This is a genomic window from Nitrosospira sp. Nsp2 (genome assembly GCF_003050965.1).
Classification (GTDB): Bacteria; Pseudomonadota; Gammaproteobacteria; order Burkholderiales; family Nitrosomonadaceae; genus Nitrosospira.
This window is the reverse complement of sequence record NZ_QAOU01000002.1, coordinates 576715-692057: the sequence shown is the minus strand read 5'-3', so window position 1 is coordinate 692057 and position 115343 is coordinate 576715. Positions and strand designations below refer to the sequence as shown.

General features: G+C 53.7%; 104 protein-coding genes and 1 pseudogene (2 of these 105 only partly in view). 61 read left to right on the top strand and 44 right to left on the bottom strand.

The genetic code is table 11. The annotated features are described in order from the left end of the window. The 3 genes from C8R31_RS07380 to C8R31_RS07370 all read left to right on the top strand — a co-directional run. Positions 1-211 carry the final stretch of a Re/Si-specific NAD(P)(+) transhydrogenase subunit alpha gene (locus C8R31_RS07380; RefSeq protein WP_107693371.1) on the top strand. 917 nt of this gene lie to the left of the window's left edge, so the window shows 211 of its 1128 coding nt (coding positions 918-1128); its start codon lies off the left edge, out of view; it ends in the stop codon at positions 209-211. A 97-nt stretch (positions 212-308) separates the two neighbouring features. Beyond that, positions 309-614 (top strand): NAD(P) transhydrogenase subunit alpha, encoded by a 306-nt coding sequence (locus C8R31_RS07375; protein ID WP_107693370.1) that lies wholly within the window; start codon positions 309-311, stop codon positions 612-614. A gap of 3 nt (positions 615-617) precedes the next feature. Further along, positions 618-1997, top strand: coding sequence for an NAD(P)(+) transhydrogenase (Re/Si-specific) subunit beta (locus C8R31_RS07370; RefSeq protein ID WP_107693369.1), 1380 nt, complete (start codon positions 618-620; stop codon positions 1995-1997). 110 nt (positions 1998-2107) lie between these two features. On the opposite strand, the gene C8R31_RS07365 is transcribed toward C8R31_RS07370, so the two are convergent. Then, on the bottom strand, positions 2108-3643 hold the full coding sequence (locus C8R31_RS07365) for a calcium-binding protein (RefSeq protein ID WP_107693368.1): 1536 nt from the start codon (positions 3641-3643) through the stop codon (positions 2108-2110). Between the two features lie 715 nt (positions 3644-4358). Between C8R31_RS07365 and ald the strand changes: the two genes are divergently transcribed. From ald to C8R31_RS07330, 6 genes are all read left to right on the top strand, one after another. Beyond that, positions 4359-5474 carry an alanine dehydrogenase gene (gene ald / locus C8R31_RS07360; protein WP_107693367.1) on the top strand — a complete coding sequence of 372 codons (1116 nt, stop codon included), beginning with the start codon at positions 4359-4361 and terminating at the stop codon, positions 5472-5474. A 424-nt stretch (positions 5475-5898) separates the two neighbouring features. Next, positions 5899-7617, top strand: a complete 1719-nt coding sequence (ybaL, locus tag C8R31_RS07355) for a YbaL family putative K(+) efflux transporter (RefSeq protein WP_107693366.1) — start codon at positions 5899-5901, stop codon at positions 7615-7617. Between the two features lie 96 nt (positions 7618-7713). Further along, a complete protein-coding gene (arsC, locus tag C8R31_RS07350) occupies positions 7714-8067 on the top strand; it encodes an arsenate reductase (glutaredoxin) (protein WP_107693365.1) in 354 nt (117 codons plus the stop codon). Positions 8068-8833: 766 nt separating this feature from the next. Next, complete coding sequence (locus C8R31_RS07340) at positions 8834-10342, top strand: HAMP domain-containing sensor histidine kinase (protein ID WP_107693364.1); 1509 nt, start codon at positions 8834-8836, stop codon at positions 10340-10342. After that, complete coding sequence (locus tag C8R31_RS07335) at positions 10335-10901, top strand: dihydrolipoamide acyltransferase (RefSeq protein ID WP_181320488.1); 567 nt, start codon at positions 10335-10337, stop codon at positions 10899-10901. The genes C8R31_RS07340 and C8R31_RS07335 overlap by 8 nt, the downstream gene beginning before the upstream one ends. Positions 10902-10916: 15 nt before the next feature. Further along, positions 10917-12278: a sigma 54-interacting transcriptional regulator gene (locus C8R31_RS07330; protein ID WP_107693363.1), complete on the top strand. Its 1362-nt coding sequence runs from the start codon at positions 10917-10919 to the stop codon at positions 12276-12278. Positions 12279-12565: 287 nt separating this feature from the next. Here the strand turns inward: C8R31_RS07330 and C8R31_RS16250 are convergent, their stop codons facing one another. After that, positions 12566-13009 carry a LodA/GoxA family CTQ-dependent oxidase gene (locus C8R31_RS16250; RefSeq protein WP_219907470.1) on the bottom strand — a complete coding sequence of 148 codons (444 nt, stop codon included), beginning with the start codon at positions 13007-13009 and terminating at the stop codon, positions 12566-12568. A 1-nt stretch (position 13010) separates the two neighbouring features. Next, positions 13011-13820 (bottom strand): annotated as a pseudogene (locus C8R31_RS16535) (LodA/GoxA family CTQ-dependent oxidase). Between the two features lie 354 nt (positions 13821-14174). On the opposite strand from C8R31_RS16535, the gene C8R31_RS07320 reads away from it, so the two are divergent. The 20 genes from C8R31_RS07320 to C8R31_RS07225 all read left to right on the top strand — a co-directional run bounded on the left by C8R31_RS07320 (position 14175) and on the right by C8R31_RS07225 (position 31461). After that, a complete protein-coding gene (locus tag C8R31_RS07320; protein ID WP_107693362.1) occupies positions 14175-14855 on the top strand; it encodes a dienelactone hydrolase family protein in 681 nt (226 codons plus the stop codon). Between the two features lie 25 nt (positions 14856-14880). Next, positions 14881-16254, top strand: coding sequence for an erythromycin esterase family protein (locus C8R31_RS07315; RefSeq protein ID WP_107693361.1), 1374 nt, complete (start codon positions 14881-14883; stop codon positions 16252-16254). Positions 16255-16553: 299 nt separating this feature from the next. Next, a complete protein-coding gene (locus C8R31_RS07310) occupies positions 16554-17330 on the top strand; it encodes a Kazal-type serine protease inhibitor family protein (protein WP_107693360.1) in 777 nt (258 codons plus the stop codon). Between the two features lie 337 nt (positions 17331-17667). Beyond that, positions 17668-17796, top strand: a complete 129-nt coding sequence (locus C8R31_RS16530; protein WP_258192612.1) for a hypothetical protein — start codon at positions 17668-17670, stop codon at positions 17794-17796. A 90-nt stretch (positions 17797-17886) separates the two neighbouring features. Then, positions 17887-18333: an Hsp20/alpha crystallin family protein gene (locus C8R31_RS07305; protein WP_107693359.1), complete on the top strand. Its 447-nt coding sequence runs from the start codon at positions 17887-17889 to the stop codon at positions 18331-18333. 342 nt (positions 18334-18675) lie between these two features. Beyond that, positions 18676-19125: a CBS domain-containing protein gene (locus C8R31_RS07295; RefSeq protein ID WP_107693357.1), complete on the top strand. Its 450-nt coding sequence runs from the start codon at positions 18676-18678 to the stop codon at positions 19123-19125. A gap of 155 nt (positions 19126-19280) precedes the next feature. Next, entirely contained in the window at positions 19281-19790 is a 510-nt protein-coding gene (locus C8R31_RS07290; RefSeq protein ID WP_107693356.1) for an Hsp20/alpha crystallin family protein, read from the top strand. Between the two features lie 15 nt (positions 19791-19805). Then, positions 19806-20426 carry a YbhB/YbcL family Raf kinase inhibitor-like protein gene (locus C8R31_RS07285; RefSeq protein WP_308811261.1) on the top strand — a complete coding sequence of 207 codons (621 nt, stop codon included), beginning with the start codon at positions 19806-19808 and terminating at the stop codon, positions 20424-20426. Positions 20427-20459: 33 nt separating this feature from the next. Next, positions 20460-21497, top strand: a complete 1038-nt coding sequence (locus C8R31_RS07280; protein ID WP_107693355.1) for a ligase-associated DNA damage response exonuclease — start codon at positions 20460-20462, stop codon at positions 21495-21497. Further along, entirely contained in the window at positions 21490-23121 is a 1632-nt protein-coding gene (locus C8R31_RS07275) for an ATP-dependent DNA ligase (protein WP_107693354.1), read from the top strand. Before C8R31_RS07280 ends, C8R31_RS07275 begins: the two co-directional genes overlap by 8 nt. A gap of 294 nt (positions 23122-23415) precedes the next feature. Continuing rightward, positions 23416-24819: a F0F1 ATP synthase subunit beta gene (gene atpD, locus C8R31_RS07270; RefSeq protein WP_107693353.1), complete on the top strand. Its 1404-nt coding sequence runs from the start codon at positions 23416-23418 to the stop codon at positions 24817-24819. A gap of 38 nt (positions 24820-24857) precedes the next feature. Further along, positions 24858-25247: a F0F1 ATP synthase subunit epsilon gene (locus C8R31_RS07265; RefSeq protein WP_107693352.1), complete on the top strand. Its 390-nt coding sequence runs from the start codon at positions 24858-24860 to the stop codon at positions 25245-25247. Beyond that, positions 25240-25599, top strand: coding sequence for an AtpZ/AtpI family protein (locus C8R31_RS07260; RefSeq protein WP_107693351.1), 360 nt, complete (start codon positions 25240-25242; stop codon positions 25597-25599). Before C8R31_RS07265 ends, C8R31_RS07260 begins: the two co-directional genes overlap by 8 nt. Continuing rightward, positions 25592-25942: an ATP synthase subunit I gene (locus C8R31_RS07255; RefSeq protein WP_107693350.1), complete on the top strand. Its 351-nt coding sequence runs from the start codon at positions 25592-25594 to the stop codon at positions 25940-25942. The genes C8R31_RS07260 and C8R31_RS07255 overlap by 8 nt, the downstream gene beginning before the upstream one ends. Continuing rightward, positions 25932-26600, top strand: a complete 669-nt coding sequence (locus C8R31_RS07250) for a F0F1 ATP synthase subunit A (protein WP_107693349.1) — start codon at positions 25932-25934, stop codon at positions 26598-26600. Before C8R31_RS07255 ends, C8R31_RS07250 begins: the two co-directional genes overlap by 11 nt. A 138-nt stretch (positions 26601-26738) precedes the next feature. Beyond that, complete coding sequence (locus C8R31_RS07245; protein WP_107693348.1) at positions 26739-27020, top strand: F0F1 ATP synthase subunit C; 282 nt, start codon at positions 26739-26741, stop codon at positions 27018-27020. A 3-nt stretch (positions 27021-27023) separates the two neighbouring features. Next, positions 27024-27878 carry a F0F1 ATP synthase subunit delta gene (locus C8R31_RS07240; RefSeq protein ID WP_107693347.1) on the top strand — a complete coding sequence of 285 codons (855 nt, stop codon included), beginning with the start codon at positions 27024-27026 and terminating at the stop codon, positions 27876-27878. Beyond that, positions 27862-29466, top strand: coding sequence for an alternate F1F0 ATPase, F1 subunit alpha (locus C8R31_RS07235; RefSeq protein ID WP_107693346.1), 1605 nt, complete (start codon positions 27862-27864; stop codon positions 29464-29466). The genes C8R31_RS07240 and C8R31_RS07235 overlap by 17 nt, the downstream gene beginning before the upstream one ends. 203 nt (positions 29467-29669) lie before the next feature. Next, positions 29670-30482, top strand: a complete 813-nt coding sequence (locus tag C8R31_RS07230) for a rhamnan synthesis F family protein (RefSeq protein ID WP_258192622.1) — start codon at positions 29670-29672, stop codon at positions 30480-30482. A gap of 211 nt (positions 30483-30693) precedes the next feature. After that, positions 30694-31461, top strand: a complete 768-nt coding sequence (locus tag C8R31_RS07225) for an FkbM family methyltransferase (protein ID WP_107693344.1) — start codon at positions 30694-30696, stop codon at positions 31459-31461. 319 nt (positions 31462-31780) lie between these two features. Here the strand turns inward: C8R31_RS07225 and C8R31_RS07220 are convergent, their stop codons facing one another. Together C8R31_RS07220 and gshA are read right to left on the bottom strand one after the other, a co-directional pair. Next, positions 31781-32482 (bottom strand): glutathione S-transferase family protein, encoded by a 702-nt coding sequence (locus C8R31_RS07220; RefSeq protein ID WP_107693343.1) that lies wholly within the window; start codon positions 32480-32482, stop codon positions 31781-31783. A gap of 296 nt (positions 32483-32778) precedes the next feature. Then, positions 32779-34380 (bottom strand): glutamate--cysteine ligase, encoded by a 1602-nt coding sequence (gene gshA / locus C8R31_RS07215; protein ID WP_258192621.1) that lies wholly within the window; start codon positions 34378-34380, stop codon positions 32779-32781. A gap of 519 nt (positions 34381-34899) precedes the next feature. On the opposite strand from gshA, the gene C8R31_RS07210 reads away from it, so the two are divergent. Then, a complete protein-coding gene (locus C8R31_RS07210; protein WP_107693341.1) occupies positions 34900-35349 on the top strand; it encodes a helix-turn-helix domain-containing protein in 450 nt (149 codons plus the stop codon). A gap of 16 nt (positions 35350-35365) precedes the next feature. Here the strand turns inward: C8R31_RS07210 and C8R31_RS07205 are convergent, their stop codons facing one another. After that, on the bottom strand, positions 35366-37120 hold the full coding sequence (locus C8R31_RS07205; protein WP_107693340.1) for an ABC transporter ATP-binding protein: 1755 nt from the start codon (positions 37118-37120) through the stop codon (positions 35366-35368). A 470-nt stretch (positions 37121-37590) separates the two neighbouring features. Next, positions 37591-37818: a hypothetical protein gene (locus tag C8R31_RS07195; protein WP_107693338.1), complete on the bottom strand. Its 228-nt coding sequence runs from the start codon at positions 37816-37818 to the stop codon at positions 37591-37593. A gap of 252 nt (positions 37819-38070) precedes the next feature. Between C8R31_RS07195 and C8R31_RS07190 the strand changes: the two genes are divergently transcribed. Further along, positions 38071-38988: a Ku protein gene (locus tag C8R31_RS07190; protein ID WP_107693337.1), complete on the top strand. Its 918-nt coding sequence runs from the start codon at positions 38071-38073 to the stop codon at positions 38986-38988. A 193-nt stretch (positions 38989-39181) separates the two neighbouring features. Further along, positions 39182-41722, top strand: coding sequence for a DNA ligase D (gene ligD, locus C8R31_RS07185; protein WP_107693336.1), 2541 nt, complete (start codon positions 39182-39184; stop codon positions 41720-41722). 91 nt (positions 41723-41813) lie between these two features. Here ligD and smbP read toward each other — a convergent pair whose 3' ends face one another. The 8 genes from smbP to C8R31_RS07145 all read right to left on the bottom strand — a co-directional run bounded on the left by smbP (position 41814) and on the right by C8R31_RS07145 (position 49135). Next, positions 41814-42209 carry a small metal-binding protein SmbP gene (gene smbP, locus C8R31_RS07180; protein ID WP_107693335.1) on the bottom strand — a complete coding sequence of 132 codons (396 nt, stop codon included), beginning with the start codon at positions 42207-42209 and terminating at the stop codon, positions 41814-41816. Between the two features lie 73 nt (positions 42210-42282). Then, positions 42283-43317, bottom strand: a complete 1035-nt coding sequence (locus C8R31_RS07175; RefSeq protein WP_107693334.1) for a methyltransferase — start codon at positions 43315-43317, stop codon at positions 42283-42285. Positions 43318-43411: 94 nt separating this feature from the next. Then, positions 43412-43885, bottom strand: coding sequence for a PAS domain-containing protein (locus C8R31_RS07170; protein WP_107693333.1), 474 nt, complete (start codon positions 43883-43885; stop codon positions 43412-43414). A 17-nt stretch (positions 43886-43902) separates the two neighbouring features. Continuing rightward, on the bottom strand, positions 43903-44403 hold the full coding sequence (locus C8R31_RS07165) for an SRPBCC family protein (RefSeq protein ID WP_107693332.1): 501 nt from the start codon (positions 44401-44403) through the stop codon (positions 43903-43905). A gap of 355 nt (positions 44404-44758) precedes the next feature. Then, complete coding sequence (locus C8R31_RS07160) at positions 44759-45616, bottom strand: SDR family oxidoreductase (protein WP_181320483.1); 858 nt, start codon at positions 45614-45616, stop codon at positions 44759-44761. A gap of 103 nt (positions 45617-45719) precedes the next feature. Continuing rightward, a complete protein-coding gene (locus C8R31_RS07155; protein ID WP_107693331.1) occupies positions 45720-45905 on the bottom strand; it encodes a hypothetical protein in 186 nt (61 codons plus the stop codon). A 131-nt stretch (positions 45906-46036) separates the two neighbouring features. After that, the gene (locus C8R31_RS07150) at positions 46037-48052 is read right to left on the bottom strand and encodes an AsmA family protein (protein ID WP_258192611.1); all 2016 of its coding nucleotides are present in this window, start codon (positions 48050-48052) and stop codon (positions 46037-46039) included. Positions 48053-48406: 354 nt separating this feature from the next. Beyond that, a complete protein-coding gene (locus C8R31_RS07145) occupies positions 48407-49135 on the bottom strand; it encodes a Crp/Fnr family transcriptional regulator (RefSeq protein WP_107693330.1) in 729 nt (242 codons plus the stop codon). A 674-nt stretch (positions 49136-49809) separates the two neighbouring features. Here C8R31_RS07145 and C8R31_RS07140 point away from each other — a divergent pair. Further along, positions 49810-58497 (top strand): GH36-type glycosyl hydrolase domain-containing protein, encoded by an 8688-nt coding sequence (locus C8R31_RS07140; RefSeq protein WP_107693329.1) that lies wholly within the window; start codon positions 49810-49812, stop codon positions 58495-58497. Positions 58498-58783: 286 nt separating this feature from the next. Here C8R31_RS07140 and C8R31_RS07135 read toward each other — a convergent pair whose 3' ends face one another. Beyond that, positions 58784-59272: a Crp/Fnr family transcriptional regulator gene (locus C8R31_RS07135; protein WP_107693328.1), complete on the bottom strand. Its 489-nt coding sequence runs from the start codon at positions 59270-59272 to the stop codon at positions 58784-58786. A gap of 463 nt (positions 59273-59735) precedes the next feature. On the opposite strand from C8R31_RS07135, the gene C8R31_RS07130 reads away from it, so the two are divergent. The 3 genes from C8R31_RS07130 (at position 59736) to C8R31_RS07120 (ending at position 61541) form a co-directional block, all read left to right on the top strand. Further along, positions 59736-60050 (top strand): YqjD family protein, encoded by a 315-nt coding sequence (locus C8R31_RS07130; protein ID WP_107693327.1) that lies wholly within the window; start codon positions 59736-59738, stop codon positions 60048-60050. 160 nt (positions 60051-60210) lie between these two features. Continuing rightward, positions 60211-61218, top strand: coding sequence for an SGNH/GDSL hydrolase family protein (locus C8R31_RS16525; RefSeq protein ID WP_107693326.1), 1008 nt, complete (start codon positions 60211-60213; stop codon positions 61216-61218). Then, a complete protein-coding gene (locus tag C8R31_RS07120; RefSeq protein ID WP_107693325.1) occupies positions 61218-61541 on the top strand; it encodes a DUF1840 domain-containing protein in 324 nt (107 codons plus the stop codon). The genes C8R31_RS16525 and C8R31_RS07120 overlap by 1 nt, the downstream gene beginning before the upstream one ends. Before the next feature lie 174 nt (positions 61542-61715). On the opposite strand, the gene C8R31_RS07115 is transcribed toward C8R31_RS07120, so the two are convergent. The 3 genes from C8R31_RS07115 to C8R31_RS07110 form a co-directional block, all read right to left on the bottom strand. Then, on the bottom strand, positions 61716-62315 hold the full coding sequence (locus tag C8R31_RS07115) for a PEP-CTERM sorting domain-containing protein (RefSeq protein ID WP_258192610.1): 600 nt from the start codon (positions 62313-62315) through the stop codon (positions 61716-61718). Between the two features lie 8 nt (positions 62316-62323). Beyond that, the gene (locus C8R31_RS16520; RefSeq protein ID WP_258192609.1) at positions 62324-62620 is read right to left on the bottom strand and encodes a hypothetical protein; all 297 of its coding nucleotides are present in this window, start codon (positions 62618-62620) and stop codon (positions 62324-62326) included. A gap of 457 nt (positions 62621-63077) precedes the next feature. After that, the gene (locus C8R31_RS07110) at positions 63078-65153 is read right to left on the bottom strand and encodes an ATP-binding protein (protein WP_107693324.1); all 2076 of its coding nucleotides are present in this window, start codon (positions 65151-65153) and stop codon (positions 63078-63080) included. 201 nt (positions 65154-65354) lie between these two features. Between C8R31_RS07110 and C8R31_RS07105 the strand changes: the two genes are divergently transcribed. The 5 genes from C8R31_RS07105 to C8R31_RS07085 all read left to right on the top strand — a co-directional run bounded on the left by C8R31_RS07105 (position 65355) and on the right by C8R31_RS07085 (position 68369). After that, positions 65355-66365 carry a sulfate ABC transporter substrate-binding protein gene (locus tag C8R31_RS07105; RefSeq protein ID WP_107693323.1) on the top strand — a complete coding sequence of 337 codons (1011 nt, stop codon included), beginning with the start codon at positions 65355-65357 and terminating at the stop codon, positions 66363-66365. Positions 66366-66656: 291 nt separating this feature from the next. Beyond that, on the top strand, positions 66657-67256 hold the full coding sequence (locus C8R31_RS07100) for a BON domain-containing protein (RefSeq protein WP_107693322.1): 600 nt from the start codon (positions 66657-66659) through the stop codon (positions 67254-67256). A gap of 43 nt (positions 67257-67299) precedes the next feature. Further along, entirely contained in the window at positions 67300-67521 is a 222-nt protein-coding gene (locus C8R31_RS07095; protein WP_107693321.1) for a CsbD family protein, read from the top strand. Between the two features lie 221 nt (positions 67522-67742). Beyond that, entirely contained in the window at positions 67743-67892 is a 150-nt protein-coding gene (locus C8R31_RS07090; RefSeq protein WP_107693320.1) for a lmo0937 family membrane protein, read from the top strand. Positions 67893-67949: 57 nt separating this feature from the next. After that, entirely contained in the window at positions 67950-68369 is a 420-nt protein-coding gene (locus tag C8R31_RS07085) for a CBS domain-containing protein (RefSeq protein WP_107693319.1), read from the top strand. A 58-nt stretch (positions 68370-68427) separates the two neighbouring features. Here C8R31_RS07085 and guaA read toward each other — a convergent pair whose 3' ends face one another. From guaA to C8R31_RS07065, 4 genes are all read right to left on the bottom strand, one after another. After that, complete coding sequence (guaA, locus tag C8R31_RS07080; RefSeq protein ID WP_107693318.1) at positions 68428-69990, bottom strand: glutamine-hydrolyzing GMP synthase; 1563 nt, start codon at positions 69988-69990, stop codon at positions 68428-68430. A gap of 163 nt (positions 69991-70153) precedes the next feature. Continuing rightward, complete coding sequence (gene guaB / locus C8R31_RS07075; RefSeq protein ID WP_107693317.1) at positions 70154-71614, bottom strand: IMP dehydrogenase; 1461 nt, start codon at positions 71612-71614, stop codon at positions 70154-70156. Between the two features lie 145 nt (positions 71615-71759). Beyond that, entirely contained in the window at positions 71760-72083 is a 324-nt protein-coding gene (locus C8R31_RS07070) for an RnfH family protein (protein WP_107693316.1), read from the bottom strand. Continuing rightward, positions 72070-72507, bottom strand: a complete 438-nt coding sequence (locus C8R31_RS07065) for a type II toxin-antitoxin system RatA family toxin (protein WP_107693315.1) — start codon at positions 72505-72507, stop codon at positions 72070-72072. The genes C8R31_RS07070 and C8R31_RS07065 overlap by 14 nt, the downstream gene beginning before the upstream one ends. A 277-nt stretch (positions 72508-72784) precedes the next feature. On the opposite strand from C8R31_RS07065, the gene smpB reads away from it, so the two are divergent. Beyond that, positions 72785-73228 (top strand): SsrA-binding protein SmpB, encoded by a 444-nt coding sequence (gene smpB / locus C8R31_RS07060; protein WP_107693314.1) that lies wholly within the window; start codon positions 72785-72787, stop codon positions 73226-73228. A 77-nt stretch (positions 73229-73305) separates the two neighbouring features. Next, on the top strand, positions 73306-74331 hold the full coding sequence (locus C8R31_RS07055; protein WP_107693313.1) for a COX15/CtaA family protein: 1026 nt from the start codon (positions 73306-73308) through the stop codon (positions 74329-74331). 260 nt (positions 74332-74591) lie between these two features. On the opposite strand, the gene ccmI is transcribed toward C8R31_RS07055, so the two are convergent. From ccmI to C8R31_RS07000, 11 genes are all read right to left on the bottom strand, one after another. Next, positions 74592-75923 carry a c-type cytochrome biogenesis protein CcmI gene (ccmI, locus tag C8R31_RS07050; protein ID WP_107693312.1) on the bottom strand — a complete coding sequence of 444 codons (1332 nt, stop codon included), beginning with the start codon at positions 75921-75923 and terminating at the stop codon, positions 74592-74594. After that, a complete protein-coding gene (locus C8R31_RS07045) occupies positions 75920-76411 on the bottom strand; it encodes a cytochrome c-type biogenesis protein (RefSeq protein WP_091137207.1) in 492 nt (163 codons plus the stop codon). Before C8R31_RS07045 ends, ccmI begins: the two co-directional genes overlap by 4 nt. Positions 76412-76467: 56 nt before the next feature. After that, entirely contained in the window at positions 76468-76998 is a 531-nt protein-coding gene (locus C8R31_RS07040) for a DsbE family thiol:disulfide interchange protein (protein ID WP_107693311.1), read from the bottom strand. Continuing rightward, entirely contained in the window at positions 76995-79034 is a 2040-nt protein-coding gene (locus tag C8R31_RS07035; RefSeq protein ID WP_107693310.1) for a heme lyase CcmF/NrfE family subunit, read from the bottom strand. Before C8R31_RS07035 ends, C8R31_RS07040 begins: the two co-directional genes overlap by 4 nt. A 113-nt stretch (positions 79035-79147) precedes the next feature. After that, positions 79148-79597 carry a cytochrome c maturation protein CcmE gene (gene ccmE / locus C8R31_RS07030; RefSeq protein WP_107693309.1) on the bottom strand — a complete coding sequence of 150 codons (450 nt, stop codon included), beginning with the start codon at positions 79595-79597 and terminating at the stop codon, positions 79148-79150. Continuing rightward, positions 79581-79745, bottom strand: coding sequence for a heme exporter protein CcmD (gene ccmD, locus C8R31_RS07025; protein ID WP_258192619.1), 165 nt, complete (start codon positions 79743-79745; stop codon positions 79581-79583). The genes ccmE and ccmD overlap by 17 nt, the downstream gene beginning before the upstream one ends. Before the next feature lie 29 nt (positions 79746-79774). Further along, the gene (locus C8R31_RS07020) at positions 79775-80515 is read right to left on the bottom strand and encodes a heme ABC transporter permease (protein WP_107693509.1); all 741 of its coding nucleotides are present in this window, start codon (positions 80513-80515) and stop codon (positions 79775-79777) included. A gap of 178 nt (positions 80516-80693) precedes the next feature. Next, the gene (gene ccmB, locus C8R31_RS07015; RefSeq protein WP_107693307.1) at positions 80694-81353 is read right to left on the bottom strand and encodes a heme exporter protein CcmB; all 660 of its coding nucleotides are present in this window, start codon (positions 81351-81353) and stop codon (positions 80694-80696) included. A 1-nt stretch (position 81354) separates the two neighbouring features. After that, complete coding sequence (ccmA, locus tag C8R31_RS07010) at positions 81355-81975, bottom strand: cytochrome c biogenesis heme-transporting ATPase CcmA (protein WP_107693306.1); 621 nt, start codon at positions 81973-81975, stop codon at positions 81355-81357. A gap of 278 nt (positions 81976-82253) precedes the next feature. Then, complete coding sequence (locus C8R31_RS07005; protein ID WP_107693305.1) at positions 82254-82745, bottom strand: VOC family protein; 492 nt, start codon at positions 82743-82745, stop codon at positions 82254-82256. Between the two features lie 103 nt (positions 82746-82848). Next, positions 82849-83784, bottom strand: coding sequence for a DUF5996 family protein (locus tag C8R31_RS07000; protein ID WP_258192607.1), 936 nt, complete (start codon positions 83782-83784; stop codon positions 82849-82851). 461 nt (positions 83785-84245) lie between these two features. Here C8R31_RS07000 and tadA point away from each other — a divergent pair, with 461 nt between their 5' ends. The 5 genes from tadA to ftsB all read left to right on the top strand — a co-directional run bounded on the left by tadA (position 84246) and on the right by ftsB (position 89025). Continuing rightward, positions 84246-84716, top strand: a complete 471-nt coding sequence (gene tadA, locus C8R31_RS06990; RefSeq protein ID WP_107693303.1) for a tRNA adenosine(34) deaminase TadA — start codon at positions 84246-84248, stop codon at positions 84714-84716. After that, positions 84716-85192, top strand: coding sequence for a L,D-transpeptidase (locus C8R31_RS06985; RefSeq protein ID WP_107693302.1), 477 nt, complete (start codon positions 84716-84718; stop codon positions 85190-85192). Before tadA ends, C8R31_RS06985 begins: the two co-directional genes overlap by 1 nt. Before the next feature lie 314 nt (positions 85193-85506). Beyond that, positions 85507-87186, top strand: a complete 1680-nt coding sequence (locus C8R31_RS06980; protein ID WP_107693301.1) for a CTP synthase — start codon at positions 85507-85509, stop codon at positions 87184-87186. 228 nt (positions 87187-87414) lie between these two features. Further along, positions 87415-88698, top strand: a complete 1284-nt coding sequence (gene eno, locus C8R31_RS06975) for a phosphopyruvate hydratase (RefSeq protein ID WP_107693300.1) — start codon at positions 87415-87417, stop codon at positions 88696-88698. A 45-nt stretch (positions 88699-88743) separates the two neighbouring features. Beyond that, complete coding sequence (ftsB, locus tag C8R31_RS06970) at positions 88744-89025, top strand: cell division protein FtsB (protein ID WP_107693299.1); 282 nt, start codon at positions 88744-88746, stop codon at positions 89023-89025. A gap of 90 nt (positions 89026-89115) precedes the next feature. Here the strand turns inward: ftsB and C8R31_RS16230 are convergent, their stop codons facing one another. Further along, positions 89116-89952, bottom strand: coding sequence for a PEP-CTERM sorting domain-containing protein (locus tag C8R31_RS16230; protein WP_219907466.1), 837 nt, complete (start codon positions 89950-89952; stop codon positions 89116-89118). A 12-nt stretch (positions 89953-89964) separates the two neighbouring features. On the opposite strand from C8R31_RS16230, the gene C8R31_RS06960 reads away from it, so the two are divergent. Continuing rightward, entirely contained in the window at positions 89965-90189 is a 225-nt protein-coding gene (locus C8R31_RS06960) for a hypothetical protein (RefSeq protein WP_107693298.1), read from the top strand. A gap of 321 nt (positions 90190-90510) precedes the next feature. On the opposite strand, the gene C8R31_RS06955 is transcribed toward C8R31_RS06960, so the two are convergent. From C8R31_RS06955 to C8R31_RS06945, 3 genes are read right to left on the bottom strand one after another with little or no spacing between them, the layout of a single operon-like run. After that, a complete protein-coding gene (locus tag C8R31_RS06955; protein ID WP_107693297.1) occupies positions 90511-91419 on the bottom strand; it encodes a metal ABC transporter permease in 909 nt (302 codons plus the stop codon). Continuing rightward, positions 91416-92246, bottom strand: coding sequence for a metal ABC transporter ATP-binding protein (locus C8R31_RS06950; RefSeq protein WP_107693296.1), 831 nt, complete (start codon positions 92244-92246; stop codon positions 91416-91418). Before C8R31_RS06950 ends, C8R31_RS06955 begins: the two co-directional genes overlap by 4 nt. Further along, positions 92212-93156 (bottom strand): metal ABC transporter substrate-binding protein, encoded by a 945-nt coding sequence (locus C8R31_RS06945; protein ID WP_258192606.1) that lies wholly within the window; start codon positions 93154-93156, stop codon positions 92212-92214. The genes C8R31_RS06950 and C8R31_RS06945 overlap by 35 nt, the downstream gene beginning before the upstream one ends. 425 nt (positions 93157-93581) lie before the next feature. On the opposite strand from C8R31_RS06945, the gene C8R31_RS06940 reads away from it, so the two are divergent. Together C8R31_RS06940 and nikR are read left to right on the top strand one after the other, a co-directional pair. Then, complete coding sequence (locus C8R31_RS06940; RefSeq protein WP_107693294.1) at positions 93582-95687, top strand: TonB-dependent receptor; 2106 nt, start codon at positions 93582-93584, stop codon at positions 95685-95687. Between the two features lie 114 nt (positions 95688-95801). Then, positions 95802-96263: a nickel-responsive transcriptional regulator NikR gene (nikR, locus tag C8R31_RS06935; protein WP_107693293.1), complete on the top strand. Its 462-nt coding sequence runs from the start codon at positions 95802-95804 to the stop codon at positions 96261-96263. 175 nt (positions 96264-96438) lie between these two features. Here the strand turns inward: nikR and C8R31_RS06930 are convergent, their stop codons facing one another. Further along, on the bottom strand, positions 96439-97074 hold the full coding sequence (locus C8R31_RS06930) for a response regulator transcription factor (RefSeq protein WP_107693292.1): 636 nt from the start codon (positions 97072-97074) through the stop codon (positions 96439-96441). A 301-nt stretch (positions 97075-97375) separates the two neighbouring features. Next, positions 97376-99400 (bottom strand): ATP-binding protein, encoded by a 2025-nt coding sequence (locus C8R31_RS06925; protein ID WP_107693291.1) that lies wholly within the window; start codon positions 99398-99400, stop codon positions 97376-97378. A 257-nt stretch (positions 99401-99657) separates the two neighbouring features. Here C8R31_RS06925 and C8R31_RS06920 point away from each other — a divergent pair, with 257 nt between their 5' ends. The 9 genes from C8R31_RS06920 (at position 99658) to yut (ending at position 107556) form a co-directional block, all read left to right on the top strand. Continuing rightward, positions 99658-101001: a hypothetical protein gene (locus tag C8R31_RS06920; protein WP_258192605.1), complete on the top strand. Its 1344-nt coding sequence runs from the start codon at positions 99658-99660 to the stop codon at positions 100999-101001. Positions 101002-101146: 145 nt separating this feature from the next. Beyond that, on the top strand, positions 101147-101992 hold the full coding sequence (locus C8R31_RS06915) for an urease accessory protein UreD (RefSeq protein WP_258192604.1): 846 nt from the start codon (positions 101147-101149) through the stop codon (positions 101990-101992). Positions 101993-102102: 110 nt separating this feature from the next. Then, positions 102103-102405, top strand: coding sequence for an urease subunit gamma (locus C8R31_RS06910; protein WP_107693289.1), 303 nt, complete (start codon positions 102103-102105; stop codon positions 102403-102405). 31 nt (positions 102406-102436) lie between these two features. Continuing rightward, positions 102437-102745, top strand: coding sequence for an urease subunit beta (locus tag C8R31_RS06905; protein ID WP_107693288.1), 309 nt, complete (start codon positions 102437-102439; stop codon positions 102743-102745). Between the two features lie 36 nt (positions 102746-102781). Then, the gene (ureC, locus tag C8R31_RS06900; protein ID WP_107693287.1) at positions 102782-104488 is read left to right on the top strand and encodes an urease subunit alpha; all 1707 of its coding nucleotides are present in this window, start codon (positions 102782-102784) and stop codon (positions 104486-104488) included. A 106-nt stretch (positions 104489-104594) separates the two neighbouring features. Continuing rightward, entirely contained in the window at positions 104595-105119 is a 525-nt protein-coding gene (gene ureE / locus C8R31_RS06895; protein WP_107693286.1) for an urease accessory protein UreE, read from the top strand. 9 nt (positions 105120-105128) lie between these two features. Further along, positions 105129-105806 carry an urease accessory protein UreF gene (locus tag C8R31_RS06890; protein WP_107693285.1) on the top strand — a complete coding sequence of 226 codons (678 nt, stop codon included), beginning with the start codon at positions 105129-105131 and terminating at the stop codon, positions 105804-105806. 17 nt (positions 105807-105823) lie between these two features. Next, entirely contained in the window at positions 105824-106459 is a 636-nt protein-coding gene (ureG, locus tag C8R31_RS06885; protein WP_107693284.1) for an urease accessory protein UreG, read from the top strand. A gap of 137 nt (positions 106460-106596) precedes the next feature. Beyond that, the gene (yut, locus tag C8R31_RS06880; RefSeq protein WP_107693283.1) at positions 106597-107556 is read left to right on the top strand and encodes an urea transporter; all 960 of its coding nucleotides are present in this window, start codon (positions 106597-106599) and stop codon (positions 107554-107556) included. A 93-nt stretch (positions 107557-107649) separates the two neighbouring features. Here yut and C8R31_RS06875 read toward each other — a convergent pair whose 3' ends face one another. Both C8R31_RS06875 and C8R31_RS06870 read right to left on the bottom strand, forming a co-directional pair. Beyond that, the gene (locus C8R31_RS06875; protein WP_107693282.1) at positions 107650-108405 is read right to left on the bottom strand and encodes a carbonic anhydrase; all 756 of its coding nucleotides are present in this window, start codon (positions 108403-108405) and stop codon (positions 107650-107652) included. 125 nt (positions 108406-108530) lie between these two features. Continuing rightward, positions 108531-111626: an AAA family ATPase gene (locus C8R31_RS06870; RefSeq protein ID WP_107693281.1), complete on the bottom strand. Its 3096-nt coding sequence runs from the start codon at positions 111624-111626 to the stop codon at positions 108531-108533. A gap of 981 nt (positions 111627-112607) precedes the next feature. Here C8R31_RS06870 and C8R31_RS06860 point away from each other — a divergent pair. Beyond that, complete coding sequence (locus C8R31_RS06860; RefSeq protein ID WP_107693279.1) at positions 112608-113036, top strand: hypothetical protein; 429 nt, start codon at positions 112608-112610, stop codon at positions 113034-113036. A 69-nt stretch (positions 113037-113105) separates the two neighbouring features. Here C8R31_RS06860 and C8R31_RS06855 read toward each other — a convergent pair whose 3' ends face one another. Beyond that, positions 113106-114764 carry an alpha-glucosidase gene (locus tag C8R31_RS06855; protein ID WP_107693278.1) on the bottom strand — a complete coding sequence of 553 codons (1659 nt, stop codon included), beginning with the start codon at positions 114762-114764 and terminating at the stop codon, positions 113106-113108. 317 nt (positions 114765-115081) lie between these two features. Continuing rightward, on the bottom strand, positions 115082-115343 hold the end of the coding sequence (locus tag C8R31_RS06850) for an amino acid permease (protein ID WP_258192603.1). 1262 nt of this gene lie beyond the right edge of the window; 262 of the gene's 1524 nt are visible here — the last part of the coding sequence; its start codon lies off the right edge, out of view; its stop codon occupies positions 115082-115084.

Below are 115343 nucleotides of genomic sequence, written 5' to 3'. Positions count from 1 at the left end.
CGTGGTGAAGCACGGCGTGCATCTAATCGGCATATCCAATCTGCCAGGACTGGTGGCGGCGGACGCCAGCGCTTTATATGCGCGTAATTTGATGAACTTTCTTAATCTGATGCTGGATCCAAAAAATGGCGATTTCGTCATGAACCGCGAAGACGAAGTCATCGCTGGAACACTGGTCTGCACAGGTGGGGAAGTTATCCGGAAAACTTGAAGTGTGACGCAAGAGTCGCAGCGGCAAAGGCGAGCCGCGGCTTTGAGTGAAGATTAACAGGAATTTACGGTACAGTTAATGCATAGAAGGAGTAACCATGATTGGTGAAGTTGACCCAACCATTATTAATTTAACCGTGTTCGTGCTGGCGATATTCGTCGGTTATCACGTGGTATGGAACGTAACGCCGGCGTTGCACACACCGCTCATGTCGGTAACCAACGCCATTTCGGGCATTATCCTGGTAGGCGCCATGCTGGCGGCCGGCCCGGCAGAAACCGATTGGGGCGTATGGCTGGGTGCGGTAGCGGTAACCCTGGCTGCCATCAACGTATTCGGGGGATTTCTTGTTACCCAGCGGATGCTGGAAATGTTCAGAAAAAAAGATAAAAGAGGAAGCTAGTCAATGTCGGCAAATACGGTCGCACTTGCGTATCTCATCGCGTCGGTTTTCTTTATTCTGGCGCTCAAGGGCCTGAGTTCCCCCCTGACCGCGCGTCGTGGCAATTTGTTCGGCATGGTGGGGATGGCCATTGCAGTCGTCACCACCCTTACCATTACAAAGAACTGGGCATTGATTCTCGTCTGTATCGGAGTGGGCGGCGCTATCGGCGCGGTTGTTGCACGACGCGTGGAAATGACGGCGATGCCGGAACTGGTTGCATTCATGCATTCCCTGGTGGGGCTGGCGGCGGTATTTATCGCTATCGCTGCAGTCAATAATCCGGCTTCGTTCGGTCTGCCCGCGACATTACCTATGGGAAGCAAACTAGAGTTATTCCTCGGTACATTCATCGGCGCGATGACCTGGTCGGGCTCGGTGATCGCATTCCTGAAATTGTCGGGTCGCATGAGTGGTGCGCCCATTACCTTTGGCGGCCAGCATATGGTCAACCTGATCCTGGCAATTGTCATGCTGGGATTCGGCCTATGGTTCTTCTTCAGCGAAACTACGAACTGGACAGCTTTCGCGGCCATGACTGCAATTGCTTTCGTGCTTGGTTTCCTTATCATCATTCCGATCGGCGGCGCAGACATGCCGGTGGTCATTTCAATGCTTAATTCATATTCCGGCTGGGCGGCGGCGGGTATCGGCTTTTCCCTCGGTAATCCCATGCTGATCATTGCAGGTTCACTGGTCGGCAGTTCCGGCGCGATCCTGTCCTATATCATGTGCAAGGCCATGAATCGGCCCTTCCTTTCGGTGATACTCGGAGGATTCGGCAGCGAAGGCGGCACCGCGGCTGCAAGCGATCAGACGCAGAAAAACTATCGCAGCGGTAGCGCCGACGACGCGGCATTTTTGATGGGTAATGCCGACAGCGTCATTATAGTGCCTGGTTACGGCCTAGCCGTGGCACGGGCGCAGCATTCGGTCAAGGAACTGGCGGAAAAACTGCATGCCAAGGGTGTGAACGCCCGCTTTGCGATCCATCCTGTAGCTGGACGCATGCCCGGTCACATGAACGTTCTACTGGCAGAAGCAGAGATACCGTACGAGCAAGTACTGGAAATGGATGAGATCAACAGTGACTTTTCCAATACGGACGTGGTGCTGGTTCTGGGTGCGAACGATGTGGTGAACCCTGCCGCCAACGTTCAGGGGAGTCCGATATACGGCATGCCCATCCTGGACGCCTACAAGGCGCGGACCGTAATGGTGGTCAAACGCAGCATGGCAGCCGGCTACGCCGGTCTCGACAATGACCTGTTCTACATGGACAAGACTATGATGGTGTTCGGCGACGCCAAGAAAGTGGTGGAAGATATGGTCAAGGCCTTGTAGGGGGCATTTTCTGCAGCCAAAGAACAGGCCTGGGTCCGACTTGAGTGATTATTGAACGGCATCCCTTCAGGAATGGAGGGATGCCGTATTTGCTAATAGTTGCCTAAGGGTTAAAGGATGATGTCCGAGTCGGGTAAGGCACTGACGTTAAGGTTGGGATGGCCTACGAGCTGAATTTCGAAATCAGCGTTTCCGCCGCCGTCGACATCGCCCTTAATAAGCCGATTCGCGCCTTCGTCTACATACCAGAGTTCCCCCGCGGCGCCTGTCGGGCCTGCGCTTCCTTTCCAGGTAAAGTCATTATTGCCAAACGTAGTCCTGTTCGCATCTATTCCCTTGAGATCGATTTGATCGCCGGAAGGGCCGCTTCCATCAAAGCCCGTGATGACGTCCCGGATATCAAATCCCGAACGACTGTCATTAACGGAGTTGAAGGTAAAAGTATCATGGCCTTCTCCGCCGGTCAGGGTGTCGGTCCCCCGTCCGCCGGTGAGAATATCGGCACCGTCACCGCCGGACAGCTTGTCGTTTCCGTTTCCACCCGACAGCAGATCATTGCCGTCGCCGCCCACCAGCTCATCATTGCCATCCTCGCCTGACAGCCGATCGTCGCCATCCCCACCCGACAGCCGGTCATTGCCACTTCCGCCCGACACCCAGTCATTTCCGTTGTCTCCCGACAGTCGATCATCTCCTCTGTCGCCCCATAGCTTGTCGTTCCCGTCGCCTCCCGACAAACTGTCGTTACCGCTACCGCCCGATAGCGTGTCATTTCCATCGTTGCCGTTTATGCTGTCGTTATCGTCATTGCCGTTAAGCTTGTCGTCGCCCAGACCCCCGAACAGAGTGTCGCGACCGTCGCCGCCGTTCAGGATGTCGTTTCCTGCATCGCCCCACAGCCAGTCATCGCCCTCGCCGCCGCTAATAACGTCGCGGCCATCGCCGCCCGAGAACGAATCGTTGCCATTCCCCCCTGACAGCATGTCGTTTCCTGCATTGCCCCACAGGCGGTCATCGCCGTCGCCGCCCGATAGCATGTCATTTCCATCGTGGCCGTTTATGCTGTCGTTATCGTCATTGCCGTTAAGCTTGTCGTCGCCCAGACCTCCGAAGAGAGTGTCACGACCATCGCCGCCGTTCAGGGTGTCGTTTCCTGCATCGCCCCACAGCCAGTCCTCGCCGTCGCCGCCGCTAATAGCGTCGCGGCCATCGCCGCCTGAGAACGAATCATTGCCATTCCCCCCTGACAGCGTGTCATTTCCTGCATTGCCCCACAGGCGGTCATCGCCGTCGCCACCGCTAACAGCGTCGCGACCATCGCCGCCTGACAGAGAATCATTGCCTTCATTTCCCAATAGCCAGTCATCGCCGGTGCCTCCGTTTAACCTGTCATTCCCACGGCCACCCGACAAGTCGTCGTTTCCAGCACCGCCGTTAACTTCATCGTTGCCATCACCTCCACGCAGAACGTCGGAGCCGTCATCGCCGTTAATGATGTCATTGCCGCCGCTCCCGTCTATTCTATCGCGACCGCCTCGTCCGGAAATTAGGTCCGCCCCGGAAGTGGAAGGCCCTCCGGTAACGCCTGTAGAAACAAATTGCGAGTTGATGGTATCTGATCTATCTGTGCCTGTAATGTTAGCCATAATGGTTGCTCCTGTATGAGTAAAAGCTCATTCGAGTTTTTTTCCTCTCTTGTCACCAGGTTTCGCGTTTTCGTCGGCGCCTACTCAACCATTGCCGGAAAATCTTTTTATGTTAGAACTGTTTTACCAACTTAATCTAACGAGCAATTCCTGTGCCATCCCGAAGTAAGCGTCTCATACAGTTGGTCAATTCCATTTCCTCGTTCTTTAATCGTTTTTCGCCGGGATTTTGTCGCGTTTTTGCGACGCTCCAGTTTCTATACGTAGCCGGAAGCGAGGAGTAGCAGGTAGAATCTGTTTTCTGCCGTGAGAATGCGACGTGTCTCCGTTTGACGACATCTTTAGCGGGGAAACTAATTTATTTCTCTGTTTTTAAATATTAAATATTGTCTCTAACAGGCGACATAGTAAAAGTATGATTTTTCGGGGGCATAAGGAATCATGTCCGGCACGAACAGCGCGCCGGAGGCGGAAAATGGTTTTCATTCGTGATTTTTCCGCCCGTGGATCCGTCCTGCAATTACGGTTAGCGCTATTATTTTCCAGCGATTCTGGATCGAGTTGTATACTTGCAGGCAGAACAATTATCGGCGCATTCAGACGGGACCGCGGCTTATCTTAATCGAATTCGTCGCTGATCCCTTTGTTTCGGAATTCATAATAACCTGTTGAATGAAAGGTTCTGCTCTGCTTATCAAGCGTCAGAAATAAACTCATGCTGATCGGATTACCCAAGGAGACAAAAGATCACGAAAATCGGGTGGGGATGACGCCGAGTACCGTCAGAGCTCTAACACGGCACGGACACCAGGTGCTGGTGCAGAGCGGGGCGGGGGAAGGCAGTTTTTTAGCGGATGGGGAGTATCAATCAGCGGGTGCCAGCATCGTTCCTCACGCCGAAGATGTCTGGGCAGCCGAAATGGTCGTCAAGGTCAAGGAGCCTGTCGCTGCCGAATATCGGTACCTGCATCGCGACCTGATTCTTTTCACTTATCTTCATCTGGCGTCGGACAAACTTCTCACCGACGCTCTTTTGAAGAGCGATGTTACAGCCATAGCTTACGAAACGGTTCAGACGGAAGGAGGAAAACTACCTCTGTTGACCCCGATGAGCGAAGTGGCCGGGCGGATGGCGACCCAGATCGGCGCCAACTATCTGCAAAAAACATACGGTGGCCGCGGTGTTTTGATGGGAGGAGTACCTGGTGTCGCCGCGGCCAACGTGGCCATTCTCGGCGGGGGCATTGTGGGAACGAACGCTGCCCGGGTAGCGGTAGGCTGCGGTGCGCAGGTGACGGTGCTGGATATAAACCATGATCGGCTGAAATATCTGGATGACATTTATCGGGGCCAATTACAAACGCGTATCAGCGATGACTATCACATTGAAGAGGTGGTTTACAATGCCGATCTGGTAATTGGCGCGGTTTTAATTCCTGGCGGACGAGCACCGTGGCTGATCACGGCTGCGATGCTGCCAAATATGCGCAGAGGCTCCGTAATTGTCGATGTAGCAGTTGACCAGGGCGGCTGCGTAGAAACCACGCGGCCTACCACCCATAGCAATCCTACCTACGATGTAGACGGCGTTGTTCATTATTGCGTCGCGAATATGCCTAGCGCGGTTCCACGCACAAGCACCTTTGCCCTTAACACGCAAACCGCTAGTTATACGCTATTCCTTGCCGATGAAGGACTGGATGCGGTAAGAAAATCTCCCGCCTTGCAGTATGGATTGAATACACATCGCGGTCATATTACTTATGCGGCTGTTGCGCAGGAATTCGGTATGAAATATATTGAACCGCTGGAGGCATTACGGAATGTCTAAGTGCGTCCAGCGGAGCCGTTCAGAATCGGGAATAAGCCGAGACGTCCGAGGTATATATGGCGCGGACGCGTGGATAAACGCAGAGGTGAGCGCCGTAAGAGTGCTGTTTATCATCCGCTAGAAACTCCCTTAGAACCCTAACGCCAGGCCCGGACAACTTTGCCGGCCTCCTTTTGGCTGGTAGATCGAGGAGCCAGGAGTCGGAACGAATCGTCTCGGCCCGAACACGCATGAGACGACGCCCCGCGAGCATTCGGCTTGAGGCAATCTGAGACGTGGCGGTTCCCGAACGGCATGGCTGAGATTACCACGTGTAACCAAGTGAGGAGGATACGGTCACCTTCATACCCTTTACACCTTTCGTCTCCGGTATGCGTCACGCCCACGACGTTTATCATAGAGTTCCCAACGTTTTATAAGATACATGCCTCACAGCGTTACTCTGATCACTACCATTGCTGTTAGCCTCGGCCTGGCGCTGCTGATGGGGCTCATCGCTCATCGCCTGAAACTCCCTGTGCTGCTGGGCTATCTCACGGCAGGCGTCATTCTCGGTTCCCATACACCCGGCTTCGTGGCTGACATGGAGCTATCGGGCCAACTGGCGGAAATTGGCGTAATTCTGCTCATGTTCGGCGTAGGTTTACACTTTTCGCTGGATGATCTTCTGGCGGTCCGACGAATTGCTCTGCCAGGTGCGCTGGTCCAGATTGCGGTTGCTACCGCCTTCGGCGCGATCGTTGCTGTTTCGTGGGGCTGGAATCTTGCCGTGGGAATTGTATATGGAGTCGCGCTTTCCACTGCCAGCACGGTCGTATTGCTACGGGCGCTTGAACAACGCGGTCTGCTAAAGTCCGTCAATGGATCAATTGCGGTTGGTTGGCTGATCGTCGAGGACTTGGCGATGGTCCTGGTTTTGGTGCTACTGCCTCCACTCGCCGGATGGATGGGTGTGGATCCGGGCCATCCAACACCTGATCAATCCGATTCCAACCTCTTTACTACGCTTTTGATCACCTTTGGCAAAGTATCCGTATTCGTTGCGCTGATGCTTATTGTCGGGAAACGTGTTTTCCCCAAGCTGCTCTGGCATGTCGCCAGCACGAATTCCCAGGAACTCTTCATTCTGAGCGTTATCGCGGTAGCGATAGGCATCGCTTATGGTTCGGCAATGCTTTTCGGCGTCTCCTTCGCGCTCGGTGCTTTTTTCGCCGGAATGGTCATGCGCGAGTCTGACTTGAGCCACCGGGCTGCTCAGGAATCGCTGCCGTTACGGGACGCTTTTTCGGTACTATTTTTTGTTTCGGTGGGAATGCTGTTTGACCCAAATGTTCTCATAGAACAGCCGCTTCGGGTCCTGGCAACGCTTGGGATTATCATCGTTGGAAAATCCTTGGCGGCCTTTTTTCTCGTGCTCCTTTTCCGTTATCCGCTTAATACGGCCCTCACCGTATCAGCGAGTCTCGCCCAGATCGGAGAATTCTCCTTTATCCTCGCGGCCCTTGGCGTTTCTCTCGGGCTTTTGCCGGTTGAGGCGCAAAGTCTTATCCTGGCCGGCGCTTTCATCTCGATCACGCTTAATCCGCTGGTATTCAGGATTATTGAGCCAGCGCAAGCCTGGATACGCGCTCGTTCCAAGCTTGCTTTGCTTCTGGAACGATCAGACGATCCTCTGGCCGAACTGCCTACGACAGTTGCGTCAAGTTACGTGACCAGCCACGTGGTGCTTGTCGGCTATGGTCGTGTCGGCCGTTATATTGGCGAAGCATTGGCCAAAAAAGGGATGCCGCTTGTTGTGGCGGAACAGAATAGGGAAGTAGTCGAGGGGTTGCGCAAGCGCGGAATCCACGCCGTGGCGGGCGATGCCGCGGAGCCCGCGGTGCTTATACAAGCGCATATAGCGCGGGCGGCCATGCTGGTGATAGCGGTGCCCGATACATTACGTGCGAGGCGTATGATCGAAATCGCACGTATACTTAACCCGCCAATTGAGATTATCGTGCGAACGCATAACGAAGAAGAGGCGGCCTTGCTGCGTAAGGAGAGCGGCGGTGAGGTGTTTCTTGGCGAGCACGAGCTTGCTTTGAGCATGACCCGTTATGTCCTGGAAAAGATCGTCCCCGATAACGAAAAGCGCAAGTAAGCGACCGCATCTGGCATTGCGCCTATGAGCGCTTCGGTTTGTTTTAAGATGGAATTCTGCTGTGTCAAAGTATGATTTTGATTATAGGAGGAATGCATGAATGACACGATGGTCGTCTACCAGAAGCCTACATGCAGTAAATGCCGTGAAACGCTCGCGCTTCTGCGAGAAAGTGGTGCGGAGTTCGAAGCCGTCAATTATTATGAGATACCTTTAACCGCGCAGCGATTGCGCGAGCTGATCGATAAGCTTGGCATGACCGCACGCGAAATATTACGCCGAGACGAACCGCTGGCGCGTCATCTTGACCTCGGCGAGGGAGGGTTGTCAGATGATGAGTTGATAAAAGTCATGGTGGAGAACCCGGATTTGATTCAGCGACCTATTGTCTTGCGAGGCGATAAGGCAGTGCTGTGCCGCCCGCCTGAGAATGTAAAAAAGTTGCTTTAACGAGTTAGCCGAGCAAGATTCATAACGCTCGCTGGAGCCTTTGTGCCGAGGAACGCGTGAAGCGATGCGTGGCCGCGTCCGCTCGCGTATCTCGCTGCGGCCCACATCTTCCGTAAAGGAGCAAGCATAATAAAACTCTGAAGGGTGTCCATATTGCTAAAATGCGAACACTGGAAGATTAGCGAGGAGTATGAATGAACACGATGTGTAGCAGAGCGCTGTTGCTATTCGGCCAGCTTACTCTAGCGATCCTGCTCTCGACGTTGACGGGGGTAGCGAAAGCGGAGTGCAACGGCTGCCTGTGCCCTGGGAATCCATGCAAATTGTGTCCGTTGCCACCGACGAAAGATGCACCGCCGGTCCCGGGCGAGCCGGACACATGCGTCAAAATCAAAGAAAAAGTACCGGCGGTATCGGCTAGGACGGAGCCGGATGCGCATTATGCAAGCCTTGATAAATCGATAATGGAGTGTGTCCGAAATGGCGGGGATGTGGTTATGAATTCCCGCCGAAGCAAGGAGTTTCCGTCCAAGCACTATTGCAAACCCTACGTTGCGCCTGCTGGCAGCAAAAATTAAGATAACCGGAACGGATATGCGATCGAACAGCGGATTGAAAGAAGTGGGCAAAAGTTTCCGGCCTTCAGCGCGATTTCGACCAATTTTGCAACTCATCCGTTTTCTAACCGCTAAAGCATGAATTTCATAAGCGTGAACCCCCGGCTAGTAGACTTCGTCTCATGCTGGAGGGGCATCAAAGGAGCTAAATGACCGCTCGCGCAGAGGCCGCAAGGCAGGAGTCCGCGTCTGGCGCAGGGTCGATGTTGCGCATGCGGCGTCATCCGCAATCTTTCCTTAAATTGATCCTGCTAGGCTTTGCGCTTGTAGGTCTGCCGCTCATCATCGCTCTCGTCAACAACGCGCTTTCCATTGACCGGCTTGCCGACCACAGCCGCAAAGCGGTTTACCAAGCCGCACAAATTGCACACAGCAGCCGGGCGCTGGCGGACGAAATCGCCACAATGGAACGGGCTGTGCGGCAAACGCACATCCTGCACGATACATCCCTGCTGGAAGGCTATTTTCGCGCGCATAACAAGTTCGAAACCACCGCAGCGAGTCTATTGGAGCTCTCCTTGCATGCTGAGCAGGAGCAATTGTTGACACAACTGCAATCATCTGAAGCTTCTATTTTCCAGAAAGTCTCCGCTTTAAAACAGTCGCCTGAACAATTGCGCGATCTTATCGATAGCTTTGTGCTTCTGCGAGATTCCGCGCGAACCTTTGCTACGGTTGGTTATGCATTGATTGAACGGGAGGTCGACGAAATGCAGGACATGGCGGGGTACGCCCGATTCACCGTTGGGTGGCAGCTTCTGGCGCTTATTCCATTTGCAATTTTGCTGGCATTTGCTTTCTCGGTGCGGATAGCGCGGCCTATCCGGCAGATTGATGAGGCGATACGCAATATGGGCCAGGGTGAACTCTCAAAAGTCATCCGCGTGGATGGACCGCAGGATCTGGTGTATTTCGGCGAGCGTTTGGACTGGATGCGGCGGCGACTGCTAAAGCTCGAAGAGCAGAAGACCCGATTTCTGCAACATGTTTCCCACGAACTCAAGACGCCGCTTACCGCCATGCGTGAAGGCGCCGATCTGCTTGCGGAAGGGGTGGTCGGGGATTTGACCGAAGAACAGCAGCGCATCGCGCGTATACTCCATAGCAATAGTGTTCAACTTCAGCGTCGTATCGAAGACTTGCTGAACTACAGCGCCCTCCAGGCCGAGAAGGCCGCGCTGGTGAAACAGAAAGCGAATCTGACTAAAATTCTGGATGCGGTGCTACAAGACCAGAACCTTATCATCATGAGCAAGGGCTTGAGAATGGAGCTGTCTGTCCCGGAGGTCGTGATCGACTGCGACGAACAGAAAATAAAAATTATCTTGGACAATCTGTTATCGAACGCGGTGAAATTTTCGCCGCCGGGTGGCTGCATTCGTATTTGGACAAGTAAAACAGCCGAGCTGGCTCAGTTGGACATTGTGGATGCGGGCGCGGGCGTGGATGAAGCCGACCGCGAGAAAATATTCGAGCCTTTTTATCAGGGGCGGCGCGTGCTTGACAGCCACGTGAGGGGCACTGGGCTGGGGCTATCCATCGCGCGTGAGTATGCCCTTGCGCATGGGGGCAATATCGAGCTTGTGGCGCGAGTCGCTGTCGGCGCACACTTTCGTTTTACCTTGCCGATTCGTGATCCGGATGAAATTCATGAGTAGGCTTAACGGGAAATTCATCCTACTTTGCACGGCGATCTATATGACAGGGTCGCTGTTGACCGCCTGTTCGGCAACGCGGGAAAATTCGGCAACGCCGGAAAATCAAGCCACGGTGGCCCCGGCGCAGGCATCGGCTGAGACTGCTGTGACCGGGCAGATGGATGATATGATGCAGTATTACGAATCCCTGCGTAAGCAGTCTCCCGCGGATCTCGGCCGTGTATACGAAAAAGTGAAGCAGAATTTTGCGCAAAATAAAAGCGATGTGAACCGCGCCAGACTGGTATTGCTTCTTATCTTGCCGAACAGCTCCTTTCGCGACTTACATTCGGCTATCAATCTTCTCAATGAGTGGCCGCGGGATACGAAGACCACTACGAGTTTGCAAAGCTTCCGAAACCTGTTGGCGAGCCTGCTGGGGGAACAACAGCGTGTAAACCACGGAATGGAAGAGTTGTCGCAAAAACTTAAAGACGAGCAGAAACGCGTAGAAACCCTGCAAAGTCAAATCGATGCCATAAAAAGCATGGAAAAAAACCTTATTCTTAGAGAACCTTGAAAAAGCGCTTGCAAGATGCCTGATACGAAGCCAAAAATCCTTATTGTTGATGACGATACAGATCTGCTTGAATTACTCGTGATTCGGCTAAACGCTGCCGGATATAAAACAGAGGCTGTGCAAAGCGCGGAGGCAGCGCTCAACTATCTGGACGTAGCGCGGCCACAACTGGTCATCAGCGATATGCAGATGAGCGGCATGGATGGCATGCAGTTATTTGACCACATCCATCGTACGTTACCCACGTTGCCGGTGATCATATTAACAGCGCACGGGACGATTCCAGATGCCGTGGCAGCGGTGCAGCGGGGGGTGTTTGGGTATCTGGCTAAACCTTTTGACAGCAAGACGCTGTTAGCCAACATTAGCCAAGCCCTGCGGCTTGTCCCGGGAGGCAACCAGCAAAAAGAAGCTCCGCAGGCATCGTGGAGGAAAAATATCATCACCCAAAGCGCGGTGATGGAGGATCTGCTGACCAAAGCGGGGCTGGTTGCGGAAGGCGATGCAAGTGTACTGATCTATGGCGAAAGCGGCGTCGGCAAGGAATTATTTGCTCATGCGATCCATGATGCGTCCAAACGCTGCCATCATCCGTTTGTCGCTATCAATTGTGCAGCCATTCCGGAACAATTACTTGAATCGGAACTTTTCGGTCATGTCAAAGGCGCATTTACAGGCGCGGTCCGAGATCACAAGGGGTTGTTCCAGCTAGCCGAGGGGGGGACAGTATTTCTCGACGAAATCGGGGATATGCCGCTTTTGCTCCAGGTCAAGTTGTTGCGAGTCCTACAGGAAAGGCAGGTTCGCCCAGTTGGATCCACTCAAGCGATGACGGTGGATGTGCGCATTATTTCTGCCACGCACCGGGACCTTAAGGCGGAAATTGCGGCCACCACCTTTCGCGAAGACCTGTATTACAGGTTGGATGTGGTTGCGTTGACAATTCCTGCATTGTCACAGAGGCGCGAGGACATCCCCTTGCTCACGAATTATTTTCTCAGCACGTTTTCAGAAAAGTACAATAAAAATATTAACGGATTCGCTCCCGAGGCGATGGAAATGTTGGTAAGCGCCTCCTGGCCCGGAAACGTGAGACAACTCATGAACGTGGTCGAACGATGCGTTGCCTTGAGTACGGCTCCTCTTATTTCGCCTGTATTGGTGTATGACGCAATGCACCATGAAGAAGAGCACCTCGTGTCCTTCGAAGACGCACGCAAGAGCTTTGAAAGGGATTACCTGGTACGCGTGCTGAAGATTACGGGGGGCAATGTCACGCAGGCCGCGCGGCTCGCCAAACGCAATCGTACAGAATTTTATAAGCTGCTCCAGAGATACCAGCTCGACCCTTCCGTTTTCAAGCAGGCGCAGGGTTAACTTCAAGCGTCGATGCCTTCCGAGGTAGCCCGACGGTTACGCTTGCCGGAATCATCTCGATTATGCCGTCCCCGGTGTTCGATCTTGAATCATGGCTCAGGCTTTACGCTTGTCCAGAGCCTCGCAATCGTTCTCGTCCTCCAGGCCCGCTGGCAACAACGTCTTCATTCAATCAGGATACGCCCCGAATCGGGTTGCGCTCATCCTCAATGAATTTATCTCCCTTTTTTACGACAAAGCCCAGCTCTATCCACCATCTCACCATATCGTTATACCCGTCGTCACCGTCACGAATGCCGCGGGAGAAGGGCTGAATCCCGGCTGCAGTAATCGCATCTACCGGCCGCTGCGCCGGCCACTATAACTGGCCGCATGCGGAAATCGGCTTGCCAGGGAAGCGCCATGCGCTCAGTTAGAAAGCCTGGCGGAAGGGTATGTTTGATACGGAATGGAGATTCATAGGTCGCCACCTGCGCGATCACGTAAGTAACCTCAATCCCCGGGAAGAACGGTGCACCGATACAGCCTTCCAGAGTTGCTCGGGTCAGTGCGTCCGGTTGTTGATCGAGCGAGAGCTCGTGCAAAGGAACGGGTGTGGGTTCTGTTACCCAGACGGCATAAAAATCGCCCTGTAACCATTTTTCCATCATTGCATACTGGTAGCTTGTCAGCGCCGCAAACTCGCCTTGTAGCGGATTGTCCGGATCAAGCCCACTATACACGTATGGCATATTATTTTGGCCAAATGCTGGAGGGGCGGAGTTCGGGTACTTTTTTCATGAGATGCGGGGAAAAAGTCCGCGCGTTTACACTCAGCGCCTGGTCATACCATGTGGTCACGTTCTCAATGCCGGGCGCATACGACGGAGGGCCGATCACCACCCAGGCGCTACCTTCCGCGAGGATTGGCTCGTTACCCGTTAGCTCTACCACAGCATTTATGGGACCATCGGAGACACCGTCGTACCAGCCGTCATTGTTGGCAAAATTATTAAGGCCGCTACCAATTGGGGAAGCCGATTTCCCGGGACCCCCGACCACAATCAGGCGCCCCTTCTTGTCGGTGAGCATACGGCCGAGTACGACCCTTTCACTCCCTTCAACATTTCCATTCAGAATAAAATTGATATCTCCGCTGAGCGTGAGAGGTGGTTTGTTCTTTCCCGACCGGGTTTGCACGCCCGCGTCGATGACCAACCCGGCCCGGTCCTAGCCGTCGTTTCGCGGTGGCGCCGACGGGCCTCCCTGAGGAAACTGACCCGCGGCCGCTTTGCGATTGACGAGGTGCACGCTCCACTTGATATGTGTTTTCTCATCTGGAGTCACCTCCCGCTCAAGCGTTTCTTCACCAAACTCATTGCGTGTGAATTGATAGACTCGAAATCGGGCTGCTTGCGGCTTAATTTTGCCTGGGGATGAATCGTCGCGGTGAGGTTTTTCCGGGACAACCCCGGGAGATTCAGGACCGACAAAATAACTTGCCTCGCTGTTTCCTATCCGGGCAATTCCTATTGACGGATAGATCCGATAGATTGTTTTCATCGGTATTTTTTCTCCTCTCCCTTCGGGGCGCTTGGAACATTTCCCGTAGATATCATTTTAGCTCATCAGGAATTGACTTAAGTTATTGCCGCTCCTGCCCCCTCTTTTAATAAATGTAGTGGAAGCGGGAAATGTTCGGAAGCGAACGGAAGCACATGGAATTTCTGCGAGACTGGTGACTAAATGCAACTGCACGAGGCACGGTTTTGCGAGGTGATGGAAGGAAGGGTCATTGCGGAGCAACGAGCGCCTTCCCGCGACCTGCCGGCCAGGGATGCCGCAACTTCAACGCAGCGCTATCGCTTACAACCGATTGTTATGACCTAAAACTGAAATGCGATTCCGAGGGACGATATGCGAACCAATCACACCAGCGAACTTTTTCCAGAAACCCGGGCGGTGCAAATCCCTGCCGCGGGCGTAGTATTGAATGCAGACTTGACCATTCCTGAGGGCGCCGTAGCAATTGTTGCGTTCGCACATGGCAGCGGGAGCAGTCGTCACAGCAGCCGAAACCGATATGTCGCAAAAACGCTCAACGGGTACAAGTTTGCCACGTTGCTTGCTGATCTGCTGACAGAAGAGGAGGAAATTATCGATGAGCGAACACGGCATTTGCGCTTTGACATTCCAATGCTGGCAGACCGGTTGATCGATATTGCGACATGGTTGCAACGTGAGCCGCAAACCAAAGATTTCAGAATTGGCTGGTTCGGGGCCAGTACCGGAGCCGCCGCCGCGCTGATCGCGGCAGCACGGCGGCCCGAGAATGTCATGGCTGTGGTTTCGCGAGGTGGGCGCCCGGACTTGGCCGGAAGCTATTTATCTCAAGTTATAGCCCCTGTCCTTCTTATTGTAGGGGAAAACGATCTTGAAGTGCTCGAACTGAATAAATCGGCGCTGGCACAACTGAATACCGAAGCGAGGTTGGAAAGCGTGCCGAACGCCACGCATCTCTTCGAAGAGCCGGGCACACTTGCGGCAGCCGCCCTTCTGGCCGCCGAGTGGTTCCAGGTTTACTCGTCGCCGATATAAGGCGAATACCGGAGCGGTTAACGATATGCGAAGTCTCAATGAACGTCAAAAACTGATTGACGTGCTGGAACGGGCTGCGCAGCCTCTTCAAGGCGCAGGCAATGATTTCCTTGCGTTGGTCAACGCCGCAAAAAATAAAAAATTCGTTTTGCTCGGCGAAGCGACGCATGGCACGGCGGAGTTTTATCGGATCCGCGCTGAAATTACCCAGTCCCTCATCGTTGAAGAGGGGTTCGACGCAGTCGCGGTCGAGGCCGACTGGCCGGACGCGTACCGGGTTAACCGTTACGTATTCGGCAGCTCGGATGATGCAGAGGCTGACGCGGCTCTGTCGAATTTTGTACGCTTTCCTGTGTGGATGTGGCGCAATACCGAAGTACTGGCCTTCGTTACGTGGCTGCGGAGTTACAACCAGCAAACGAAAAAATTTGAAGAGCGAATGGAATCTGCCGCGGAACCTGTAGGGTTTTATGGCCTTGATTTGTACAGCATGACAACGTCGATGAGCGCGGTCCTGGCCTACCTCGAAAGAATCGATCCCCAGGAGGCCGCGGCGGCCCGTGCGCGTTATGGCTGTTTTGGCCAGTTCATTGCGAATCCCCAGGCTTACGGATATGCAATCGCATCCGGCAGATGGGATTCATGCGAACGGGAAGTGATCACCCAGCTCGTACAGTTGCAACGCAAGGGTCGACTCTATGCTGAAAGGGATGGCGCTTTTGCCGGAAACGAGTATTTTTCAGCGCAGCAGAATGCCGAGCTGGTAAAAAATGCCGAGGAATACTACCGCGCCATGTTCAGGGGACGCCCCAACACATGGAACCTGCGTGATAACCATATGTTTGAAACGCTGGAGAAACTTTCGAATTATCTGGAAACCCGGCTGGGACGGCCCTCCCGGGTGATTGTCTGGGCGCATAATTCCCATATCGGCAATGCTGAGGCGACCGATATGGGGCGACGCGGCGAGTTCAATATCGGGCAACTGATCAGAGAAAAGTATGGGGCCGAGGCGCTTCATGTCGGATTTTCCACCAGCCGTGGCGAGGTGACAGCAGCAACGGATTGGGACGGGCCGGCGGAAACCAAGAAGATCCGGGATCCATTGCCGGACAGTTACGAAGACGTTTTCTCCCAACTCGAAAAAAAACGTTTCTTTTTGGACCTTCGGGCCCCGGGTGAAGCTGTTGGGCTGTTAAGCGACGAAAGGCTGCAGCGGGCGATAGGGGTCATCTACCGCCCCGAGACCGAGCGCGTCAGCCACTACTTCTATTCCTCCCTGCCACGGCAATTTGACTTCATGATTCATATCGATAGAACGGAAGCTGTGCAGCCGCTTCCGTCTTTCGTCCATGAAAGAGCGGGCGAAATTGATGAAACCTATCCGTCCGGTTTGTAAATCTACCGACAAGGCGGCGGCCGGTTGCCTGACGAACGCTATGCTCAAGGGAAACTGGCCCGGTTGGGCCTGGCAGCCATACGCGTCATTGGCTCTGGCCTCATCCACTCTTATTCGAACTACAATGGGACGTTTCCGTCCGTGTCGAATCCCGGAGGCCAATTGCACGATCTAGGATGGATATTCTTGCTTTCCGAATAATGTTATCTATATTTCAGAAATAGCTGCAAAACGTCCTTGCCAGCGCTACATCTGCCAAGCTCAAGCGCATGACCATACATTGCGAGATAAGAGAGAAAATGAATAAAGTAAATAATCTTGTGCTGATCGCAGCAATCCTGTTTTATGCCGGGACTGCCTTGGCCGAGCATCGTGAAGGCCATGTTGACTCTCCAAATCGTGCCGTAAATATTACCGTAGGTAGTACCGGTGTGGCGCTGGATGTTGCTGCATTGCGCGCGATCCGCAAGCTGGTTGGCCAGGCGATCTCGGTTGATACCGTAGACACCTTTTCCGTCTATAGTCCCAGGGTCGGCGGGCCTGTACCGATAGAAGGCGGCCTGATTGCGTGCGCAGAAGCGGGTTTCGCCTCGACGCCGCACAACTTTACCCATTTTGTCGACCGATTGCGTGACATTCGGCCTAAGGCAGGGACCTTCCTCAATGTGGAACTCACGGATCAGTGCAAGGCCATTGACGCCAGTATGCCTCTTGCGTGCGGTGGAATTGCGGGCACGGCATGTACCGATGCGAAGCAGTATTGCGACTTCGGTAAGGGCAAATGCAAAATGCCTGACGCGCAGGGCATGTGCAAGACCAAGCCCACCATTTGCACGCGGGAATTTCGGCCGGTTTGCGGCTGTGATGGGAAAACCTACGGGAACGCATGCACCGCGGCAGCAGCGGGAGTTTCTGTCGAGTATGAGGGCGAATGCAGAAAACCGGAACCGCAAGCTTGCGGCGGTATCGCCGGCATTCGGTGCCCGCAGGGGAAGACTTGTGTGGATGATCCGGCGGACGACTGCGACCCTAAACGCGGCGGCGCCGACTGTCCGGGGATATGCGAGGCTCGATAGTTGGTAAGCGGATGCTGCCCTGTGGTTCCCACGTTTCCGTCAATATAAATGTTAAATAGCGCACAGAGATGATCGTGATGCGGTGTTAAAAAATCCGTGGGTTCAACCGTTAGAGAAGATGTGCAGCTGGCCTCAGCAGTGCCGCACACCCGATCAACTAATAATCAAAGGCGCAATTTTGGATAGCAGGTCCTCAAGCAAACCCGACGTAAGGGTTAAAAAAAGCAAGCCAAGCAGCAACGGCAGTGTTGAACAAATCCATGAGTCGATGTCAAGCGGGTCAATAGCGGCACCGTCTCCTGTCACAGTCAGGCTGGAACGTAGAAAGGGCCATCAAATGATTTCCACCGCAACTTATTACCGGGCTGAGCGGCGGCGTTCTTATGGTTATGCACCTGATGAAACCGACAATTGGCTCGTGGGTGAAGTCGAAGCAGATGATGGGCTAACGGAAGGGGATGTGTGACAACCTGGCGTTCCGCCAGTTGGCCCCGTCTGAGCAATCCGTAACTGGTGAGGTACGCAAATGTAATTTTTCTTTAAAGGAGAAAACAGCATGGCAAATATTGTTCGCCGTTCCCCTACTCTGGGTGATATCGCCCGCTATGACCCGTTCGCCAATATTGATGACTTGTTCAGGAGTTTTGGCATGCGCCCGTTGTCGATCGAGGGCGAGGCTCCGGCAATCAAGGTCGATATAACCGAAGACGACAAGGCCTATAAGGTGCGAGCGGAAATCCCGGGTGTGAAGAAAGAAGACGTCAAGGTGCAGGTCGAAGGCAATCGGGTTACGATCAGTTGCGAGACCAAGCAGGAAAAAGAGGAAAAAGAAGGCGAAAGAACAATTGCCCGTGAAATTTACCAAGGATCGAGCTACCGGAGCTTCACGTTGGCGAGCGAGGTGGATGAGACCAAGGCCGAGGCAAAATATGAGAATGGCATACTAGAGCTGACGCTTCCAAAGAAGGAGGGGACAAGCGCCAGACGGATTGAGGTCAAGTAGCGCTAATAATCCTAAATGCGGGGAGCGAGGTACAGCAGGTTTTTCATTGTTTCCAACGGTTCAGCCTGCTGCAACTTGCGCCTTTCAAGTGCTGGTTCCGTGGTCTTATGGATTAACCCAGTCCGCCTTAAAGCAATCGTATTCCGATTATCTTCCGCTTCAGAGGCAAGGTGAACTGTGAATCGCCCGTTGGCTGCCAAACTGATAATTGCGATTCTCCGACTTCAGCGCTTGATTTTAACTGCCTGTACAGGCAGACGACAGGCATCAAGGCCCGTCCCATTGCTGCCCGAGTACTTTTATCGCCTGTATCCGAACGTGTAACCCTTAATGGAGAGCATTATGCCTATCGGTGAAGTTTGCAACCGCAACGTGATCATTTCGGGCCGGGAGGATACTGTCGCGGATGCAGCCAAACTCATGCGCGAGCATCATGTTGGCGATGTGGTCGTTGTTGATGAGCGTAACGGTCGGCGGTTCCCGGTCGGAATTGTTACCGACCGGGATCTGGTGGTAGAGATCATGGCGACCGAGCTCGACCAGAAGGTCATTACGGTTGGCGATATCATGTTTGAGGAACTGGTTACGGTGAAGGAAAGCGTGGGTATATTCGAGGCGATCCAATACATGCGCAGTAAGGCCGTCAGGCGCCTCCCTGTAGTGGATGAAAGCGGCGCCCTGGTGGGTCTGTTGACCCTGGACGACTTGCTGGAACTGTTGGCGGAAGAGTTTTTGGCGATTTCGAAACTGGTGACATATCAGCGCCAAAAGGAAACGCAGCGACGGCCCTAGAATGCATACGTCCTGCTCGTACTTCCCGTGACCATCCCGCTTTGTACCGGGGCGGAGAATCACGGGTCTGTGCCGTCCCCGGCAGAGTTGTTTCTGGTCATGCGATTTTCCGAGGGGCGCGGCGGTTTATTCAAAAACGATAAAGGAGCTTGATCATGTTGGATTCATTAAAACAGGCTAAGAGAAATCTCAGCCGAGGGTTAAACCGGACATTGGATCACATCGCGGAAGGATGGCGCGAACTGGTCCATCGCAGCAGCGATGCGTTAACCCACTTTAACCACGGTAAGCGTGAGGTAGCCACGGCAGCGGATCGGTATCCGGTTTTTCCAAACTGGAGTCTGCTTGCGGGAGAGGTCGAGGAAACGGATAAAGAGATTGTAGTGCGAGTAGAGGCGCCAGGCATGGAAAAGGAGGACTTTGAGGTTACGGTCGACGGCAATATGCTTTATCTCAAAGGTGAAAAGCGCTTCGAGCGGGCTACCAACGACAGCACTTATCATATGATGGAGCGCGCATACGGGTGGTTCCAACGCGCCATTCCGCTACCGGGCGAGGTGCCAGGCGACAAAGCGGAGGCGAGCTACACGAATGGCGTGTTGACGGTTCGGCTGCCAAAGCTTGAAGGCGTGAAAGGCCGGATAATTCCATTATTTGACAAATAGCAAATAGCGTTCGTGATGAGCACAAGGCTGAGTTGCTACTTGCAGGCACGAGCTGCTGTCCTGTCGGTAATCGCTCTCGTCTGCTGGGTGGCTGAAGCGGCGGAAAGCAACCCGCTTGGAGACCGGCAGGAAACAAAGCAGAAAAAGGAGAAAACATTCATGCCCATGAGCATCATATCTTCCTCGTTTCCTCACAATGGCGTCATCCCGACCCGCCATACTTGCGAGGGGCACGATGCGTCACCCGAGTTGCTCTTGACGGACGTTCCTGCCGGTACAAAAAGTCTGGCTTTAATCGTGGATGACCCCGACGCTCCTGATCCCGCTGCGCCCAAGAGAGTGTGGGTGCATTGGGTGTTGTACAATATTCCACCTACCAGCAGCGGATTGCCCGAGGGAATCGCGACAGGGGACCTGCCGCCCGGAACGCAGGAGGGCCTCAACGACTGGCAGCGGACGGGCTATGGCGGGCCCTGTCCACCAATAGGGAATCACCGATATTTTTTCAAGCTTTACGCGCTCGACACTGTGTTGCCGGATTTGAAGCGACCGACCAAGGCAAAGCTGGAGGAGGCGATGCGAGGTCATATTATAGCAACGGCGGAACTGATCGGACTCTATCAGAAGCAGCATTAGCATTGATCAGGTTTATCGCGGGAACGGGTGCAAATGGCCGATCTGGTAGTGGCGACAAGAGAGGGTCTGCTTTGCGTCCCAGGGAAGTTTTACATCGACCCGTGGCTACCAGTCGAGCGAGCCGTCGTCACGCACGCGCATGCGGACCATGCGCGCCCTGGCCACGCTCATTATCTTACTGCGTCGCCAGGCGCGGAGGTCCTCAAATCCCGGCTAGGCAACATCACGCTCGAGGCGCTGCCGTACGGCAAGAAAATTATCCACAATGGGGTAACGGTTTCCCTTCATCCGGCCGGTCACGTTCTGGGTTCCGCGCAGGTGCGTCTGGAATATCGGGGCGAAGTATGGGTTGCTTCGGGCGATTACAAACTGGAGCCCGACGGCACCTGTGACGCCTTTGAGCCTGTCGCCTGCGATACATTTATTACCGAATCGACTTTCGGTCTGCCGATTTACCGCTGGGATGCTCAAATAACGGTTTTTGACGATATTTGCCGGTGGTGGCGGCGCAATGCCGAAGAAGGGCGCACAAGCGTGCTGTTTTGCTACGCTTTCGGGAAAGCGCAACGTATCTTGAATGGTATCGACAGTACCATCGGTCCGATCATCTGCCATGGCGCTACTGCTACACTCAACCGTGTTTATCGCGAGAGCGGCGTGGCGTTGCCCTCCACGCTGAGCGTACATGATGTAAGCGCAAAGGAAGTTTTTCGCAAGGCGCTGGTAATTGCACCCCCCTCAGCCGCGGGCTCCCCCTGGATGCGGCGGTTCGGCGACTATAGCGACGCTTTCGCAAGCGGGTGGATGCTATTACGCGGAGCCCGGCGGCGCCGCGCGGTGGATCGGGGCTTCGTCCTTTCCGACCACGCAGACTGGCCGGGTCTAATGCATGCGATTGGGGCGACCGGCGCAACGCGTGTGATTGTCACGCATGGTCATGTTGACGTCATGGTGCGCTGGCTGCTGGAAAGGGGGTTGGACGCCAGCGCTTTTAGTACCGAGTATGGCACGGACGAAGATGATAATGTCGCCCTGAACGAAGCCATTGCGTTCAAGGAAAGCCATGCGTGAATTTGCGCGACTTTATGGTGACCTGGATGCGACAACTTCAACCTCCCGCAAGCTCGACGCATTAAAAAAATATTTCAATGCCAGTGAGTCCGCTAACGCCGCCTGGGCAGTTTATTTTCTGGCGGGGGGAAAACCGCGCCAAGCCGTTTCAACCAAGCTCTTGCGGCAGTTTTCAACGGAAATGTCTGGTATTTCGGAATGGCTTTTCGATGAATGCTATCTGGCGGTGGGGGATCTGGCGGAAGCAATTTCACTTATCCTGCCGCCACCGGAATATGAAAGTAACATAGGGCTCGCCGCGTGGATGGAAGAGCGTATCCTTCCATTGCGTGGCGAACAGCCCGAAAAAATCCGCGTCGCACTGTTCGATTATTGGCGTGGACTTGACAGGCAAGCGCGTTTTCTGCTGATCAAGTTGATAAGTGGGGGTTTCCGCGTCGGCGTATCCAAGTTGCTGGTGATACGCGCACTTAGCGAACTCAGCGGTGTTGATCACAAAATCATCGCGCAGCGGATGATGGGATGGACGGATGGCCAGGTTCCACCCATCGCAGAAAGCTACCAGAAGCTGATCGCGGCGCAGCCGGCGTTTGAGCAGAATGCCACGCAAGGGGGCCAACCTTATCCGTTTTTTCTATCCCATCCCTTGCAAACCAACCCGCGAACTCTGGGTGATATACGGTCTTGGCATGCCGAATGGAAGTATGACGGGATTCGCGCCCAATTGGTGCAACGCAGCCATAACTGCTATCTGTGGTCGCGCGGGGAGGAGTTGATCACGGATCGTTTCCCTGAAATCGGAGGTATTTCTCTTCCGGATGGCACGGTCATCGACGGCGAAATTCTGATATGGAAAAACGGTAGATCCGGTTCTTTCGCTGACCTGCAAAGGCGGATCGGCCGCAAAACGTTGTCATCCAAAATATTGGATGAGCTTCCCGCAGTACTCATTGCCTTCGATTTACTGGAGCATGAGGGCCGCGATATCCGGCACGTGGTTCAATTGGAGCGCCGCGCCCGGCTGGATGAGATTGTGCGGCGCCACGGGACTTCCGTTTTGATGCTTTCCCCGCTGATCGATGCGCCCGATTGGCGGACGCTCGAAGTCATCCGGGATAGTTCCCGCGCGCGGGGCGTTGAAGGTCTGATGCTCAAATCGACTGGTGCGCAATATGGGGTGGGCCGCACCAAAGAGAGTGGTGCATGGTGGAAGTGGAAGCTCGATCCTTACACGGTAGATGCGGTGCTCGTTTACGCGCAGAAGGGGCACGGCCGACGCGCATCGCTTTATACAGATTACACGTTCGCGGTGTGGAGCGACAGCCCCGACAGCGGACGGAAACTTGTGCCGTTCGCGAAAGCGTATTCCGGCCTGACTGACCGTGAAATCGCCCAGGTGGATGCGGTAATTCGCAAGACCACCGTAGAGAAATTTGGCCCGGTTCGAAGTGTAACACCTACGATGGTGTTCGAGATCGGATTTGAAGGGATTGCCAAATCATCACGCCATAAATCAGGTATCGCGGTTCGTTTTCCTCGCATGCTACGCATGCGCGACGACAAAAAGATCGACCAAGCCGATACTCTGGATACCCTGAACGCAATGATAAAAAATCACGGGTGAGGTTACCTGCGATTTCATCCCGCGCTAGCGGCTTGCAACGTTATTTTTTTCTGACTTGGGCCTGAACCTGAACTTCTCTTCAAAGTTAATACCATAACAATATGGTTAAGCAGTTGAGACACACAGCTGCGAATATTCAGGGGCGGTACGATCCACGGATCCGCGAACAACCCATCGCCAAGCGGTGCGAAAGCACGTTGTATCGCCGCCTGGCGTCGTGCTGCGTCTGAACTATACTGAAAGTGGTATAGCTAAGGATGGCAAGCGGGTTAATCCCAGCTCTGCCAGCAGAACATGGATAATGCACCTGCTTACGCGCAATGTGGTTCGGTTGTCTCAGTACGCGGCGGTATTGTGGATGTCCGGTTTGGAAGCCGCGTTCCACCCATTCACTCGTTACTGCGCGCCGGCAAGCAGGATACGATCGTTATCGAAATCTTATCCCAGCTCGACGAACATTGCGTTCGGGGCATAGCACTGACAGCCACGCAGGGTCTGGCCAGGGGCATGCCGGTGACAGATACGCATGGGCCGCTCATGGTGCCGGTAGGCAGCGCCACGCTGTCGCGCATGTTTGACGTCTTCGGTAACGCGATTGACCGTCATCCCCCCCCGGTAGGGATCCGGTGGCGTTCTGCGCATCATGCACCGCCTCCCCTGGTACGGAGGTCAGCAAAAGCGGAGATCTTTGAGACCGGTATCAAGGCCATTGATGTGCTTATGCCGCTGGAACGTGGCGGGAAAGCCGGCCTTCTCGGCGGAGCCGGCGTGGGTAAGACAATATTACTCACTGAAATGATCCACAACGTGGCTGGAAAGCATCAAGGCGTCAGCATTTTCTGCGGTATAGGCGAACGCTGCCGGGAGGGCGAGGAACTTTACCGGGACGTGGTGGCTGCCGGCGTACTGCAAAGCATGGTAATGGTATTCGGACAGATGAATGAACCGCCGGGCGCCCGGTTTCGGGTTGCCCATGCGGCACTCACAATGGCCGAGTATTTTCGGGATGACGAGCACCGGGATGTATTGCTGTTGGTGGATAATATTTTCCGGTTTATCCAGGCGGGAATGGAGGTTTCCGGGTTGATGGGACAGATGCCGTCGCGGATGGGATATCAGCCAACCATGAGCACAGAACTCGCCCAGCTGGAAGAACGTATTGCAAGTACCGATACCGGTGCGATCACCTCGATTCAAGCCGTGTATGTGCCTGCAGATGACTTTACCGACCCGGCTGCAGTACACACATTTTCTCACCTTTCGGCTTCAATCGTGCTTTCGCGTAAACGCGCGAGCGAGGGGTTTTATCCGGCTATCGATCCATTGAAGTCCAGTTCTAAAATGGCTACCCCGGGCATTATCGGTCGGCGGCATTATGGGATTGCACAGGAGATCCGGCGCACACTCGCACAGTACGCGGAACTCAAGGACATCATTGCCATGCTTGGGCTTGAGCAGTTATCGCTCGAAGACCGCAAGGTGGTGGCCCGTGCCCGTCGGCTGGAGCGTTTTCTTACGCAGCCATTTTTTACCACCGAACGGTTTACCGGCATCAAGGGAAAGCTGGTCGGCCTCAAGGACGCGCTTGAGGGTTGCGAGCGTATCCTGGGCGACGAATTCCAGGACGTTCCAGAGCGGGCGTTGTACATGATCGGGAGGATAGACGAGGTGAAAAAAGCGGATCCCCAGTTGCAGTAGGGTTTGTGCAACCATTTCGGAGCAGTTGCGGAGAATAGATGAATCTCAAAATTCTTTTACCGTTTCGCGTGCTCACGGAAAAGAGCGACGTCATGCATATTACCGTCGAGACGGATGCCGGATCGCTCGGATTCCTGCCACGCCGGCTTGACTGCGTAGCGGCGCTGAAGCCAGGGATTATGACTTTTAAGGCTAAAGGCGAGGCGGAAACGTACGTAGCAATTGACGAAGGAATTCTCGTAAAAACTGGCCAGGACGTGCTGGTGTCGGTACGCAACGCGAAGGGCGGGATTGATCTGAATACGCTCCGGAAAGCGGTCAGGGATGAGTTTTTGAGTCTCAATGTACACGAGCAGAGGATGCGCCGCATGATGGCAACCATGGAAAGCGGTTTTATTCGGCGTTTTGCGGAATTCCAACGTGAGTGATCAGCAGGAGAAAAAGACGGTGGCCGATGAACCCGAGTGGAGCCGGCTGGCGGGCGTCAGCGCGGCGCGGAAGTTGAAGGCCCAACGGGAGAAGTCTCATGCCGGGCGAACAGTCTGGTCAGGGTTAGGCATGATGGGGCTGGTAGGGTGGGCGGTGGTGGCGCCGACACTGCTTGGCGCGGGGCTCGGTGTCTGGTTGGACCGCCGCTACCCCACGGACCATTCCTGGACGCTTACGCTGCTGTTTGCCGGTCTCGTCGTCGGGTGTTTTAACGCCTGGTATTGGGTTACAAGGGAAGACCGCGAGACCCATAAACAACGGGAAAATGGGGGGACGGATAGCGATGAGTGAAGTCACGGGCGTGGCACTCGGTGTGGTGACCGGCATGGTGCTTGGAGCAATTTTTTTCGGGGGGCTGTGGTGGACGGTCATTAACGGAACTAAAGCCCTGAGACCAGCTCGCTGGTTCATTTTCAGTATGCTGCTACGCACGGGCATCGTCGTCACCGGGTTTTATTTGCTGTTGGGCGTCCCCGGCGCTGGCTTGGCGATGATGCTTGCCGGACTTGCTGGATTTGGTCTTGCGCGGCTCTCAGCGACACGGCTGCTGTCCGCTCCTGTGCAAACGGTGGAGTCAGGGGATGTGAAAGGGGAAGGAAGCTGCCAAGGAGGGAAGCCAAGTCATGCACCTTAGCCCTGATGACATCCTTTTCTGGGAGTATGGCTTCCTGAAACTCAACGCTACAATTGTATCTACGTGGGTGCTGATGTTGGTATTAGCCAGCGGTTCAAAAATGATCACGCGCAAGCTTTCGGTCGGGCTGGAAAGGTCCCGCTGGCAGAACTTGCTGGAGATCGTCGTCATCTCAATCAAGAAGCAGATTGAGGAAGCAGGTTTGCGCCGGTCGGACAGATATCTAGGTTTTCTTGGAACGCTGTTTCTGTTTGTCGTGGCTGCAAGCCTGTTCACAATCGTCCCTGGCTATCAGCCGCCCACAGGCTCGCTTTCGACCACCGCGGCGCTTGCGATTTGCGTATTCATCGCCGTACCGGTGTATGGCGTCAAAGAGCAGGGAATGCGCCGCTACCTGCGGTCCTATCTGAAACCGACGCCCATCATGCTTCCTTTCAATATTATCGGCGAATTGTCGCGCACACTTGCTCTGGCTGTCCGCCTATTCGGGAATATGATGAGTGGAACCATGATACTTGCAATTCTTCTGAGCATTTCACCGTTTATTTTCCCGGTCGTGATGAGCGCGCTCGGTCTATTGACCGGCATGGTTCAGGCTTATATCTTCAGCATTCTGGCCACCGTTTATATCGCAGCCGCTACCCTGCACGAGGGTTGAACCGGATACCCTGAAGTCGTAAAAAGTAGAGATCAACAATCGCGTCGGCGATAACCCTCGGAACAGGACGTTCATTAAACTGTAGCAGGGTAATAACAGAAGAGTTGCCCCGGACCGATGGAACAAAAAGGAGAGATTATGGACAGCGTGAGTCTGATTGCTATCGTATCAATTGTTACGGCGGGTTTGACGGTCAGCGTCGGCGTGATCGCTCCGGCATTAGGTGAAGGAAAGGCGATCGCCACGGCAGTAACGTCGCTGGCTCAGCAACCGGACGCCTCCGCCACCATTACCCGGACATTGTTTGTCGGCCTGGCAATAATCGAGTCTATGGCGATTTACTGTTTTGTGGTTTCCATGATTTTGATTTTCGCTAATCCCTTCTGGAATCACATCATTTCAGAGGCTGCGGGGAAGTAACTCGTGCTGATTGATTGGTTTACGGTCATTGCGCAAACGGTCAACTTTCTTGTTCTGGTATGGTTGCTCAAGCGTTTCTTTTACCGCCCTGTCCTCAATGCGCTTGACGCGCGTGAGAGGCGAATTGCCGCGGAGCTCGCGGAAGCGGGTGCTAAAAAATTGGAGGCTGACAAGGAAAGGGACGAATTTCAACGCAAGACTCATGAACTTGAGCAACAGCGTTCCGCGCTTTTGAGCAAAGCTCTGGAAGAGGCTCAGGTCGAACGCCAACGGCTGCTGGCTGCCGCGCATGAGGATGCGGCGAAGTGGCGCGCCAAATGGGAGGAGACGTGGAACAGCGATTATCAAGGTCTGAGTGACGTCCTTGCGCAGAAAACTTGCGCAGAAATACTTGCCACTACCCGAAAGGTGTTATCCGATATCGCCAGCTCGACTCTCGAAGCTCTTATTGTGGATGTATTCATTCAGCGCGTGCGCGAGCTGAACGCTGACCAGCGGGCTCAGCTGGTCCTGGCATTAGCGGCGGAGCCCGCCGCGACGGCCGCTGCGTCGCCGGAATGCGTGATCCGCAGCACGTTTGTTCTGTCGCCTGAGCAAAAGGAAAACATCGAGCAGGTGCTTCAGGAAAACCTGCTCGGCGATAAGCCGGTCCGGTTCATGACGGACCCAAGCCTGATCGCTGGTATCGAGCTTATCGCTAAGGGACACAAACTGGCGTGGACTATCGCCGACTACCTCTCGTCCCTTGAAAGAGAAGTAGAGCGGCTTTGGAAAAACCGGGCTGCGGCCGAACATGAACTCCAGCCTGAATCTGAAACACAACCTGATTGCCCATTAACTGATGAGTGTCGTCAATAAAGGTCTCGAAGACATCTTCGATAGTGCATTGGCACAGCTCGATCGGGCACGGGCAGTCTGGACGCCGCGGTTAGCCTTGCGCGAATTCGGAACCATCACGAGTCTAGCTTCCGGCATTGCGAAAGTTTCCGGTCTTCCCGGCATTGGATTCGAGGAGGTATTGCGGTTTGCCGACGGCTCTTACGGTATAGCTTTTAATATCGAAGAAGATGAAATTGGCGTGGTTCTGCTGGATGAGTACTTTCACCTGCATACCGGGGATGAGGTGCAACGCAGGGGACATGTGATGGATGTGCCGGTGGGCGAGGCAATGATGGGACGGGTAGTCGACCCGTTGGGCCGCCCCAGGGATGGAAGAGGGGTGGTGGCTTCCACTACGCGTCTGCCGATTGAACGTGCTGCTCCGTGCATTATGGATCGGGCGCCTGTAACCGTGCCCCTTCAAACCGGTATCAAGGTCATCGATGCGCTCATTCCCATCGGACGCGGCCAGCGCGAGCTGATTTTAGGTGATCGCCAGACCGGTAAGACTGCGATCGCAGTGGATACAATACTCAATCAGAAAGACGAGGATGTCCTGTGCGTTTATTGCGCTATCGGGCAACGCGCTGCCGGCGTGGCGAAGGTGATTGCGACCCTGCGGGAAAACGGCGCGATGAGATATACGGTGGTGGTCGTGACGGAGGGTAACGATCCGCCCGGGCTCGCCTATATTGCGCCCTATGCTGCGACCAGCATCGCCGAGTATTTTATGGGACAGGGCCGCGATGTCCTGATCGTGTATGATGATCTCACGCATCACGCGCGAGCGTATCGAGAATTGTCGCTTCTCCTGCGTCGCCCGCCAGGGCGCGAAGCTTACCCTGGAGATATCTTTTATATCCACTCGCGACTGCTGGAGCGGGCAACCCACCTGCGCGGAGAACTCGGTGGCGGCTCACTAACCGCGCTGCCAATTGTTGAGACAGAAGCTCAGGATATTTCCGCATATATTCCGACCAACCTGATTTCCATCACTGATGGCCAAATCTACCTTTCGCCGACGTTGTTTGAATTGGGCGTATTGCCAGCAGTTGACGTGGGGAAATCCGTTTCTCGGGTCGGAGGGCAGGCACAACGCGCGGTTTACCGTGCGGCGACGGGCGATCTGAAGCTGGATTATGCTCAATTCGAAGAACTGGAGACTTTCGCCCGGTTTGGCGCCCGACTTGAGGAGGATACGCGCGCGATCATAGAACATGGTCGCCGGATCCGTGGGTGCCTCAAGCAACCGGAATCCGCACCCGTCTCCGTGACTGAACAAGTGGTTCTGCTGCTCGCGCTTGGCGCGAGACTCTTCGAGAATGTACCACTGGACCGGTTGGCAGACGCCGAGTTGGTGTTGACGAAAGCAGTGGCGGACATGCCCGATGAGTTCCGGACGCGCATCGGGTGCGCAGAAAATCTCGGTGATGAAGACCGGGACGCGATACTGCGAGTTGCCCATGCGGCAATTGACAGTTTCAGAGCCACGGTATCGGTGGACGACGGAAGCTGGAACCGAAAGAAGGACGTTCTCGATTATTTCAATACTGGCCCCGGCCGATGAAAGTATCTCCCCAACCGCCTGCCAAGTTGCCGTCGCTGTGGCCCCCAAACTGGCCGATAAAGTGGCAGCTCAAGGCCATATTCAGGGACCTCCAGTATCTTCGCGATGTAGCCTTTCACTTGCTTGCAAGAAATGGTACGCGAGCGATACCTCTGGTCAGGTTTTATGGAGAAGGATCGATATCCCCCGACTACAATAAACCCGTGTGTTTATTTTGCAGCTACGATTCTGAAGGGGTCGTCAGAGAGAACGTATACCAATATCTTGATGAACTCGCGCTCGCCGGTTTCAATATCGTGTTCATCAGTTCGAGTGATGCCATCCGCGACACTGACATGGAAAAATTGTCGCGATGTTGCATAAGAATTATGAACCGGGAGAATAAGGGATACGATTTTTACGGATGGAAGACGGGGCTGGAAAAATATGCCGAGTACAGGTATCACTCGGGTCTGTTGCTGGCTAATGACAGTGTTCTTGGTCCGCTTTTCAGCATCCGCGACATCATTGCGCGGTTCGCTCGCTGCGAGGCTGATGTTGTTGGAATGACCGAGTCATTCCATTTTCATCCACATCTTCAGTCCTATTTTATTTACTGTAAAAAAAACGTCATCTTGTCTGAAGAATTCGTCCGATTCTTTCGCGAGGTGGACACACTTGAACTCAAGATTGCCATTATCCGGAAATACGAGGTCGGTTTTTCGCGCCTTCTTGGTGCCCGATTCCGCCTGTCAGCGCTTTATGGGCTAGAAACAGTTCTGGCTCGATTTGATTATCACCAAAGGCCAGTGAGGTGGATAGAACCCACTTTCCATCTATGGAAGCCTCTTATTACGGAGTTAAAATTCCCATTTCTCAAGAAAAGTGTTTTGAAGAGGAGGGGAGTATCTCTTGAAGAACTGGGAGCGGTGCTTGCAGAAAGCGGCTCGTCTTACGACCTTGCTATGCTGAATGATTGGATTGGTCCACAGGATAGCGTCCATCCCGCCCGTGAGAACTTTTCAGACGTTCCTTAAATAACTCCAGTCAACCGCTGCCATGGCGAACCCAAATTCAACCCGAATGGCGGTAGGACACGTTCTTGGTAGCCACGATTTTAAAATACGGTCGTGGACGGGCACCCTTAAAATATTTGTGAGTTGACAATAAAAACGTATATCCTTCGGCATTAGCCTGCTCACACCCATCTCTTTACCTGCGCTCATTAAATCTACTGTTGGCAACTAAATGTCCTCTTTTTTTATCGATGTTCTTTCCGGTTTGGCCGTAGCGCTTTATGGATTAAAAGGCGGGTACACAAAAGTAAATGTCAAAGGCCAGTCAATACGCATCGCGGTGGACAATTTCCGGACGCTTCAACGGGCAAAAACATATTCGATCAAGGAACCGGACACGCTTGACTGGCTTGACAGCTTTGAGCCCGGGTCGTGTTTTTTCGATCTCGGCGCGAACATCGGGCAATATTCCCTGTATCCCGCAAAGAAATACGGCAATGACATTCAGGTTTATTCATTTGAACCCCAATGCGCCAACTATTACCTGTTAAATAAGAACATATACCTGAACAAGCTTGAGAAAAACATCACCTCGTATTGCATCGCGGTATCCGGGGAGGAGGGATTTTCGAAACTGTACATTCCCAAATTTATCGGTGGCGGAAATCGTTCGCAATTTGGGAAAGAAGATTTGAAGAACATGAAAGTAGCGGCCACTCATATCCAGGGGATGTTTGGGGTAACCCTGGACGACTTATGCGCGAAATGGGGATTCCCCTACCCCAACTATATGAAGATCGATGTTGATGGCATCGAAATTCCGATCATGAGGGGGGCCGAGAACGTGCTGAAAAACCCGGCGCTTAAGTCGGTTATTGTCGAGTTGGGCACTCCCGAGGAGCAGGAGGAAGCAGTAAGCCTGATGGAACGAGCCGGCTTGAAAGTAAAATTCAAGACGACCAAAAACTGGGGCGAGACCTGTTTCGTGTTCGCAAAATAGGGTTAGGCTCCAGCGAGCAGACGTGAAGAGATAGCATTGGTGTGAAAATCTTTATAGGCGGGCGATCACCACGTCACCAGTAAACTGACTACGAGTCTGCAAGACCTGTTGAGCGGCCAAAAAAACCAGTTGCGTCCCGATACCCGTCCTTATCCCGGCGGATCCACTCCATTTGAGGGAGCAAAAGTGCAACCGCCGTGTCGAGCGACTGCAGGCTGATTCGCAAGGTGCAGTTAAAGGTCTATTCTTGCAGATGACATAAAAATCCTTCACATACCACCCGTGCAAAAACTGATGCGCGGCGTCAACATCAAAGCGGCTACAAATCCGGATAGTATTGCAGCTTTATTCGATCCACATAACTTCTCAGGTTATCCTTCGCAAGGGCGTGTTCTTTAAGCGGGGATTCAATCGGGCAACCAAGTGTATTGATCAGAAATCCGAAGGCGCTGGCATCGAGGCTGGTCGGTTTATCCCCCAGGAAATACGTTTTATCGCCAAGACACGCGGACAATGCATCGACGTCCTGCATACCCAGTTCAAAGATCTCATTGGCACTGTGCCGCCCTGTACCATGACCGAGAATCTGCCGATGTATTCTACGGCGATAATAAAAGGCCGCGACATCACGAATGACAGGAGGCATTACGCCAAAGATCGCTTTCTTATTCACTTGCCAATTTGCATCCGTATATTGCCACCTCGAATACATCGTCGCCCAAAACAGATGCTCTTCGAGCAAGCGCTGCATCGCTAGCGACAGCGCGGACTCTTCTAAAGTTAACTCTTCGTCGAGATCCCTATATTTGTTTTTGAGGTGCCGTATGATGAAACGCGAGTCTGCCAATTTGAGATCTCCATCCTCGATATAAGGCAGCTTACCCTTCGGAGCAAATAATGGAAGCGTTGGGGTTACCGTATATTTAATGTCGGCCATCCGCAGATACGTTTCTGTCTTGCAGCAGAAATGGCTGAGATTCGGAATGCCCCATGTACGTTCCAGCTGATAAAGTATGACCATCGAAGGGCCCCTTTGAAATGATTTGTTTCAAACGTCACTTGCAATTAACCAGTGAGAAGCTTGTTACATTCAGTTGTAAAATGCACGAGCCAAGCTACCGTTTTCGTTCGATTATTTTTTAAGCTTATTAAGCTCGATGAATCTGGATATTCCCCGTTCGATCAGCGGGCTAGCAGGTGCAACTCTTATCTCACGAGAGTATTTTGTGACCCGTCCTGAGCATTTCCGAATTGACCTGTAATACACTGAGCCGGGGCGATTTCAAGAATCGGTGTCGGGTACTCCGCCCGCTATGGCTAGCGAACCTGGCTTGCTTTGCGATCGATTCCGGGAAACTTCGCTGGTTCTGGTATCTTGGAAAAGTAGTTGCCAAGGAATTCATCGAAAGGGATTTCGCTCGCGTTATTCAACCGTTTCAGTTGCTCCAATGAATTCTCGACCTGTAAGTCAAAATCTCTCTTTACCGAATTATCCAGCGGTGTTTTCTGGAAATGAGAGGTGTATTCACGGGATTTTTGCAAGACCAGTTCCGCGACCGACAGCTTCTGGTCTCGCATTGTTGCCAGCATCTTTGCCGAAGACGTCAACTCGGGGTGGCGAATAACTTCCATCTGTTTATGTAATGCCTCAGTGTAGGGCCGGGCTTTATTACCATTGTCCAGTGCCTCGCAGATTTCCTGCAACTGGTCACAGAGTATCAATGCCCAGGTTCGCAGATGAACTTCCTGTCCTTTATTCAATAATTTCAACGCCGGATCTCGTCCTTTATTGGCTACGGCCAATGCGTTGTGTTTGACTTCGTCATATTGCCTGGTGTCATGCGCAGGACTTTCATGAAATAAACAGAGCAGACTAAGAGCTTCAAGAAACCGGGTGGTTTCAATTGAAATTCCACTCGGCTCAAAAACATCGATATCAAGGGATCGTATTTCAATATATTGAATGCCCCTGTTACTCAATGCCCGCAGCGGTCTTTCATTTGGTCTTGTCAGTTGTTTCGGCCGAACTGAAGTGTAGTATTCATTCTCGATCTGGAGGAGATTGGTAGTCAACTGCCTGTATTCACCGCCAACCTTCGTGCCGACCCTTTCATAATCGAGATAAGGTATGGATGTCGCTTTGCTCAAGTCGCGTATGTACTCATCAAGACTGTTAAAGGAAACACGAAACGATGCTTGCACTGGGTTTACATAGCCGATCTCGCTCATCCTTAATGAGGTCGCGAAAGGCTTGTAATAGGAAGTCTCATCGAACTTCTCCAACGCATTCGAAAAAGCAGAGTTGCGGCCATCGACAAAGCTTTTGCTGACCGCCGGGGATGAGCCAAACAGATAGGGGATCAGCCAGCCATACCTTTGCAGGTTTCTGATTGTTCCCATATAAGCACTAGCTCTGAAGGATTGCGGATCGCCAGGCTGTTTAGTGAAATCCTGGTATTCCGGCCAGAAGGATTCGGGAAGCGAGTAGTTAAAATGGATTCCCGCAATGACTTGCATGCAACCGCCGTAGCGGTAGCTCAAGCCCTGCCGGTATATATGCTTCATCCTTCCTATATTGGATGAGCCATAGCGGGCAATAGGAATTGCCGAGCTTCGCAAATCGCCGATTGGCATACTCGCCGACAGGAGCAGTTCATCATCAATGTTGGTGCAGACGTATCGATGCAAGTCTGTTAGAAAACCCAACATTTCGCTTCCATCCGATAATGCTGGCGTGATCAACTCGAGCAGAGCTTCAGAATAGTCCGTGGTTATGTTCGGATGCGTTAACGCAGCCCCTAGCTGAACAGGATGTGGAGACAGCGATATGGATCCTTCCCGACTAATGCGAAGACCTTCTTTTTCGCAGCCTTTTAAGCCATTGCGTATAAAAGGCTGAAGTGATTCACTGATACGCATTTCAAATCGCCCGCAAGGTAAGTTGTTTGACATTTTTGCTCCGACCACTGCTGACATCAGTTACGCGTTAAGAAAAAAATACAATCATCTGACCAATTCAGTTGCTTCAATTCCGGGTCGGCGGTCTGGACTCATACGATAAATCAACCAGGCTCGTTTCATTGCGGTATCTGCTAGCCACTTTGATCTTAGTTCTGGCTTGCAATAAGCAAGTTAGAAAAGCTTAGCTTACGAAATTGCAAAATGCAAGTATTTATGAGGTGTCCGCTTCATTTTCGCGCGCTGGGGAACCCGCACAGGTCGCTTTCGAGTTCTACACTTGGCACAATCAGTAAAGGAACGAGCATGCGGACAGAAAAGTATTTCTCGCCTATGTGGAGCAATCGATGGCTCAAAACAGGTGTGCGCCAGCCTGGTAAGAGAACTCGTAGGGCATTCTTGGTAAACCCTGAAAGTGATTGCAACATACAATATATGTGTCTGCTTGCAAAATGCAACTGAGTAAAATAGACTATTGGAATGAGTACCCAGGTTCAGCCTCATCGCTCCTCGTGTCCAATCAGTTGCGCGCTCGATATATTGGGTGATAAGTGGACGTTGCTCGTCTTGCGTGACATTCTTTTCAAACGCAAACGTTATTTTCGGGAATTCCTCACGTCGCCTGAAAAAATCGCCTCCAATATACTTGCTGATCGTTTAAGAAAACTGGAGGCGGCAGGTATGATTCTACGACGGTATGATCCGAGTAATGGGTGCAAGATAGCCTATAGCGTCACGGAAAAAGGGATTGATCTAATACCTGCAATTCTGGAGCTGTTACGCTGGGGTGCAAAACATGAGGTAGCTGACAGTAAGCACGATCAATTAATTGAACAGTTTGACCGGAATCCCGAACAAGTAATCGCTGAGATACGCTCGTCGCTAGGGTGGGTAGCGTCGAGTGAATTGCTCACGCCGGAAGCCCTGTAGCTAAACTAGCGCCGGTTCATCGAAAACCGGAAGTGGCTTCCCTGCGGGACACGGATGGGGCTTCCGAAGCATATTCCGTCTCCGCGGAGGGGTGCAGGCGCTCCGCTTTTCCCTTTGAGAGCGTATATATGTTATCGGCTGCGTTGATTAATGCGGGCTGATGAGACACAGCTACAATGGTGAGAGTCTGGGCCAGCTTTCGGAGCGTTTCACAAAACAGACGTTCGGTTTCGGGATCAAGCGCACTCGTCGGTTCATCGAGCAGCAGAAAAAGCGGCTGATGAGCCAGTGCGCGGGCAATTGCAATACGTTGTCGCTGCCCTCCGGATAGTAATCCTCCCCGTTCCCCGACAACCGTATGCAACCCATCCGGGAGCGCGCTGACGAAATCCCAGGCGCCGGCTTGGTGTAGCGCCCGCTCTGCGTCGGCCTCAACCAGATCCGGAGCGCCGACCAGGATGTTGTTGAGGATGGTATCGTGAAGCAGGACGTTTTCCTGCGCTACGTAGCCGATCATGCGCCGCCAGTCGCGTGGATTAATTTCACGCAGAGGCACGCCATCGATTAGGATTTCTCCTGACTTCGGTTCGGCCAGGCTGCACAGAAGGTCCAGCAGGGTACTCTTACCCACGCCGGATGGTCCCGCAATTGTGGTGAATGAATGGACCGAAATCTCGAGGTTGAGATCCTGAAATATCGGCCGCGTGCCGTAGTCGAAGTAGATATGCCGCAGGGCGATTCCCTTCTGGAAGGTGGGCTGACGCGTACCCGTGGTCCTCTCCGCTGCGGCGCGAGCCTCGTCAATCGCGGTTCGCAGCGACCAGTAGGCGCTTTCCTGGGCCATGAGGTTCTGATATTTCCGCTGGGTTTTATTGAGCAGGCTCAGGAGTCGGGTAAGGAGGAAAACCATCACCATTACGGCCGGCAGTGAAAGCTCCCACATTACAAGCGCCAGATACAGGCCGGTTGCCATGAGAGTGGCAAGGATGGGCTCCTGCAAGGCCATCAATGCTTCCCGTGCCATGATCTCGCGCCGGGTGGCTTTTTCAATCTGCCTGGTTTGATCGCGGAGAATAGCCTCTGCAACATTATCCCGTGCCATTGCTTTAAGCGATTTTACCGAACCGAGCACGTCGGAAAGATATGTCAGCAGGTGGCGAAGCAGATGTGTCTGCTTAGTCCCTGCCCGCCGGGTGGCGCGGATCAACTCGTTCAACAGCCGCAGCATCACGATACCCGCCAGGAAGGAGGTGAGCGTGGCCTGCCATGAAACAAACATGGCAACGGTCCCGTACACAACCACCTGTATCGCCAGCGCCAGCACCGTGACGCTATGTTCAAAACCGTTCGCCGCGCGGTATGCCTCGGTGGCGACCGAGTTTGCCAGCGAGCCCATGGGTTGACGCAAATAGTATTGCCACCGGCTGGCAAGTAGCGCATCGATTAGTTCGAGGCGGAGCGCAGTAGCGACATGAGCAACTGTATAGCCCACCTGTCTATTGGCCACGAGCAGGATCAGGCTTTTGACTATCATGCCGCCAACGATAATCGACAACATGACTCCAATGGTCGGGACGATGCCGATGCTTTGCAGCGCTTCAACTACCCGTTTGCCGACATCCGAATTGGCGGTATCCCCTACCGCAATCGAGAGCAGCGGGAGAAGCGCGGTCAGACTGAGCCCTTCAGCGACACCGGCCGCCAGCAGAGCAATCAGCACATACGCCGTTCGCCGGGGAAAAAGCATGCAATAGGTAAAGAGGGTCCGCATGGCCTAGATCAGCACAGAATCGATAATCATATCCTAAAATCGCGGCTCAGGCTGAATTGCCGGCCGGGGCTACATGAAACTGAACGACGCTAACCAACCTTAAGCGTCGGCCCGTAACGGGGCTATTTTGATTGGTCAAAATAATCAAGCTGATTAGTTTGCTACGGGGGGAAACTCTGGACACCGGGCGCAGTTGCGCCCGGGAAGACGTTTGCACAGGCGATTCACGTGTTTCAAGATGGGTGTATTACGGTTACGGCTGGGTTTCCGGGAAGCTGCCGCAGTGCGCTCAACGCGCTCTGCGGAGGACGTGTCAGAGCTTCCTTTGGCGGTGACAAGGGACAGGCGGCCGATACCGAATACCAGCAGAATTTGCTCGGCCGGATCGGCAGCGATTGTTCCGTCTTTCGGACGTTTGGGCTATTGCTGCAGGCTGGGCAGTATACTCAACCAGAGCGAGCAAATTTGTTTTAATCGGTTTTTCGCGCCCCGCGGATATTAAGCGCGACCAAAGCAAACTGAAGGCCAATCACAGCGAACGCCTGTGCATGCCAGCCCCATGTAATCCATAAGGCGTTGCTGAACAGGGAACATACGAAACCCGCATGGCGCCTGCGTTTTGATTGATAAGTCAACAGCCAGACCGCGAGCACGTTGACGATCATGGCGGGCCACTGCAATAGGGAAAAATAATCCATATTCTCCTGCTCTCCTGAAATAGCATTATGTCATGTTGATTTCACTGATTTCCCTAGTTGCCGCTAACCGCATCCTCTCATTCATCCGTTCTGTTTTCCGTACGAAAGAACACAAAAGCATGCTTCAGAATTAGTGCGCCAACGCACATACATCGCGAGGTGGCTGGTGCATGATCGTTCAGGCCGATATTGTAAATTTTTTTACACTGCTTCCCAAGTGCACGCACTAACGTCATTTTTTTGAATTGAATTATGGCGACTTCTACTTCAAGCAGCCGGGCCTTATGGAAAGGCGCTATCAGTTTTGGCCTGGTACACATCCCCGTAGCCCTTCATTCAGCCACTACGGACCATGGATTGAATTTTGACTGGCTGGACAAGCGCACGATGGACCCGGTTGGTTATAAGCGAGTGAACAAAAAAACCGGCAAGGAGATCGATAGAGAAAACATTGTAAAGGGGATCGAGTATGAAGACGGAAATTACGTCATTCTGAGCGAGGAAGAGATCGCCGCCGCTTATCCAAAAACGACGCAAACTATCGAGATCGAAATGTTTGTGCCCCCAACCGATATTCCTTTCATCTACCTTGAGCGCCCGTATTACGTCGTGCCGATCAACAAAGGGGCTAAAGTCTACGCGTTACTGCGGGAAGCCCTTTACAAGACACGCCGCGTTGGCATCGCGCGGGTAGTTATCCAAACCAAACAGCACCTGGCCGCGCTTGTACCGACGGGCCCCGCGCTCGTGCTGAATCTATTGCGGTGGGGGAACGAAATACGCAGCTGGGAAAATTTGAGCTTCCCCCCCGAAGGCATGAAGGAGGCCGGAATTGCCGAAAAAGAATTGAAAATGGCGGAGCAGTTGGTGATGGATATGAGCGGAAAATGGCGCCCCGAGGAATTTCGCGATGCGTTCAAGGATGAGGTCATGAAACTCGTCCATGAGAAGGCCGAGAAGGGCGACATTGAAAGAGTGACTCAACCGGAGGCATCGGATGTGCTCGGCGGCGGCGCGCAAATTCTCGATCTTACCGAGTTACTCCAGCGTAGCCTTAAGAAGGGTGGGGACAAGGAAGAGCGCGAAAAGACACCCAGCAGAAAACCAGCCAAGGCTGGCCCCGACCGTGCAGAGCCCGGGACTAAGGGGGCGCATAAGCGCCGAGCGTAACCGGGGGTGTAATTGAAGCGTTTTTGCTTCCTCGTTTGGGTTTACAGGGTAGGGTAAAGGGACACCATCCGCGCCATTCCTTAGTCGCATTAAACCAGAACCGTGCCGACCACGCTGGTCGCGGGACCGTCCATACTGATTATCTGTAATTTACGCATTCCCAAAAGGGGGTGCGGTTCGAGGTGTTCGAGTTATGCCAAAGGCTGATTTACTAAAGACTTACCGAGGGAAGCGTAATTTCTCTATTACCTCCGAACCTTCCGGTATGGGCACCAGCGACCGGTCGAACAAGACCGCGCTATCATTCGTAGTACAGAAGCATTGGGCGACGCGCCTGCATTATGATTTCAGGCTGGAACTCGACGGAACCATGAAAAGCTGGGCTGTTCCGAAAGGACCGAGCTTTGATCCCGATGACAAACGCATGGCCGTTCATGTGGAAGACCATCCTATTTCCTACAACAGCTTCGAAGGCGATATCCCACCGGGACAGTATGGCGCCGGTAAGGTGATCATCTGGGATAAGGGAACGTGGGTTCCTCTCGAGGACCCGCACCGCGGCTATCGTGCGGGTAAACTGAAATTCGAGCTGCACGGGCACAAGCTAAAAGGTCGCTGGGCGCTGGTCCGTATGCGCAACGAACAAGAAAAGAAGCAGGAAGCCTGGTTGCTTATCAAGGAAAAAGATGAGTACGCGAGACCCGCGAGTAAGTTTAGTGTGGTGGATGAAATGCCGGATAGCGTCGCCGTGCTTCCAGCGCCGGAAGCTCCTCCGGATGCCGGGGCCGCTGGTGCGAAACCGGCCGGCGGAATAAAAAACTCCCCGGCCTTGCTCGAGGGCGCAGTTAAAGCTGGAGTTCCGGCGAAACTTCAGCCTCAACTTGCAACCCTGGTGGACGGGCCTCCCAATGACTCATTGGAGTGGGTCTATGAAATCAAGCTGGACGGTTATCGGATGCTGACGCGTGTCGAGGGTGGGGAGATACGCCTGTTTACCCGCAACGGAAATGACTGGTCGCATAAATTGCCCCATCTGGTTAAAGCAATGAGCAGCTTGAGATTGAAGCCAGGATGGCTGGATGGCGAAATCGTGGTGTTGGATGAAAAAGGCTTGCCGAATTTTCAGGCATTGCAAAACGCTTTTGACAGCGCGAGGACGCAAAACATCATCTACTATCTCTTTGATGTGCCGTTTTATGACGGATACGATTTGCGACGCGTGCCGTTAACGCAACGCAGGGAATTGCTGAGCTCGTTGCTGGAATCCTCTTCTTCGTCCCACATACGCTTCAGCGAAGTCTTCGACGTGCCAGCAGCGGATATCATCGCTTCCGCCTGCCGTCTCGGGCTGGAAGGCGTGATCGGCAAGCGCAAAACCTCGGCATACGTGTCCCGTCGCTCGTCGGATTGGATAAAGCTCAAATGCACGCAACGCCAGGAATTTATTATCGGCGGTTACACCGACCCCAAGGGTTCCCGAGCCGGTATCGGTTCCCTGCTACTTGGCTTCTATGACGAAGACAAAAAGCTGCGGTATGCCGGAAACGTGGGTACCGGATTCAACGAGAAAACGCTGCGTGACCTCAAGACGAAGCTGGACAGCTTGACTGTCAGGCATTCCCCCTTCGCGGATGCATCTGGAATGGATAAAAAGTCGCATTGGGTGTCGCCCGAGCTGGTAGCTGAAGTTTCCTTCGGGGAGTGGACCAGGGATGGCCACATTCGCCACTCGGTTTTTCGCGGATTGAGATCGGATAAGAAGCCTGAAACCATCGTCAGGGAGAAACCCATGCATGCCACCAGCGCAAAGTCCGCGACAGCTTCGTCTGCATTGTCTTCCCTGAAGGTAACAAACCCGGACCGCGTGATCGACCCTTCTTCTCATTTAACCAAGATCGACCTCGTGCGCTTTTACTCTCTGATTGCGCCGTTGATGCTGGAGCATCTAAAAGGAAGGCCGGTATCTCTGGTGCGTGCCCCGGATGGTATTTCGGGACAATTGTTTTTTCAGAAGCATTGGGAAAAAGAAAACATGCAAGGCGTGGATCAGCTTGACCCTGCCCTGGATCCCGACCACCCGCCATTGCTTGAAATCTCAACCGCTAACGGCCTGCTGTCCGCGGCGCAGATGAACGTCATCGAGTTTCACACATGGAACGCAAAAAAAGACGCTATCGACAAACCTGACAGGATGACTTTCGACCTGGACCCGGGAGAGGGAGTGCAATGGCCGCGGATTCAGGAATCGGCCCGACTTGTTTCCATCTTTCTCAATGAGCTGGGGCTGAAGTCTTTTCTGAAAACCAGCGGGGGAAAAGGTCTGCACGTTGTGGTGCCGATCAAGAGGTTGCACGGTTGGGATACGGTGAAGGGTTTTTCCCAGGCGATTGTTCAGCACCTTGCGGCAACCATTCCGGGGCGTTTCGTTGCAAAGAGCGGTTCCCGTAATCGCGTTGGGAAAATTTTTATCGATTATCTGCGCAATGGTTTCGGAGCCACCACTGTATCGGCCTGGTCAGCGCGGGCTCGCCCGGGATTGGGCGTATCAGTGCCAGTGGCATGGGAAGAACTGGAGTCGCTTGCGAGTGCAAATCACTGGTCTATTTCGAATATTCATGAGCGTCTGGACAAAGGCAATAGCCCATGGGCCGACTATGAAGCGACCAGGCAATCCATTGCACCAGCGATGAAAACGTTGGGATACAAGCCGGCTAAAGAAACGGCGAAGCATTAATTCGTCTGTTCCGCCGCCGCCTCTTCGCTGAGCTGGTGGCAGAGGCAGTCGGGAATCGCCTCCGTAGAAATATTCAGGAGATCAGCAGCGGTCATTTTGATTGTTCTTTTTCCCGCAAATGACGGGCGGCTCTCTCGACGGCTTCTGTGGCATCCTCAACATCGCCTTCTTCCGCTTCTTCAATGGCGATATCCATTTCTTCAAACACTTCCTTATCGTGTTCCGCCTTCTCATGCTCGCCATAAATCGGCTTTTGCAGGTGCGTGTAAGGATGTTCCTTATTTTCTTCGATCAACTCCCTTTTTGCTTCCTGCGCATGGCGGCCCACTCCTCTCGCATCGCCCTTCCTTCCACTCTCAATCGCCTGCTCCAAATGTGTTCTGGCATTCTCACCATGACCTTCCTCCGCATGAACCACCAAAGGGCTGGCAACCATGGCGGCCAGAATGATCCAGAAACAGCCGCATGTTCTGGTTGAATTGCTCATGATCTTCTACCGAAATCAATCAGGATGGCTTGGCTCGAGCTAGAAAACATCCATTCGACAATCAAGTAACTCTCTACAGTTTGACTCCGGTTACAACACTGTAATAGCCGAAGGCCGGATATACGTGTGTGTCCTGAAAACCAGCGTACTTCAGCATTGTGGACAACTCCCGACCTGAATACGATTCTCCCTCGGTCCAGCCCATCATTAACATGCTATAGGCAGCCGGCGCGAAAGGCCCCGTCTTTTCGTCGTTATAAATTACATCATGGATAATGATGCGTCCTCCCGATCCCATACTTGCGAAGCTCTTTTCCGCGAGAACTTTGCACTTTTCCAAGGGCCAATCGTGAAAAATGTTGGAATAGAAGTGCAGGTCAGCTTCAGGAAATGGATCATTCCACATGTCGGCAACATGTGTTTTAATCCGATCCCGCAAACCGTATTTAGCAATGAACTCCTGAGCGACTTCGCATATCGGCTCCAGATCCAGAACGACACCTTGAAGATGCGGCACTTTTAAAGCCGCGCCAATCGTATGAGCGCCCGACCCTCCGCCTATATCGAGCATCCGCCGGTGGCCGGAAAGATCGACGGCCTCTGGCCACGCGGATGCCAATGTCATGCTGATGCTGTGCATCCCGCGGGTGAATTTTCGCGCCAGTTCGGCTTGCTCCTCGTGGGATTTGTATATGTCGCCGCCGCCATAGGCCTGAGGCACATCAGTCAGCACCGCTCGTTCCAGGCTGGCATAGGAAAATACCTCGGAATTATCGATCATCATATCCCAGAAGAAACCGAAGTAACTGGGGCTTTTTTCGAGGAGGTAATCTTCCGCAAGGGAGGTAAGCGAATAACGCTCGTCGTGGAGCGAAAGAAAGCCCAACGCCGTGGCGGCGGATAACATGGCCACCGCCGGCCTTCTTTTAATGTTCAGCGCTGTGCAGATCTCGGGCAACGTCCGCGCCCCCTGTTCAAGCAGCGGGAAGACTTTGAGTCGATGAGCGATGAGGAGCGCCGGGTAGCCGTAAACCGCGAACACGGCATCCCATAACGGCCTGTCGTCTCCTCGGGGCTGGTGTGGCTTTAGGGGCGGTTGCAGGGCCATAACAATCCTCTTTTATTGTAATTGACTTGGTGGTGGCGACACGGATTTTTCCGCGTTCGGACGTGAATTATTCAGGTTCCCTCCAGATTCAGTATCACGGCCTGGGAAGCAGTGAAGACAGCAAGCGTCGTGTATCCGCTTCCTGCTGCAGGCTGAATTTGGAGAGCATCTCCCTGTTGCGATTCACATCGTACTGTATGCCGAGGTAGTAAATGAGCTTCCCATCATTGTCGAAAAGCGGAGTAAGGGTCAAATGGTTGAAGAAAAGCTCTCCATCCTTCCGATAATTCCGAATGGTGACTTCGACCCCTTGTTGTTTTTCGATTGCCCGTTTCATGGCAAAGCGGGCGTCCTGGTCCCGATCTTTTCCCTGAAGGAAGCGACAGTTGCGACCAAGTATCTCTTGCTGAGCATATCCAGTCATCGCCTCGAACTGCCGATTCGCATAGACGATGGGCAGGTCTTCCTGATCGGGATCCACGAGCGTGATGCCATTCACCGAACTATCCAGTATCTGGGACAAGATCTGGGGGATCAGTCCTGGGTCTTTTTCCACCACAAATGTCATTCTTTTTCTCCTGGATATTAACGGGATGGGGTTGAGGGCTTCGTCACGTATTTGTTCGTTTCAATCAACCGCTTCAGGTTTCTCACCGTACGTTCCGCGCCTTCCTGGACGACCACCCGAATCAGCTTCTCGAAAGGGCGCATGAACATTTGAATCTCCCTCAGTTCGAATGTAAAGGTCAGTTCAGTGGATTTCCCAGGATCGACATTGCGTAATTCATAAACGCAGCGAAACGGATCGGATACCCCGGCGAAGCCGAGGCGCTTGTCCGGCTCATAAACATCAATCTTGAACCTGCTTTCGCTGCGGCGCCCCTGATCAATCCGGACCTGCCTTGCAAGGGTGCCAAGTTTCACCGGCACGCCGTTGAGGGGTTCAAGTTCGACGACCTCGGGCGACCATTTGGGATAATTATCGAAAAAACCGTCACCGAGATACCTGAAAATATCGCACGGCGGGCATTCGACCAAAACGCTTGCCTTCGCTATTACAGGTTCCTTGCCGCCTAAACCGAACATACGTAATGCCCCTGTTTTTTAGCCTGCAGGGCTAAAGGTTATACTTCGGGCCGGGTGAAAATGCTATTCCGTTTTTCGAGCCTAACCCTCACCGGGGCTGGCTGGAGTAAGACCATGAATCATAGCTTACCTGAGCCACTTCTGCGCAAGCAGGATGTGCTGCTGCACCTCAGGCACCAGGGGGACGGGGGCCTTGTTCGCTCCTTCGCGCCCCGGTCCCCGGCAGTCCGGAGCGAAAGGGCGGGCCCTTTTTGTTTTGAACGAGTGCGCCCAACCGGGCTCGATAGATCATGTTAAGACGAACTCGCCCCCTTATTCAATGTTCCTCGCAAGGCTCCCCCGCCCGGCGTTTTCCCTATCCATTAATAATTTTCCCGCCGTTGGGATGCAGCACCTGGCCGGACATATAGGAACAATCGCGTGAGGCCAGAAAAACATAACACGGCGCTACCTCGTCGGGCTGGCCGGGCCGTTTCATCGGAACGTCTTTTCCGAACTTGGCTACTTTGTCAGGCGGGAACGTGGAAGGTATCAATGGTGTCCATATGGGCCCCGGTGCAACGGCATTGACCAATATTTCCCGTTCGACCAGTTGCAACGACAATGAACGCGTAAACGCGACAATTGCGCCTTTGGTTGAAGAATAGTCGAGAAGATGGGCGCTGCCTTTATAGGCGGTAACAGAGGTTGTGTTGATTATTCGCGCCCCCGTTTTAAAATGCGGGAGTACAGCCTTTACCATGTAAAACATTGAGAAGATATTGGTGCGAAACGTTTTCTCGAGCTGGGCATTGTCGATATCCATGATATCTTCCCGGACATGCTGCTCAGCGGCATTATTGACGAGAATCTCAATGTGCCCGAAAGTGGAGATCGTTTTTTCCACCACCTCAGCGCAGAATTTTTCGCTGCCCACGTCGCCGGCGATTAATTCGCATCTTCGTCCGCATTGCTCGACTTCCTTTTTGGTGTCGTTGGCGTCCCCGTGTTCGTTGAGGTAGACGACAACAATATCCGCTCCCTCCTTGGCGAACGCGACCGCCACCGCTCGGCCAATACCGCTATCCCCGCCTGTAATAATCGCCACCTTGGATTCCAGCTTGCCACTGCCTTTATATTCTTCAACGGTTGAGTCAGGCTCCGGGGTCATCTCCGTCTCGATCCCAGGCTGTCGGGGCTGATGTTGTGCAGGAATTTCTTTTTCCTTTTCCATGATAAACACCTCGTTAGCTATCGATAAACAATGGATGTGACCGGAATGACGATTCGTTAACCGGAAACGAGAAAATGCAACGAGACGGGATCAGAACGGTCGTTCAATGTTTTTTAGACTCCTTGCCCGACCCTGATTTTTTTTCGTCCCCGGACAGCTTGTTCTCCGTCGCCCAGGCGCGCCGCTTCGCCTCATCCCTGGGAACGCCCTTTTTCTCATATCCTTCTTCAATGTGTTTCACCTGACGTTTCTGCTTATCGGTATAAGCGGACTTATCGCCTTGTGCCATGGTATGCCTCCTGTTCAGCATGAGCGAGTCGAACCTGGCGGCGCGACAGATTGGTTAAAAAAGAACTTCGCGCAATACAGCAATTACCGCTTCCATACAGTCCCTGACCCAAGGGAAGGCTGCTGGGTTGCCTATGGCTTCTCGACAACTGGTTTCTTGGCTTCAGTTTTTTTCTCGTGTCCCTTTTTGGTTTTCAGCGGTTGCTTCACCGAAGCGATGAGTGCCTTGCAATCGCTATCCTCGCCTGGGCCGGTTTCGATCAACGGTATCAGCGCGGCTAACGGGGTTGCAAGAACGCCTAGCACGACCGCGGCGCCGACACGTATGGCGAGCATTTTGTCGGGATAAACCTTCGGGTGTTTAAATGTTCCCGCAATGTGAACAGGCGTACGGAGACTTAATATGCTGAAGTCTTTCGGCTCGGGCGACAGTTTCATCTCGATCGCTTCATCCAGCAGGCTTATTCGGCCTTCACCCAGGATATTCGTATCCGTTGTATCGATGACAAAAGTCTCGGTGGCCATCACGCCTTTCGTGATGGCGTAATCGACGACAGCGCAACGAACCGGGACGTTTTTATCGCCGGCAAAGAGGAATTTGATCACCTCGCCCGCATCGAGGCCGATAATCTCCAAGATCATATTGCTGATTTGCCCGCCTGACATGATCAACGAGAAGCGGCCGTCGGCGGACGCCAACAGCCCGCCCACAGATTTGCCGTGCGCTTTTATTCTGGTTGCACCCCCTATCAAGCCTGCACTCCCATGGGTAAGCTCCATTTTGGGAAATAACTTCCTCAACTGCAGCCGTTTTAAATCGATCTTGATGTCCGCAGTCGGAATCTCCTCGCGTCCGTTTATCATTACCGAGCCTACAATATTTCCACCCGCGACCGCGAAATTGAGGGGGTCGATCGTCATTAGTCCGTTATCGACTTTGAGGTGTGTATGAACATGTTCGACCGGCAGTTCCTTATTGCGGATTGACTCGCCGGTAAACTTGACGTCCGCATCCATCGCCCGCAGGCGATCCACCCGGAACTCCTGATCGGGCAGCAGGCGATCCTTCTGGGCCTCGATGGAAGCCTTCTTCTCCTTCTTCTCCTGCGGGCTATCCTGCGGCTGAGGAGCCTTTCTGGCGCCGATCATGCCACTTAAATCAGTGAGGTCGAGAACTTTCGATATCACATCGCCGCGCAGGATCGGCCTTTCTCCACCCGTATCAAAAACCAGGTCTCCACCCATGTCGCTGTCCCCCACCTTCCCCGAAAATCCCTTCATTGCCCACTCCGTTTTCTGATGCGTGAGGTTTCCGGAAATCTCATACGGTGGGGATGGGAAGAAAACGATGCCGGCTATCGGGTAGAGGGCGGACATATCTTCCCCCTCAATCTTTAATTTTAGGTTCATGGACGCCAATTCCTGCAGTCCGGTAACCGTTCCCTCCGCTGTTGCGCGGGTCGTCCCGATCTCGACGCGCGCTTTAACGGGATAGGGCTTTGTCTTGTCCGTGAGGGACGTCAACTGGCCGCCCAGGGCTTGAGCCGTGAATGCCAGATCGGCGTATGTGCCTTCCGCGGTCACGTTCAATGGCATTTCTCGTGCATCGCCGCCCGAATCCGTGAATATGGTTACATGCACATCTGTTTTGGTCTTTGGGTCCCGAAAGATGAGCTTTCCATCTTCCAGAGCGAGCCTGCCAATTTTCGGCGGCTCTACCTCTTCTTCCGGTTTTTTCAGGTCCCAGTTCCGCTTCCCATCTTCGCTCTTTTCGAGAAGGATTCTCGGGCGCGAGATCGATACTTCCGGAAGCACGACATCCCCAAGTAACAGATCCCACAGACTGATACGGAACGATGCCTTGCCGATATCGAGCATCGGCTGCTCCGTTCCCCATTCCGCATTTGCCAGTGAAATTCCCTCCGCGCTAATCATAGGGTTGAGAGACAGACTGACATTCAGGTCGCCTCGAATAGTGAATTCGCGCCCTGTTTTCTCGGTGACCTGGCGTTCGGCGTACGGCTTGATCATATTCCAGTCGAACCAGATGACGAATATGACGATGAGCAGAAAAAAAATGCCGAAGATCGGCAATAACCTGCGGTAGCGAGCTCGCATGTCCGGCGTAAGCCTCAGTATGGGAAACATCAAAATTGAGGATAATCATACTTCTGCAACGTGATTCATTCGGTACGTCAGCGCACATTCGTTCTCGCGCTTAAGCTATTGGGTTGAACGTTGGATAAGGAGTGGAGGTTTCCTGTCTTAAATAATTCTTCTGTCAAATTGGAGAGGCGGGAGGCGATAGGACTGTGCACGGAAAATATAGGGAGAAATAAGGGAAGACAGAAGCGCGTTTTCCCGGCCTGGAGTTCACGCCCGCAGACGTTAGGTCGGCGTGTAGAAGCGTCCCATGCCTTGCGGGATGAGAGGGGAGGTTCGGGAAAAAGGGAGAGAAAGGGGGTTAAGCCAGGCGCATACTCAGGAAGCTGGGTTTTCCGGCTATCTGACGTTTACAACGTCGCGTACAAGGCGTTCAAATTCTTTCCTTACTACGTCATAGCACTCGCATACATGCGCTTCCAGTCCCTTCCGGTCCAGAACGGTGATGTGCCCACGGCGGTAGCGAATAATTCCCCCCTGTTGCAATTTGCCGGCGGCTTCGGTAATACCTTCACGACGAACGCCAAGCATGCTGGCAATCAATTCCTGGGTCATGATAAGTTCCTCGGAATTCAGCCGGTCGAGCGTTAACAACAGCCAGCGGCTAAGCTGCTGCTCGATCGTATGATGCCTATTGCATACCGCAGTTTGAGAGATCTGGGTGATGAGCGCCTGAGTGTAACGCAACAGCAGACGCTGCACGGGTCCGCCTTGATTGAACTCCTGCATCAATAATGTTGCCTTGAGCCTGTAACCATAACCTGCGGTTTGCACAGTGGCCCAGCTTGGCGTGCTTTCACCACCCATAAACAGCGAAACTCCCAGCATCCCTTCATTGCCCACCCCTGCAATCTCGGATGACGCGCCATTTTCCAGTATATAGTGCAGGGAGATGATAGTAGAAGTTGGAAAGTAAACGTAAGACAGCCGGCCGCCTGATTCGCACAGAACGTCGCCGAGGGGCATGTGAACCAGTTCCAGATGAGGTTTTAAACGCTCAAACTCGAATGCCGGAAGGGCGGCGAGCAATCGGTTCTGGTTGGGCTGATGTGAGGGAGAGCTTAGCATTCGATACAGAAATCTGTAAAAATAAGCGCAGCCTGCGGGGACAATTATCGAAAGTCTGCGTCCGGCACTCCCATTTCTCACCGGGCGGTTCCCAAACTTATATTAGCATGTATTCCCGGGTGAATTTTTTGAAGACGGTAAGCTTTTCAAGTATTCCATTAATATGCCGGCATTTTTGTGCGGTAGCGTACATACTACGGATGAGTCAGTTTTTAATATGTTCTCCAGACAATTGGAGCCGCTTGCGCATCGATGGCCCGGCACGAATTGCAAAGGAAGCTGGAAGCTTCGCGCGGAACATTCCGGCACGATCCAGCTGAACGCGATACAAGCGCAGGGTAGGATGACCTGCGGTCTCTAGTGTATTGCATGCCACTCAGATAAGAAGCGGTGGAGACCCGGCGGTACAGCTCTCCTTTCGCAACAATTTCTGCTTACCGCTTTCAAGAGGGAGTTCGACAATATTCCACATCACCTCTTCCTTTTTTATTCCTATTCATTGGTTCGGGGTCGAGAACGGACTGGACCCTGCGTAGGTAATAGCGTGTTCGCGCGTGCCGCGGTCACCGCGACAATGGCGCATGGCTGCAGTTCTGCGTGCTCTTCTGCCAGCGCCGGGACGATCACCACCACGGGTGTAGTGCAGCGCAATATTCAACTTCAAGGCTGGCGGCATGACTGTTTCTGAGCTTTTGCTTCGCTTCGCGACTCGCTTTCGTAGTACCCGGAGTCGGCGGGTGCCGATCAGGGAAGAATTGCCTTTACGATCCGAGTTGTTCAGCGCTGATCAGATGGAGCTGTACGGCGGTATCCTTGCGGCCTCTCACGAATTGGCTTCGGGCCGGGGCACGGATCAGCTGCTGGCGCGACTGGATGAGAACGAGAGCAAGTTATTCGATATCGGCAGGGTACTGACGGAAGCCGCGGCGGCGGACCAGCTGTTAACCCCTGCGGGTGAATGGCTTTACGACAATTTTTATCTCATAGAAGAGCAGATTCGCCTCGCAAAGCGTCACCTTCCCAAGAGTTATAGCCGCGAATTGCCGATTCTGGCAACCGGGACGTCCGCCGGTCTTCCCCGGGTTTATGACATTGCGCTGCAGGCGGTTTCGCATGGCGATGGCAGGGTCGATACGGAGAGTCTCAGGCGTTTCATCGCCGCTTATCAGACGGTCGCGAACCTTAGATTGGGAGAGCTATGGGCAATTCCGATCATGTTGAGGTTGTCACTGATCGAAAATCTCCGTCGCGTCGGCGTCCGTGTGGCCGCCGGGAGAATAGACCGTAGTCTCGCCGATAGCTGGGCCGACGAAATCACACGCGTCGCCGATAAAGATCCGAAGAGTCTGGTCCTGGTGATTGCCGATATGGCCAGATCCGATCCCCCGATGACCGCTTCTTTTATTTCGGAATTGGCCCGCCGTCTGCAGGGTCAGGGACCCTCGCTGGCGCTTCCGTTAACGTGGATTGAGCAAAGGCTTGCCGAATCGAATCAGACCATCGATCAAATGGTGCAACTGGGGAATCAGCAACAAGCGGCCGATCAGGTTTCCATCTCCAACAGCATCCATAGTTTACGCGCCCTGGGCGCAATCGACTGGCGCGAGTTTGTCGAAACCGTCAGTATCGTTGAAAAAATCTTGCGCGAGGATCCGGGAGGCAGCTATGGTCGCATGGATTTTTCCAGCCGTGATCGCTATCGGCATGCGGTAGAGCGTTTGGCCAAGGCAAGCCCGTTGTCCGAAGTTGAGGTGGCACGTGAAGCAGTTCGGTTGGCGCGGGAGGGTGAGGGGAATGGAAATGGTAATGTGAGGGCGCACGTCGGATTTTATCTGGTCGATAAGGGGTCGGCGCACCTTGAGACGGTTGCACAGGTTCAATTCTCGATATTAGAGCAATTTTGTCGGATAGGTCGGCGCCACCCGCTGTTGAGTTACCTCGGTCCAATCGCGCTGATCACACTGGTAATGGCCGGAAACCTCATCACGGAAGCGCATGCGGAAGGCGCGAAGGGGTGGCTCTGGGGGCTGATGGCGATTCTGTCGTTACTTGCGATGAGTCAGCTTGCCGTAGCGCTGGTTAACTGGGCCGCTTCTCTCCTGGTGTCGCCGCATTCGCTGCCACGCATGGATTTCTCCAAGGGGATTCCATCCGTGTTTCCGACACTTGTGGTGGTTCCCACGATCCTGACAGACGAGTCAGAGGTGAATCGCCTTATCGAAGCGCTTGAAGTTAAATTTCTGGCCAACCAGGGCAATAACCTTTATTTCGCCCTGTTGAGTGATTTTCGGGACGCGGTCCAGGAAAAGCTTGCGGAAGACGAGTCTTTGTTGCAGTTCGCGCAAACGGGTATCGAAGCACTGAATAAAAAATATGCTGTCGGCACGGGTGATGACGTGGATAAAACAGTTGACTCCACGAAGATCGATAAGCGTGATGCATTTTTCCTGTTTCATCGTCCCCGCCGATGGAATCCCCACGAACAGCTCTGGATGGGTTACGAGCGAAAGCGCGGGAAGCTCGCTGACTTGAACACTTTTTTGCGCGGAGGCGGGCGTGATGCATTTTCCGTAATCACAGGCAACACAGCGGTGTTACCTGACATCAAGTATGTCATCACCCTGGATACCGATACGCAACTTCCGCGCGATGTAGCCCATCAATTGGTGGGTGCCATGGCTCATCCATTGAATCAGCCTCGGTTTGACCCAAGCTCCGCAGGAGGAGATGACGTCCTCGTTACCGAGGGATATGGGATTCTGCAGCCAAGGATTGGGGTGAGTCTGTCCAGCACGAACCGCTCGGAATATGCGCGTCTTTTTGGCGGAGAGGCGGGCATTGATCCCTACACCCGGATCGTCTCGGATGTATACCAGGATCTGTTCCACGAAGGGTCGTTCATCGGCAAGGGCATTTATGACGTGGACGCGTTTGAGGGGGTGTTATGCCGCCGCTTTCCTGAAAATCGCATTTTAAGCCATGACCTGCTGGAGGGATGTTACACCCGGGCAGGTTTACTGAGTGATGTTCAGTTGTACGAAGAATTTCCATCCAGCTATCGCGCGGATGTTAACAGACGGCACCGGTGGATACGTGGGGATTGGCAACTCGCAAGCTGGCTGTTATGGCGGGTACCCGGCCCCCACGGGGGCTACCAGCCCAATATGCTGTCGACATTATCGCGCTGGAAACTGCTGGATAATCTTCGTCGCAGCCTTGTGCCCCCGGCCTTGCTCCTATTGGCCCTGCTCGGATGGGTGGTCTCGACGGACCCCGTGTTCTGGACTGCCGTGGTAATTGCCGTACTCGTCGTTCCCGCCGTTACAGCCGCAGTTTCCGAGTTGTCCAGCAAGCCGGTTGAAGTCCCATGGAGGCAGCACCTCATCCTCACCTGGCGTACGGCAAAACGGAATTTTAGCCAAGTCCTGTTTACGCTGGCTTCCCTTCCGTATGAGGCTTATTTCAGTCTTGACGCGATATTCCGGACCCACGTGCGACTGTTCATTACGCGCCGCCGATTGCTTGAGTGGAATCCCTCGCACGAAGTCGAGCGCGAGGCGGAATCAGCGGTGACGCAGCCCCGCCGGGCCAGCATCGCTCAGGCATTCAGGGAAATGTGGATTGCACCCACGACTGCCGTAGGAGCAGCGGCTGGAATAGTGGTTTCAACGCCTTTAACTTTGATCGTTGCAATGCCATTGTTGTTGTTATGGGGTGCTTTTCCTGTTGTTGCCTGGTGGATAAGCCGGCCGCTTCCGCCACGGACTGCGGAATTAAGCGTTGCGCAGCTATTTTTTTTACGACAGGTTGCGCGCAGAACCTGGTTCTTTTTCGAGACCTTCGTCGGCCCAAAAGACAATTGGCTGCCCCCTGATAACTTCCAGGAGCATCCGGTTCCGACCGTTGCGCATCGGACATCGCCCACCAACATGGGTTTGTCGCTCCTGGCCAATCTCGCTGCCTATGATTTTGGATATGCCAGTACGGGGCAACTCGTGGAGCGAACGACGAATACGCTGCAGTCGATGGAAACATTGGAACGGTACGCCGGCCATTTTTACAACTGGTATGACACTCAGACCAAAGCCCCGCTGACCCGCTACGTCTCAACGGTGGATAGCGGTAACCTCGGGGGCCACCTGCTCACGTTACGCGCCGGGCTGCTGGAAATAATCGATATGCCGGTTATTCGGGAACAGGTATTTCTGGGTTTGGGTGAAACGTTTCATATTCTTCAGGAGTCAGCCGGTACAGCAGCTGCGGCGTCCCTGGCTCAGTTCGAACAGGCTCTCGTAAACGCAAACGAAGTTCGCCCAGTCACCATTACCCGTGCGCGAGCCGATCTTGACTGGCTGTCGAGTTGCTCCAGAGAGGTTGTTCGCGAGCTTTCCGCGCACTCACCGGGTCCCGCCATTCCCGAGGCCATCGAATGGGCAAACGCTTTGAACAGGCAATGCGAAAGTGCGTTCAGGGAATTGATCGATCTTTTGCCGCAGCCCTTATTAACCGGTGCGATGGCGGATGAAAATGAGGCTACGCAAGCTTTGGGAGTACCCTCACTGCGTCAGCTTGCCGATCAGGGCAGCGAACTTGCACGCGACTGGGCAGCGACGATGGAACAACTGGCGTTCCAGGCAGGCGAGATGGCGCAGATGAAGTATGGGTTCCTGTTCAATCCTGCTCAACGGCAGCTCGCAATCGGTTACAACGTCGGCGAACATCGACTCGATAACAGTTACTATGATCTGCTCGCGTCCGAGGCGAGGCTATGCAATTTTGTGGCGATTGCGCAAGGGGAACTTCCACAGGAAAGCTGGTTCGCGCTGGGGCGTTTACTCACCACGTACGGTGGAGAAGCGGCATTGCTGTCATGGAGCGGTTCCATGTTCGAGTACCTCATGCCGCTGCTGATAATGCCGACCTTTGATAACACGCTGCTTGACCAGACGTGCAAGGCGGCCGTGAAACGGCAGATCGCCTATGGCGAGGAACGTCGTGTTCCCTGGGGGATCTCGGAATCGGGTTATAACGCTGTCGACGTTCAATTCAACTATCAGTACCGCGCATTCGGGGTTCCCGGACTGGGACTCAAGCGCGGCCTGGGCGAAGATCTGGTCATTGCGCCATATGCTTGTGTCTTGGGACTAATGGTCGAGGCCGAAGCTGCGTGCGCTAATCTTCAGCACATGGCAAGCCAGGATATGGCTGGCAGATTCGGGTTTTACGAGGCTGTGGATTATACCCCGTCTCGGCTAAGGCGCGGCGAAACCCGTGCCGTGGTGCGTTCATTCATGGCCCATCACCAGGGCATGAGCCTGTTGTCATTGGCATATCTGCTGCTGGATAAGCCAATGCAACGGCGCTTCACGTCCGAGCCCCTGTTTCGGGCAACCATGTTATTGCTTCAGGAACGGATTCCCAAAGCTACCGTTATCCGCTCGCCGGGTGCCGAACTCCCTGATGTGAAAGTGGTCAAGGAGCTTCCCGAAATGCCGATGCGAATGCTCTCAAGCGCAAATACGCCGGTACCCGAGGTGCAGCTACTGTCCAACGGCCGCTATCACGTTATGGTAACCAATAGCGGAGGAGGAAGAAGCCGATGGAAGGATCTTGCAGTTACTCGCTGGCGGGAAGACAGTACCTGCGATAACTGGGGAAATTTTTGTTATCTACGGGATGTCGCGACTGGAGAGTTCTGGTCGAACACGTACCAGCCGACATGTAAAGAGCCGAAGCGCTATGGGGTCATCTTTTCCGAAGGCCGGGTCGAATTCCGGAGGCGCGACCTCGATTTTGACACTCACACTGAAATTACAGTATCGCCGGAAGATGACATAGAGATACGCCGCATTCGTATTACCAATAGGGCCTGGACCCGACGCTCGATCGAGATCACCTCTTATGCCGAGGTCGTGCTTGCGCCACCGTCGGCTGATGCCCAGGCTCCGGCGTTTGGCAATCTTTTTGTACAAACAGAGATATTGCCTGACCGGCATGCGATTCTCTGCAGCCGGCGTCCCCGTTCGCACACCGATCTGGTTCCGTGGATGCTGCATCTGATGACCGTGCATGGCGTGGCGACGGAACAAGTTTCGTACGAGACCGACCGCAAGGCTTTTATCGGCCGGGGAAACGATGTATCCACACCGCTTGCCTTAACTGATCCTGCTCCGCTCTCCGGCAGCGCTGGTTCTGTGCTGGACCCGATCGTCGCGATTCGCAAGGTCGTCGCCATCGAGCCGGGCGAATCCGCAACCATCGACATTGTCACCGGGGCTGGCGATTCCCGTCACGCCGTCATGCATCTGGTGGAGAAATACCAGGATCAGCATTTGAAAAATCGCGTCTTCGATCTGGCCTGGACGCACAGTCTGGTCGTATTGCGCCAACTCAACGCGACCGAAGCGGATGCGCAAATGTTCGGCCGGCTGGCCGGCTCGGTGCTGTATGCAAATACTTATTTGCGTGCGGAAGCAGCAGTGCTGGCCAAAAACCAGCGGAGCCAGTCAGGATTGTGGGGGTATGCGATTTCAGGCGATCTGCCGATCGTTCTGTTGCAGATCAGTGACTCAGGAAGTATTCAACTGGTGCGCCAGCTGATACAAGCGCACGCCTACTGGCGCGTGAAGGGACTGGCTGTCGATCTCGTGATCTGGAATGAGGATCACTCAAGCTACCGCCAAATCTTGCATGACCACATCATGGGACTCGTGGCCGGCAGTGCTGAAGCGCATGTACTTGACCGTCCGGGAGGCATTTTTATCCGCCGCGCCGAGCAGATCGCTTCCGAGGATCGTATCCTGTTGCAGACAGCGGCGCGCGTGATCATTCTCGATACCAAGGGCAGTCTGGCTGAGCAGTTAACCCGCCGCGTTCCGACAGAGTTGCCCGTGGCGCCTCCCAGAACTTTACCGGTCCGCCGGTCCGTTCCCGCACAGGAATCGCCATTGCCACACCGCGAACTGCTTTTCTTCAACGGTCTCGGGGGATTCACCGCAGACGGCCGCGAATATGTCATCACGATGGAGCCGGGTCAGATGACACCCGTGCCGTGGGTCAACGTAATCGCCAACCCGCAACTGGGGACCGTCATCTCAGAAAGCGGCCAGGCATACACCTGGTGTGATAATGCGCATGAGTTTCGGCTGACGCCGTGGAACAACGATCCGATTTGCGATCCAGGCGGAGAAGCATATTATCTCCGGGACGAAGAAAATGGGTATTTCTGGTCGCCATCGCCTCTGCCGAAACGCGGCGCGTCATCGTATGTCACCCGGCATGGATTTGGCTACAGTGCCTTTGAGCATACCGAGGGCGGCATTCGCTCGGAGCTGCTGGTATACGTCGCGCCGGATGCGCCTGTGAAGTTCGCGGTGTTGACCGTGCATAATGATTCAGGACGATTGCGCAAGCTCTCGGCGACCGGATGTATTGAATGGGTGCTGGGGGACCTCCCCGAGAAAGGCAGAATGCACGTCGTGACGGAAATCGATGAGAGCAGCGGCATCCTGCTTGCCCGCAACCCATACAACAATGAATTTACTGGCCGTGTCGCTTTCTTCGACGTCGACGATAAGGCAAGAAGTATCACCTGCGACCGGACAGAGTTTATCGGGCGCAATGGCAGATTGAGCGATCCGGCGGCGATGGCGTCAAAAGACCTCTCGGGGCGGGTAGGCCCCGGGCTTGATCCCTGCGGCGCTATCCGGGTAGGGTTCGAGTTGCTCGACGGTCGAACGCGCCGGATTGTATTCCGGTTAGGAGCCGGACTCGATGCGGGAGATGCCTTAAACGTTGCACAACGTTTCCGTGGACAGGCGGTTGCATATGAGGTTCTGGAAGCGGTGCACCGCTATTGGGTGCATACCCTTGGCAAGATACAGGTGAAGACGCCTGATCCATCCGTAAACGTGATGATAAATGGCTGGCTGGTATATCAGGTGATGGCCTGCCGTCTGTGGGGACGCAGCGGGTATTACCAGTCAGGCGGCGCTTTCGGATTTCGGGATCAGTTGCAGGATGTGATGGCCCTCGTGCACGCTGAGCCGGCGCTGGTGCGAGAACATCTTCTCCGCTCGGCGTCGCGCCAGTTTGTCGAAGGGGATGTCCAGCATTGGTGGCATCCCCCAGGCGGGCGGGGTATCCGCAGCCGGTGTTCGGACGACTATCTGTGGTTGCCCTTGGCCGCGTGCCGTTATATTACCACCACCGGCGACATGGGGGTGCTGGATGAGACCGTCTCCTATCTGGAAGGCCGTCCTGTCGGTCCGGACGAAGAGTCCTACTACGACCTTCCGATTCATTCCGAGCAGACTTCGACCTTTTATGAGCATTGCGTGCGCTCGGTTGTGCATGGTTTGCGATTCGGCCAACACGGTCTTCCATTGATGGGTACCGGCGATTGGAATGATGGAATGAACCTGGTCGGATTCCATGGGCGGGGCGAGAGTGTGTGGCTGGCCTTTTTCTTATATGACATACTCATCCAATTTTCGGAGCTTGCCGTGCAACATGGGGACGCGGCCTTTGCCGCCAGGTGTCGGAAGGAGGCCGGCGTTTTACGGAGCAATATTGAACAGCATACCTGGGATGGCAACTGGTACCTGCGCGCCTATTTCGATGATGGTACGCCGCTCGGGTCCACCAGTAACCCGGAATGCCGGATCGACGCAGTTGCCCAGAGCTGGTCAGTGTTGTCCGGAGCTGGCAGCGAAGAACGCCAGCGCCAAGCCATGGAAGCGGTAAACCAGCATCTCGTCCGGCGCGACGCGAAGCTGATTCAACTTCTCGATCCGCCGTTCGATCAATCGCCTTTGAATCCCGGGTATATAAAAGGCTATGTGCCCGGCGTGCGGGAGAATGGGGGCCAGTATACCCACGCAGCGCTATGGACGACGATGGCGTTCGCGATGCTGGGAGATCATGAGCGTGCCTGGGAATTGCTTGCCATGATCAACCCGGTCAATCATACGCAAACCCCGGAAATGGTATCTATTTATAAAGTTGAACCATATGTCGTTTCAGCCGATGTCTATGCGGTTTCTCCACATGTCGGCCGGGGCGGCTGGTCCTGGTACACCGGCTCCGCCGGCTGGTTATATCGGTTGATGCTGGAAACGCTTCTGGGCGTTACACTGGAGGAACGGAAGCTGCGTCTCGATCCTCGCCTGCCAAGCGACTGGGACAGCTTTACGGTGGACTATCGCTATGGGGAAACCAACTACCATATCACGGTCATGCGGTCTCAGGGCGGAGCGGGCAAGGCGGGTATTGCCATTGATGGAGCCGAGCAATCGGACAATTTCATCGCGCTGGTCGACGATCGCGTCTCCCATGCTGTGGAAGTCCGGATTGAGGCATGAAAAGGGGAAAGGGGAAAGGCTGAGTGAGGAACCGAAGCAACTTCAGGCTGGTAGGGAAGGTCGACAGAAGAACGGCTCCTTGGGAACGCTCAATTGTCTTCAACTTATTCATTGCGGTTGATGCGCATAACGACGGTTTCGAGGGGGGGCAGAGACCGACTTTCCTCACCCTCGTTTCTCGGGAGGGAGCACGAGGGTGAATCGGTTTGTAGCGATGACTCCGGAATCCAGGTGTATCTATCCCTCGCGCGGTAGGATAGGCTCCCGTGTAAGTCGTGCCAGTCGCTCAGGCTGAAGAACTGGTCGAGCAGACAAGAGGCAAGCTGGTTTTGAAAGCCGGCTTCAGGGTACCGATTGCGGTGTGGGCAATTTTTGTCATCAGACCTTGGGTGTAGCTTTGGAGCAAGCAACGTAGCGGACTGCCGAGCTCGAACTCTTGTCTCAGATGGGCTGCCTTAAGGAGATAACTGTACCCGGCCGTTTGGACCATCGCCAGACTCGGCGTGTTTTTCCGACCCATTAGCATGGAAATGCCGAAAACCCCCTCATTTCCGATCACGGCAATTGCGGTCGAGTCTCCGTTACCGCTAGCAGCAAACAGTGAAATGACGCTCGTGGTAGGAAAATAAACAAGGTCCAATTCCCCACCGTTTTCATACACTGTCCAGCCTTGAGGGAGCGACACAAGTTCAAGGCAGCATTTAAGGCGCTCATAATCCGTTTCGGGTAGGGCAGCCAGAAAAAGGTTTCGCTTGGGGGTATGTAAGTTTGACATTCGCTTCCTCGGTTCGCTGATCTGGGTTTACAAAGTACAAAGGCTGTTCGCTTTTAGGAGCACTGAACAATGCCTGGTACTGGATGCGCCCGGTACTCTATCTGACGTTACGCAAGTAAGGAGTCGGAGAGGAGAAGGGGCGCCGCTGAAACAGCACGGCTATAGACTACCGCCCGGCTTATGCAACTGTATGTGCGGTGGCAGACAGACTAAACGTCAGAAAAGAAATATAAAACAAGGGGTAGAGCGCGAAGCGATGCCAACGCGATGCCAGAGATAAGGGAGATCCAAGGAAGACAAGGGCGGAGTGCGCGATAAATGGCAAATTGCGAGCCGCAGATGCCGAGTATTCCATGGTGGCGCATCAATATAGATTAACAGAAGAACCAGATTTGACCAATATCAGCGTCTGTCACTTTCAACATTGAACAGCGCGACCGTTTTATTTTTATAGGAGGGTGTGATGGCGAGAGTTATTAAAGAAAATAAAGACAAGCTCATTAAGGATTTTCACTCGGTGATCGCTGATACAGAAGAATTGATGAAAACAGTGAGCAACGAAAGTAGCGGGACTGCGCAAGCTTTGCGTACCAAGATTGAACAGAACTTGAAGCAGGCGAAGGAATATCTGGAAGACTTCGAGGATTCGATAATTGATAAATCGAAAACCGCCGCACGCGCGACCGATGAATACGTCCACGAAAATGCCTGGCAGACCATCGGATTGGCGGTCGGTATCGGGATTTTGATAGGGTATTTGCTCAGTGACCGGGATTGATCAACAGTTTGGGTTTGAGTAGACGTTGAAGCAGCATGGTGGGCTTCAGGATGAATCGTGAACGTACGCTCGGGCCTAGTCCTAGTATACGGCCCGTAGCCGGGGCGGCATAATCACCGGGGGTCCCCGATAACAATAACATTAAGAGTGGAGAACGATTATGAAAGTAAGCATGACCTTGGTCGCGATTTCCGCATTGTTGCTTTCAGGCGCCAATGCCTGGGCCGCGCCATTCACCAGTCTTTACGCGTTCGGAGACAGTTTAAGCGACGCGGGTGATAGTCCCTCGGCTGTGACGAGCCTGTACAAGATACTTGGAAATAATTGTGACCCCTTTCATTTTTGCCCCCCCTATGATGACGGACGCATATCCAACGGCCCGGTTGCCTCCGAACAGCTGGCGGCAATTCTTTTTCCCGCAGGAGTCACGAGCACGAATTTCCGCAGCTATGCGGTAGCAGGGGCAGGTAGCGGGGGAGAGAACGGCGGCTTCAATCCGGGAGGCGTGATTGAACTCCCTGGCATGAAACAGGAACTGGAAATGTATAACCGCGACTCGTCGGGCAAAGCCGATCCGAATGCCCTGTATTTCATTTGGGGTGGGGCGAACGACTATTTGACAAGCGATTCTCCGGTTGTCGCAGCGCAAAACATCGGGGGATATGTGAGCGCGCTGGCTGCAGCGGGTGCTCAGCATTTTCTCGTGCCCAATCTGCCTGACCTGAGCCTTAATCCATTTGTTGCAGGAGAGAGCGATGCGGTGAGGGCCGAGGCTCGGGCTTTTTCGATAGTTTTTAACAATGAGTTAACCACTCAACTGAATACCATAAGCTCAAGCGTTCCAGAAGCGGATATTTTTCGCTTTGATACCTTCTCTTTTTTCAGCAGCGTTGTGGCAAATCCCGCCGCTTATGGATTTGTCAATCCGATGGATGAGTGTTTATCGTCGCTATCCATTCCCTGCGGGAATCCTAACGCTCATCTTTACTGGGATGACTTCCATCCGACTACCCGAGCGCACGGCATTCTTGCTGCAGAGTTCGCTGCGGCCGTGCCTGAACCTGAAGTTGCGGCGATGCTGATGATGGGCTTGGCTATCGTGGGGTTTGCGGCCCGCGCACGTCGCAGGTTCGAGCATGATTCCTTGGGGAGACGGGGAGCCGCCTGATGCTGGTAGCGTTCAAAACCGATGCGTACGCCGACATAATCATGTTCGGCGACGTGGCCCAGCAGCTGCTGAAGATGATGGGCCACAGTGGTACCGTGCCCAGCGCGATTCAGGCGGACGATGTGCCTGCCGCACTCGAGCGCTTAACGCGGGCGCTCGAGGGGGAGAAGACCTCGGCCAGCGCACAAGCCGGGGCAGAGACGGCAGCCGGACCTCGGGATAATGATCACAATGTAAGCCTGAGGGATCGGGCCCTGCCACTGATCGAATTGCTTACCGCCGCAGCAAAGAAGCAGCGCGATGTGATGTGGGATAAATTGTAGCCTCTCCGGCCTGGCATCATCCATAAGTTTCGTGTTTATGTGAGCCAGCGAACGGAGCAAATTTTATGCATAAGGCAAAATAAGGTTGGGTGTCCGACTTGCCCCCCCTCGTCGAAGATGACACCCCCGGTCCGGCAGCGATATTATCGCTCCGGACTTCTTTACATGGTGGCATTAAGTACAATTTGAACAGAATGCGCGCCCGGGTTCATTCACCCGTCCTAAATTAACAAACCCGACGGCACGTCGCCTATCCATCGGCTCAAGTGCTCGTAATAGGTAACTGATTACTGCTGTGGCAAACCCTTCTTCCGCCGGCGGACGATAGCTCATGAGGCCCAGCCCAGCCAGGAACATGGCATACGTTTCCGGCTCCGGCACGACATCGGCCACCAATGTGCCGCTTACTCCGTATATACTCAGAAGATTCGGATTGAAGATATCCTGCGCGAGGTAGTCCGATCCGCCCATGAATACGGAATAGTCGCCCGCTGCCAGGTTCGTGAAAGTGTGGGAAACCTTGCCATCGGCGATGCCATCGGAACCGAAGCCTGAACCGTCATAGGCATGACCGATGAATTTTAAAAAACTTAACGCAGCCGGTATGCCGTTGGTGGTGTCGGGGTCATTTCCAATCTTCCAGTCGTTCAGTGCCCTGAATGCGCCCTCGGTGTTAACGGGCGGGTAGGCCTTGGATATATCGGAAGAGTCATAATCGGCGCTTATCGGCTTGACGTGGGCAAGACCCTGAAAAAGCGAAAAACCCGGCAGCAAACCTCCTATTACGGGGGAGCGCCGAGAGTGGGGGAAGTGAAGGCCTGACTCTCGAAGCTAAGGGTGACGTCCGTGGGGTTGAGCAGGGTGAAGCGATAGGCAAGCGTTTTATGCGCATCGCCAAAGTCCGTGTCTGTTCCGTCTATCCAGCCGTAGTTTCCGCTAACGGCCTGATTAGACAGGGTCAATACAGCATATGAATCATCGAATGTGCCGAAATTGCGGCCGGTATAGCCCACGTGGGCCGTTGCCAGCACAGATGCGATGCCGCCAACACATAACGCAAGCTGAAACATTTTTTTCATACCGCCTCTCCCATCAGAGTTGTTGTGAGAAATCAAAACAGCATCAACATCGGTAAGTCCATGAGCCAGTCCGATGTCAGAGTATTCATTATCAATATGTGAAAATCAATGTGGCATATTGACGAATGTGACAATTTGTCGCATGTGACAATTTGACGCTGGTTTCCACCGCCATATGATGCCATTAGCGTAATTCGCTATAGATGTATTTCAAACGGAGATCAGGAGGGCGGGGTGGAGCGGCGCCGTGTGATAAGGCGCAACTCGGCTGGTTCCACTTCTCGGCCAGGGAATCATGTTTGGTGTACCCATGCCGGATCGATTGGAGGGAAGCGGCAGGCAGAACGACAGGATGATACGCAACGGGCCGGCGGTAGTGCTCGACCTGTAAATTGGAACGTTAAGGGATTATCAGATCTGGGATCTGGGACTACGGAATCATCCAGGCGGGACCTGGTCAACCATCCGTTTTCGTCCCGCCCACCAGCTGATTGATCGCAGTGATCAACTCATGCGAATCGACGGGCTTACATAAATGTTTTTGATACCCTGCACTTATAGCCTTGGTCATATCGTCGGCGCGGGCGAATGCAGTGAGCGCGATGGCCGGGATATTGCCCCCGTTTTCCAGAGTTAGCTGTCGTACCTCGTTGATAAACTGATAGCCATCTTTGTCCGGCATGCTGACGTCGCTGATAACCACATCCGGTTTTTCCCTCTTGAGAAGCTCCAGTCCCTCGGTAGCGGTGGCCGCAGTGATCACGTTGGCTTTGCAATAGATCAGTATCCTGTTGATCAGTTCACGCGCATCCGCTTCGTCATCGATTACAAGTATTTTCCGCCCTGCTAGCGCAGCTTTTTTTTCAGTGTCGTACTCTTTCAAAAGCGGTAAGGGATCGTTTTTTGTATCTTCTGCAGCGAATGGCAGGTTGACGATAAAGGAAGATCCCTCACCTAAGCCTGCGCTTTCGGCTCGAACTATTCCGCCATGCAGTTCCACCAGTTGCTTAACAATGGCGAGTCCCAGGCCAAGTCCGCCATACTGTCGGGTAAGGGAGGCGTCCCCTTGCCTGAAGCGGTCGAAAACATAAGGTATGAATTCCGGTGAAATTCCCAGCCCCGAGTCCTTGATCCTGATTTCGAGCGTCGGGCCCGACCACCCGACAATAATGTGGATTTTTCCCCCTTTCGGGGTAAATTTAATGGAATTCGAAAGCAGGTTCCACAACACCTGCTGGAGCCGGTTTGGGTCCCCCGCGATCGTGCCAATATACGGAGTAATTGTCTTTTGCAGGGTTACGCCTTTTGCCTGCGCAGTCGGCCTGACCGACTCCACTGCCGTATCCACCAGGCTGGCCACATCCAGTTGCTGCATGTCAAGCCTGACTTTTCCGGAGATGATGCTGCTCATTTCCAGAAGATCTTCGATGAGTTTGTTCTGAGCGCGAGCATTGCGCTCGATAGTTTCCAGGCCACGGTGGGTGTCGTCCTCTTTCATGTTCCCGCTTAGTATGAGCTGAGACCAGCCCAGAATCGCGTTCAGCGGGGTTCGCAATTCGTGAGAAAGGGTCGCCAGAAACTCGTCCTTGAGTTGACTGGCGCGCTCGGCCTCGTTTCTTGCCACCCGTTCCTTCTCAAGAAGTTGCTGTTTTTCGGCGTCCGACAAGGCTAATGCTTCGCTCAGCTTCTTCAATTCGTTGCTTGTCGCTTTTCCATAGCGGCTCGGAACAATCCCGCGGGTAACACCCGCTACCTGGCTGCCGAGTTCAGCCAGAGGCTGCAGGATGCTCAACCGGGTGTAAAATACAATGCCCATTATCGCGAGCAACGCGATAAAGATCAGTATCATCTCGATCATGATCTGCTGCTCAAGCCGGGCCATGCCTGAGACGGCCTGAGTCTGCATTCGTCCCGTAAACAAATCCATGAAGCGTTGCACAGGCTCCACAATTGCCGCCTTCTCGGCAAGATAATCGCGGTTGAACAAAAGCTGAATTGCAAGTTCCCGGTCGGGTCTTCCCCGCACCGAAAAATTGCCCGTGCCGTCGTCGTACAACCCTTCGAAGGCCGCAAACGCGCGCTTTTCCACGTTGGCCAACTTATCCGACCGCTTTAGGGATTCCTCAAGTAAAGCGAATTCCTCCTCCTTAAGCCTTGAGCGACGAAACTTTTCGAGGAGGGAAACAGGCGGTCCATAAGTGACCCCTTCAATTTTTCCAGCAGCTACCAGATGCCAGTAGGTAGGGGAGTAATTCAGCGGCCGCGGCCGAGTGCCATCGCGGATCTCAAGGATTTCCAGGAAATAGCGCTTATAGATGGGATTGCCAGTCGCCACGTAGGTTCGCGCCATGCGGGTCAGGTCATTCGAGCTATGCAGCATCTCTTCGGCCAGCAGAAGCGCTTCCAGACGGTGGCGCTCGCTTTGATAAATATCTTCGCGGATGCTCAACGAATGGAATACGAGAATCCCGATACTGGTGAGCAGCAGCGTAAGTGCAATATTGGAAAAATTAGTGACATTTCTTATGTTCACGGGGCGCTTCCTCGATCTGCCATTCTTTTTAAATGTGGCTGTTAAATTCTATACGGCGGGCCGGTACAAGCGCTATGTATTTCTAACTGACGGGATGGGTGCAGGTAGTCGACGCGATTTCTTCATTTTTATGCAATACCGCCGAAATAATCGAATGGTAGATTTCGCTTCAGTTTTTGTGGATAACTGGAGGACATACAGATGCATTCATATCGCTTACGTCTTGCTGTTGCAATTCTCATTATGCTGCTCAGCCTGGGTGGAGCTGTTGCCGCCCTGGACAGTTTCTCAGAGAGCAGCAAGACCGACCCCACGCCAAAAATGTATGAAGATTTGAATACTGCATTTGCGAAACACTGGAGAACACGAACTGGTCTTGAGGTTACTGTCAAGCAAGCTACAACGATTTCCGGCATCCCCGTGAGGGCTACCGTCGATGGACTCAAAGTGATCACGCTTGCGGTGTCGTATGATCAAGACGCACTGCAAGGGAACACCAGGTTCACGCTGCCTCACTGGCAGAACCTGCTGCCGCACAATACACCCTTTACGTCCACGATCGTATTTCTGGTGCGCAAAGGAAATCCCAAGAACTTGCTGGATTGGAGCGATCTCGGACGACCAGGGGTGCAGGTGGTTACCTCCAATCCGAAGACTTCAAGCAGCGCCCGGTGGAATTATATGGCCGCGTGGGGATATGCACTCATGCGATCTGGGGGCAACGAAAGCCACGCGCTTGAGTTCGTCAAGAAGCTGTTTGCCAATGTCAAGGTGCTGAATTCCGATACTCGCGAGTCACTTTCGACTTTCGCGGAACACGGCATCGGAGATGTGCTGCTGGCATGGGAGTACGAGGCTCATCAAATAGCGCAGGCGCAGGGGGGAAGCCCATTCGAGGTGGTAGTGCCTTCCACGTCGATTTTGGCGGAACCTGCGGTCAGCGTGGTTAACGGCATGGACAATAAGACCGGCTCGCGGGAGGTGCCCAAAGCGTATATCGATTACCTCTACAGCACGAAAGCACAGGATATTGCGGGAAAACACTATTATCGTCCCCGTGATGAAAAAATAGCCGCCAAATATGCCAACGAACTTCCACCGATAGATATGTACACGATCGATGAAATCGCGGGAGGCTGGAAGGCTGCGCAAGCGATCCATTTTGCCAATGGCGGTATTTTCGATCAGATCCAGGGTAACGCGGATCTCTGAATATCCTCCCTTAATATCTCTCGCGACGCGGATCGGGTGAAGTCCATGCCCATCCGCGTCGCTCTCTATTGCAGTATCCACCTTCCGCAACGAAATGACAGGGCGTTATGCAAATGTGGCTATTGATCAGATTCAGCTACTTCACATTTATGTGTGCCAGCGCACTGAGCCATTGGGGCAGAAGAGGGATTATTGCAATCGTAGGCAGCCGATGTGGGAGCAGAGCATGAATACGCCTTTAGCTGCGGGCCATTGGCAACTCTTATTCAATCTACTCTGGAGAAAAAAAGTATGAATACTCAAAATAAATTGCTCGTTGTGGCCGTATCGCTAGCCAGCGTCTTATCCATCGCGGGTTGTGGAAAATCCGAGGAAAAGGCGCCGGCGCCGGGAGAAGCGCCCAAGGCCGCAGCCCCCGAAGCCAAAACGACAGTAGGGACGACGATCGACGATAGCACGATTACCACAAAAGTGAAATCCGCGCTGCTTGCCGACGCGGATGTCAAAGGCCTCGACATAAAGGTCGAGACGAATAAAGGCGAGGTTCAACTGAGCGGTTTTGTTGACAGTCAGGCTCAAATCGATCGCGCCATTTCGATTGCTCGCGGCGTGGAGGGCGTTAAGAGCGTAGATAATAAAATGACCCTGAAGACCACCCAGACGACCGTCGGCGAGAAAATAGATGATGGGATTATTACGACGAAGGTAAAAGGCGCGCTAGTTGCCGAGTCAGGTGTGGATAGCGGGGACATCGCCGTAGTCACTCGAGATGGAGAAGTCCAGCTCAGTGGCTTCGTAAAGGACCAGTCTCAGATTGAACGCGCAACCCAGGTCGCACGCAGTGTGGAAGGGGTTAAGAATGTCATCAATGAACTGAGCGTCAAGAAATAAACGATCTGCTAACTTGTTTAATGGATATGAAAGGAGAATCAAAATGAACTGGGATCAAATCGAGGGAAACTGGAAGCAATTCAAGGGAAAAGTGAAGGAGCAGTGGGGCAAACTCACCGATGATCATCTTGATACCATTGCCGGCCGGCGTGATCAGCTCGCGGGCAAGATCCAGGAGTCATACGGGATTACAAAAGAGGAAGCGGAGGACCAAATCGCCACCTGGGAGAAAAACCAGCGGGATGATACCTATCGCCCCAGCTAAGCAAGGTTCAAGATAGATGGGTAGTGGCCGCCCGAGTCAGAACACCGGAAGCAAACTGCCGGGCGGCGCGCCTGTCGAGAACCTGAGGGAAGAGGCAGCAGGCAGTAAAAGCTACGAGGGAGAACGCGGAAGCAGCTCGCATGGGTGCCGGTACAGCGCCGTCCCTGACGAAGCATGTACCGGAAAGGTAGGTTTTGAATTTACCTTAGAGAGGAAGTAGCATGCTTTATACCATTGCTGTTATCTTAATTGTCCTATGGCTGTTGGGATTGGTGAGTTCCTATACGATAGGGGGCTTCATCCATGTGCTTTTGGTGATAGCCATCGTAATGATCCTGCTCAGGATCATTAGCGGACGCAAACCGCTCTAACGCGCCGCGTGATCACAACTCATTCAACCTTTCGTTGTTTTTCTACACGGAGGTGGCATGCAAAAACTTAGCGAGATAATGAATACCGACGTACAGACTGTTGCTCCGGATGCCACGATAGAAGAGGCAGCGCAGGAAATGCGTGATGGTGATTTCGGGCTGGTGCCAGTGGTGGACGATGAGGAGTTGATCGGCGTGATAACTGATCGGGACATCGCGATCAGGGCAGTTGCAGAAGGCAAAGACTCCGGGACCCCGGTGCGCGAGGTCATGTCGGAAGGTGTGGTGTGGGCGAGCGAGGATGATTCAATCGAGGATGCCGCCAGAATTATGAGCGATCACCAGATTCGTCGATTACCAATCGTGGATGCGGATCAGCATCTCGTAGGAATTGTATCGCTCGGCGATTTCGCCGTTGACAGTTCGGATATCGAACCTGTCGTTGAGGCACTCTCCGACATTTCGAGGCCGTCCTGAAATCGTAAATTAGAAGCGCCCGTCGAACGACGTTCGAGTGCTTTTCATCTTGCCGCTTTCACTCCCACTCGATCGTCGCGGGCGGTTTTCCGGAAATGTCGTAGACAACACGATTAATGCCCCGCACCTCATTAACGATGCGGTTGGAGATTTTGGCCAGCAAGGTGAAAGGAAGCTCGGCCCAATGGGCGGTCATAAAATCCTCGGTTTGAACCGCGCGTAGGGCAACCACATACTCGTAGGTGCGCCCGTCGCCCATAACGCCCACTGATTTCACTGGCAGAAAGACAGCGAAGGCTTGCGATGTTTTTTCGTACCAGCCTGAAATACGCAACTCTTCAATGAAAATCGCGTCGGCACGACGAAGCAATTCGGCATATTCGTACTTCACTTCGCCGAGGATGCGGACGCCCAGCCCGGGTCCGGGAAAAGGGTGGCGGAAGACCATGTCGTGGGGCAATCCCAATGCCAGCCCGAGTTCGCGCACTTCGTCCTTAAACAATTCGCGCAAAGGTTCCAGTAGTTTCAGATGCAGCGTGTCGGGCAGGCCGCCCACATTGTGATGCGATTTGATGGTATTCGCTTTTTTTGTTTTGCCGCCAGCCGATTCTATTACGTCCGGGTAGATCGTCCCCTGCGCGAGCCACCGTGCGTTAGAGATTTGGGCAGCTTCACGCTGAAATACTTCAACAAATTCCCGCCCGATGATGCGACGCTTTGTTTCCGGGTCGGCCACGCCCTGGAGGTGTTTGAGGAATTCACCCCCGGCATCGATGTGGAGGATTTTCACACCGAGATTTCGGCTGAAGGTTTCCATCACCTGCTTTGCTTCATTCAGTCGCAGCAGGCCGTTGTCGACAAATACGCAAGTGAGCTGTTGGCCAATGGCGCGATGGATAAGCGCTGCCGCCACCGACGAGTCGACACCGCCGGACAGCCCGAGGATAACTTCATCCGTGCCTACTTCAGAACGGATTCTCCCGACCGCTTCTTCCAGGTAATCGGGCATGTTCCAGTCATAACCAGCACCACAGATCTCATGCACAAAGCGCTCGATAATGGCCTTGCCTTGAAGCGTATGGGTGACCTCCGGATGAAATTGCATCCCATAAAACTTGCGCTGCTTATCTGCTATGGCGGCGAACGGCGTCGAGGCATTGCTTGCCATCACTTCGAAACCTGCCGGTAGAACCGTTACATTATCGCCATGGCTCATCCAGACGTCGAGAACCTGATTTCCTTCCGCATCGATACGATCCTGAATGTCTCGGAGCAAATCGACTTCACCTCGTGCCCATACTTCTGCATAACCAAATTCCCGCACTGTAGCGTTCTGGACCGCTCCACCCAACTGGGCGGCCATGGTCTGCATTCCGTAACAAATGCCCAATATAGGCGCCCCGAGCTCGAATACGACTTGTGGAGCGCGCGGCGTTTCATCTTCTGCTACTGATGCCGGACCGCCGGAAAGGATAATGCCTTTGGGTGCAAAATCTTTTACGAACTGGGCACTGACATCGTACGGATGAATCTCGCAGTAAACATAGGTTTCCCGGACGCGGCGGGCGATCAGCTGGGTGTACTGGGAACCGAAGTCAAGGATGAGTATTTTTTGGTGCATTATTATTCAGATATGCCGGAATTATTGTTGCGTGGCAGTTGCAAACGGGAGCCGCAATTGAGAAGCCCCGCTGTTCTGCTAATGACCGGAGCAGTCGGTGGTAAAGACAGGGAGGCGTATCCAGGAGAACTACGATCCAGCCGGTCAGCTTCCCGAGTTGCATCTATTCCACGTGATAGTTCGGCGCTTCCTTGGTGATCTGCACGTTATGAACATGGGATTCTCGAATCCCCGCGGATGTGATTTCGATAAACTCTGCTTTGGCGTGCATTTCTTCAATTGTTGCGCAGCCCAGATAGCCCATGCCCGAGCGCACGCCGCCTATGAGCTGATGAATGACCGCGATTACACTGCCTTTGAAGGGAACACGGCCCTCTACGCCTTCCGGTACCAGCTTCTTGGCATCCTGCTCGGCCTGCTGGAAATAACGGTCGCTCGAACCCTGCTGCATCGCCGAAAGGGATCCCATGCCGCGATAGGTCTTATAGGAACGGCCCTGGAAAAGCTCAATTTCTCCGGGTGATTCTTCGGTTCCGGCAAAGAGTCCGCCCAGCATGACTGAACTGGCCCCAGCGGCGATCGCCTTCGCAACATCGCCGGAGTATCGGATGCCTCCGTCGGCAATCAAGGGTACGCCCGTATTTTCCAGCGCATCCGACACATTTTTGATTGCAGTGATTTGCGGCACGCCTACTCCGGCAACAATACGCGTAGTGCATATGGAGCCAGGGCCTATCCCGACTTTTACCGCATCCGCTCCCTGATCTACCAGAGCCTTGGCGGCTGAGGCGGTCGCTATGTTTCCCCCAATCACCTGAATGCCGGGGAACCGTTTCTTAACCCAGTTTATATTGTCTAGCACGCTCTGCGAGTGGCCATGCGCCGTATCCACCACAATCACGTCTACTCCCGCTTCGGCTAACGCTTCAGCCCGTTCATGGCTACCCTCACCGACGCCCACTGCTGCGCCGACGCGCAAACGTCCCAGATCGTCCTTGCACGCGCTGGGATGTTCAGATGTCTTGATAATATCTTTTACCGTAATTAAACCGCGCAACTCGAAATCGCTATTCACCACCAGGACACGCTCGAGGCGGTATTTGTGCAATAACGCCATCGCCTCTTCGCGAGTGGCGCCTTCATTAACGGTTACCAGCCGGTCTTTGAGCGTCATGATATTTTTGATGGGCTGGTCCAGATTGGTTTCGAAGCGAAGGTCACGGTTTGTGACAATGCCGACAACTTTTGCGCCGTCCACTACGGGCAAACCGGAGATCCTGTACTTGTGGATGAGGTTGAGTACTTCACGCACGGTCATATCGGGGGGAATGGTGATCGGGTCTTTAACTACGCCGCTTTCGAACCGCTTGACATTGGCTACATGGGCAGCCTGGGCTTCTACCGGCATGTTTTTGTGGATAATGCCGATGCCGCCTTCTTGCGCAAGGGCGATAGCGAGCCGGGCTTCGGTCACGGTATCCATGGCGGCTGAAACTAGCGGGATATTGAGCGAGATTCCGCGGGTGAGCCGCGTCGTCAAATTAACATCGCGCGGCAGAACCACGGAATGGGCGGGAAGAAGCAAAACGTCGTCAAAGGTTAAAGCTTTCTCAACCATTCGCATGATATCGATCCTTAACAAAGCGGCATTATAGCGAAACGCGGGACTTCCAGGGGAGCGGCAACCACGCGGGTGCCCATATAAGAGTTACCGGCACCAAGGCTGGCCGGTTTCACGCTCAATCTTCGTACAAACCTTTGCTAGCGGGTCAACGTTTCTGCGTACCCCGGCATTTTTCTGCGCGTCGCCGCCGACTTTCCTTGGGATCGGTAATTAAAGGCCGATAGATTTCCACGCGATCAAGGTCGCGCAAAACAGTGCCGGGCCTGACGAGTTTCCCGAATATGCCCAGTTTGTTAATTGAACAGTCAATCTCCGGAAACAGGCTCCTCATCCCCGAGAGCTCTACGGCTTGCTCGACCGTCGTCTGAGGCGAAACGCTCAGGCGCCTGAGAACCTGGCGATGCGGCAAAGCATAAACCACCTCGATGTCGATTCCCTCGATGTCCGTCCGCTGCTCATGAGCTTCCATACACTTCTTCGGCACGTTGAATGAAGGCTTCGACGAAGCTGTTTGCAATCATGAAAAACACGGGACCCACGAGTTTTTCCAGAAATATGTGCGCAAAGGTGTAATGCAGGCGAAACTCGATCTTGCAGGCGTTTTCCGCTAACGGTATGAAGCGCCAGTGGCCATCCAAATTTTGAAATGGTCCATTCAGGAGTGTCATTTCAATCAGTTCAGGGGGCTTCCGAATATTTTCCGTGGTGAAACTATGCTTGATGTGGTGATAGTCGATTACGATGGTGGCGTGGGTGACGGACTCATTTTGAGTAATGACGGATGAACCGCCGCACCACGGCAAAAACTTGGGATAGTCTTCGACTTTATCCACAAGGGCAAACATACGGTTCGCAGAATATCCGATCAGAACGGATTTTTCGATTTCAGCCATAGGATGAACTGCCCCGTCCCGACGAAGCAGTAGTGAAAGCTGTTAAAATACACCAAACCCGCGTGGAACTCACCCTTTTTCTTCCTTAAGAAACCTCTCAGGGAGCGCGCGGGCCGAGATGCTTCCCCTGCGGTTATGGTAAAATGGCAGGCTTGCTGAGTTGCGTTGCCCGCATCGTAAGCTTGCCTAGGAGTCGCACTGCGGACGCTCCCCTTTGTATTTCAATCCCTATTTTACCAGTAAAGCGTTCACGAGGACCTGATCGGGAGTGCCTTAAATGAGTATCGTTCAAAATAAGAAGGCCTTTCACGACTACTTTATTGAGGAGAAATACGAGGCGGGCGTTACTTTGGAAGGTTGGGAGGTCAAGGCGATTCGCGCCGGCAGGGTGCAGCTGAAAGAAGCTTATGTCATTATCCGTAAAAGCGAGCTGTTTCTCATTGGGTGCCATATCAGCCCTTTGTTGACCGCCTCCTCGCACATCAATCCAGACCCGGTTCGCACGCGCAAGCTGCTGTTGCATGCCGAGGAAATCAAACGTCTGATCGGCAAAGTGGAGCGCGCTGGATACACGCTCGTTCCCCTCGACATGCATTATAAAGCTGGCAAAGTCAAACTTGAAATCGGCCTGGCTAGAGGTAAGAAGCAGCACGACAAGCGTGAGTCCGAGAAACAGAAAGAATGGGTGCGCGATAAGCAACGTTTAATGCGAGGAAAATAACAGGTCAGCGACCTGCGAGAAATCATGCTGTTTTTGGCTTAGTTATTCGCTTAGTTATTAATTCACCCAACTCTATCATGCATAAATCCATCGCCATCTGGTTGTTAGCCTGCTGTGCCCTGGTGTTTGCCATGGTGGTTGTTGGCGGCGTCACCAGACTGACCGAGTCAGGACTTTCTATCGTCGAATGGCAGCCCCTCGTTGGCACCGTCCCTCCGCTCAGCCAAAACGATTGGGAAGAGCTTTTTGAAAAGTATCACCAGACGCCGCAGTATAAAAAGGTGAATCTGGGCATGAGCCTGGATGAATTCAAACGTATCTTCTGGTGGGAGTATTTTCATCGCCTGCTCGGTCGCGTTATCGGCTTGGCATTCTTTGTGCCGTTTCTTTACTTTGCCATCAGAAAAGCAATCGACCGGCCGCTGGGGATTAAGCTTGCCGGGATCTTTGTGCTGGGTGGCCTTCAGGGCGCGATGGGGTGGTACATGGTTAAGAGCGGCCTGGTGGAGAACCCGCACGTCAGCCAGTATCGACTGACAGCCCATCTGGGCCTTGCCTTCGTTATCTATGCCGCCATGTTCTGGGTCGCTCTGGGGTTGCTATATCCCGCCGGCACAACTGGCGCACCGCTTGCAAACAGCAGATTAAGAGGCCTGCGCCGCTTTTCCATCGCACTGACCGCTCTCATCTTCATCATGATTCTGTCGGGGGGGTTCGTTGCCGGCATCCGGGCCGGGATGGCCTACAATACTTTTCCCCTGATGAACGGGCATTTGGTGCCACCGGAAATATTCATGCTGGAGCCGTGGTATCGGAATTTTTTCGATAACATGGCGACGGTGCAATTCGACCATCGGCTGATCGCGTGGCTGCTGGCTTTTCTGATTTCAATTTTCTGGTTTAAATCCAGGAGCGTACCACTTTCAGGATCGGCGCGCTTCGCATGCACCCTTTTACTGGTCATGTTGGCAGTGCAGATAAGTCTGGGCATTTCCACCTTGCTGCTGGTGGTTCCGCTACCGCTGGCGGCGGCGCATCAGGCAGGCGCGCTGCTGCTCTTTACTGTGGCCCTATGGGTCAATCATCAGTTGCGCGCTCAATGATTCCCGGCTTGCCCATGGTGCTGAGTTCCGATGAGGCGAGGGTTTTTTAACTGGGAAAAATCAATTCAGGCAGTTGCAGCAGGGACAACCTGTGGATTGCGATTTCAGGGCGGGGAAGGAATAATCTCTGTAAAACCAGTTCGGCTAAAGAAGGAGGTTAGCGTGTTCTAACCCGCTTCTCAGCCCGTGGTACAAAGTTTTGAAGGGTTCCCCGGTAGCAGTTTCAGGGTTTGCGGCGTCCTCGCATGCTTTAAGGTAGCTTAAGGTAGCTGCTGATCAATCACTACATTGATACTCTTGTCGCCGACCCTTGTCGGCTGGCTGAGCCCTTGCAGATCGCCACTTTGAGGCATGGGAGAGCCGGATTTGGAGATTCTGGCGCCTACTACCACTTCATCGGGAAAAGTAGACAGCTGGACCCCAGACCTTGCCATTGAGTCATTCAGCGTAAAACTTGCAGGCAGGTCTTTGACCTGCAGGCGCAGCGTCGCGAGCGGCGCCCTGGGCCCAGCCTTGGCGCGTGCAAAAATATACACGCTGTCGGTGGGGGAGGTTTTGGCCGCCATGGCAGGGCCCAACGTTACCTTGCCGGAAAGCGTGCCTGATGCAGCCGTCGCCGCCCCCGCACCGGCGGCTGCGGCCGGTTTGTTCTCTGTCGGAGGGGGAGTCTGACCTCCGGATGGCTGTTCCATGGCTCTCGCAATCATCCCGCCTTTGCCGCCTGAGGCAAGTGATTTTGCCTCATCAATGCTGGCCCTGACCGATTGCACCAGCTCGGCTTCCGATGGCGGAACAAGCGCGAGCAGCTTTTCCCAGGACGCTGCAGCCTCCTTATATTTTTTCTGCTCAAATTCAGCCGTGCCCGCGAGCGCAAGCGCCTTCGGGTTCCTTGCATCCAGGCGCAGGGCTTTCTTGATCAGCTCGTAAGGCTCGCCAACCAGACTGCCGTCGTGTGTCATCGCTACAATGTCGGCATAGTCGGTAAGGACTTCCGAATTATCCGGGGCCAAGGCCAGCACTTTTTCATACGCCTCTTTTGCCTCGTTGAAACGCTGCATCATGGCATAGGTGCGTCCCAGCATGAGCCAGCCTTCGATATCATCAGGCTGATCCCTGAGCCTGGCGATAAGGTTTTCAAGCACCGACGAAAAATCCGGATGGCCGCCTTCTGCTGATCCTGCTGATGACATGGCGGGATGTTCCGTCGCCGCGGGTTGCGGCAACAATGCTTTGGTATTGCCCAGCCAAAGATAGAGCGAAACTGCCAGCAATGGCACGGCCAGGGTCGTCAGCGTTATGGTGGCAACATTTCGATTGCCGCTCATCAGTGTGGCTGCCATGGTTTCTCCCTGAGGAATATCCTCCAGCATCCGTTGCTGCAATTCCCGTTTGCTTTGCTCGTATTGCTCCCGTGTGAGGATGTCACTGCGCAAATCGCTGTCTAGTTCAGCCAATTGATCGCGATAGACATCTATATTGGTCGCGTCGCGAGCTACGCCGCCGTCGCGATTCCTTTTGCTCCACAATGTAGGGAGGACGAACATTAAAGCGCCGACGATAAATACGCCGGCAACTACCCAGAATGATGTCATGCGTTGTTACCCTTGCGTTCCTTTAGCAGGTCTTCAGTGTGTTTGAGTTCCTGGTCGGATAGCTGTGGTTCCTGGATCTGCTTGCGGCGCTGCTTGAGATAAACGAGCAGTGCGATGGCGCCGCCCAGAAGAAAAATGAAAGGTCCAAACCATAGGAGTAAGGTTGTGGATTTAACCGGCGGACGATAAAGCACGAAATCTCCATACCGCGCGACGAGAAAATCAACAATCTCCTTGTCCGATTTCTTGGCCTGCATTTGTTCCCGAATTTCCCGCCGAAGATCGTTGGCAAAATCCGCGCGCGAAGCCGCGATCGTTTCGTTCTGGCACACGAGGCAACGCAAATCCTCGGACAAAGTAGTCATGCGTTTCTCGATCTCCGGGTCCTCAGCTACGGGTGCGGCCTCCTTGGCCCAGACCGGAGTCAGCGCAAGGAGGAACGCGAGCAGAAATGCAAATCCCGTTGCGCCGAAGAAAGCCTTCGTCATGCTGTCACCCTTATGAGTGCCGTCATCTTTCAGTGATGGAAATAAAAGCCTCAGACTCATCCCTGTAATTCCAATTCCTTAACCAGCGGCAGGATTTTTGTTTGCAGCGCTTCCACTGTCACAGGTCCTATTTGCTTGTACCGGATAACACCTTTCTTATCGATAACGTAAGTTTCAGGAACGCCGTACACGCCATAATCTATCCCCGTCCTGCCTTCCGGATCAACGATGCTGACAGTGTAAGGATCTCCAAACTGTTTGAGCCATTTCAGTGCATCATCGCGCTGATCCTTATAGTTGAGACCATAAACAGGAACGATGCCGGACTTTGCCAGCTCAACCAGGAGGGGGTGCTCCTCCCGGCACGAGACGCACCAGGAGGCCCACACGTTCAACAGCCATACTTTGCCCAGATTATCCTTGGATGTCAGCGTTTGCTCCGCCTGGTGCAATTGCTGCAACTGGAATTCAGGGGCAGGTTTCCCGATCAGAGGCGAGGGCACCTGCCGGGGATTGAGATTCAATCCCACGAGTAAAAACCCTACCAGCACTACAAAAATTCCCAGCGGCAGCAAGAAACGCGTCATGCCTTTTTGCTCCTTGCGATGAGGGGCGCCGCTGGGGCTTTGTTGCCGACCTTGCCGGGTTTGGCTGAAACTTTCTCGTCATCGGCCAACTCGCGTTCTTTGCGTGCCGAAAGACGATAACGACGATCAGTAATGGCAAGACCTCCGCCCAATGCCATTAACATACACCCGAACCATATCCAGTCCACGAAAGGCTTATGGTAAACACGCACGATCCATGCCCCATTCTCCAGCGGCTCGCCCAGGGCGACGTAGAGATCGCGAAAAATACCGGTATCGATTGCCGCTTCGGTCATTGCCATTCCGGAGGCGTTATAAACGCGTTTCTCGGGTTCGAGCACCCGCATTTTTTCACCGTTACGCAACACGTCCACGTTACCGATATCCGCCACGTAGTTCGGTCCAGGCCCCTTCTTCACGCCGTTGAAACGGAATGTGTAGCCGCCCACTTCGACCGTATCGCCAATGTCCATACGCACGTCTTTTTCCGTCTCATAACCGCCGACCAGTGCGACGCCGATAATGAACACGGCAATGCCGAGATGGGCCGCATGCATGCCGTAATAGCTACGCGATTGCGCGGCAAGTTTCGCGAACAGCCCTTCCTTGCCACTGCTGCGAAGACGATGAATCAGGCTCGCGACCACACTGGCAATAACCCAGAACGCCATCAGCAAGCCGAAGCTTACGAACGGTTTCCATTCACCCATGAAGAACGGGGCCACCAGGGCGGTGATGACGCTGACGCCGAAAGCCCAGCGCAAACGTACCGCCAGTTCAGGCAGATTTGCCTGTTTCCAGCGCGCGAGCGGGCCAAGTCCTATCAGGAAGATTGCCGGTGTCATCAAGGGTACGAATACGGCCTGGAAGTAGGGCGCGCCCACCGATAGCTTGCCCAGTTCAAGCGAATCCATAATTAACGGATAAAGCGTGCCCAACAGAATGCTTCCGGCAGCGACCATCAATAAAAGATTGTTGGCAAGCAGCATCGACTCTCTCGAGACCACCTCAAATTTGCCGCCCAATCCGATTTTCGGCGCGCGCAAGGCAAACAGCAGGAGGGAGCCGCCGGTAATGATGACCAGGAAAGCCAGGATGAAAATGCCGCGCTTGGGATCGGTTGCAAATGCGTGTACCGAGGTCAGCACGCCGGAGCGCACCAGGAAGGTGCCAAGCAGGCTCAGGGAAAATGCGCAGATCGCCAGCAGCACGGTCCAGCTCTTGAAACCACCGCGTTTTTCCGTTACTGCAAGCGAGTGTATCAGGGCGGTGCCTACCAGCCAGGGCATGAAAGACGCGTTTTCAACCGGATCCCAAAACCACCAGCCGCCCCACCCGAGTTCATAATAAGCCCACCAGCTTCCCATCATGATGCCGATCGTGAGGAACATCCAGGCGATCGTAGTCCACGGGCGCGACCACCGTGCCCAGGTTGCGTCCAACTGGCCGCTGAGCAGCGCAGCAATGGCAAAGGCAAATGCGACCGAAAAGCCCACATAACCCATATACAGCATGGGTGGGTGAAAAACCATTCCCGGATCTTGCAGCAAGGGATTGAGGTCGCTTCCCTCCGCGGCTCCGGGCAGCATGCGGTCGAAGGGGTTGGAAGTGAACAGCATGAATAACAGAAAACCGACGCTCACCAGTCCCATGACGCCCAGGACTCGGGCCACCATATCATTCGGAAGATGGCGGCTGAAAACGCTTACCGCGACCGACCAGGACGCCAGCATGAAAGTCCACAGCAGCAGTGAGCCTTCATGCGATCCCCAAGTGGCGGCAAAGCGATACTCCAGGGGCAGTTTGGAATTCGAGTTTTGCGCTACATTGATTACCGAGAAATCACTGGTAACAAACGAGTAGGCAAGACAGAAGAACGCGATGACGATAAACACAAACTGTCCCTGCACGACCGGCCGGGCCAGGGCAATCCATGAGGGGATGCCACGGGCTGCGCCGATAATGGGCAGGGTACCTTGTATAAGCGCCAGCAGCAAGGCGAGGATCAAAGCAAAATTACCAAGTTCTGGAATCATGGTGATTAAAGCCTATGGATGATGAAATGAAATGGGCTGACTGCTAGCTGCCATAGTAGGACGGTTCGGGTTTGGAAGACGTTCTCCTGAACTCCAGGCCTGCAGTATTGACGCTATTGCACCAGTACGGTTTGGCGCGCCTTATCTGCTTGATTCAGGGCGTCCGCCGCTTCCGGGGGCATGTAATTCTCGTCGTGCTTGGCAAGCACCTCGTCGGCGCGGAAGATGCCATCATTCGACAGCTTGCCCTGCGCCACGACTCCTTTGCCTTCCTTGAACAGGTCAGGAAGAATCCCCGTATATACAACCGGGATGACTTTTGCGGTATCGGTCACGACGAAATTTACCGTGACGCCATCGGTCTGGCGCTTGACGCTGCCTTCTTCCACCAGGCCGCCGATCCGGAAGCTCTTGCCCAGGGGCGCTTCCTTATTGGCTACCTGCGTGGGGCTGAAGAAAAATACCAGGTTGCTCTGGAATGCGTTCAATACGAGTATGGAAGCGACGCCTAATGCAGTCACGCTCGAAGCGATAATGGCCAATTTTTTATGACGCGGTTTCATTTCTCTTCTCTTGTTTGTTTGACTGATGAATGAGACTGAGATGTTTAAGCAAAGTTCGCTTGCGGTTAAAAACCAGAACCAGCTCGCCGGCAATGCAAATCAGCGTAACCAGATAAGAGCCCCATACGTAGAACCCGTAGCCACCCATGTCCAGGAATTGCGATACGCTGGTCCACATCACCTTTCCGCTCCTTGCAGCTCTCCTACCCAGGAGGTATGACGCTCCCGCTCCAGAATTATGGCTCTCGTGCGTATTAAAATGACCGCAATCGCATACATCCAGCATGCAATTGACATGATCAGCATGCCCGTCAGCATTGTGGTGGCCATTTTGGGCGATTGGGTAAGACTCACCGAGGCACCTTGATGCAGGGTATTCCACCACTTTACCGAGAAATAGATAATCGGCACGTTTACAACCCCCACCAGCGCAATCATCGCGCCCGCTTTATCTGCCCGGCGCGGATCGTCTATTGCCGCCTGCAGTGACATAAAGCCGATATAGAGAAATAGAAGAATCAATTCGGACGTGAGTCGCGCATCCCATACCCACCAGGTTCCCCACATGGGCTTGCCCCAAAGCGCCCCTGTCCATAACGCCAGGAACGTGAACATCGCGCCGGTGGGGGCGATGGCCGTCGCGACCATGGAGGAAAGGCGGGTATTGAACGCCAGGCCGATACCGGCCCACACAGCCATTACAACGTAGAGAAACATGGACATCCACGCTGCCGGCACGTGAATGAAAATGATGCGATAAGCTTCGCCTTGCTGAAAATCGGTGGGTGCGACAAAAAAACCGATATAAAGCCCAACCGCGCAAAAGAGAACAGCAGCGACGGAAAACAGCGGAATCATTTTACCGGCGAGAAAGTAGAAGCTTGCCGGGGAAGAATACTTGAACCAGTTAATTGCCATATCTAAATACTGAGTTCCAATGTGAAGTTTGGCGCCCCAAGCGCGCGTAACCTCAAATTTTAACCTAAAAACCTCAAATTCAGAATTGGTTTCTTTCGGTGTCTGCGACCCGTTGAACAATGACGGCTTCGGCGAAGGCAAAGTGGCCTGCAGCCGAGGTCAAGGGCTCTGCATGGCATTACTCCATGGAAATCCGCAACGATAACGCCGTCGTCCATGGCGCCAGTACGACGGAGGCGAGCAGGAAGGCGCCGAGGAGCGACAGATGCGCCGCCGCCCCCAGGCCCGCCGCGCTTGCTTCTACCGCTCCCGCGCCAAAGATCAATACCGGGATATAAAGCGGCAATACCAGCAGCGAGACGAGCACGCCACCGCCGCGCAATCCCAGCGTCAGCGCAGCGCCGATCGCCCCGATCAGGCTCAGGACCGGCGTACCCAGCAACAAAGATGCTGTCAGCACCAGCAACGAATCCCCCGGCAAATCGTACTGGATGCCCAGCACAGGCGCCATCAGCACCAGCGGAACACCGGTCACGAGCCAGTGAGCCAGCGCCTTGCCCAGCACCAGCAGTGACAGTGATTGGGGCGAGAGCACCATCTGCTCCAGCGTCCCGTCAACGTGGTCGCTGGAGAACATGCGCCCTAGCGACAGCATGGAGGCCAGCAACGCGGCCACCCAGACCACGCCCGGAGCCATGGTTCGCAGCATGCTCATCTCTGGTCCCACCCCGAGAGGAAACAGGCTCACGACGATGACGAAGAAGAATAGCGTGGTCAAGACATCCGACCGTCGCCGCATCGCGAGCAAAAGGTCACGCTGGGTTATGCGGAAAAACATTTCAGGCGAGTTGCAACCGCTGGGTTGCGGCGGCAGCTATCTCGATTTCCTGATGGGTCGTCATCACGATCATGCCGCCATTTTCCAGGTGCCGTTCCATCAAACCTTGTACCAGTTTCACAGCCCCGACATCCAATGCTGTCAACGGCTCATCCAATATCCATAACACCGTTTTGCATACCAACAGACGTGCCAGAGTCACCCGCCGCCGCTGCCCTTGCGACAGCACTTTAGCCGGCAATAGTTCCCGACCCCCCAGCCCCATCTGCTGCAGCGCGTCATGGGCCTTGCCGTCATCGATTGCCGAACCGGCCAGCGCGCTGGAAATGCGGAGGTTCTCCAGGGCGGTCAGGTCGTCCTTAACGCCGCTCAGGTGGCCGAGATAAGTCATGTCGGCGAAGTAGGCTCCCCCCAGGGAGCGAATTTCCGACCCTCCCCAGCGTATTTCGCCATGAGCGGGCGCTGCAAGCCCGCACAGCATGCGCAACAGGCTCGTTTTACCGCTGCCATTGGGGCCGCCCACTTGCATGAGCCCGCCTGCGTCCAGCGAAAAATGAACGCCGCTAAATAACTTGCGGTCGCCCCGGATGCATGTCAGATCGGTTCCTTGCAGCGTTGGCATTTATGGGGCGCAAAAAAACCGGCATTATAGCGTATCGACGTTGCCGATGGCCCAGATGTGGCGTTGAGACATGATTAAATGGAAGGCGGAAGGAATGCGTCAAGATGGATGAGCCTGTGTCAGCGCAGGTTCAGGGCAGTTATGCCGATGCCAAGAATTATCGCGAGGAACCTCGCGGCAGGGAACCGGATGGGCGACTTGTGCCCACCCCGTAATTACCGGGAGCGCGGGCGCCGTATGAGCCCGCTGTGCGTGCGATACCGCGGCGTATAGCGGTATCAGGACGCAGGTGCAGCATCAGGATCGGATTGCTTGAACATGGCCTCGGCGCGTTGTTTGATCTCATCGGGTGACAATTCTTCCTTGTGGGTTGCAAGAAACCAGATGTGTCCGAACGGGTCTTTCAATGCGCCTGTTCTGTCGCCGTAAAACTGGTCTTTCACGGATTTGATGACCGTTGCGCCTTCGCTGACAGCCTGAGCAAACACAGCGTCTACATCTTCTACGTACAAGTGCAGACCCACCGGCGAACCACCTGCCGACTGCGGGTTACTGAATGGACTCTCTCCTCCGCAGTCATCAGCCATCATAATCCGGGAATTGCCGATTTCAATTTCTGCGTGTCCAATTTTGCCGCCGGGTGCATCCATTTTAAATAATTCCTTCGCACCAAAGGCACGCCGGTAAAATTCAATGGCCTCGGCCGCACCATTAATCATCAGGTAGGGGGTTATGGAATGGTAGCCATCGGGTATCGGTCGGATGCTCATATTCTGCTCCTGCGATGATTGTTAAGTCATTGAAAACACATCGGTGTTGCTGCATGATTGAATCGCATTCGGCAAACAATTTTGGTTATTTTCCAACCCGAATTCACGTTTGCACAACTTTTCGTTCCAATGCAGGGCGATCCCACTTCGCCAGGTGGGCCGCGGCTTCATATGTGGTCTGGAGAAATGAAAGGAGTGCTTGTGCCGGATTATCCGCCGTGCGCACAGCTTCATAAGGGAGGATGAATTCGCCGAGCTTGTCGTGAAAGTACGCCGCCTCGGGCTGAACCGGATAAGTGTTGAAACCCGCAGGAGTGGGATAAGCGTAGGCGTAGAACGCTGCTTCACCCAACCCGGTCCCGGGCCAAAAACCGGCGCTGGATACCTCGTGCGAATACGCTTCCTCCATTATCCGAGCCGCGACGTTCGGGGCGCCGCCCGGATGCTTGGGCGCCGTTCGTCCGGAAAAACGGGTGACGGCGAGATCGAACCCGCCCCAAAAAAAATGGACCGGGCTGACTTTTCCTATGAAGCGGGCGCGGAATTCCTTGAAAATGCGATCCACCCATACCAGTATGTGCCAGTAACGGGTAACGGCCTCAGCATCATAACTCGAATGCTGCTCATCCTTTTCAAATGGTATTGCCACTTCCACTTCAACCGGACGCGCAAGGATTTTAATCTCGATCCCAAGCTCGCGCAGCGCCTGCATCGTTTTGTGGTAAAAGTTGGCGACCGACATGGGTTCCAGTGCGAATGAGCGACAAGTGCCCTGCGTGGTGGTAATGCGCAGCACGTGCTCGATGAAATCGAAGTCGATCGCAAACGAGAAATTGCCATAGGGAATGGGCGACGTGGTCAGGCCACGCGTTGTGACGTAGAGTGTTGAACCCCAGCCATGGTTGATGTCCGGGGAGAGCACCAACCGGACTTTTCCGGCGACCTGAGTCCACATATGAAGCGTCGCGCTAGTATCTTGCCAGTCTGCCAGCGACGGCAGCATGGGCAACTCGATCCGTGAGTCGGCAATAAGCGTCATGGTCATGATCCATTTTTTGCGAAGCACATCGTTCAGCGTCCGCATGCGTGCTGTAGGTACCGTCGCGTTGGTTTGTCGTTGGCTCGGCGCTTTTCCGCCAGTTATTGATCAGGTTGTTGGGGTGCCCTATGCGGTGCTCCTGAGGCTGGTGCACGGCCTCGTTTGTGGGCACGATGGCGGAGCCCATGTTCTGCGGTTAACACGGTTTATTTTTTATAGACCAGGAGACGAGAAATTCCAAGCAATGTGCCCGGCAACGGTGAAAAACACCACGACCGCTCCGCCTCAGATAACCGGGGGGTTGTTAATACGAAATCCGTCAAGGAATCCGTTACCTTATCCGTACTATGCTCTAGCGGGTTTTGTTTTATTATTCGCTGAAAACAACCGGACGATGGACCTCAGCGTGGCCTTGACTTCTATGCAGACCTTCAACCTTGTATCAAAAGATGAGCGCGAACATGGACGACGATAATGCCTTCATGCGCGCGGCACTTGACCTTGCGGCGCAGGCGCAGGCGGCGGGGGAGGTGCCGGTGGGTGCGGTGGTAGTGAGCGGTGGCGCAATTATCGGGCGGGGTTATAACCACCCCATCTCGGCTGCGGACCCCACTGCTCACGCGGAAGTGGTGGCGCTTCGGGATGCAGCAAAAAATCTCGGCAATTATCGTTTGATTGGCTGCGCGCTGTATGTGACGCTGGAACCCTGCGCCATGTGTATCGGGGCGGTTTTTCATGCGCGTATCGCGCGGCTCGTGTTCGGGGCAGCAGAGCCAAAAACGGGCGTATGCGGAAGCGTGATTGATCTGTCAGCGGAAGCACGGCTTAATCATCACACGGAGGTAATTGGAGGTGTTCTGGCGGAGGAGGCAGAAAGCAAATTGAAGCATTTTTTCGCGTTACGCCGCAAGCAGGGGTTGCGGGGCGCCTGATGAGAATCGTGATTGACGTGGCGTCCCAGATCCTTGATGTTTACGATCAGAATACTATCATTCGTCATTATCAGGTTTCATCCGCCAAAAACGGGGTGGGTCAGGAATATGGCAGTTTTCGCACTCCCCTGGGAAAGCACATCATTCGCGCCAAGATTGGCGCGGGTAAGGCGGTCAATACTGTTTTCGTGAGGCGCCGCCCCACTGGAGAGATATATACGCCGGCCCTGGGCGCAAGTTTTCCCGGACGTGACTGGATTCTCACGCGCATTCTGTGGCTATCAGGTTGCGAGCCCGGCTTCAATCGCCTGGGAAAGGTGGATACCATGCGCAGGTATATTTATATCCACGGCAGTCCGGATAGCGTCGAGATGGGGAAACCCGGTTCCATTGGTTGCATCCGTATGCGTAACTGCGATCTGCTGGAATTATTCGATCTGGTAAATGCCGGGACAGAGGTTCAAATTCGCGACTGACGTCCGTTAAAGAAGCCGTTATGCGAGACCTCCGCGTTACCCGGTAATGTAAAAATTAGGGGCTGGCATGGCTGTTTTCGCACTGCAGATCGCTGAGCAAGCTAGGTCGTATAGGGCTCGTTTTCATGCGTGGATATTAAAGCTTGACCGAGGGGTGATGATTTCAGAGGCTGTAAAAAGTCCGCTCATTACCTGATACTGTAATAAACATAGGGCTTAATGGCCGGGTGAGCGCCATTATTTTTTGCATAAAGCCCGTATTCGCGTCCCGGTCAATTTGTTCAGGCAGGCCTTTTCAGGTATCATACGCGTCCATGACAAAGTATGTATTTGTAACCGGCGGTGTCGTCTCTTCCTTGGGAAAAGGCATCGCAGCGGCCTCTCTAGCAGCTATCCTCGAAACGCGCGGCATCAACGTTACGCTTCTGAAACTGGATCCTTATATCAATGTGGATCCCGGCACCATGAGTCCCTTTCAGCACGGCGAGGTATTTGTTACCGAAGACGGAGCCGAAACCGACCTTGACCTGGGCCACTATGAGCGCTTCATCAGCGGCAAGATGAGCAGGCTCAACAATTTCACTACCGGCCAGATTTATGAGAGCGTGATCAAGAAGGAGCGTCGTGGCGACTATCTCGGCGGGACGGTGCAGGTCATTCCTCACATCACGGACGAAATCAAGCTCCACATCAAGGCTGGCGCCGGGAATGCCCAGGTGGCTATCGTCGAGATCGGCGGGACCGTAGGCGATATTGAATCGCTACCTTTTCTGGAAGCCATCCGTCAGATGGCGGTACAACTGCCGCGCGAGGATACCTGCTTCATTCACCTCACCTTGCTGCCGTACATCACCTCGGCGGGGGAGTTGAAAACCAAGCCGACACAGCATTCGGTCAAGGAGTTGCGCGAAATCGGCATTCAGCCCGACGTGCTGCTCTGCCGTGCGGACCGCGAGCTCCCGGCTGCGGAACGGCGCAAGATCGCGTTGTTCACCAACGTGCGGGAAGAGGCGGTGATTCTGGCCGTGGATGTTGACAGCATATACAAGATTCCTGCTCTGCTGCACGACCAAATGCTGGATGAAATCGTTTGCCACAAGCTGAGTATTCTTGCAAAAGCGGCCAATCTCGGCACCTGGAAGAAACTGGTGCATGCATTGGAAAACCCTCAACGGACGGTGGAAATCGCGTTGGTAGGTAAATACGTGGATCTCACCGAATCGTATAAATCCCTGTCGGAAGCGTTGATTCATGCCGGCATTCATACCCGCAGCGAGATCAATATTCACTATATGGATTCGGAGGCCATCGAGAAAAATGGAACCGATTGCCTGATGGGGATGGATGCGATCCTGGTTCCGGGTGGTTTTGGCAAACGCGGGGTTGAGGGCAAGATCATGGCCATCCGCTACGCACGAGTGAACCGCGTTCCTTATCTGGGTATCTGCCTGGGCATGCAGTTGGCGGTAATAGAATACGCGCGCGACAAGGCTGGAATGGAAGGCGCCCACAGTACCGAGTTTCATCCTGAGACGCCATACCCCGTGATTGCGCTTACTACCGAATGGCGCACCCGCGAGGGAAATCTGCAGCTTCGAAATGCGGAGTCGGATCTTGGTGGCAGCATGCGCCTGGGCGGGCAGGAATGTCTCCTGAAGGAAGATGCACTTGTCCGCAGGATTTATGGTTCAGACAAAATCGTCGAACGGCACCGCCATCGTTATGAAGTGAATACCGAATATATTTCCCGTCTGGAACAGGCAGGGCTCCGTATAAGCGCTGTGTCCGCGGGTGAAGGCTTGTGCGAGATGATCGAGTTGCCTGAAGCGGAACATCCCTGGTTTGTCGCTTGCCAGTTCCATCCGGAATTTACTTCCACTCCCAGAGCAGGGCATCCGCTGTTCGCGGCATTTATCGAGGCTGCTGCCAATTTCGCGAATAAACCACTCCCTGTCGAGGCAGCGCTATCCGGTAGAGTGAAGAACATCGCGTAACCATCAACAAAATAAAATCAGCAGTGAAGCTTTCACGGGATGCCATTCCCGACTGAAGATCCTCAATGATCAGATCAAACGAATATTTGTAACCATCCAGCCGATTTGTGAGTCAGGCGGCGTGCCCCCGCGCCGGGCGAGGCTTCACTGTCAGGATTGCTTCCGGCAACGGCTGTGAATACTCAGGAAAACACTTTCAATTACAAACGAGACCCAGGGAAAAATAGCATGAGTGCAATAGTAGATGTCATCGCCCGCGAAATTCTTGATTCACGAGGAAACCCTACCGTGGAAGCAGATGTACTGCTGGAATCCGGTGTGCTGGGGCGGGCCTCGGTTCCGTCCGGCGCATCCGTTGGCACCAGAGAGGCAGTCGAACTACGCGATGGAGATACTCAACGCTATTTTGGTAAGGGGGTACTGCGAGCAGTTGAAAACGTGAATACCGAGATTTCGGAAGCGATTATGGGGCTGGACGCAACGGAGCAGAGTTTCATCGACCAGACGCTTATCGATCTCGACGGAAGCGGCAATAAATCAAGACTGGGTGCGAATGCCATTCTCGCGGTCTCGCTCGGTGTCGCCAAAGCGGCGGCGGAGGAGTCCGGGTTGCCACTGTACCGCTATCTGGGGGGAACAGGACCCATGTCCATGCCTGTACCGATGATGAACGTCATCAACGGCGGCGCGCACGCCAATAATAATATCGACATGCAGGAGTTTGTAATCATTCCGCTGGGAGCGCAGAGTTTTCGTGAAGCGCTGCGCTGCGGAGCCGAAATATTTCATACCCTGAGGAGTTTGCTTAACGACAGGGGGATCAATACCGCCGTGGGCGACGAGGGCGGATTTGCCCCCAATCTGGCGAATAACGAAGCGGCCTTGCAATTAATCGTGGAAGCAATAGAAAAAGCGGGTTATTTGCCGGGACCCGATGTTGCGATCGGGCTCGATTGCGCAAGTTCCGAATTCTTCAGGGATGGAAAATACCATTTGAATTCCGACGGCTTAACTCTTGACTCGTCGCAATTCGCGGACTATCTCGCCTCGTGGATCGACAAATATCCTATTATAAGTATCGAGGACGGCATGAGCGAGCATGACTGGGACGGTTGGAAACTACTCACGAGCAGGCTGGGAAAGTCCATCCAGCTGGTGGGTGATGACATTTTTGTAACCAACGCGAGCATCCTGAAAGAAGGCGTCGCGCAAGGCATCGCAAACTCCATCCTTATAAAGCTCAACCAGATCGGCACGCTTTCTGAAACATTTTCCGCTATTCAGAGCGCTAAACGCGCAGGGTATACCGCTGTGGTGTCCCATCGATCCGGCGAGACCGAGGATACGGCTATCGCCGACATCGCCGTGGCGAGTAATGCGCTACAAATCAAGACAGGATCGCTTTCGCGTTCCGACCGGCTGGCCAAATACAACCAGTTGCTGCGTATTGAGGAAGATCTTGGGGATGCGGCGCACTATCCCGGCCGGGAAGCCTTTTACCAGTTAAAATAAGAAGGGTTCTATCGCGCCGCACGTGGGCCATGCAGAGATTTTTCGTTGAAAATATTGACGCTTATACTCATCGCCCTGGTTGCCTTGCTGCAATACCCGTTGTGGCTGGGGAAGGGGAGTTGGCTTAAAGTATGGGAAATCGATCAGCAGGTGACGCGGCAACACGAAATAAATCGGAAACTGCAAATGCGCAATGCCGCGCTCGATGCGGAAGTGCGCGACCTCAAACAGGGTCATGAAGCCATTGAAGAGCGAGCGCGCAGCGAGTTGGGCATGATTCGGCAAAATGAAATTTTCTTTCATATCGTGAAAGAAAAAGAGGACTGACCTGTCCCCCTGCCGCTGGCTCAATTGCGAAACGTCGTTGACACCAGCCGAGCGGGCAGGACTTCAGATTTTTCTCCAATTGAAAACTGTTCAGCCTTTGCGACTGCGGCCCGTCGCTATGAAGCCCAGAAGGCCGATGGCCATCAGTCCCAGCATTCCCGGTTCTGGCACGACAGTGGCACCCCGAAGATTTGCTGTGCCTTGATAGCACCACGCTCCGGCGGCAGCCGTTCCATTGGAACACCCGGCTGTAAGTCCCCCTATTATGTCATACGGGTTCATCACAAAGTTGTTAAACGAACTGGTGAGCGCGATGTCTGCTTTGCCTCCTATTGCATCCGAAATACCGTTAGCATTCAGAAACGAAATTACGGAAGCATCTCCCGGGCCTGCGACGTCAAATAAACCAGAACCGCTGCCGCTCAATGTTCTCCCGGTCAATAAGCCAACGCCATTAAGCACAGCGGCAGGATCGGCTACCCCACCCAGATTGCCATGCCCCGTCAGTGTCACCCAAGGGTTTCCGCCATTGAAAGACTGAATCGTAGCAATATTGGTTGGCGAGTCCTGATTAAATAGATTCAGCGGTGAGGTATTGGTAAAAAAAACAGAAACGGTCGCGCTTGTGAACTCAACATAAGAAGATGAGAAATTCTGGGAATTGTTAAATGTTGCGGTATAGAACAGGCCACAGTTGCCACTTCCGTTAGCGCAATAGGTATTATCACCATTAATAGTAGTGATATAGCCGTAAACCGATGCGTTCTGTCCATTACCGTTGACGAAAGTCTGCGCAAGCGTTGCGGTTTCCAGATGAGTCTTGCCGGGGTTTGCACCCAGCGTTCCAAAATCAACCCCTCCCACGATAATTGCTGAGGCCGGTGCGGAAGCCACAATCCCGAGGGCGGCAATAAGTGGGGCTAGCATTCTATTCATCATATGATCCTTAAAAATTATCAAACCAGTGGTAAACCAGTAGCCAATGTTACGCAGTTGCTCAAGCTTTACTATTGGACCGAAGTACACCTCGGCAACAAGGCCGTGACTTGGAGGATGAAAGCCAACCGGCAACTACGCTTCAGTGGGAGAGGCAGGGTTGCGTGGACGCAGCGACACGGCACGCTGTATCTCGAGCGCGCTGTTACCATAGCGGATCAGAAGTGAAGCTCAGTAGTGCGACGTGGGTGTGGACGGAGGAAACGCGTAAGTTGAACTGGTGGTGCCGGAGGGGCCTCGATTGAGTTGGTTCCGTTATTCCCCATGGATTGTATTTTGGCACGATGCAAACAGAGCCCGCTCGCGTTCCTTGCTCAGCGGTATCAGGCCGAGGATGGTTCCGGCATTTTCACCCTGCCAGACAAAGCAGCTCTGTCGAAGTTCTCCCCAGATAAATACGGTTTATTGAGGTAGGGTCAGCGGCGGGTCCGTGTGTTGCGTGGGGTGATTGAAGACCTTCTACACCAGCCCGAGAAAAGGTCAATTGAATCAAATCCGGGTTTCGTTTTGTTCCATACCTCTAGGTGGGAGGGTGGTCTGACCAGAATGGTGTCGCCGGTGGAGATAGCTATGCGCCATGCGTCTGCCGTGGACATGGCTGGTCAACCATGTCAGGCAGAATAGCGCAGCGCCGAACAATACGATGGTGGCGCCGGAGGCGGTATTGAAAGCATAACTTAAATACATGCCGGCAACCCCTGTTATCGCACCGATAATCAGAGAATAGATCAGCATGCGGCTGAAACAATCCGTCATTAGGCGAGCCGTTACCGCAGGGGTAATCAGTGTGGCAGCAATCATGGTGACGCCGACCACGTTCATGGAGGCAATGATCGCCAGCGTAAGCAGGAACGAAAACATCAACTGTACAATTCCCGTTCTGATCCCGAACACCTGTGCCGCGTCGTGATCGAACGTTGAAAAAAGCAACGGCCTGTACATGAAGAATATCGCTAGCACGGTGGACAGTGAAACCAATGCGATAACCACCAAGTCGCCACTGGTGATCCCCAGGATGTTGCCGAACAGGGCAGCCTCGAAACTCTGGTTAAAGGTGCGAACGTGGCTGATGATGGCCACGCCCAAAGCAAAGATTGCGGTGGTTACAATACCGATTGCGGCGTCCTGTTTTATTCTGCCGTTTTTTGTGATGCGGTTGATCAATAACGCAGCCAGCAAGCCCATTGCCCCGGCTCCGGCATAGAAGTTCAGATTGAGCATGAAACCGACGACCGCGCCCCCAAATGCCGCATGCGACAGTCCGTGGCCAACATAACTCATGCCGCGGAGTATCACGTAAGCGCCGATCAGGCCGCAAAAAGATCCCACCATAAGCGCCGCCAGAAGTCCATGACGAAAAAACTCATACTCCAGCGGCTCAAGCAGAAAGTCGATCATGCGTGATCGCCCCGAAATAGCAACGGCGTGCTATTTGCAATCAAAAGGTGGTTTTCATGCCGGACGATAACGATGTCCCCGCCATATGTCCTGGTCAAAATATCGCTGGTGAAAATATCGCGTGGCTGACCCTCCGCCACTACCCCATTGTTAAAGCAAATAACCCAGGGCAGATGGGAAGCGACCGCGTTAAGGTCATGCGTGGTGAGTAAAATGGTGATGCCTTCGCTATTGATGTCGCCAAGCAGATGCAACACCTCATGCTGGGTCTTGATGTCGACGCCGGAGGTGGGCTCATCCAGTACCAGGAGAGGTGGATTGTTCACCAGCGCCCGGGCAAGAAACGTGCGTTGGCGTTGTCCCCCGGAAGTGTTCGATATGTGATGATGCAGGCATCGGTAAATACCCAGCCTGTGAGCCAGTTCCTGCACGCGCTCGCGCTCTTCCCTGCTCGGCCATGGCCATAGCCGACTACTGGTGTAGAGGCCCATCATGATCACCTCTTCTACCGTGACGGGAAAACTCCAGTCCACGCTTCCCAGTTGGGGGACGTAGCCGATCTCGCCGGGTGGAACGGCGCCAACCGCCTGTCCATGCAGAAGCACCTCGCCACGCTGCACGGGATGAGTGCCCAGAATGGTCTTGAGTAGTGTGGTTTTACCACATCCCGTCGGGCCCACCACCCCGGCAAAACGGCCGCTTGCAATACCAAGGGATAGGCCGGCGAACACGGTGTGGCCGTCATAGGCCGCCGTAACGTCGCTCAGGCTGACCGCGAGGTTTTCCCGCGAGTTATGGGTATGGGCTGATATTGCTGGTGTCGACATTTGCCATGCAATCCGAATTGCCTCCCAGCGCCCCCGTCATAATGGTCATGTTGTTTGCCATCATCCCGATAAAGGAATTGCGAGGAGCGCCGGGCAACTCGTCATCCGAGAGCTGATCGACGAACTTGACGCCCGTTTCACGCGCGATTTGCTCCATTACCTTACTTGGGAAAACCTCGGAGCCGAAAATGGCCGGCACATTTTCATTTTTTATCTGCTTGATGATGCGAATGACTTCCCGGGGTCGCGGCTCGGAAAAATCGGAGGGCTGTATGGCCGCAACCACTTTCATGCCATAACGCGGTGCGAAGTAGGCAAAGGAATCATGATAGGTCACGAGCTTGCGGTTGTTTTCCGGAATGGAGCGAACGCAATCTGAAATGGCTTTGTCCAGTTTGCGCAGCTTGCTCAAATACTCGGCGGCGTTCGCCACGTATCCCTCCTTGTGCGCGGGATCGAGCTCGATCAGACCGTCCCGGATTATTTCCGCATAGCGCATTGCCAGCGCGATGTTGGGCCACAGGTGGGGGTTGGGGTGACCGTGTTCGCGCGGGAAGCTGAAATCGTAGCGCCAATCTTCCCGGGGCAATGCGCGATTGCCAAGCTGCAGGATTGCCGTTTCCTTACCCTTCACCTTTTCCGCCAGTTTTACCGTGGGCAACTCAAGGTCCAGGCCATTTACGATAATGAGGTCGGCAGATGCCAGCAGCTTCGCATCCGTTGGGACCGGCTCGAAGGTGTGCGAGTCGGTTCCGTCCGGGACGATTCCTGTCACGGTTACGTAGTCCGCGCCGATATTCCGGACCATATTGGTGATGGGAGCCACCGTGGTGACGACGATCGGTTTTTTGGCGTTATCGCCATAAGCGCGATTGCAAAATGGCAGCGCCAGCAGTACCAATAAAAACACCGAGGTGAACCACCCCGACTTCGCCGTTATTGCAATTCTAAAAGAGAGGTAAGAATGGCTGGGCATCATCAAGCACATCAAGATAATCCGTAACCGGCCAAGAAACGGGCATCAAGGCATCAGCCACCCCATTCCCCACCCTTGGCTCCACAGGCTTTATAGACTGAAAAGCCTACCATCAATGCAATGTCGAGAATGTAGGGAATCCCTGACAAGGGGTTCACTTATTCTTACGGCTGGTTTTAACATTCCCTGACATACGGCGCGGTTAGCTATGTCGTATCTTAGCCATGGGCGCCTCATGGACTCCGCTCTGCGGGGGGAAGTATTAAAAAATCGTAATACTTCTTACGTTTTTGTATTGGCGTCCTGACCTTCGGTCAATACAACAAGAATCAGCGAAGCGGTTTGAGCGTGGACCGGTTATGAATCAAGCGTTGCAGTTGCAGGACCGTAGTCGCATATATTTAACTCGCCCGCGCTGGCGACACGCTATCAGACGCGCTCTCATCCTTGCCGGAATGATCTTGCCGGCGACGATCCAGGCGGCGGGTATCCTGACTTTGAATGAAGTGGAAGTCCGTGCAAATGCCAGGAGCCTGATTGGAGCGGCCAATTCGGCATCCGAGGGCACGGTTCTTAGACGACAGCTTGAGCAGCGTACGGTGTATCGACCGGGGGAGCTGTTCGAAACCGTTCCGGGCCTCATCGTCACGCAGCATAGCGGCGAGGGCAAGGCGAACCAATACTTCGCCCGCGGCTTCAACCTCGATCATGGAACCGATTTGAGAATTACCGTGGATGGCATGCTGGTTAACCAGCGCTCGCACGGGCACGGGCAGGGCTGGGCCGATACGAACTTCATCATTCCTGAACTGGCGAGTGGATTGCAATATCAAAAGGGCCCCTATTACGCGGATCAGGGCGATTTTTCTTCGGCCGGCGCGGTCAGCATGAACTATGTGGATAAGCTACCGACCGGTATCCTCAACTATGGCGTGGGGCAGCAGGGTTTCATGCGAGGACTGGTTGCAAAGTCCCATGAAGCAGGCGCGGGCAATGTACTGTACGCTTTCGAACTCCTCACCAAGGACGGACCCTGGATAAAAGAAGAGAATTACCGCAAGTTCAATGGAGTGCTGCGATACAGCCAGAATACCGGGGCAACCCAGTTCAATATCACTGCCATGGGTTATGGAGGGAGCTGGAATTCCACTGACCAGATTCCCCAGCGTGGCGTGGCGAGCGGTTTCGTTTCACGCCTGGGTGCGATCGATCCGAGCGATGGGGGCAAGTCTCACCGCTTCAGCCTGTCCGCTGCGCTACAGCATGCGAGCGATTATGGAATAACACGGATGAATATCTACACAATCCATTCCGACCTTGCCTTGTTTTCGAATTTTACCTACTTCCTGGATGACCCTGTTAATGGGGACCAGTTTTCGCAGGTGGACAAACGTTTCCAGTCGGCTTTTAATTTAAGCCATGCCTGGGTAAACCGGCTTGCGGGCTTCGCTTTCGAGAGCACCGCGGGCGTTCAGTTCCAGAATGACGTAGTCGACAACGGGCTTCTAAGCACCTGGCAGCGCCAGACGTTATCGACTACACGCAGAGATCATATACTCCAAAACAGTACCGGGCTTTATTACCAGAACAGCGTGCAATGGCTTGAGAAATTCCGCACCGTCGCCGGCGTTCGCTCGGACTTTTACTCGTTCGATGTCAAAAGCGACAACCCCGCCAATTCCGGCAGCCAGTATGACAGCGTCACCAGTCCCAAGCTTAGCCTTATATTCGGGCCTTGGGCCGAGACCGAGTATTACTTCAACTACGGCGGCGGTTTCCACAGCAACGACGCGCGCGGGACCACCATTACAAGAGATCCAAAATCCGGCGATCCGATAAACAAAGTCAATCCGCTCGTTCGTTCCACTGGCTATGAAGCTGGACTGCGCACCGCCATTATTCCCGGCCTGCAAGCATCGCTTGCATTTTTCCGTCTTGACCTGGCATCGGAACTGTTATTCGTTGGCGACGCGGGGACCACTGAAGCAAGCCACCCCAGCAAGCGTGAGGGTGTTGAGGTATCCGCGTTCTACATGCCAAACAACTGGCTTACGGTAGACGTTGACTATGCGCTCACGAAGGCACGATTTACCACTTCGGACCCGGCGGGTAATCACATACCAGGTGCCCCCACCGGAGTGGGTAAGCTGGCGATCGCGGTGGACAATATCGGTCCGTTTTTCGGAAGCATGCAGTTCCGCTATTTTGGCAAGCGCCCACTGAGCGAAGACAACAGTGTCCAGTCGGACAACACCATGACGGTTAATGGCCAGATCGGGTTCAAAATCGACAAGAAGCTTCGTGTCGCTGTGCAGGTGTTTAACCTGCTGGATACGAAGGCCCATGCCATCGATTACTTCTACACCTCCAGGCTCCCGGGCGAGCCTGCGGCGGGTGTGGCTGACCGGCATTTTCATCCGATTGAAAGCCGCTCATTCCGGATCAATCTGGTGGCAAATTTTTAAACCCTTTATACTTTTTTACCTCATACAATTTCCAGTAAATAAAGGGTTGGTTCAGTAACCCTTCGCGATCAACAAAAGATGGTGCGTCAACGAATAAAACTGGAGCAGATCACTATGGAACGCCTGACGATATCGCTTGATGACCGGCTTTCGAAGCAGTTTGAGGCTGTGATGCACAAACGCGGATATTTCAATCGCTCTGAGGCTATCCGTGACCTGATAAGGGATATGGTTGAATCCGTCCGCCTGGAGGAACATGTCGAAGGACACTGTATGGCCACACTCAGCTATATATATAATCATCATGAACGTGAATTGGCCAGCTCCCTCACCTCAACACAACACGACCATCACAACCTCACGCTATCCACCATGCATGTGCATATGGACCATGACAATTGCCTGGAGGTAACGATATTGCGCGGCACGATCAGGGATGTGACCAATTTTGCCAACCTTGTTACCGCTACACCTGGGGTCAGGCATGGCAAATTGCATCTGTTGCCAGTTGACATTGTGCAAGAGCAGCATTCTCCCGATTCCGAGCCGCATGTTCATAGCAATCCGCTTACGTGATGGAAAACGTTGGCAATATCGGAAGCGGAGCATAACGCCGGCGCCGGGATTGACGATACCCGCATTGACGTACCACGACGCCGGCCTGTTCTACATCAACCTTTCTCCCAAGCCGAAAGACCAGGGAAACCATGCGGTCGCCCCAGCGGACTGGGCTCTGGCGTTATTAGGCGGCCTATTCGAGCAATTTATGCTCGGCCACATAGCGAACCAGCTGGGCGTTGTTCTGCATCCCCATTTTTTCCAGGATGCGGGCACGGTAGGTGCTAACCGTTTTGGTGCTTAACACCAGTTTTTGCGAGATTTCGGTTAATGATACGCCAGCTGCAATAAGCTTGAGGACATGGAGCTCCCGATCGGAAAGCATGGAATGGGGGGATGTTGTCGACGGGGAACCGAGATCGAACAGAAGTTTCTCTGCCACTTTCGGATCGATATATCGTCCTCCATTGGCCAGCCGGCGGATAACAGAGATCAGCAGGTCGGTCGGGCTATTTTTGGTGAGATAGGCGGAGGCGCCAGCGCGTATGGTCCTGATGGCATATTCGTCCTCATGATAGGTACTCAACATTAACACCTGATGCTTCGCTCCATCGTTCATTAGCCGTTTTAGCACCTCCAATCCGTTCATGCCGGGCATGTTGACGTCCAGCAAAGCAACATCCCATCCGCCCTGACGCATTTTTTCGAGGGCGTCGAGTCCGTCTGTCGCTTCCCCCACCACGATGATATCTGCTGTTTCTCCGAGAATTCGTTTTAGCCCGTCGCGGAAAAGCCTGTGGTCGTCAGCTAAAAAGGTTTTGATTATCATGTTTATTCATTCAGATCGGTGAAACTGCCGCTAATGGCGGGAATGTACCAGACGGCAGACGAGAGTGTACGGTAGCCAAGTTCGTAACAATGCGATGTTTAGCCATGTTTGCCTGCTGTTCTTTATTTGCGATTGGGAGCGAACCGCGGTTCCTATCCTCAACATCACTGGGTTGATGCATGTCCGACCGTCAACCTGGTTAAATGGCGTGTTCCCGCGGTTTTTCCCCCTAGGGCAGTAGGGCAAATGCGGGCGCAGATGCCGGCACAGGTGTCCATTTATATCCGGGACAAAAGTCAGCTCATGTCCCCAACAAGTTTTTGATTGATTGCTTTCGTAGCGATAGAGACGGGCCAATCGCCAGATCCGTCAGCTTCCTTGGTATGCGCACGCGAACCTCAGTTCCTTGCTGCCGCGAACTGGTGATGTCGATACTGCCTCCCAGCACCGCTGCCCGTTCACGCATTCCAAGCAGGCCAAACGACTTTTTCTTCGTAGCGTTCTCGGAATCAAATCCTTTTCCATTGTCGCGCACCTCAACAATGAGATCGTTAGCGCTCTGCCAGAGATTGATCTCGACACAACTTGCTTCAGCATGTCGTGCCACATTGGTCAGGGATTCCTGCACTATCCGAAATATGGCCACAGTCTGATCTTCATCCAAATGGACGGGTTCATCCATCAACCGTAGTATGCAGCTTACACCGCTGTGTTTCTTGAATTCGCCGGTCAATTTTTTGAGGGCGGTTACGATCCCCAAATCAAGCGAGGCCGGGCGCAAATGTTCGGCAACATTGTGCACACTTTGATCGGCCTTATGCACCAGTTCCGACATGTTGCGCCTGATGCTTTCCACCCTGTCGCTTCTATGATCTTCCCCGCTTTTCAGGAGAGAGATTTCCAGGTGCAATGCGGCCAGGAGCTGTCCAAGTTCATCGTGAATTTCGCGGGCAATATATTTACGATCTTCTTCCCGCATCCGCTCCACGTGTGCCGCAAATTCCCGTATCGCTGCATCGCGCACCCGAAGCTCCTGCTCTACAAGCAGACGTGCCTCCGCCTGCTTGTGTTCCAACCACTTTCCAAGATCGTCGCCAATTACATCGATAAGATTCTGTTCATCCGGCAACAGGAACGGCTGGTCTTCACTGTAGCAAACTGCCAGCCAGCCGTAAGGCTCGCCGTAGACGGTAATTTGCTTGCGTAACTCGCGTTTATAGTCCCTGCCAAGGTCGTCGGAGATGAACTGCCTATCGTCCAGTTCTATTTTGATGGTGGCGATTGAGGGGACTTGCATCGCCGCGATCAGCTCCACAAAAATCGTCCTGCAAACTTCCTCCAGCGACCCTGCTTCCATACCGCGTCGGATCGCATAAAAGCAATTGATCTCCTTTAATCGCTCGCGTAATGATTCCTCGACCTGTTTGAGTTTCATGATTTCATGTTCGATGGCTTCCGCCATGGTATTGAAGTCGGCGCCGAGTTCGGCGATCTCATTACGGGTGGAGATATCGCAGCGGGTCGAATAGCTGCCTTGGGCGATACTGCTCGCCTGGCGTCTGAGATAGTCGAGCGGGCGCAGGATGTTGCGGCGCATATAGAAAGTGGCGACGACTACGACGAGCAACGCAGCGCAAAGCACCGCCAGCATTAGAAGAATCTGCTGCTGGAATTTCGACTGCAGATTGCCCAGCGTTGTTTGGGTGCGATTCTCCAGCTCCAGCATGAACTGGCTGATCGGGGCCATGATTCTGGTCTTTTCAGCCTTATAACGCTCGCCAAATAATAGATTGATAGCAAAATCGCGGTCAGGTGGACAGGCTACGGTGTAATCGCGGGATTTATCCTCACACAATCCCTTTGTCGCTGCGAATGCTTGTTTTTCAATGTTTACCAGATTATCCGAATTTTTCTGCGATTGCTGAAGCAGATCAAGTTCGTGTTCGCTAAAACCTTCACGACGCATGAGGTCTACTAAGGCGATGGGATTGCCGAGTGCGCCGAGCGGGGAAACCCTGTTTTCATCCCAATAGGTTATGGGGTAATTTTGGGCGCGCGCCCGTTTGCCGTTTCGAATGTCAAGGATCTCGAAGAAGAAGCGCTCATATGTGGGATCGCGGGTGATGACGTAGCTACGCGCCATCCTTGTCAGATTTTCGGAACTTTGGAATAACTCATTTGCAAGTTGCAGGGATCGGTGTTTCTGACGCTCGGCCTTGGTGATCTCGTCGAGCGTGCCCAAGGCATGAGAAGAAAGCAGTATGAGCAGGCTCAGCACCATCACGATGAAGATGAGATAAAAATTCGTGAAAAGACCAATCCTCATGTTTTCCTTTTCGTCCTGTTAGATCGAAGCTGCCTGTTCTGCCGGTAATCCTGCCTGTTTCCCCATTTGAGTAGGGGTAACGTCGGCAGCGTTTTTCTCACGTCGCCGACCCTACAGCTTACCTCAACGATAATCCGTAATAAATATGAAGAAATGTTCATATATCAAATTTGCGATCTGTGGACAGTTATTGATGATAAATACCGGAAATTCCCCCATGATTATGCAACTCGGGTTGATGAGAAAAACATTTTCCGATGAAATATCAGAAGAGGGTTTACAACGTGGCCAGCTATGGATTGACGTCCGCTGAGAGCGCTTTACACAGAAACATTTTCCGGAGGCAACGAGAGAATTCGTTTCTTGTTCGCCTGGTATCCACAACGGTATTGATTGCCGGTTATGTGTTTTTATCAGCTTTGGCGAATGCGCAGGATTTTCAGGCGCCGAAGGGTCCCAAGTATACGATTGACGACACGAAATGGATGACCGTAGGCATGGGCTTCCGCGGCTCGGGAGTATGGGTGGAAAACCGCGCGACGGGTAATTTCAGGGATAGCTTCAGTATAGATAATGCTCGTGTTTATCTAAATGGGCAAGTTCACCAATACGTAAAATTCGAGATCAACACCGAGTGCTTTTTCTGTAATAACACCCAACCGGACTCCAACCCGAAGATGTCTTACAACATCCTCGATGCGATCGGGAAATTCGAGTACAACCGATATCTCAATATCTGGGGCGGCCGCATGCTGGTGCCTACGGAACGGGGCGAGTTGAGCGGTCCTTTTTTTCAGGCGACCCATGATGCCTTCAAGACACCGTTCTTTTCCCAGGATTTCAGCACCAAGTTCGGTAGCGGCGGTGCGGGCCGATATGGTCGTGATGACGGCGGAACCTTCTGGGGGAGTGTCGAGCCGGGGTTTATCAAAGGTACGCTGGGCTATGCAGTAGGCGTTTATAGAGGCCTGCAGTCATCCTCCACTCTGGGACCCAATCAGGGAGATGACGTGCTGTGGGCCGGACGATTCACCTACAACTTCCTGAATCCGGAAAAAAATCCTGGCTACTACACCAGCAGTACCTATTTCGGTAAGGCCGGCGATATTCTGGCGCTTGCGTTTGGCGCATCGTACCAAAAAAATGGTGCAGGTTCATTTGCCAACCGCAGCGATTTTCTTGGTCTGGTTGGCGACGTGCTTTTTGAAAAGGTATTACCCCGAAATACGGGCGTGGTTACCGTGAATGGGGAGTACAAGCAGTTTTATGCCAACTATGCGCCCGCCGCGTTTGCTGACCCGGCGTGTTTTTGCATATTCGACGGGAAATCCTGGACAGTCACGGGCCTTTATTTAATACCCGTCAAAGTCGGGATAGGAAAGTTTCAGCCTTATGGCAGGTTTACCAGTGTCCAGCCCAACAATAGCAGCAAGCGGGAAGAGATAGAGGGTGGGGTGAACTATATCATCGATGGCTTCAACGCCCGCATCTCCGCGTATTACCAACATGGCGACCTGTTCACGAAGGGCCTCAATTACGCGCCGGGGGTAACGGGCGAGAAAGTCGATATTTTCAAATTATCTTTCCAGTTGCAGATGTGATTATCAACCGTGGAGCTTCACGCCTACTATCATCGGGTAACAATAAGAAATGAGCGCGAACAAGCAGGCGGAAAATTCAGTGACCAGACCGGGCTCCAATGCTCCAGTCCACGGTTTACACGTGGTGCCGTATCCAGCACAGCCGATGACCAACGTACCGCATACGCCACTGCAAGCTCGGCTATCCCTCGGATACTCCGAGGATAGGGGCACCACACGGCTGGTGGATCGCGACCATTACGGCCCCTTGCTGGTACAAAAACCTCTCTATCCGGAAGGCCGGGAAGTCTGCCATACAGTCATCATCCACCCGCCCGGCGGCGTGGTGGGCGGAGATGAGCTGGAGATCACGGCAAATGTCGGCAAGGCGGCGCAGGTGCAAATCACTACCCCCGGTGCTGCCAAGTGGTACAAGGCCAACGGACATGTCTCGCACCAAAATATAAGGCTCAATGTCGGTGCCGGGGGATCGCTTGAGTGGGTACCACAGGAAACCATCTTTTTCGACAATGCGGACCTCGTGCTGGACCATCAAGTCAGGCTGGAGAAGGACGCGAACTATATAGGGTGCGAGATTCTCTGCTTCGGCCGCACGGCATCCGGTGAGTCCTTCAATGGCGGCCGTATCCGGCAACGCACTCGCATCTATCGCGACGGAAAATTGATCTGGCTGGAGCAGATCCGGCTGCTTGGAGGGAGTGGGGCCATGAGAGGGCCTCTCGCCCTGGCGGGCAGGACAGTTTGCGGAACACTGATTTTGACCGGAAGAGCAATCCCCCGGGAGTTGATTGAGTCAGCAAGGGAAGGGGCGGAGAGCATCGCGGGAGACGCGAGTCGCGTTGGCGTGTCCCAGTTGAAGTCGGCGGTGGTCGTACGTTATCTGGGTGACTCCAGCGAAACCGCTCGGCGTGTCATGTTGCATATATGGGGGTTGTTTCGCCCGGCAATGCTTGGTCGCGCTGCAATCGTGCCACGCATGTGGAACACATGATCCCCCGCTCCAGGTGGGCATTTTTTATTTTGGAAAAGATTTGCGGAAGATTGCTCAAACTTGCAATCGCGTTTACGGCTTGACAACTATTTTTTACTGAGGAGAAGACAATGGACCTTACACCAAGGGAAAAGGACAAGCTTCAGATATTTACCGCCGGCTTGGTGGCGGAGAGGCGCAAGGCGCGTGGCTTGCGCCTCAACTATCCCGAAGCGGTCGCGCTGATTACCTGCGCCGTGATGGAGGGCGCTCGCGACGGCAATACAGTGGCCGAACTCATGTCACACGGCACCCGCGTGCTGTCGCGGGCAGACGTGATGGAAGGCGTTCCGGAAATGATTCCTGATATCCAGGTCGAGGCCACCTTTCCGGATGGGACCAAGCTGGTAACTGTCCACAACCCTATTCCCTAAAAACAAGGAGACCAAGATGGCAAGATTACCAATGGTCCCGGGCGAAGTGTTTGTGCAGCCCGGCGATATCGAACTGAACGTCGGCAGAAAAACCAAGACCCTGAAGGCTTCGAATGGCGGAGACAGGCCTATACAAATCGGTTCGCATTTCCATTTTTATGAAGTCAATTCGGCAATGCAATTCGACCGCGAAGCTGCTTATGGCATGCGCCTGAACATCATGGCGGGCACGGCCGTGCGTTTCGAACCGGGCCAGGAACGCACCGTTGAACTGGTCGAACTTGCTGGGGAGCGGACAGTGTACGGTTTTAACCAGAAAGTGATGGGTAAACTGAAATAACTGTTTACTCCCAATAAAACTACAGAGGAGCGAAAAATGACTTTCAATATGTCCCGTCAGGCCTACGTCGAAATGATGGGCCCCACTACGGGTGATCGTGTCCGGCTCGCCGATACCGAACTTTTTATCGAGATTGAGAAAGATTTCACGACCTACGGAGAGGAAGTAAAATTTGGCGGCGGCAAGGTGATCCGCGACGGTATGGGGCAATCACAGCGCAATCATGCCGACGTAATGGATACCGTCATCACAAATGCAGTGATCATCGATCACTGGGGAATTGTCAAGGCGGATATTGGCCTGAAAAACGGCATGATCGCGGCGATCGGCAAAGCCGGAAATCCGGATATACAGCCGAACGTCACAATGAACATCGGCGCAGCAACCGAAATCATAGCCGGTGAAAATCTTATCGTCACTGCCGGTGGCGTTGACAGTCACATCCACTTCATTTGTCCGCAACAGGCCGAAGACGCCATGATGAACGGCATTACCACAATGCTGGGCGGCGGCACAGGCCCGGCTGTGGGAACAGCGGCGACGACTTGTACGCCAGGGCCCTGGCATATTCATTCGATGCTGAGGGCGTCAGACGGCTTGGTGATGAATACCGGCTTTTTCGGAAAGGGCAATGTCAGCCTGCCGACACCGAATGAGGAACAGATCCTGGCGGGTGCATGCGGCCTGAAGCTGCACGAAGACTGGGGCACAACGTATGCCGCGATTGATAACTGCCTTTCCGTTGCCGACAAGTACGACATCCAGGTCGCGATCCATACGGACACGATCAACGAAGGCGGCTACCTGGAAAACACGCTCGCTGCGATGAAAGACCGCACCATTCACACGTTTCATACCGAAGGTGCCGGAGGCGGGCATGCGCCCGACATCATCGCCGTGGTAGGCCAGGAGAACGTCTTGCCGTCCTCCACCAATCCCACCCGTCCGTACACGGTCAACACCCTGGACGAACACCTGGATATGCTGATGGTATGCCATCACCTGCATGCCAATATCGCCGAGGATCTGGCATTCGCAGAATCCCGCATCCGTAAGGAGACCATCGCAGCCGAGGATATCCTGCATGACATGGGCGCCATTTCAATGATGTCGTCGGATTCGCAGGCGATGGGCCGAATTGGTGAAGTGGTCATGCGCACCTGGCAGACGGCGCACAAAATGAAAATACAGCGCGGCACGCTGCAGGAGGACACTTCCAGGAACGATAATTTCCGGGTCAAGCGTTATATCGCAAAATACACCATCAACCCTGCGATTACGCATGGCGTTGCGCATGCAATCGGTTCGGTCGAGGTGGGCAAATATGCCGATCTGGTCTTGTGGAGGCCCGCGTTCTTCGGCGTCAAACCGTCGATGATTCTGAAGGGCGGAATGATTGCCGCATCCCTGATGGGTGATCCTAACGCCTCGATTCCTACCCCGCAGCCGGTACATTATCGTTACATGTTCGGTGGGTACGGCGGGGGAATCAAGACCTCGTGCTTCACGTTTACCTCGCAGGCGGCTATTGACGGTGGGCTGGTGGACAGCCTGAAGCTGGACAAGAACCTGATTGCGGTCAAGAACACACGTAATCTGCGCAAGAAGGACATGATCCACAATGGTGCGACCCCAAAAATGGAAGTCGACCCTGAAACCTACGAGGTACGGGCCGACGGACAGCTGTTGACCTGCGGCGCAGAAGATGTTCTGCCCATGGCCCAGCGCTATTTCCTGTTCTGAGTATATCCGCGTAGAAGCGCCGGTCGTGGATTCACATGCCGGCCGGACTACAGGGTATGCCTTTGGCAAGCAGGTTAGACGTCAAATTGATCTTTGAGGCAAAAACATGCTTACGTTGAACACTAAGGTGGACCGCACGGATTCAATCTTTGCGGAGCTAGTCCTGCCTTATGAATTGCGGGAAAACAGTCGCCTGCGCGCCGCGCTCGCGTCCGGAGAGGAAGTTGCCATTTTTACTGTGCGAGGCACTGTGCTGCGGAATAACGATTTGCTAAAGGGCGACGATGGTCGCGTCGTGCAGATTGTTGCGGCGCAGGAACCCACCTATCGTGTCACCTGTGGCACGCCCGACAATTTGCTGCGCTGCGCATTTCATCTCGGCAATCGTCATACTCAGACGCAGGTGGGGGAAGGCTTTTTACGAATCCTCCAGGACAGCGTGCTGAAGGAGATGCTGGAGGGGCTGGGCGCGACGGTGACGGCGGAAAATGCGCAATTTGAGCCGGAGGCAGGCGCGTACAGTGGGGGCGGGCACCATCACCACGACGGTCACCACCACCATGCCCGTGGCCCGCTTGCGCCCATCCCGGTGCACCAGAAGATCCATCGGCCGTCCGATTCAAAGTCCTAGGCGATAACCATGCGATCCAACGCGTTGCTTCCCTTGTTGCAGCTGGCGAGTCCGTCACTGCCGGTTGGAGCATATACCTATTCGCAAGGGCTGGAGTCGGCTATCGAAAAAGGCATCGTCAAAGACGAATGCTCAGCGCGGGAGTGGATTACCGAGTCTCTTGGAATTGTCGGGGACTTCGAAGCGCCGATCCTCTGGCGTTTGCTAAATGCTTTTTCAGCGCGGGACACCGCTGCCGTGACACATTGGACGGAAAGTTTTGTCGCCGCGCGCGACACTGCGGAGTTTCGTGCAGAGACAATACAGATGGGATATTCGCTCGGCAAGCTGGTGGCCGATCTGAAGATTGCGGACGATGGTTTGCTGGCGATATTGGCGAGCCAGGCGGAGGTACCATTGCCCACCGCATTTGCTTGTGCCGCCGAAGCGCTGGGGGTGCCGCACGAGGACGCTCTGCTTGGAATGCTGTTTTCCATGGTCGAGAACCAGGTGCTCGTGTGCGTTAAATCGGTCCCCCTTGGTCAGGTTTCCGGACAGCATCTCCTGCTTTCTCTCCACAGCGCAATTGAAGCGGCAGCGCTTCGTGCGCGCATGCTCGCGGATGATGAATTGTCCAACTGGGCGCCGGGGTTATCTTTATTTTCTATGCAGCACGAAACGCAATACTGCAGGGTTTATCGATCCTGAATTTTCTGGAAATAGACATGAAAACACAATCAAATCCACTGCGCGTCGGCATCGGCGGTCCGGTTGGCTCCGGAAAAACCGCATTATGCGAAGCGTTAAGCAAAAGAATGCGGGATCGCTATGAAATGGCGGTTATCACCAACGACATCTACACCAAGGAAGACATGGAGATCCTGTTGCGCGCCGACGCGTTGCCTGCGGAACGCCTGATGGGTGTGGAGACGGGCGGCTGCCCGCATACGGCAATCCGGGAAGACGCCTCGATCAACCTGGAAGCGATTGCGCGCATGACTGCAGACTTTCCCGATCTTGACCTTATCCTGGTTGAATCAGGCGGCGATAACCTTGCCTCGACTTTCAGTCCGGAGCTTTCCGATCTTACCATCTATGTCATTGACGTGGCTGCTGGAGAGAAGATCCCTCGCAAGGGCGGACCGGGGATTACCCGGTCCGCGTTGCTGGTTATTAACAAGATAGATCTTGCGCCATACGTGGGGGCAAGCCTGGAAGTAATGGCAAGGGATGCGAAGAGGATGCGGGGCGATCGCCCCTTTGTCTTTACCAATCTCCACACAGGGGAGGGCGTCGATCAGGTTATCGATTTCATCGTGAAGCAGGGGTTGCTGGACGAGGTGAAGTTGCAGCGGCAGTGATGCCTTTGCCTTGCTCATCCCAAGGGAGCGGATAAAAGGCCCCGCTGATCTGGCAATGAGAAATGGCTGCATTGCGGATACGGCAAATAAAGGTACCGTTGAAAAGGTACCGATAAAAAATACCGGAGCTGATAATCATGAATTGGTCTTCTTCAATTGACGGAGCTTTTCCCAAGCCGCTACGCGTGATTCTGAGAGGGGTCGGGCAAGTATTCTTCTGCTGCAACGCGTTAACGGGACTTATCTTTCTGGTTGCGCTATATATCGGCGGTTTAAGCGCCGGGGCTGCCGCGACGGTCGGGGTGATAACCAGTACGGTTACGGCATATCTGCTCGGCTTTTCGGAAGATGACATTGACGCCGGACTATACGGATTTAACGGCACGCTCGTCGGACCTTGCCTGTTTCTATTCCTTGAGCATTCCCCGCAGCTCTGGCTCTATGTGGTGCTTGCTTCGATGTTGTCGACTGTCGTGCTGGCGGCCTTGATGAGGATCCTTCAGCCCTATAACGTTCCCGCCTCTACATCGCCGTTTGTGCTGACCTGCTGGATGTTCATGGTTGCGGTGTATTCTTTCGACAGTTTCTCACGAGGCGCCATTCTGCCAACGCCGCTTATTCCGTCTGAAGTGACAGGCGTGGAGGCAATTCCGGTGGATATGTGGTTAACGGCAATTGCCAAGGGTATCGCGGAAGTGATGTTTGCGGATAGCATTGTTGTGGGCATCCTGTTCCTGATCGGTATCGCGATTGTCTCTTTGCGGGGCGCGGCGATGGCGCTAACTGGATCTGTCGTCGGTGTGGTAGTGCCGACCCTGCTCGGAGCCAATCAAACCCTGATCGAAATGGGATTGTATGGGTTCAATCCAGTATTGACGATGATGGCGATTGGATGGGTTTTTCTCAAGCCCTCTGGGAGAAGTGCCGTGCTGGCGTTGCTGGCAGGTATCCTTACCGTCGTGTGTCAGGCAGGTCTCGCCAATTTTCTCGCACCGGTGGGGTTGCCAACGCTGACTTTCCCATTTGTTCTAGTGATGTGGATGTTCCTGTTTGCCGCGGCCAAGTCCAAGTACTGGTCAGATACGGCTGCGAAGTAGACGGATTCAAGCGATTATTTAAAGGGAATCCGGGAGGTCCATCTACCCTGATTCCCTGATTTCACTGCGCCTTGAGCGGAGCGTAAGCCCCGTTCAGGCAACCTGGTCAACCTTGCCGGTTGTCAGGTTGTAGACTCCTCCCGCCACCATAAGCTTGCGGTCAGCGACCAATTTACTCAACACCGGAGGTTGTTTTCGCAACTTTTCCACGGTACGAATCACATTCATTCTGACCACATTGTCAAAACGGTCCCCCGGCATGTTCTTTGCCGCCCTGACCGCAGGCGCCAGTGCGCTTGCAATCGATTGTATATGCCCCGGGAATTGTTCGTGATTATCAACTGCGTTTATCGCTGCGCGGACCGCGCCACATGCTTGATGGCCAAGAACCATGATCAGGGGTGTATGCAGTACGACTGAGGCATACTCAAGGGTGGCAACAAAGTCGGTGGTGAGATAATTGCCGGCCACGCGAGCGACAAACAAATCTCCACGTTGCTCGTCAAAGCAGAACTCGGGGCTTACTCTCGAATCGGAACAACTCAGGATGGTGGCATATGGATTTTGTCCGGTCACCAGGGCCGCACGGTCGGCTGAGAAATTGAGAGGGGTGGACTGGCCCGCAACGTAGCGCGCGTTACCTTCCATTAACCGCTCGAAGGCGGCATCAGCACTCAGCACATTTTCTGGTAATGGCGGAGATCTTCTCCCATCTGATGCTAACGTCGCCTTGACGCCTATGCCGGCCAGTCCCAGACCGAGTGCTGATGCTGTCCCCAGTTTTAGCAATATGCGCCGGTTCACATCCGGCCGTGGTCCTACCCTTTGATGGTTATTGTCTTCGCACATACTGCATCAAGTCCTCAAACTAGGCTGGTCGCTTTTTATACAGCGACATGGGAGATATTTCATAGGTCAGGCACACCATCGGATATACCGGCGTTGAGAATCATCGGGTCGAATTAGCTGCATCGCTAGTCGCGCATACAAGGAACCGGATTATTTCCCATCAAGGCCGCCAAACCTTCACTCAAAGGATCAGAGCTTGGTAACGATTGAAGTAATTGCCGAATCACACTCTGCTTTTTGAATTGGCATAGATGAGCTCTACGTGTTTCACCTCGCAGATAATAGTATTTCTCGGCAGTGGCATATACGCGCCAGGCGGCAAGAGGGAGTTCAGCTTGCTCTATTATACTTAGTGCCACTGAAATCTGAGACTCGGCTTCATCAAGTCGCTTTTCTTTTAAAGCAATCTCTGCGTACATATGATAACTGAGCGCAAGATAGGTGCGCTCGGGCGCTCGAGCCGAGTAATCTTGCAATTGTTCAGCGTAATGACGTGCCCTTTCAAATTCTCCTAATGCCAGCCAAGCTTCGCAAGCTCCGAAACAAGCCGGGAAGAAATAGTTGCTGAATACCGGCAGCGTTTCATCTTTTTTGGCATGAAAGAAAGTTTCAAAACATCGGACAGCACCTGCGTAATCTTTTAATCCCAGTAGCGCTCGTCCAAGGATAGCCGAGCAGTGAACGGAGATGAACGTGAACCATTCGCCCGAACTCGCGGATAGCGCTTCCTCACAATACGTTTTGGCGCCTGCATGATCGCCGGCTTCAACATGTAGCCAACCCATTAGGATTTCGTGATGCAAACGAAGGGGCAAACTTGCCTCGTTGGATTCGAACGCTCGCCTGCTCTCTTCCGCGATCTGTCGCAACTTTCCCCACTCGCCCAGGTGCAGCAAAGCTAATCCCGCATAGTAGTGGCCCACTATAAACATGTAGCCATCGCCGAGCGTACGTGATAAAGCCAAAGCCTCTTCCGATAATGCCCAGGCATTTTTATAGCGTGAGACCAATAGTTCGACATAAATATGCTGTGTCAGCCGCGAGTGCATTACAAGCGGACTCTTGCTGGCCCGGGCCACATCCATTGCTTCATGGCAGGCACTGGCGAAATCTGCGCGCCATGGACCAAAGGCAAGATTCATTCCGCCCCACATCCCTTTAACCATTGTCTGAAGAATTTTGTCTTCGAGGTCTTTGCTGCGTTCCATCGCTTGTTCCGCCAGACCCAGGCATTGCTGGCGATCCAGCCATACCGAGATACGGCTCAATTCGAGAAGCGCTAAAACCTCTGCTCGGCCGTTATGCGAGGCCTTCGCCGTGGCGAGCATATTCTCCAGGTCGGCTTTGGCGCTGCCGATTTCGCCCATCGAGCGGCGTATGGCTGACGACTGTTTCAAGAGTTCGATGCGTGTTTCCGCCTGCTTTTCGTGCGGCAGTCGCTCAACCATGTTCAATGCTCGCACGAGATAGTCGCACGCCTGACGGTTCGCAAACCGCTGCGCCGCGTTGGCTGCCGCTTTTGGCAGATAAAGGACTGCTCGACTCCAGTCCCATCCCTTTTCGAAGTGCAGGGCCAATTCAGCGATATTCTTCAGTTCCTGCTTGCCTTGAAGCCGTTCAAGGCATTCGCCAATGCGCAAATGTAATCTGATGAGCTGGCTGGCGGAAAGCCCCTGGTACAGCACCTCCACATATAAAGCGTGGCGGAATGCATAATTACACACGACCTCGCCTTGGGGACCCCGCTCCATGCCATCCAAAAGCAATATCTGGCCACGTCTGACCAGCGCATCGCAAGCGCTGTCTACCTCGGCCACGTCCATATCGAGCACCGCACCGAGCAATATCGGGGAAAACTGAGATCCTATCGCGCTGGCGCTCGCCAGCAGGCGCTGTTCGTCCAGGCTCAACCGTTCTATCTCGCATTCGATTACGCGACGGATACTTTCCGGCAGCGCCTGGTCCACGACCATTTCCATGGAAAGAGGCCGCTTCTGGTGCTGGCTTACCAGATATTCGATCAGATTGGAAACAAACAGGGGAAGCCCACCCGTCCTCGTGAAGAGCGCCTGGCTCACCGAATCCGGAATTTCCATATCCGGGAAACGACAGACCATGTAGTCTTTGACCTCACCCTGGGAGAACGGGGTGACCGCGATATCGGAGCTGACGCCTCGCATCTGCAGTTCCTGATGGATCAGGGTGACGGAATGGGCGCGCCGGCTGGCGTCAGCTGGCCGGTAGCTCGCCATAATCATTAGAGGCGCCGCCTCATTACGGCGAGCCAGCAAGCTGAGAAAATCCAGGGTAGCGTCATCGCTCCAGTGTAGATCTTCCAGCACCAGAATCAGAGGTCTACCCGTGCTTAAAGCTTCCAGCAGCTCACATCCTTCCCTGACCATGCGTTCGCGACTTGCCCCAAAGATTTGACGTTGAAGCGCCTCTCGTTCTTCAGGTTTCAGTACTGACGGAAGTTGTGCGAGCCAGACAGGTGCATGCTTGTGCAGTAATTCGATCATCTCCGCGCCTTCTGGGCCGCGGCAGCGCTTCTCCATCGCTTCGATCATAGGCAAGAGCGCCTCACCTTCACCGAAATGCTTCACGCAACGCATGCGTAAGATCATTGGCGCGCAACCGGTTATCTGGTCTGGTTGACTCACCTGATCGATGAACATTTCGATCAGGGTGGTTTTGCCGATTCCAGGCTCGCCTGTCACAAAGACAACCTGGCGGACATTCTCCAGGGAGAGCCGCCAGACCGTTAGTAACGTAGCTTGCGCCGTCTCGCGGCCGACCCAGTAACCTGACCTGTTCGTTAATGGGATTTTGTGCCGAGAAAGGGGAGAGCGGGCGGGAGACGTTTCCTTCTTGTTTTCCGGGTGAATTTCAGTAACCGGCGCGGCAAAGCGATAGCCGCGCCGAGCAATCGTTATCAGATAGGCTGGAGCCTGGGCATCGTCGCCAAGCGCCTGGCGCAGGTCATTAATGCACACCTTCAACACCGCCTCGCCGACGCAACGATTCCGCCATACGGCATTCAACAACTCATCCTTTGTTACGAGCTGTCCACGCCGTTCAATCAGATAGCATAACGCGGCAAAATTTTTGGGCCGTAGCGGCACCACCTGATCATTGCGCCAAAGGGTGGCATTGGCTATATCCAACGTGAAGGGAGAGAACTCCCAGCAACGGGTCGGCGTTTTAGTATCTATCCATTCCATCTTCCCTCCCCAAGAACGGAAATCATGAAAATTTAACCGAAATTTAACCGTTTCTTTACGACTTTCTGGGTTCGTTTACGTATCGTTGATCCGCTCCTCGCAGATTTATAGCGTGGTTAGACGAATTTTCGAAAGAGAAGCGAAAAGGGAAGGTCCACGCCAACCATTCACGAATCTGGAAATCCAGGAGGAACTTAATAATGAAAAAATCAAGATTAATAGATATGTTCGGTTTAAACGACAATCCGGGAAATAACGATCAGCTCGCCAACTTGCTCTTCCACTTGGAATCGGAGGAGCACATTCCATGTAAAGATGGGGCCGAGCGCTCTTCCTCACCGTTCTACATATCAAATAAACGAAAGCAGTCCCTGCGTAACTCTGCGATAAACTGAATAGTGACGGGATTTCCTCAGGTTTGTCAAACACGTCCCTGATCCGGCTTAGTTTAAAGACTACGCCCGAATCAAGTGGCATAGCGGGGCGTCGGGAAGCATTGCCTTCCCAAGTTCAGTCCAGGCGTTCGTTTTTCCTCCCGGGATTGCCTAAGCTGTCTTGCTTGGTTGCTATCGAGGCAACGTACTGCTTCCTATGATAAAACATTTGCTCTGTGATGCCGAGGCGGCGAATCGGCTCCGTCCGGGCAAGCCCGCCCAGTTTCCCGAATTACCGCAACTGCCCCAGAGCGATCGGTTTTTTCCTCATGGAAACTCCTTTCCTTAAACGTAAGTTTCGCCGAAACCCGACATTGACGCTCGTTACATTTTGCATGCCCGGTCAATGTTCAGAGCCGGGCAGACCGGTTTGAACATTGGATAACTGTCCCGTTAGTGATCAAGAATTTCTGAAACCGCCCGTTAATCGTCTTGAGTACTACTAATATGTAGTAACAGGAGGGATAAGCGTGTCCAGCAGTTACGGAGCCTTTGTAAGATGGAGCCTGTATCGGACTCGTCCAGAACCTGATTAATGGGAGAGAGTATGCGCGAGGTCATAGGGTTGGCATTGTCAACCATGCTATTCCATTTGAGCAACCGGATGGGTACAGTCATTAAACTGACGGGTCGAGGGTGGAGGCAACCATATCGAGCGTATTATAGATTAGTCGATGCTTCTCAACGGGCACGAACGTGGGGACAACGTTCCGCAGGAAATAGCGAGCGCGGCGAGCAATTGAGGCTGGGCGCAGCGCGCGAAAAAAGGGCGACGTTTGGACCCTATCATGGAAGGATAATTACCCTGATGATGGGACGGGACGCGCGTCCGGCATCCAATGGAAGAGGCGCAAATCTATTTCTGGATTCAGGGAACGAGGCGGGGAATGGCTCGGGGAACCAGACTTCCCTGCGTCCGGTAGGCTTAAGCGGGGATCCGATCAAGCCCTATGGCGAACACACTGGCCAGACATAAGGGCGCAATCTCTCGGGAAGGTACCGACAGGATCAGCTGAGGCCGCGTTGGGAAGTGTTGATGATGTGCTTAGTGATGCGCTGCCACCATCACCCGTCCTTCAAATGGCTGTAATTGAGCCGCCTCGCCCTGAGTATGAGTCGATAGCAGCACGTTATTGTCAAGCGGGACTTTCAGACGATATTTCGACATGTTCAGCAGCACCAGATATTTGTCGTCACCCGCAATGCGGTAATAGGCCAGCATCTTGCGGGTGCAAAATTCGTGCGCAATCTCGAGCCTTCCGGCGTTTAACGCCCGGGTTTCATTTCGAAGACGAATTACCTTCCTGTAAAAATTGAGAAGCGAATCAGGTTCAGCCATTTGCCTCTCCACATTTATTTCCCTGAAATTTTCCGCTACGGGCAGCCACGGTTGCGAGGAAACGTGGCAGAAGCCAGCGTTCGCCTCTTCGTTCCATAACATGGGGGTGCGGCACTCGTCCCGGTTGAGAATTTCGGCGCTTCTGTCCACGAGGAATTGTGGAACCCACTTGTGTTGCATCGCGATTGCATCTTTTCCATGCCTGAGAGGAATGCGTACTCGGGGAATACCAATCTCATCCCCAAAATAGGTAAACGGGATACCTCTGCAGGTAAACTGAAACAGGGCCAGCAATTTCGCTTTTTCCACGCTTCCGCCCATGCGGCTGATCACACGGGTACGGTCATGGTTGGCGAAAACGAGGGTGGGCATCAACGGCTCCGGGAAATGCTCCTCAAATCTCATCAGCATATCGCGGTAATTTGGCGCTTTAAATGGTGTTGAGACCGCTTTGAAAAGGAAGATAGCGTTGAGGCCATTGCGGCCTTTGTCGTAACAGAAGCGGTTGATCAGTCCCTCGTCCCCATGCGACTCGCCTATCAAAATCCTTCTGGGGCTATCGAACTCATCCACCACATTTCTCAGTTCAGCAGCAAATTCGAAGCTTTTTTCGTGCAGGAAGTTGTGCTTAAGATGCTGAAAAAATATTGATAGGGATTTATCGGAGGGGGCAAGGCGAAAACTAAGCGGATTGTCGCGGAGTTCAGGATCTTCATAGATCGCGCTAATAATATCCAGCCGGAAGCCATCCACGCCTTTGTTTAGCCAGAACCGGGCAATATCGAACATGGCGTCCTTCACTTCAGGATTATCGTAGTTCAAGTCCGGTTGAAAAGGTAAGAACGCCGTGTAGTTGAACTGTTTTCTTTCGGGATAATAGGTCCACGCCTTGTTTCCGGCCATTGCGCGCCAATTGTTAGGTGGCGTCGTGCCCTTCCTGCCTTTTCCATTTCTCCAGATATACCAATCTGCCTTGGGATTATCGCGCGAACTGGCGGATTCCTTGAACCACGCATGTTCGTTTGAAGTGTGATTCAATACCAGGTCGAAGACGAGCTTCATACCTCTGGCGTGCACCTCCTGCAACAGTTTTTCGAAAAGCGCCATGTCGCCATAATGCGAAGAGACCGAGCAATAATCGCTGACATCATATCCAAAGTCTTTTTGCGGACTTTCCGTGAACGGTGAAATCCAGATAGTTTCATATCCGAGGTAATGGATATAGTCGAGTTTTTCAATAATGCCGGGTATATCTCCAATACCGTCACCGTTGCTATCGAAAAAGGAGCGCGGATAGATGTGATAAACGGTGGTTTTTTTCCACCATTCGGCGTCCTCGGAAGCGGAAGCGGAGTTGGGTGACATATTTCCCTGAAGGAATTCCCCCTGAGCTCAGGTTGAGAAAGGATGGCTAGGATTTAATGCAACTCATCCTGGCAACGTCGAGAAAGGCGCAGGTCCTATTGCAGTGGTGGATTGTGGAGCTGGATGCTTTCTTGCGAAATAAGGCTGCCGGTTTCATCAACAGAAGACCGCGAATCGTGTGCGTGAGTTCAATTCGTGCTGTTTATTTCCCGCAGGAAACTGGCTAACGTTTGTTGAGATCTCGGCAATTGCGTCTTTTGCGTCTTTTGGTATGCAGCCGATACCCAGGTGGAAGCAAGATAGCCGCTTCTGTTAACTCAATTGATCGCCTGGGGGTTGGCCAAGTGACTGCGTCGCCGCGCATAGCCGAAATAGAGAATCAGTCCGATCGTGGCCCAAGCGAGAAATAGACGGATGGTGCCCCAGCCCAGGCTGACAAAGAGCAGGGCGCACCCCGCCATTGCCGTGGGGCCGACAAGCCAGATCATTGGTGTTCTAAACGGCCGATGCCGCCCAGGCTCACGCCGACGCAATACCATGACCCCCAGCGCGACCATGAAGAACGCGAACAGGGTGCCG

Bases quoted from the DNA above. Each gene is read 5' to 3' on its own strand.
- C8R31_RS07375 (WP_107693370.1), top strand. From the start codon at position 309: ATGATTGGTGAAGTTGACCCAACCATTATTAATTTAACCGTGTTCGTG.
- C8R31_RS07370 (WP_107693369.1), top strand. From the start codon at position 618: ATGTCGGCAAATACGGTCGCACTTGCGTATCTCATCGCGTCGGTTTTC.
- C8R31_RS07365 (WP_107693368.1), bottom strand. From the start codon at position 3,643: ATGGCTAACATTACAGGCACAGATAGATCAGATACCATCAACTCGCAA.
- ald (WP_107693367.1), top strand. From the start codon at position 4,359: ATGCTGATCGGATTACCCAAGGAGACAAAAGATCACGAAAATCGGGTG.
- ybaL (WP_107693366.1), top strand. From the start codon at position 5,899: ATGCCTCACAGCGTTACTCTGATCACTACCATTGCTGTTAGCCTCGGC.
- arsC (WP_107693365.1), top strand. From the start codon at position 7,714: ATGAATGACACGATGGTCGTCTACCAGAAGCCTACATGCAGTAAATGC.
- C8R31_RS07340 (WP_107693364.1), top strand. From the start codon at position 8,834: ATGACCGCTCGCGCAGAGGCCGCAAGGCAGGAGTCCGCGTCTGGCGCA.
- C8R31_RS07335 (WP_181320488.1), top strand. From the start codon at position 10,335: ATGAGTAGGCTTAACGGGAAATTCATCCTACTTTGCACGGCGATCTAT.
- C8R31_RS07330 (WP_107693363.1), top strand. From the start codon at position 10,917: ATGCCTGATACGAAGCCAAAAATCCTTATTGTTGATGACGATACAGAT.
- C8R31_RS16250 (WP_219907470.1), bottom strand. From the start codon at position 13,009: ATGCCATACGTGTATAGTGGGCTTGATCCGGACAATCCGCTACAAGGC.
- C8R31_RS07320 (WP_107693362.1), top strand. From the start codon at position 14,175: ATGCGAACCAATCACACCAGCGAACTTTTTCCAGAAACCCGGGCGGTG.
- C8R31_RS07315 (WP_107693361.1), top strand. From the start codon at position 14,881: ATGCGAAGTCTCAATGAACGTCAAAAACTGATTGACGTGCTGGAACGG.
- C8R31_RS07310 (WP_107693360.1), top strand. From the start codon at position 16,554: ATGAATAAAGTAAATAATCTTGTGCTGATCGCAGCAATCCTGTTTTAT.
- C8R31_RS16530 (WP_258192612.1), top strand. From the start codon at position 17,668: ATGATTTCCACCGCAACTTATTACCGGGCTGAGCGGCGGCGTTCTTAT.
- C8R31_RS07305 (WP_107693359.1), top strand. From the start codon at position 17,887: ATGGCAAATATTGTTCGCCGTTCCCCTACTCTGGGTGATATCGCCCGC.
- C8R31_RS07295 (WP_107693357.1), top strand. From the start codon at position 18,676: ATGCCTATCGGTGAAGTTTGCAACCGCAACGTGATCATTTCGGGCCGG.
- C8R31_RS07290 (WP_107693356.1), top strand. From the start codon at position 19,281: ATGTTGGATTCATTAAAACAGGCTAAGAGAAATCTCAGCCGAGGGTTA.
- C8R31_RS07285 (WP_308811261.1), top strand. From the start codon at position 19,806: ATGAGCACAAGGCTGAGTTGCTACTTGCAGGCACGAGCTGCTGTCCTG.
- C8R31_RS07280 (WP_107693355.1), top strand. From the start codon at position 20,460: ATGGCCGATCTGGTAGTGGCGACAAGAGAGGGTCTGCTTTGCGTCCCA.
- C8R31_RS07275 (WP_107693354.1), top strand. From the start codon at position 21,490: ATGCGTGAATTTGCGCGACTTTATGGTGACCTGGATGCGACAACTTCA.
- atpD (WP_107693353.1), top strand. From the start codon at position 23,416: ATGGATAATGCACCTGCTTACGCGCAATGTGGTTCGGTTGTCTCAGTA.
- C8R31_RS07265 (WP_107693352.1), top strand. From the start codon at position 24,858: ATGAATCTCAAAATTCTTTTACCGTTTCGCGTGCTCACGGAAAAGAGC.
- C8R31_RS07255 (WP_107693350.1), top strand. From the start codon at position 25,592: ATGAGTGAAGTCACGGGCGTGGCACTCGGTGTGGTGACCGGCATGGTG.
- C8R31_RS07250 (WP_107693349.1), top strand. From the start codon at position 25,932: ATGCACCTTAGCCCTGATGACATCCTTTTCTGGGAGTATGGCTTCCTG.
- C8R31_RS07245 (WP_107693348.1), top strand. From the start codon at position 26,739: ATGGACAGCGTGAGTCTGATTGCTATCGTATCAATTGTTACGGCGGGT.
- C8R31_RS07235 (WP_107693346.1), top strand. From the start codon at position 27,862: ATGAGTGTCGTCAATAAAGGTCTCGAAGACATCTTCGATAGTGCATTG.
- C8R31_RS07225 (WP_107693344.1), top strand. From the start codon at position 30,694: ATGTCCTCTTTTTTTATCGATGTTCTTTCCGGTTTGGCCGTAGCGCTT.
- C8R31_RS07220 (WP_107693343.1), bottom strand. From the start codon at position 32,482: ATGGTCATACTTTATCAGCTGGAACGTACATGGGGCATTCCGAATCTC.
- gshA (WP_258192621.1), bottom strand. From the start codon at position 34,380: ATGCGTATCAGTGAATCACTTCAGCCTTTTATACGCAATGGCTTAAAA.
- C8R31_RS07210 (WP_107693341.1), top strand. From the start codon at position 34,900: ATGAGTACCCAGGTTCAGCCTCATCGCTCCTCGTGTCCAATCAGTTGC.
- C8R31_RS07205 (WP_107693340.1), bottom strand. From the start codon at position 37,120: ATGCGGACCCTCTTTACCTATTGCATGCTTTTTCCCCGGCGAACGGCG.
- C8R31_RS07195 (WP_107693338.1), bottom strand. From the start codon at position 37,818: ATGGATTATTTTTCCCTATTGCAGTGGCCCGCCATGATCGTCAACGTG.
- C8R31_RS07190 (WP_107693337.1), top strand. From the start codon at position 38,071: ATGGCGACTTCTACTTCAAGCAGCCGGGCCTTATGGAAAGGCGCTATC.
- ligD (WP_107693336.1), top strand. From the start codon at position 39,182: ATGCCAAAGGCTGATTTACTAAAGACTTACCGAGGGAAGCGTAATTTC.
- smbP (WP_107693335.1), bottom strand. From the start codon at position 42,209: ATGAGCAATTCAACCAGAACATGCGGCTGTTTCTGGATCATTCTGGCC.
- C8R31_RS07175 (WP_107693334.1), bottom strand. From the start codon at position 43,317: ATGGCCCTGCAACCGCCCCTAAAGCCACACCAGCCCCGAGGAGACGAC.
- C8R31_RS07170 (WP_107693333.1), bottom strand. From the start codon at position 43,885: ATGACATTTGTGGTGGAAAAAGACCCAGGACTGATCCCCCAGATCTTG.
- C8R31_RS07165 (WP_107693332.1), bottom strand. From the start codon at position 44,403: ATGTTCGGTTTAGGCGGCAAGGAACCTGTAATAGCGAAGGCAAGCGTT.
- C8R31_RS07160 (WP_181320483.1), bottom strand. From the start codon at position 45,616: ATGGAAAAGGAAAAAGAAATTCCTGCACAACATCAGCCCCGACAGCCT.
- C8R31_RS07155 (WP_107693331.1), bottom strand. From the start codon at position 45,905: ATGGCACAAGGCGATAAGTCCGCTTATACCGATAAGCAGAAACGTCAG.
- C8R31_RS07150 (WP_258192611.1), bottom strand. From the start codon at position 48,052: ATGTTTCCCATACTGAGGCTTACGCCGGACATGCGAGCTCGCTACCGC.
- C8R31_RS07145 (WP_107693330.1), bottom strand. From the start codon at position 49,135: ATGCTAAGCTCTCCCTCACATCAGCCCAACCAGAACCGATTGCTCGCC.
- C8R31_RS07140 (WP_107693329.1), top strand. From the start codon at position 49,810: ATGACTGTTTCTGAGCTTTTGCTTCGCTTCGCGACTCGCTTTCGTAGT.
- C8R31_RS07135 (WP_107693328.1), bottom strand. From the start codon at position 59,272: ATGTCAAACTTACATACCCCCAAGCGAAACCTTTTTCTGGCTGCCCTA.
- C8R31_RS07130 (WP_107693327.1), top strand. From the start codon at position 59,736: ATGGCGAGAGTTATTAAAGAAAATAAAGACAAGCTCATTAAGGATTTT.
- C8R31_RS16525 (WP_107693326.1), top strand. From the start codon at position 60,211: ATGAAAGTAAGCATGACCTTGGTCGCGATTTCCGCATTGTTGCTTTCA.
- C8R31_RS07120 (WP_107693325.1), top strand. From the start codon at position 61,218: ATGCTGGTAGCGTTCAAAACCGATGCGTACGCCGACATAATCATGTTC.
- C8R31_RS16520 (WP_258192609.1), bottom strand. From the start codon at position 62,620: ATGAAAAAAATGTTTCAGCTTGCGTTATGTGTTGGCGGCATCGCATCT.
- C8R31_RS07105 (WP_107693323.1), top strand. From the start codon at position 65,355: ATGCATTCATATCGCTTACGTCTTGCTGTTGCAATTCTCATTATGCTG.
- C8R31_RS07100 (WP_107693322.1), top strand. From the start codon at position 66,657: ATGAATACTCAAAATAAATTGCTCGTTGTGGCCGTATCGCTAGCCAGC.
- C8R31_RS07095 (WP_107693321.1), top strand. From the start codon at position 67,300: ATGAACTGGGATCAAATCGAGGGAAACTGGAAGCAATTCAAGGGAAAA.
- C8R31_RS07090 (WP_107693320.1), top strand. From the start codon at position 67,743: ATGCTTTATACCATTGCTGTTATCTTAATTGTCCTATGGCTGTTGGGA.
- C8R31_RS07085 (WP_107693319.1), top strand. From the start codon at position 67,950: ATGCAAAAACTTAGCGAGATAATGAATACCGACGTACAGACTGTTGCT.
- guaA (WP_107693318.1), bottom strand. From the start codon at position 69,990: ATGCACCAAAAAATACTCATCCTTGACTTCGGTTCCCAGTACACCCAG.
- guaB (WP_107693317.1), bottom strand. From the start codon at position 71,614: ATGCGAATGGTTGAGAAAGCTTTAACCTTTGACGACGTTTTGCTTCTT.
- C8R31_RS07070 (WP_107693316.1), bottom strand. From the start codon at position 72,083: ATGGAAGCTCATGAGCAGCGGACGGACATCGAGGGAATCGACATCGAG.
- C8R31_RS07065 (WP_107693315.1), bottom strand. From the start codon at position 72,507: ATGGCTGAAATCGAAAAATCCGTTCTGATCGGATATTCTGCGAACCGT.
- smpB (WP_107693314.1), top strand. From the start codon at position 72,785: ATGAGTATCGTTCAAAATAAGAAGGCCTTTCACGACTACTTTATTGAG.
- C8R31_RS07055 (WP_107693313.1), top strand. From the start codon at position 73,306: ATGCATAAATCCATCGCCATCTGGTTGTTAGCCTGCTGTGCCCTGGTG.
- ccmI (WP_107693312.1), bottom strand. From the start codon at position 75,923: ATGACATCATTCTGGGTAGTTGCCGGCGTATTTATCGTCGGCGCTTTA.
- C8R31_RS07045 (WP_091137207.1), bottom strand. From the start codon at position 76,411: ATGACGAAGGCTTTCTTCGGCGCAACGGGATTTGCATTTCTGCTCGCG.
- C8R31_RS07040 (WP_107693311.1), bottom strand. From the start codon at position 76,998: ATGACGCGTTTCTTGCTGCCGCTGGGAATTTTTGTAGTGCTGGTAGGG.
- C8R31_RS07035 (WP_107693310.1), bottom strand. From the start codon at position 79,034: ATGATTCCAGAACTTGGTAATTTTGCTTTGATCCTCGCCTTGCTGCTG.
- ccmE (WP_107693309.1), bottom strand. From the start codon at position 79,597: ATGAAACCGCGTCATAAAAAATTGGCCATTATCGCTTCGAGCGTGACT.
- ccmD (WP_258192619.1), bottom strand. From the start codon at position 79,745: ATGGGTGGCTACGGGTTCTACGTATGGGGCTCTTATCTGGTTACGCTG.
- C8R31_RS07020 (WP_107693509.1), bottom strand. From the start codon at position 80,515: ATGGCAATTAACTGGTTCAAGTATTCTTCCCCGGCAAGCTTCTACTTT.
- ccmB (WP_107693307.1), bottom strand. From the start codon at position 81,353: ATGTTTTTCCGCATAACCCAGCGTGACCTTTTGCTCGCGATGCGGCGA.
- ccmA (WP_107693306.1), bottom strand. From the start codon at position 81,975: ATGCCAACGCTGCAAGGAACCGATCTGACATGCATCCGGGGCGACCGC.
- C8R31_RS07005 (WP_107693305.1), bottom strand. From the start codon at position 82,745: ATGAGCATCCGACCGATACCCGATGGCTACCATTCCATAACCCCCTAC.
- C8R31_RS07000 (WP_258192607.1), bottom strand. From the start codon at position 83,784: ATGACGCTTATTGCCGACTCACGGATCGAGTTGCCCATGCTGCCGTCG.
- tadA (WP_107693303.1), top strand. From the start codon at position 84,246: ATGGACGACGATAATGCCTTCATGCGCGCGGCACTTGACCTTGCGGCG.
- C8R31_RS06985 (WP_107693302.1), top strand. From the start codon at position 84,716: ATGAGAATCGTGATTGACGTGGCGTCCCAGATCCTTGATGTTTACGAT.
- C8R31_RS06980 (WP_107693301.1), top strand. From the start codon at position 85,507: ATGACAAAGTATGTATTTGTAACCGGCGGTGTCGTCTCTTCCTTGGGA.
- eno (WP_107693300.1), top strand. From the start codon at position 87,415: ATGAGTGCAATAGTAGATGTCATCGCCCGCGAAATTCTTGATTCACGA.
- C8R31_RS16230 (WP_219907466.1), bottom strand. From the start codon at position 89,952: ATGCTAGCCCCACTTATTGCCGCCCTCGGGATTGTGGCTTCCGCACCG.
- C8R31_RS06960 (WP_107693298.1), top strand. From the start codon at position 89,965: ATGATCCTTAAAAATTATCAAACCAGTGGTAAACCAGTAGCCAATGTT.
- C8R31_RS06955 (WP_107693297.1), bottom strand. From the start codon at position 91,419: ATGATCGACTTTCTGCTTGAGCCGCTGGAGTATGAGTTTTTTCGTCAT.
- C8R31_RS06950 (WP_107693296.1), bottom strand. From the start codon at position 92,246: ATGTCGACACCAGCAATATCAGCCCATACCCATAACTCGCGGGAAAAC.
- C8R31_RS06940 (WP_107693294.1), top strand. From the start codon at position 93,582: ATGAATCAAGCGTTGCAGTTGCAGGACCGTAGTCGCATATATTTAACT.
- nikR (WP_107693293.1), top strand. From the start codon at position 95,802: ATGGAACGCCTGACGATATCGCTTGATGACCGGCTTTCGAAGCAGTTT.
- C8R31_RS06930 (WP_107693292.1), bottom strand. From the start codon at position 97,074: ATGATAATCAAAACCTTTTTAGCTGACGACCACAGGCTTTTCCGCGAC.
- C8R31_RS06925 (WP_107693291.1), bottom strand. From the start codon at position 99,400: ATGAGGATTGGTCTTTTCACGAATTTTTATCTCATCTTCATCGTGATG.
- C8R31_RS06920 (WP_258192605.1), top strand. From the start codon at position 99,658: ATGAAATATCAGAAGAGGGTTTACAACGTGGCCAGCTATGGATTGACG.
- C8R31_RS06915 (WP_258192604.1), top strand. From the start codon at position 101,147: ATGACCAACGTACCGCATACGCCACTGCAAGCTCGGCTATCCCTCGGA.
- C8R31_RS06910 (WP_107693289.1), top strand. From the start codon at position 102,103: ATGGACCTTACACCAAGGGAAAAGGACAAGCTTCAGATATTTACCGCC.
- C8R31_RS06905 (WP_107693288.1), top strand. From the start codon at position 102,437: ATGGTCCCGGGCGAAGTGTTTGTGCAGCCCGGCGATATCGAACTGAAC.
- ureC (WP_107693287.1), top strand. From the start codon at position 102,782: ATGACTTTCAATATGTCCCGTCAGGCCTACGTCGAAATGATGGGCCCC.
- ureE (WP_107693286.1), top strand. From the start codon at position 104,595: ATGCTTACGTTGAACACTAAGGTGGACCGCACGGATTCAATCTTTGCG.
- C8R31_RS06890 (WP_107693285.1), top strand. From the start codon at position 105,129: ATGCGATCCAACGCGTTGCTTCCCTTGTTGCAGCTGGCGAGTCCGTCA.
- ureG (WP_107693284.1), top strand. From the start codon at position 105,824: ATGAAAACACAATCAAATCCACTGCGCGTCGGCATCGGCGGTCCGGTT.
- yut (WP_107693283.1), top strand. From the start codon at position 106,597: ATGAATTGGTCTTCTTCAATTGACGGAGCTTTTCCCAAGCCGCTACGC.
- C8R31_RS06875 (WP_107693282.1), bottom strand. From the start codon at position 108,405: ATGTGCGAAGACAATAACCATCAAAGGGTAGGACCACGGCCGGATGTG.
- C8R31_RS06870 (WP_107693281.1), bottom strand. From the start codon at position 111,626: ATGGAATGGATAGATACTAAAACGCCGACCCGTTGCTGGGAGTTCTCT.
- C8R31_RS06860 (WP_107693279.1), top strand. From the start codon at position 112,608: ATGCGCGAGGTCATAGGGTTGGCATTGTCAACCATGCTATTCCATTTG.
- C8R31_RS06855 (WP_107693278.1), bottom strand. From the start codon at position 114,764: ATGTCACCCAACTCCGCTTCCGCTTCCGAGGACGCCGAATGGTGGAAA.